Annotated in this window: 101 protein-coding genes, 1 pseudogene and 1 riboswitch (1 of these 103 cut by a window edge); of the genes and pseudogenes, 52 read left to right on the top strand and 50 right to left on the bottom strand. The window is 73.7% G+C overall.

Going from position 1 to position 111,145, the window contains the following annotated elements; genetic code table 11:
- The 3 genes in view from DRV96_RS07410 to DRV96_RS07400 are tightly spaced (at most 3 nt apart) and all read right to left on the bottom strand, a layout consistent with a single transcriptional unit that may run on beyond the window.
- Positions 1-2,620 carry the 5' portion of a 2Fe-2S iron-sulfur cluster-binding protein gene (locus DRV96_RS07410; RefSeq protein WP_119289433.1) on the bottom strand. Its footprint begins 908 nt before the window's first position, so only the first 2,620 of its 3,528 coding nucleotides appear in the window; the start codon lies at positions 2,618-2,620; the stop codon falls past the left edge of the window.
- A complete protein-coding gene (locus tag DRV96_RS07405; protein WP_119289431.1) occupies positions 2,617-2,886 on the bottom strand; it encodes a sarcosine oxidase subunit delta in 270 nt (89 codons plus the stop codon). The genes DRV96_RS07410 and DRV96_RS07405 overlap by 4 nt, the downstream gene beginning before the upstream one ends.
- Before the next feature lie 3 nt (positions 2,887-2,889).
- Complete coding sequence (locus tag DRV96_RS07400) at positions 2,890-4,134, bottom strand: FAD-dependent oxidoreductase (RefSeq protein WP_119289429.1); 1,245 nt, start codon at positions 4,132-4,134, stop codon at positions 2,890-2,892.
- 98 nt (positions 4,135-4,232) lie between these two features.
- On the opposite strand from DRV96_RS07400, the gene DRV96_RS07395 reads away from it, so the two are divergent.
- Positions 4,233-4,886, top strand: coding sequence for a helix-turn-helix domain-containing protein (locus tag DRV96_RS07395; RefSeq protein ID WP_419187039.1), 654 nt, complete (start codon positions 4,233-4,235; stop codon positions 4,884-4,886).
- 89 nt (positions 4,887-4,975) lie between these two features.
- On the opposite strand, the gene DRV96_RS07390 is transcribed toward DRV96_RS07395, so the two are convergent.
- Both DRV96_RS07390 and glnK read right to left on the bottom strand, forming a co-directional pair.
- Entirely contained in the window at positions 4,976-6,364 is a 1,389-nt protein-coding gene (locus DRV96_RS07390; RefSeq protein WP_119289427.1) for an ammonium transporter, read from the bottom strand.
- Positions 6,365-6,393: 29 nt separating this feature from the next.
- Complete coding sequence (gene glnK, locus DRV96_RS07385) at positions 6,394-6,732, bottom strand: P-II family nitrogen regulator (RefSeq protein ID WP_119289424.1); 339 nt, start codon at positions 6,730-6,732, stop codon at positions 6,394-6,396.
- A 358-nt stretch (positions 6,733-7,090) separates the two neighbouring features.
- Between glnK and DRV96_RS07380 the strand changes: the two genes are divergently transcribed.
- Positions 7,091-8,617 carry a YifB family Mg chelatase-like AAA ATPase gene (locus DRV96_RS07380; protein WP_119289422.1) on the top strand — a complete coding sequence of 509 codons (1,527 nt, stop codon included), beginning with the start codon at positions 7,091-7,093 and terminating at the stop codon, positions 8,615-8,617.
- A gap of 41 nt (positions 8,618-8,658) precedes the next feature.
- Here DRV96_RS07380 and DRV96_RS07375 read toward each other — a convergent pair whose 3' ends face one another.
- From DRV96_RS07375 to metH, 3 genes are all read right to left on the bottom strand, one after another.
- Positions 8,659-10,230, bottom strand: coding sequence for a DUF1501 domain-containing protein (locus DRV96_RS07375; protein WP_119289420.1), 1,572 nt, complete (start codon positions 10,228-10,230; stop codon positions 8,659-8,661).
- Entirely contained in the window at positions 10,227-11,924 is a 1,698-nt protein-coding gene (locus DRV96_RS07370; RefSeq protein ID WP_119289467.1) for a DUF1800 domain-containing protein, read from the bottom strand. The genes DRV96_RS07375 and DRV96_RS07370 overlap by 4 nt, the downstream gene beginning before the upstream one ends.
- A gap of 237 nt (positions 11,925-12,161) precedes the next feature.
- A complete protein-coding gene (metH, locus tag DRV96_RS07365; protein ID WP_119289418.1) occupies positions 12,162-14,873 on the bottom strand; it encodes a methionine synthase in 2,712 nt (903 codons plus the stop codon).
- Between the two features lie 114 nt (positions 14,874-14,987).
- A riboswitch (S-adenosyl-L-homocysteine riboswitch) is annotated at positions 14,988-15,096 on the bottom strand.
- Positions 15,097-15,221: 125 nt separating this feature from the next.
- On the opposite strand from metH, the gene DRV96_RS07360 reads away from it, so the two are divergent.
- Entirely contained in the window at positions 15,222-15,734 is a 513-nt protein-coding gene (locus DRV96_RS07360; RefSeq protein WP_119289416.1) for an OmpA family protein, read from the top strand.
- Here DRV96_RS07360 and DRV96_RS07355 read toward each other — a convergent pair.
- The 4 genes and pseudogenes from DRV96_RS07355 to DRV96_RS07340 all read right to left on the bottom strand — a co-directional run bounded on the left by DRV96_RS07355 (position 15,700) and on the right by DRV96_RS07340 (position 20,102).
- A complete protein-coding gene (locus DRV96_RS07355) occupies positions 15,700-16,761 on the bottom strand; it encodes a homocysteine S-methyltransferase family protein (RefSeq protein WP_119289413.1) in 1,062 nt (353 codons plus the stop codon). The genes DRV96_RS07360 and DRV96_RS07355 overlap by 35 nt on opposite strands.
- A gap of 253 nt (positions 16,762-17,014) precedes the next feature.
- Positions 17,015-18,367: pseudogene (locus tag DRV96_RS18840) on the bottom strand (putative bifunctional diguanylate cyclase/phosphodiesterase); the annotation flags it as partial.
- A 75-nt stretch (positions 18,368-18,442) separates the two neighbouring features.
- Positions 18,443-18,715: a BTH_I0359 family protein gene (locus tag DRV96_RS07345; RefSeq protein ID WP_119289411.1), complete on the bottom strand. Its 273-nt coding sequence runs from the start codon at positions 18,713-18,715 to the stop codon at positions 18,443-18,445.
- A gap of 112 nt (positions 18,716-18,827) precedes the next feature.
- A complete protein-coding gene (locus tag DRV96_RS07340) occupies positions 18,828-20,102 on the bottom strand; it encodes a DUF3108 domain-containing protein (RefSeq protein WP_119289409.1) in 1,275 nt (424 codons plus the stop codon).
- Between DRV96_RS07340 and DRV96_RS07335 the strand changes: the two genes are divergently transcribed.
- Positions 20,101-21,060, top strand: coding sequence for a fumarylacetoacetate hydrolase family protein (locus tag DRV96_RS07335; RefSeq protein ID WP_119289407.1), 960 nt, complete (start codon positions 20,101-20,103; stop codon positions 21,058-21,060). The genes DRV96_RS07340 and DRV96_RS07335 overlap by 2 nt on opposite strands.
- Here the strand turns inward: DRV96_RS07335 and DRV96_RS07330 are convergent.
- Together DRV96_RS07330 and DRV96_RS07325 are read right to left on the bottom strand one after the other, a co-directional pair.
- The gene (locus DRV96_RS07330) at positions 21,048-21,461 is read right to left on the bottom strand and encodes a VOC family protein (RefSeq protein ID WP_119289405.1); all 414 of its coding nucleotides are present in this window, start codon (positions 21,459-21,461) and stop codon (positions 21,048-21,050) included. The genes DRV96_RS07335 and DRV96_RS07330 overlap by 13 nt on opposite strands.
- Before the next feature lie 91 nt (positions 21,462-21,552).
- Positions 21,553-23,847 (bottom strand): NADP-dependent malic enzyme, encoded by a 2,295-nt coding sequence (locus DRV96_RS07325; protein ID WP_119289403.1) that lies wholly within the window; start codon positions 23,845-23,847, stop codon positions 21,553-21,555.
- A gap of 160 nt (positions 23,848-24,007) precedes the next feature.
- Here DRV96_RS07325 and DRV96_RS07320 point away from each other — a divergent pair, with 160 nt between their 5' ends.
- The 3 genes from DRV96_RS07320 to DRV96_RS07310 are packed head-to-tail and all read left to right on the top strand — an operon-like array spanning position 24,008 to position 27,875.
- Entirely contained in the window at positions 24,008-26,068 is a 2,061-nt protein-coding gene (locus DRV96_RS07320) for an ATP-binding protein (RefSeq protein ID WP_119289401.1), read from the top strand.
- A gap of 24 nt (positions 26,069-26,092) precedes the next feature.
- Entirely contained in the window at positions 26,093-26,764 is a 672-nt protein-coding gene (locus DRV96_RS07315; protein ID WP_119289399.1) for a response regulator transcription factor, read from the top strand.
- A 7-nt stretch (positions 26,765-26,771) separates the two neighbouring features.
- Positions 26,772-27,875 (top strand): retropepsin-like aspartic protease, encoded by a 1,104-nt coding sequence (locus DRV96_RS07310; protein WP_162910976.1) that lies wholly within the window; start codon positions 26,772-26,774, stop codon positions 27,873-27,875.
- A 40-nt stretch (positions 27,876-27,915) separates the two neighbouring features.
- On the opposite strand, the gene DRV96_RS07305 is transcribed toward DRV96_RS07310, so the two are convergent.
- On the bottom strand, positions 27,916-29,541 hold the full coding sequence (locus tag DRV96_RS07305; protein WP_119289396.1) for an MFS transporter: 1,626 nt from the start codon (positions 29,539-29,541) through the stop codon (positions 27,916-27,918).
- A 63-nt stretch (positions 29,542-29,604) separates the two neighbouring features.
- Between DRV96_RS07305 and thiL the strand changes: the two genes are divergently transcribed.
- The 10 genes from thiL (at position 29,605) to glcF (ending at position 39,030) form a co-directional block, all read left to right on the top strand.
- Positions 29,605-30,576, top strand: a complete 972-nt coding sequence (gene thiL, locus DRV96_RS07300) for a thiamine-phosphate kinase (protein ID WP_119289393.1) — start codon at positions 29,605-29,607, stop codon at positions 30,574-30,576.
- Positions 30,573-31,109: a phosphatidylglycerophosphatase A family protein gene (locus DRV96_RS07295; protein ID WP_119289391.1), complete on the top strand. Its 537-nt coding sequence runs from the start codon at positions 30,573-30,575 to the stop codon at positions 31,107-31,109. The genes thiL and DRV96_RS07295 overlap by 4 nt, the downstream gene beginning before the upstream one ends.
- Positions 31,109-31,597 carry a CinA family protein gene (locus tag DRV96_RS07290; RefSeq protein ID WP_119289388.1) on the top strand — a complete coding sequence of 163 codons (489 nt, stop codon included), beginning with the start codon at positions 31,109-31,111 and terminating at the stop codon, positions 31,595-31,597. The genes DRV96_RS07295 and DRV96_RS07290 overlap by 1 nt, the downstream gene beginning before the upstream one ends.
- Before the next feature lie 128 nt (positions 31,598-31,725).
- Entirely contained in the window at positions 31,726-32,433 is a 708-nt protein-coding gene (locus DRV96_RS07285) for a PhaM family polyhydroxyalkanoate granule multifunctional regulatory protein (RefSeq protein ID WP_119289386.1), read from the top strand.
- Positions 32,434-32,514: 81 nt separating this feature from the next.
- Complete coding sequence (locus DRV96_RS07280) at positions 32,515-33,750, top strand: FIST signal transduction protein (RefSeq protein WP_119289384.1); 1,236 nt, start codon at positions 32,515-32,517, stop codon at positions 33,748-33,750.
- Positions 33,751-33,928: 178 nt separating this feature from the next.
- Complete coding sequence (locus tag DRV96_RS07275) at positions 33,929-35,431, top strand: FAD-linked oxidase C-terminal domain-containing protein (protein WP_119289382.1); 1,503 nt, start codon at positions 33,929-33,931, stop codon at positions 35,429-35,431.
- A gap of 140 nt (positions 35,432-35,571) precedes the next feature.
- Positions 35,572-36,669: a glycolate oxidase subunit GlcE gene (gene glcE / locus DRV96_RS07270; protein ID WP_119289380.1), complete on the top strand. Its 1,098-nt coding sequence runs from the start codon at positions 35,572-35,574 to the stop codon at positions 36,667-36,669.
- Positions 36,670-36,679: 10 nt separating this feature from the next.
- Positions 36,680-37,030 (top strand): CidA/LrgA family protein, encoded by a 351-nt coding sequence (locus DRV96_RS07265; protein WP_119289377.1) that lies wholly within the window; start codon positions 36,680-36,682, stop codon positions 37,028-37,030.
- 9 nt (positions 37,031-37,039) lie between these two features.
- On the top strand, positions 37,040-37,753 hold the full coding sequence (locus tag DRV96_RS07260) for an LrgB family protein (protein WP_119289375.1): 714 nt from the start codon (positions 37,040-37,042) through the stop codon (positions 37,751-37,753).
- Positions 37,754-37,770: 17 nt separating this feature from the next.
- Positions 37,771-39,030, top strand: coding sequence for a glycolate oxidase subunit GlcF (glcF, locus tag DRV96_RS07255; protein WP_119289373.1), 1,260 nt, complete (start codon positions 37,771-37,773; stop codon positions 39,028-39,030).
- A gap of 86 nt (positions 39,031-39,116) precedes the next feature.
- Here the strand turns inward: glcF and DRV96_RS07250 are convergent, their stop codons facing one another.
- On the bottom strand, positions 39,117-39,422 hold the full coding sequence (locus tag DRV96_RS07250) for a hypothetical protein (RefSeq protein WP_119289371.1): 306 nt from the start codon (positions 39,420-39,422) through the stop codon (positions 39,117-39,119).
- A 76-nt stretch (positions 39,423-39,498) separates the two neighbouring features.
- The gene (locus DRV96_RS07245; RefSeq protein ID WP_119289369.1) at positions 39,499-40,485 is read right to left on the bottom strand and encodes a DMT family transporter; all 987 of its coding nucleotides are present in this window, start codon (positions 40,483-40,485) and stop codon (positions 39,499-39,501) included.
- Positions 40,486-40,576: 91 nt separating this feature from the next.
- On the opposite strand from DRV96_RS07245, the gene glpK reads away from it, so the two are divergent.
- Positions 40,577-42,073, top strand: a complete 1,497-nt coding sequence (gene glpK, locus DRV96_RS07240) for a glycerol kinase GlpK (RefSeq protein WP_119289367.1) — start codon at positions 40,577-40,579, stop codon at positions 42,071-42,073.
- Between the two features lie 37 nt (positions 42,074-42,110).
- Here glpK and DRV96_RS07235 read toward each other — a convergent pair whose 3' ends face one another.
- From DRV96_RS07235 to DRV96_RS07215, 5 genes are all read right to left on the bottom strand, one after another.
- Positions 42,111-42,356, bottom strand: coding sequence for a hypothetical protein (locus DRV96_RS07235; protein WP_119289365.1), 246 nt, complete (start codon positions 42,354-42,356; stop codon positions 42,111-42,113).
- 263 nt (positions 42,357-42,619) lie between these two features.
- Positions 42,620-42,835: a hypothetical protein gene (locus tag DRV96_RS07230; protein WP_119289363.1), complete on the bottom strand. Its 216-nt coding sequence runs from the start codon at positions 42,833-42,835 to the stop codon at positions 42,620-42,622.
- A 165-nt stretch (positions 42,836-43,000) separates the two neighbouring features.
- Entirely contained in the window at positions 43,001-43,669 is a 669-nt protein-coding gene (locus DRV96_RS07225; RefSeq protein WP_119289361.1) for a CAP domain-containing protein, read from the bottom strand.
- 78 nt (positions 43,670-43,747) lie between these two features.
- Positions 43,748-45,301: a M16 family metallopeptidase gene (locus DRV96_RS07220; protein WP_119289358.1), complete on the bottom strand. Its 1,554-nt coding sequence runs from the start codon at positions 45,299-45,301 to the stop codon at positions 43,748-43,750.
- The gene (locus DRV96_RS07215) at positions 45,298-46,644 is read right to left on the bottom strand and encodes a M16 family metallopeptidase (protein WP_119289356.1); all 1,347 of its coding nucleotides are present in this window, start codon (positions 46,642-46,644) and stop codon (positions 45,298-45,300) included. The genes DRV96_RS07220 and DRV96_RS07215 overlap by 4 nt, the downstream gene beginning before the upstream one ends.
- Positions 46,645-46,761: 117 nt before the next feature.
- Here DRV96_RS07215 and DRV96_RS07210 point away from each other — a divergent pair, with 117 nt between their 5' ends.
- Entirely contained in the window at positions 46,762-47,610 is an 849-nt protein-coding gene (locus tag DRV96_RS07210) for a ProQ/FINO family protein (RefSeq protein ID WP_119289354.1), read from the top strand.
- Positions 47,611-47,644: 34 nt separating this feature from the next.
- On the opposite strand, the gene DRV96_RS07205 is transcribed toward DRV96_RS07210, so the two are convergent.
- The 9 genes from DRV96_RS07205 to DRV96_RS07165 all read right to left on the bottom strand — a co-directional run bounded on the left by DRV96_RS07205 (position 47,645) and on the right by DRV96_RS07165 (position 56,690).
- Positions 47,645-48,382, bottom strand: a complete 738-nt coding sequence (locus DRV96_RS07205) for an SDR family NAD(P)-dependent oxidoreductase (RefSeq protein WP_119289352.1) — start codon at positions 48,380-48,382, stop codon at positions 47,645-47,647.
- Positions 48,379-48,591, bottom strand: coding sequence for a thiol-disulfide oxidoreductase DCC family protein (locus tag DRV96_RS18380; protein WP_119289349.1), 213 nt, complete (start codon positions 48,589-48,591; stop codon positions 48,379-48,381). Before DRV96_RS18380 ends, DRV96_RS07205 begins: the two co-directional genes overlap by 4 nt.
- Before the next feature lie 109 nt (positions 48,592-48,700).
- Positions 48,701-49,891, bottom strand: coding sequence for an FAD-binding domain-containing protein (locus tag DRV96_RS07195; protein ID WP_119289347.1), 1,191 nt, complete (start codon positions 49,889-49,891; stop codon positions 48,701-48,703).
- 3 nt (positions 49,892-49,894) lie between these two features.
- The gene (locus DRV96_RS07190; protein ID WP_235823313.1) at positions 49,895-51,448 is read right to left on the bottom strand and encodes a cryptochrome/photolyase family protein; all 1,554 of its coding nucleotides are present in this window, start codon (positions 51,446-51,448) and stop codon (positions 49,895-49,897) included.
- On the bottom strand, positions 51,441-51,632 hold the full coding sequence (locus DRV96_RS07185; protein ID WP_119289345.1) for a DUF2256 domain-containing protein: 192 nt from the start codon (positions 51,630-51,632) through the stop codon (positions 51,441-51,443). Before DRV96_RS07185 ends, DRV96_RS07190 begins: the two co-directional genes overlap by 8 nt.
- Positions 51,629-53,185 (bottom strand): cryptochrome/deoxyribodipyrimidine photo-lyase family protein, encoded by a 1,557-nt coding sequence (locus tag DRV96_RS07180; protein ID WP_119289462.1) that lies wholly within the window; start codon positions 53,183-53,185, stop codon positions 51,629-51,631. The genes DRV96_RS07185 and DRV96_RS07180 overlap by 4 nt, the downstream gene beginning before the upstream one ends.
- A gap of 242 nt (positions 53,186-53,427) precedes the next feature.
- Positions 53,428-53,856 carry a DnaJ family domain-containing protein gene (locus tag DRV96_RS07175; RefSeq protein WP_119289343.1) on the bottom strand — a complete coding sequence of 143 codons (429 nt, stop codon included), beginning with the start codon at positions 53,854-53,856 and terminating at the stop codon, positions 53,428-53,430.
- A 14-nt stretch (positions 53,857-53,870) separates the two neighbouring features.
- Positions 53,871-55,259, bottom strand: a complete 1,389-nt coding sequence (locus DRV96_RS07170) for a tetratricopeptide repeat protein (protein WP_119289340.1) — start codon at positions 55,257-55,259, stop codon at positions 53,871-53,873.
- A gap of 21 nt (positions 55,260-55,280) precedes the next feature.
- Complete coding sequence (locus DRV96_RS07165; RefSeq protein WP_235823312.1) at positions 55,281-56,690, bottom strand: amidase; 1,410 nt, start codon at positions 56,688-56,690, stop codon at positions 55,281-55,283.
- 123 nt (positions 56,691-56,813) lie between these two features.
- On the opposite strand from DRV96_RS07165, the gene DRV96_RS07160 reads away from it, so the two are divergent.
- Entirely contained in the window at positions 56,814-57,380 is a 567-nt protein-coding gene (locus DRV96_RS07160) for a lipid-binding SYLF domain-containing protein (RefSeq protein ID WP_119289338.1), read from the top strand.
- Between the two features lie 13 nt (positions 57,381-57,393).
- Here the strand turns inward: DRV96_RS07160 and DRV96_RS07155 are convergent, their stop codons facing one another.
- Positions 57,394-58,590, bottom strand: coding sequence for an amino acid aminotransferase (locus DRV96_RS07155; RefSeq protein WP_119289336.1), 1,197 nt, complete (start codon positions 58,588-58,590; stop codon positions 57,394-57,396).
- Between the two features lie 17 nt (positions 58,591-58,607).
- On the bottom strand, positions 58,608-59,099 hold the full coding sequence (locus tag DRV96_RS07150; protein WP_119289333.1) for a glutathione peroxidase: 492 nt from the start codon (positions 59,097-59,099) through the stop codon (positions 58,608-58,610).
- A 134-nt stretch (positions 59,100-59,233) separates the two neighbouring features.
- On the opposite strand from DRV96_RS07150, the gene DRV96_RS07145 reads away from it, so the two are divergent.
- Positions 59,234-60,130: a response regulator gene (locus DRV96_RS07145; RefSeq protein WP_119289331.1), complete on the top strand. Its 897-nt coding sequence runs from the start codon at positions 59,234-59,236 to the stop codon at positions 60,128-60,130.
- Between the two features lie 17 nt (positions 60,131-60,147).
- Here DRV96_RS07145 and DRV96_RS07140 read toward each other — a convergent pair whose 3' ends face one another.
- On the bottom strand, positions 60,148-61,032 hold the full coding sequence (locus tag DRV96_RS07140; protein WP_235823311.1) for a DMT family transporter: 885 nt from the start codon (positions 61,030-61,032) through the stop codon (positions 60,148-60,150).
- A gap of 190 nt (positions 61,033-61,222) precedes the next feature.
- Entirely contained in the window at positions 61,223-62,488 is a 1,266-nt protein-coding gene (gene lplT / locus DRV96_RS07135; protein WP_119289328.1) for a lysophospholipid transporter LplT, read from the bottom strand.
- Positions 62,489-62,628: 140 nt separating this feature from the next.
- Here lplT and alr point away from each other — a divergent pair, with 140 nt between their 5' ends.
- From alr to DRV96_RS07075, 12 genes are all read left to right on the top strand, one after another.
- Positions 62,629-63,726 carry an alanine racemase gene (gene alr, locus DRV96_RS07130; RefSeq protein ID WP_119289326.1) on the top strand — a complete coding sequence of 366 codons (1,098 nt, stop codon included), beginning with the start codon at positions 62,629-62,631 and terminating at the stop codon, positions 63,724-63,726.
- Between the two features lie 10 nt (positions 63,727-63,736).
- Positions 63,737-64,141 (top strand): alternative ribosome rescue aminoacyl-tRNA hydrolase ArfB, encoded by a 405-nt coding sequence (arfB, locus tag DRV96_RS07125; protein ID WP_119289324.1) that lies wholly within the window; start codon positions 63,737-63,739, stop codon positions 64,139-64,141.
- Positions 64,142-64,281: 140 nt separating this feature from the next.
- Positions 64,282-65,643 carry a DNA repair protein RadA gene (gene radA / locus DRV96_RS07120; RefSeq protein WP_119289458.1) on the top strand — a complete coding sequence of 454 codons (1,362 nt, stop codon included), beginning with the start codon at positions 64,282-64,284 and terminating at the stop codon, positions 65,641-65,643.
- On the top strand, positions 65,643-66,023 hold the full coding sequence (locus DRV96_RS07115) for an antibiotic biosynthesis monooxygenase family protein (protein WP_119289322.1): 381 nt from the start codon (positions 65,643-65,645) through the stop codon (positions 66,021-66,023). Before radA ends, DRV96_RS07115 begins: the two co-directional genes overlap by 1 nt.
- Before the next feature lie 20 nt (positions 66,024-66,043).
- Positions 66,044-66,862, top strand: coding sequence for a metallophosphoesterase family protein (locus DRV96_RS07110; protein WP_119289455.1), 819 nt, complete (start codon positions 66,044-66,046; stop codon positions 66,860-66,862).
- Positions 66,859-67,299: a hypothetical protein gene (locus DRV96_RS07105; protein ID WP_210756992.1), complete on the top strand. Its 441-nt coding sequence runs from the start codon at positions 66,859-66,861 to the stop codon at positions 67,297-67,299. The genes DRV96_RS07110 and DRV96_RS07105 overlap by 4 nt, the downstream gene beginning before the upstream one ends.
- A gap of 85 nt (positions 67,300-67,384) precedes the next feature.
- Positions 67,385-68,308: a branched-chain amino acid transaminase gene (locus DRV96_RS07100; RefSeq protein WP_119289320.1), complete on the top strand. Its 924-nt coding sequence runs from the start codon at positions 67,385-67,387 to the stop codon at positions 68,306-68,308.
- 10 nt (positions 68,309-68,318) lie between these two features.
- Positions 68,319-68,525 (top strand): zinc-finger domain-containing protein, encoded by a 207-nt coding sequence (locus DRV96_RS07095; protein WP_119289317.1) that lies wholly within the window; start codon positions 68,319-68,321, stop codon positions 68,523-68,525.
- A 26-nt stretch (positions 68,526-68,551) separates the two neighbouring features.
- Positions 68,552-69,436, top strand: a complete 885-nt coding sequence (gene purU / locus DRV96_RS07090; RefSeq protein ID WP_119289315.1) for a formyltetrahydrofolate deformylase — start codon at positions 68,552-68,554, stop codon at positions 69,434-69,436.
- Positions 69,437-69,449: 13 nt separating this feature from the next.
- Complete coding sequence (locus DRV96_RS07085) at positions 69,450-69,899, top strand: YybH family protein (RefSeq protein ID WP_119289313.1); 450 nt, start codon at positions 69,450-69,452, stop codon at positions 69,897-69,899.
- A gap of 8 nt (positions 69,900-69,907) precedes the next feature.
- Positions 69,908-70,873: a YheT family hydrolase gene (locus DRV96_RS07080; protein ID WP_119289311.1), complete on the top strand. Its 966-nt coding sequence runs from the start codon at positions 69,908-69,910 to the stop codon at positions 70,871-70,873.
- A 15-nt stretch (positions 70,874-70,888) separates the two neighbouring features.
- The gene (locus DRV96_RS07075) at positions 70,889-71,428 is read left to right on the top strand and encodes a DUF2946 family protein (RefSeq protein WP_119289309.1); all 540 of its coding nucleotides are present in this window, start codon (positions 70,889-70,891) and stop codon (positions 71,426-71,428) included.
- Positions 71,429-71,484: 56 nt separating this feature from the next.
- Here the strand turns inward: DRV96_RS07075 and DRV96_RS07070 are convergent, their stop codons facing one another.
- Positions 71,485-72,366, bottom strand: a complete 882-nt coding sequence (locus DRV96_RS07070) for a c-type cytochrome (RefSeq protein ID WP_119289308.1) — start codon at positions 72,364-72,366, stop codon at positions 71,485-71,487.
- Between the two features lie 126 nt (positions 72,367-72,492).
- Positions 72,493-73,632, bottom strand: coding sequence for a CaiB/BaiF CoA transferase family protein (locus DRV96_RS07065; protein WP_119289305.1), 1,140 nt, complete (start codon positions 73,630-73,632; stop codon positions 72,493-72,495).
- 114 nt (positions 73,633-73,746) lie between these two features.
- On the opposite strand from DRV96_RS07065, the gene DRV96_RS07060 reads away from it, so the two are divergent.
- From DRV96_RS07060 to DRV96_RS07045, 4 genes are all read left to right on the top strand, one after another.
- On the top strand, positions 73,747-74,109 hold the full coding sequence (locus DRV96_RS07060) for a putative quinol monooxygenase (protein ID WP_119289303.1): 363 nt from the start codon (positions 73,747-73,749) through the stop codon (positions 74,107-74,109).
- 72 nt (positions 74,110-74,181) lie between these two features.
- Positions 74,182-75,876, top strand: coding sequence for an MBL fold metallo-hydrolase (locus DRV96_RS07055; RefSeq protein ID WP_119289301.1), 1,695 nt, complete (start codon positions 74,182-74,184; stop codon positions 75,874-75,876).
- 99 nt (positions 75,877-75,975) lie between these two features.
- Positions 75,976-76,569 (top strand): SIS domain-containing protein, encoded by a 594-nt coding sequence (locus DRV96_RS07050; RefSeq protein WP_119289453.1) that lies wholly within the window; start codon positions 75,976-75,978, stop codon positions 76,567-76,569.
- Positions 76,566-77,207 (top strand): BON domain-containing protein, encoded by a 642-nt coding sequence (locus DRV96_RS07045; protein WP_119289298.1) that lies wholly within the window; start codon positions 76,566-76,568, stop codon positions 77,205-77,207. The genes DRV96_RS07050 and DRV96_RS07045 overlap by 4 nt, the downstream gene beginning before the upstream one ends.
- Positions 77,208-77,223: 16 nt before the next feature.
- On the opposite strand, the gene DRV96_RS07040 is transcribed toward DRV96_RS07045, so the two are convergent.
- Together DRV96_RS07040 and DRV96_RS07035 are read right to left on the bottom strand one after the other, a co-directional pair.
- The gene (locus DRV96_RS07040) at positions 77,224-78,360 is read right to left on the bottom strand and encodes a PilT/PilU family type 4a pilus ATPase (RefSeq protein ID WP_119289296.1); all 1,137 of its coding nucleotides are present in this window, start codon (positions 78,358-78,360) and stop codon (positions 77,224-77,226) included.
- A gap of 28 nt (positions 78,361-78,388) precedes the next feature.
- Complete coding sequence (locus tag DRV96_RS07035; RefSeq protein ID WP_119289294.1) at positions 78,389-79,432, bottom strand: type IV pilus twitching motility protein PilT; 1,044 nt, start codon at positions 79,430-79,432, stop codon at positions 78,389-78,391.
- A 25-nt stretch (positions 79,433-79,457) separates the two neighbouring features.
- Here DRV96_RS07035 and DRV96_RS07030 point away from each other — a divergent pair, with 25 nt between their 5' ends.
- Positions 79,458-80,150: a YggS family pyridoxal phosphate-dependent enzyme gene (locus tag DRV96_RS07030; protein ID WP_119289292.1), complete on the top strand. Its 693-nt coding sequence runs from the start codon at positions 79,458-79,460 to the stop codon at positions 80,148-80,150.
- An 80-nt stretch (positions 80,151-80,230) separates the two neighbouring features.
- On the opposite strand, the gene DRV96_RS07025 is transcribed toward DRV96_RS07030, so the two are convergent.
- A complete protein-coding gene (locus tag DRV96_RS07025) occupies positions 80,231-81,199 on the bottom strand; it encodes a Bug family tripartite tricarboxylate transporter substrate binding protein (protein ID WP_119289290.1) in 969 nt (322 codons plus the stop codon).
- A gap of 110 nt (positions 81,200-81,309) precedes the next feature.
- Between DRV96_RS07025 and DRV96_RS07020 the strand changes: the two genes are divergently transcribed.
- A complete protein-coding gene (locus DRV96_RS07020; RefSeq protein ID WP_119289287.1) occupies positions 81,310-81,729 on the top strand; it encodes a hypothetical protein in 420 nt (139 codons plus the stop codon).
- A gap of 13 nt (positions 81,730-81,742) precedes the next feature.
- Here DRV96_RS07020 and DRV96_RS07015 read toward each other — a convergent pair whose 3' ends face one another.
- Positions 81,743-83,017 carry a Glu/Leu/Phe/Val family dehydrogenase gene (locus DRV96_RS07015; protein WP_119289285.1) on the bottom strand — a complete coding sequence of 425 codons (1,275 nt, stop codon included), beginning with the start codon at positions 83,015-83,017 and terminating at the stop codon, positions 81,743-81,745.
- Positions 83,018-83,061: 44 nt separating this feature from the next.
- Here DRV96_RS07015 and proC point away from each other — a divergent pair, with 44 nt between their 5' ends.
- Positions 83,062-83,874, top strand: coding sequence for a pyrroline-5-carboxylate reductase (gene proC, locus DRV96_RS07010; RefSeq protein ID WP_119289283.1), 813 nt, complete (start codon positions 83,062-83,064; stop codon positions 83,872-83,874).
- A 36-nt stretch (positions 83,875-83,910) separates the two neighbouring features.
- Here the strand turns inward: proC and ubiA are convergent, their stop codons facing one another.
- Complete coding sequence (gene ubiA, locus DRV96_RS18375) at positions 83,911-84,822, bottom strand: 4-hydroxybenzoate octaprenyltransferase (protein WP_210756990.1); 912 nt, start codon at positions 84,820-84,822, stop codon at positions 83,911-83,913.
- Between the two features lie 117 nt (positions 84,823-84,939).
- Here ubiA and DRV96_RS18370 point away from each other — a divergent pair, with 117 nt between their 5' ends.
- A complete protein-coding gene (locus tag DRV96_RS18370; RefSeq protein WP_210756989.1) occupies positions 84,940-85,368 on the top strand; it encodes a hypothetical protein in 429 nt (142 codons plus the stop codon).
- A 203-nt stretch (positions 85,369-85,571) separates the two neighbouring features.
- Here DRV96_RS18370 and DRV96_RS07000 read toward each other — a convergent pair whose 3' ends face one another.
- Positions 85,572-87,197, bottom strand: a complete 1,626-nt coding sequence (locus tag DRV96_RS07000) for a peptide chain release factor 3 (protein ID WP_119289278.1) — start codon at positions 87,195-87,197, stop codon at positions 85,572-85,574.
- 210 nt (positions 87,198-87,407) lie between these two features.
- Here DRV96_RS07000 and DRV96_RS18000 point away from each other — a divergent pair, with 210 nt between their 5' ends.
- Positions 87,408-88,853, top strand: coding sequence for a choice-of-anchor I family protein (locus DRV96_RS18000; protein ID WP_162910975.1), 1,446 nt, complete (start codon positions 87,408-87,410; stop codon positions 88,851-88,853).
- A gap of 63 nt (positions 88,854-88,916) precedes the next feature.
- On the opposite strand, the gene DRV96_RS06990 is transcribed toward DRV96_RS18000, so the two are convergent.
- Positions 88,917-89,420: a Dps family protein gene (locus DRV96_RS06990; protein WP_119289276.1), complete on the bottom strand. Its 504-nt coding sequence runs from the start codon at positions 89,418-89,420 to the stop codon at positions 88,917-88,919.
- A gap of 114 nt (positions 89,421-89,534) precedes the next feature.
- Between DRV96_RS06990 and DRV96_RS06985 the strand changes: the two genes are divergently transcribed.
- Entirely contained in the window at positions 89,535-92,003 is a 2,469-nt protein-coding gene (locus DRV96_RS06985; protein WP_119289274.1) for a PAS domain-containing protein, read from the top strand.
- 225 nt (positions 92,004-92,228) lie between these two features.
- Here DRV96_RS06985 and DRV96_RS06980 read toward each other — a convergent pair whose 3' ends face one another.
- Complete coding sequence (locus tag DRV96_RS06980) at positions 92,229-93,149, bottom strand: LysR substrate-binding domain-containing protein (RefSeq protein WP_119289271.1); 921 nt, start codon at positions 93,147-93,149, stop codon at positions 92,229-92,231.
- A 50-nt stretch (positions 93,150-93,199) separates the two neighbouring features.
- Between DRV96_RS06980 and panB the strand changes: the two genes are divergently transcribed.
- Together panB and panC are read left to right on the top strand one after the other, a co-directional pair.
- Positions 93,200-94,006 carry a 3-methyl-2-oxobutanoate hydroxymethyltransferase gene (gene panB, locus DRV96_RS06975; protein WP_119289269.1) on the top strand — a complete coding sequence of 269 codons (807 nt, stop codon included), beginning with the start codon at positions 93,200-93,202 and terminating at the stop codon, positions 94,004-94,006.
- 5 nt (positions 94,007-94,011) lie between these two features.
- Positions 94,012-94,854, top strand: coding sequence for a pantoate--beta-alanine ligase (panC, locus tag DRV96_RS06970; protein WP_119289267.1), 843 nt, complete (start codon positions 94,012-94,014; stop codon positions 94,852-94,854).
- Positions 94,855-94,878: 24 nt separating this feature from the next.
- On the opposite strand, the gene recG is transcribed toward panC, so the two are convergent.
- A complete protein-coding gene (gene recG, locus DRV96_RS06965; protein ID WP_119289265.1) occupies positions 94,879-96,972 on the bottom strand; it encodes an ATP-dependent DNA helicase RecG in 2,094 nt (697 codons plus the stop codon).
- Between the two features lie 50 nt (positions 96,973-97,022).
- Here recG and queA point away from each other — a divergent pair, with 50 nt between their 5' ends.
- The 3 genes from queA to DRV96_RS06950 all read left to right on the top strand — a co-directional run bounded on the left by queA (position 97,023) and on the right by DRV96_RS06950 (position 101,728).
- Complete coding sequence (gene queA, locus DRV96_RS06960) at positions 97,023-98,063, top strand: tRNA preQ1(34) S-adenosylmethionine ribosyltransferase-isomerase QueA (RefSeq protein ID WP_119289263.1); 1,041 nt, start codon at positions 97,023-97,025, stop codon at positions 98,061-98,063.
- A gap of 516 nt (positions 98,064-98,579) precedes the next feature.
- Positions 98,580-99,722 carry a tRNA guanosine(34) transglycosylase Tgt gene (gene tgt / locus DRV96_RS06955; protein WP_119289261.1) on the top strand — a complete coding sequence of 381 codons (1,143 nt, stop codon included), beginning with the start codon at positions 98,580-98,582 and terminating at the stop codon, positions 99,720-99,722.
- A gap of 65 nt (positions 99,723-99,787) precedes the next feature.
- Positions 99,788-101,728, top strand: a complete 1,941-nt coding sequence (locus tag DRV96_RS06950; RefSeq protein WP_119289451.1) for a chorismate-binding protein — start codon at positions 99,788-99,790, stop codon at positions 101,726-101,728.
- Between the two features lie 47 nt (positions 101,729-101,775).
- On the opposite strand, the gene DRV96_RS06945 is transcribed toward DRV96_RS06950, so the two are convergent.
- The 3 genes from DRV96_RS06945 to DRV96_RS06935 are packed head-to-tail and all read right to left on the bottom strand — an operon-like array spanning position 101,776 to position 105,780.
- Complete coding sequence (locus DRV96_RS06945; protein WP_119289448.1) at positions 101,776-103,695, bottom strand: PhoX family protein; 1,920 nt, start codon at positions 103,693-103,695, stop codon at positions 101,776-101,778.
- Between the two features lie 5 nt (positions 103,696-103,700).
- A complete protein-coding gene (locus tag DRV96_RS06940) occupies positions 103,701-104,897 on the bottom strand; it encodes a CaiB/BaiF CoA transferase family protein (protein ID WP_119289260.1) in 1,197 nt (398 codons plus the stop codon).
- A gap of 31 nt (positions 104,898-104,928) precedes the next feature.
- A complete protein-coding gene (locus DRV96_RS06935) occupies positions 104,929-105,780 on the bottom strand; it encodes a 23S rRNA (adenine(2030)-N(6))-methyltransferase RlmJ (protein ID WP_119289259.1) in 852 nt (283 codons plus the stop codon).
- Positions 105,781-105,857: 77 nt separating this feature from the next.
- On the opposite strand from DRV96_RS06935, the gene DRV96_RS06930 reads away from it, so the two are divergent.
- Both DRV96_RS06930 and DRV96_RS06925 read left to right on the top strand, forming a co-directional pair.
- Positions 105,858-106,949: an alkene reductase gene (locus DRV96_RS06930; protein WP_119289257.1), complete on the top strand. Its 1,092-nt coding sequence runs from the start codon at positions 105,858-105,860 to the stop codon at positions 106,947-106,949.
- Positions 106,946-108,001 (top strand): AbrB family transcriptional regulator, encoded by a 1,056-nt coding sequence (locus tag DRV96_RS06925; RefSeq protein ID WP_119289255.1) that lies wholly within the window; start codon positions 106,946-106,948, stop codon positions 107,999-108,001. Before DRV96_RS06930 ends, DRV96_RS06925 begins: the two co-directional genes overlap by 4 nt.
- On the opposite strand, the gene DRV96_RS06920 is transcribed toward DRV96_RS06925, so the two are convergent.
- A complete protein-coding gene (locus DRV96_RS06920) occupies positions 107,995-108,591 on the bottom strand; it encodes an MOSC domain-containing protein (RefSeq protein ID WP_119289253.1) in 597 nt (198 codons plus the stop codon). The two genes, DRV96_RS06925 and DRV96_RS06920, sit on opposite strands and share 7 nt — an antisense overlap.
- Positions 108,592-108,838: 247 nt before the next feature.
- On the opposite strand from DRV96_RS06920, the gene DRV96_RS06915 reads away from it, so the two are divergent.
- Both DRV96_RS06915 and DRV96_RS06910 read left to right on the top strand, forming a co-directional pair.
- The gene (locus DRV96_RS06915) at positions 108,839-110,707 is read left to right on the top strand and encodes a phosphoenolpyruvate carboxykinase (GTP) (RefSeq protein WP_119289250.1); all 1,869 of its coding nucleotides are present in this window, start codon (positions 108,839-108,841) and stop codon (positions 110,705-110,707) included.
- Positions 110,708-110,768: 61 nt separating this feature from the next.
- A partial coding sequence (locus DRV96_RS06910; protein ID WP_473199544.1) for a transposase occupies positions 110,769-111,145 on the top strand: 377 nt, incomplete at its 3' end.

The following is a 111,145-nucleotide window of genomic DNA, read 5'->3' as shown; positions in this document are numbered from 1 at the left end:
GCGGCCGCGCCTGCACGATGCGCAGGCTGCGCTGGCCGACGAAGAAGGGCTTGTCCATCTTCAGCGCCCACGCGAGGCCGGCCTCCAGCGGCGTCGTCAGCCCGTCGGTGTCCTGGCCGACGATCAGGTGGCCCTTCTCGAGGCGCAGCACGCGCTGCGCCTCGACGCCGAACGGCGCGAGGCCGTGGTCGGCGCCGGCGGCCGTCAGCGCGCGCCACAGCGCCGCGCCCGCGCCGGCCGGCACGTGCAGTTCGACGCCCCACTCGCCGACGAAACCCACGCGCAGCACGCGCGCCTCGACGCCGTCGAGGCCGAGCCCGGGGCGGAACCCGGCGCGGCGCAGCGCGAGGTACGGCAGGTCGACCAGCGGCAGGTCGAGCACACGCTGCAGCACCGCGGGCGCCTGCGGGCCGGCGAGCGAGACCGCCGCCATGTGCCCAGTCAGGTTCACCAGCGTCGCGTCGAGACGCCAGATGGCGTTCCAGCGCTGCATCTCGCGGTAGACGGTGGGCGCGGCTGACGTCGTCGTGCTGACGTAGAAGTGATCGGGCGCGAGGCAGCCGACGACGCCGTCGTCGATCACGACGCCGGCCTCGTCGAGCGCGAGCGCGTAGCGCGTCGTGCCCGGCTTCATCGCGGCGAAGCGGCCGGTGTACAGGCGCTCGAGCAGCTCGCCGGCCTGCGGCCCGCGCACCTCGATCTTGCCAAGCGTGCCGACGTCGATCAGCCCGCAGCGCTCGCGCACCGCGGCCACTTCGGCGACGATGCACGCCTCGCGCGACAGCCCGGGGCGCGCGAAGTACGCCGGCCGGCGCCAGACGCCGGCACCCATCCACACCGCGCCGAGCGCGTCGAGCTCGGCGTCGAGCGGCGTGCGGCGCTGCGGGTGGAAGCGCCGCCCGCCCAGGTGCGCCATAGTCACCGGGTGGTACAGCGGTCGCGCCGTCGTCGTGCCGACCTCGCCGACGGGCCGACCGAGCGCCTTCGCGAGCACGCGCAACGCCGTCATGTTGCTGTGCTTGCCCTGGCTCGGGCCCATGCCGTTGGTCGTGAAGCGCTTGAGCAGCTCGACGTTGTCGAAGCCCTCCTGCACGGCGATGCGCAGGTCCTTGACCTGCAGGTCCTCGTCGAAGTCGACGAAGTTCTTGCCCTGCAGGTGCTCGACGATCGGCCACGGGTGCGACGGCGGCTCGGCCGGTGGCGGCACGGTCACGGCCACCGGCACGCCGCGGCCGAGCGCGTGCGCGGCAGCGCGCGCACCGGCGTCGCGCGCCTGCGCCGTCTTCGTGTCGGGGTCGTAGGCGCCGGCGACGCGGCCGCACGCGAACACGCCGTCGGGCAGCGCGGCGGGGACGAACTGCTCGACGGCGTCGTCGTAGCGCATCCGCGCGCCGGCCTGATACAGCAGGCTCGCCGCCGGCGCGAAGCCGGTGCTCGTCAGCACCGTGTCGCAGGCGAGCCGCTCGCCGGGTGCGCCGCCCGGGAACGGCGCCAGCACCACCGCGGCGACGCGGGGGTCGGCACCGGCGATTGCTTCCTGGACCGCGTGGCCGGTGACGATGCGGATGCCGGCGTCGCGCACGGCCTGCGCGAACGGCGCCGAGCGCGGCCCCGGTGCGGCGCGCAGGTCGACGACGGCCGCGACGCCGACACCGAGCGCGTGCAGGTCGAGCGCGGCGGCGTAGCCCTCGGGATTGGCCGTGAGCACGACGGCGCGCTCGCCGCACGCGACCGCGTGCCGGTGCGCGAGCCGCAGCGCGGCGCCGGCCGTCATCACGCCGGGGCGGTCGTTGTGGCGGAACACGGCCGGCTGCTCCCAGGCGCCCTGGGCGACGACGAGCGACGCGCAGCGCACCTTGACGACATGCTCGCGCGTGACGACGGGCACCCAGTGATCGGCATAGAAACCCGCGGCGAACGCCGAGGCGTGCGTGCGAATGCGCGGGTGCGCCGCGACCTGCGCGAGCAGCGCCTGCAGCGCCGCGAGCCCGGGGCCGCCGGCGCGGGCGTCGAACGCGCTGCCGCCCAGTCGAGCGTTCTCGTCGACGAGCAGCACCCGTGCGCCTTCGTCGGCCGCGGCAAGGGCCGCCTGCAGCCCCGACCAGCCGCCGCCGACGACGAGCACGTCGGTGTGGTCGTAGCGCTTGGGCGTGGAGATCCGCGGCGTCGCGAGGTCGAGCCGGCCGAGCCCCGTCGTGCGGCGGATCAGCCGCTCCCAGGTCGGGAACCAGCGCTTGCTGTGGAACGCCTTGTAGTAGAAGCCGGCCGGGAAGGCCTTCGCGAAACGATCGAGCCACGCGAGGCGGTCGCCCGCGAGGCCGCCGAACTCGACGTTGACCGGCTCGGCGACGAGGCCGTCGACGAGCGGCTCGACGTCGGCGCGCACGTTCAGCCGCTGGCCGACCTGCACCAGCACGTTGACGTCGGTGTTCGCGTAGCCCCACACGCTGCGCGGGCGGTGGTATTTGAAGCTGCGCCCGAGCAGCGTCTGGCCGGCGGCGAGCAGCGCGCTCGTGACGGTATCGCCGGCAAAGCCGGTGAACGCGCGGCCGTCGAAGATGAAGTGCACCGACCGCGAGCGGTCGATCCACTCGCCGGGCACCGGGGGCAGTCGCTTCACCGCATTGCCTCCGGCACCTCGTGCGGCAGCCAGGTGCCGAGCACGGTGTCGCGCGCGACGTCGCGCTCGGCGATGAACCACGTGCCGCTGGGCAGGTGGTACCACCACTCGCGCTTGACGCCGGGCGCGCCGCTGCGGTCGAACACGTACGACGCCCACTCGGCGTCGCTCGCGCGGTCGGGGTCGAGCATCGCGCGCACCTCGCCGCCGTAGGCGAACTCGCTGATCGGCCTGACGCCATTGACGGGACAGCGCAGCAGCTTCATCGCTCAGTGCCCCACGCTCGCGGCGCCCTTCTCGCCGGTGAGCTCGTAGCGGGCGAAGCGGTCGAACGCGAAGCCGGTGATCAGCTCGTGCGCCTTGCCGTGCGCCACGGTCCATGCCATCGTCTTGCCGCACACCGGCGTCGCCTTGAAGCCCCAGGTGCCCCAGCCGGCGTCGAGGTAGAAGCCCTCGACCGGCGTGGGCCCCATCACCGGCGCGAAGTCGGGCGTCATGTCGGCCATGCCGGCCCACTGGCGCACGATCTTCACGTGCGACAGGCACGGGAACAGCTCGAGCATGGACGCGCTCAGGTGCTCGACGAAGTCGAACGTCGAGCGCGTGCCGTGCAGCTCGTACGGGTCGAGCGAGGCGCCCATCACGAGCTCGCCGCGCGCCGTCTGGCTCACGTAGATGTGCAGCGACCCGGATACAACGATCGGGTCGAGCCAGGGCTTCATCGGCTCGCTGACCATGGCCTGCAGCGGGTGGACGGTGATCGGGCTCTTCAGGCCCACCATCGCGAGCAGGCCCGGCGTCGAGCCGGCGACGGCGCTGAGCACGGTGCGCGTGGCGATGGTCCCGCGCGACGTGCGCACGCCGGCGACGCGCCCGGCGGCATCGACGTCGATGCCGAGCACTTCGGTCTGCTGGTGGATCTCGACGCCGCGGCGGTCGGCGCCGCGCCCGTAGCCCCACGCCACCGCGTCGTGGCGCGCGATCGCGCCGGGCGCGTGGTATAGCGCACCGAGCACCGGGTCGGTGCCGCCGCAGTCGAGGTCGATGCCCGGACAGTGCGCGGCGATGTGGTCGCGGCCGACGACTTCGCTCGCCACGCCGTGGTGCTTGTTGACCTCGGCGCGCCAGCGCATGGTGCGCAGCGCACTATCGGTGTGCGCGAGCGTGTAGTGGCCGCGCGTGCTGTAGAACAGGTTGAGGTCGAAGTCCTCGGAGAGGTCCTGCCACAGGCGCACGCTCTCGTCGTAGAACTTCACGCCCTCGGGCGTCAGGTAGTTCGAGCGGATGATCGTCGTGTTGCGCCCGGTGTTGCCGCCGCCGAGGTAGCCCTTCTCGAGCACGCACACGTTGGTGATGCCGTGGTCGCGTGCGAGGTAGTACGCCGCGGCCAGGCCGTGGCCGCCGGCGCCGACGATCACGACGTCGTAGCTCGGCTTCAGGCGCTCGTGCGCGGTGAACATCCGCGGCTCGGGATGCTCGTGCGACAGCAGGAACTTCAGCAGGCCCAGCGGCATGGGGTGGCGGCGGTGCCCCCGGCGTGTTGCCGCATGGTGCACCGGAATCGAATCTGTTGCATAGTAAGCAACAAGAGTGCCACTGAATCAACAACCCCGTGCGCCGATCGGCCTCACCACCGCCCCCCGCCGCTCCGGACGTCGCGCCGACGCCCGAATCGGCCTCGCCCGACGTCGCGCTGCTCGGCCGCTACGTCGGTCACGCGGTGCGCGAGCAGCGGCTGGCGCACCGGCTCACGCTCGGGCAGGTGGCCGAGCGCGCGGCGGTGAGCCGCAGCCTGCTGTCGAAGATCGAGAACGGCCTCGTCTCGGCGAGCCTGGATACGCTCGCGCGCATCGCGCAGGCGCTCGGCGTGTCGATGTCGGCCCTGTTCAAGCACTGGGACGTGCCCGAAGGCCGCGCGCAGCACGTCAAGGCCGGCCAGGGGATGGAGGTGGTGCGCCGCGGCACGCCGAGCGGCCACACGTACCACCTGCTTGCCTACGACCCCGGCCCGCGCAAGCGCTTCGAGCCGTTCCTGATCTCGATCGACGACCCGAGCGAGTCGTTCCCCGACTTCGAGCACCCGGGCACCGAGTTCATCCACATGCTCGCCGGCACGATGGAGTACCGCCACGGCCGCCAGACGTACCTGCTGCAGCCGGGCGACTCGCTGACCTTCAGCGGCCAGATCCCGCACGGCCCCGGGCGGCTCGTCGAGCTGCCGATCCGCTTCCTGACGGTGATCGTCTACGACAGCCCGGCCGAGTGAGGGCGGCGCCCCGGGAATGAAAAAGGGGCCACTGCCATGGCCCCCCTTCGTCGCGCGGGCCGCGCCACACGGCGCGGCCATTCGCTCGATCAGCGGTTGTACGCGGTTTCGCCGTGCGACGTGATATCCAGGCCCTCGCGCTCCTCTTCTTCGGTGACGCGCAGGCCGATCACCATGTCGACGATCTTGTAGGCGACGAACGCGACCACCGCCGACCAGACGATCGTGATGATGACGCCCTCGGCCTGGATCAGCACCTGGCTGGACATCGAGAAGTCCTCGGCGCCGGTGCCACCCAGGTACGGCGCGGCAAACACGCCGGTGAGGATCGCGCCGACGATGCCGCCCACGCCGTGGACGCCGAACACGTCGAGCGAGTCGTCGGCGCCGAGCATGCGCTTGAGGCCGGTGACGCCCCACAGGCAGATGAAGCCCGCCGCCAGGCCGATCACGATCGCGCCCATCGGGCCGACGATGCCGGCCGCCGGCGTGATGCCCACCAGCCCCGCCACCGCACCCGACGCCGCACCGAGCATCGAGGGCTTGCCCTTGCCGAGCGCTTCGCCGATCGTCCACGCCACGACCGCCGCCGCCGTGGCGAACAGCGTGTTCAGCGTCGCCAGCGCGGCGCCGCCGGTGGCCTCGAGGTTCGAGCCTGCGTTGAAGCCGAACCAGCCGGTCCACAGCAGCGCGGCGCCGAGCATCGTCAGCGGCAGCGAGTGAGGCGGCATCGCCTCCTTGCCGTAGCCGATGCGCTTGCCCACCACGTAGGCGCCCACCAGGCCGGCGATGCCGGCGTTGATGTGCACCACGGTGCCGCCCGCGAAGTCGAGCGCACCCTTGTCGAGCAGGTAGCCGCCGGCACCCCAGACCATGTGCGCGATCGGGATGTAGCAGAACGTGAACCACAGCGCCGAGAACAGCAGCACCGCCGAGAATTTCATGCGCTCGGCGAACGAGCCCACGATCAGCGCGCAGGTCAGGCCGGCGAAGGTGGCCTGGAACGCGATGAACACGAACTCGGGCAGCTTGAACTCGTCGGTGAACGTGTCCGCGAGGCTGTCCATAGTCACGCCCGACAGGAACAGCTTGTCGAAGGTACCGACGATCAGGCCCTCGCCGCCGAACGCGAGGCTGTAACCGTAGACGGCCCACAGCACGACGACGAGCGAGAACACGACCATCACCTGCATCAGCACCGAAAGCATGTTCTTGCTGCGCACGAGGCCGCCGTAGAACAGCGCCAGGCCCGGCACCATCATCACGACGAGCAGCGTCGAGACGAGCATCCAGGCCACGTCGCCCTTGTGGACGGTCGGCGCGGCCGCAGCCGCCGGCGCCTCGGCCGCCGGCGCGGCAGCTTCACTGGCCGCCTCGACGGCCGAAGCCGGCGCCGACGCGGCCTCCTGGGCGAAAGAGACGCCCGCAAAGCCCAGCAGCGTCAAGCCGAGGGCGAGGATCGCAAACAGTTTCTTCATGGGATTGTCTCGGTGTGTTGTGCCGCTGATCACAGCGCGTCCTTGCCGGTCTCGCCGGTGCGGATGCGCACCACCTGCTCAAGCGTGGAGACGAAGATCTTTCCGTCGCCGATCTTGCCGGTGCGCGCCGATGACTCGATGGCCTCGATCACGCGGTCGAGCAGCGCGTCGTCGACGGCCGCCTCGATCTTGACCTTGGGCAGGAAGTCGACGACGTACTCGGCGCCACGGTACAGCTCGGTGTGACCCTTCTGGCGGCCGAAGCCCTTGACTTCCGTCACCGTGATGCCCTGCACGCCGATCGCGCTGAGGGCTTCACGCACTTCGTCGAGCTTGAACGGCTTGACGATGGCGGTGACCATCTTCATGGTGGTGTTCCTTTCGTGAGTGCAAACGACGCAGGCGCCGCCCGGGTCAGGTCGCCCGGCTGCGAACGGCAGCGGCAACGGCGGGGGCGGCTAAGGCGGGGGGAATCTTCTGCATGGGCGTCTCTCCGATGAATTAGGGGATGGCCACCCGTGTTCTGCAGCTTCCATGCCATCGTCGCGATCGCGCCGCCGGCGCCGAATCAGCGCTTTGGCGCGACGATCGCGCACCGAAAGAGAGCAATGGCGAAAAACGCACTTTTTCGGTGCGCGATTGGCCGCTGCCGGCGCGCCGCAGCGCGTCTGTCTTTGTGTCCCGGTCGTCGGCAGCCGGTGGCGCGCGATCTGGAGGGAGGACGGGATGTCACTGGCCGTGGTCCACAGCCGCGCACTCGACGGGCTCGATGCACCCGAAGTGCAGGTCGAGGTGCACCTGGCCAACGGGCTGCCGAGCTTCACGCTGGTCGGGTTGGCCGACACCGAGGTCAAGGAGGCGCGTGAGCGCGTGCGCGCTGCGCTGACCCACAGCGGGCTCGGCTTCCCGCACAACAAGCGCGTCACGGTCAACCTCGCGCCGGCCGACCTGCCAAAGGAGTCCGGGCGCTTCGACCTGCCGATCGCGCTCGGGATCCTGGCCGCCGCGGGTCAGGTTGACGCGGTGCGCCTGGGCGACGTGGAGTTCGCCGGCGAGCTGTCGCTGGCCGGCGAACTGCGTCCCGTGCGCGGCGCCGTCGCGCTCGCGCTCGGGCTGCGCGCCGCGGCGCCACCACGCACGCTCGTGCTGCCGGCGGCCAGCGCGGCCGAGGCGGCGCTGGTGGGCGGCGTCGACGTGCGCGCTGCGTCGCACCTGCTCGACGTCGTCGCGGCGCTGCAGCCGGGCGACGCCGCGGTGCCGCTGCCGCGCGCCGCCGCCGCACCTGCGGCTGCGGCACCCCCCGCGCCCGACCTGCGCGACGTGCGCGGCCAGGCCGCAGCGAAGCGCGTGCTCGAGATCGCCGCGGCCGGCGCGCACAGCGTGCTGATGGTCGGCCCGCCGGGCAGCGGCAAGTCGATGCTCGCGCAGCGGCTGCCCGGGCTGCTGCCGCCGATGGACGACGACGAGGCGCTGCGCAGCGCGGCGCTGCAGGGGCTGTCGGCGGAAGGCTTCGACGTGCGCCGCTGGCGCCAGCGTCCGCTGCGCGCGCCGCACCACTCGGCCAGCGCCGTCGCGCTGGTGGGCGGCGGCTCACCGCCGCGACCGGGCGAGATCTCGCTCGCGCACGGCGGCGTGCTGTTCCTCGACGAGCTCGTCGAATTCAACCGCTCGGCGCTCGAAGCGCTGCGCGAGCCACTCGAGGCGGGCCGCATCACGATCTCGCGCGCGGCGCGGCAGGCGACGTTCCCGGCGCGCTTCCAGCTCGTCGCGGCGATGAACCCGTGCCCGTGCGGCTGGCTCGGCGCCCCCGTGGCGAGCCCGCGCACGTGCCGCTGCACGCCCGACGTCGTCGCGCGCTACCAGGCGCGGTTGTCGGGGCCGCTGCTCGACCGCATCGACCTGCAGGTCGAGGTGCCAGCGGTGGCGCCGGCGCAGCTGCTCGCGCAGCCCGAGGGCGAGCCCACTGCCGTCGTCGCCGCTCGCGTGGCCGCCGCACGCGAGCGCGCGCTCGCGCGGCAGGGCAAAGCCAATACGCTGCTCGAGGCGGCCGACCTCGAACGGCACTGCCGGCTCGACGAGACCGCCCAGCGCTTCGCGCAACAGGCGGCGCAGCGCCTGGGCTGGTCGGGGCGCAGCCTGCACCGCGTGCTGAAGGTGGCGCGCACCATCGCCGACCTCGCCGGCAACGAGCGGCTGACGGCGACGCACCTGGCCGAGGCGATGCAGTACCGGCGTGCGCTGCCGGCGGCGTAGGCATCCGCGGGCAACCACGGCCGGCCGCGCCGCCGGCCCGTTCAGGTGTTCATGAAGCCGAGGTTGCGCACCGACGGATCGAAGTTGCCCAGGTTCGGGAAGATCGTCAGCGCGTCGGCGTCGCTGACGCCCATCCAACGCGCGAGCGTGGCGGCAAACTGGTCCACCGAGATCTCGGGCAACAGCGACCCGTTGTCCAACTGGTCTGGACTGCTGTCGAACCGGTTGTTGTTCGCATTCTTCACGCCGATCTGCGGAAAGCGCCCGTAAATGTCGCCGCCGCGCACCGCGCCGCCCATCACGAACTGGTGCGAACCCCAGCCGTGGTCGGTGCCGTCGCCGTTGCTCGTGAACGTGCGGCCAAAGTCGGTGGCGGTGAAGGTGGTGACGTTGTGGCGCGCGCCCATCGCGCCGAGCGTGTCGTCGAAATAGCGCAGCGCGTGCGCGAGGCGCGCCATCAGGTCGGCGTGGTTGCGGTTCTGCAGGTCGTGCGTGTCGAAACCGCCCATGCTGACGAAGAACACCTGGCGCCGCACGCCGATCGCGCCGGCCATGCCGGCGTCGATCATGCGCGCGACCGTCTGCAGCTGCTGCGCCAGCGCGTTGAAGCTGTTGGTGCCGCTCAGCGGGTTCGGGTACTGCAGCTTGGGGTCGCTGCTGGCGCTGTAGTTGCCGCTGGCCGGTGGCGTGCCGAACAGCGGGTCGCTCGCCGGCTTGAGGGCCGTGCGCAGCATGGCTTCGGCAGCCATCGAGCGCTGCGCGACGGCGGCCATATCCATCTCGAACAGATGCGTGCCGCGCGCCGAGCCGGCGATCTGCGCAAGCGCGTGGCCCACCACCGCTGAGCCGAACACGCGCCCGTTCGCATCGGTGCCGAGACGGATCGCGCCATTGCTGCCGACCTGGTACTGCTGGATCTGCTGGCCCGCGAGCCACACCGAGTTGCCCGATGCCGACACCGACGTGAACACGGCGTTCGTGTTGTGCGAGGCGTAGAGCAGATCGCCGATGCGTCCGCCCCAACCGCGTGTGGCGCCTTCGGGCTCGAACGCCATCCAGGTGTTCTGCTGGTCGTTGTGCGAGAACAGCCGCTTGGGCTTCGGATGGTTCGACTGGGCGTACTGCGCCTTGGTCGTCGGCACGATCAGCGGGCCGACGTTGGCCACGATCGCGAGCCGGCGGTCGGTGTCGAACATCGTGCGCAGCGCGCCCATCAGGGGGTGCAGCGCGAACGTGCGCCCCTGCGGGTTCAGCGGGCCGATCGGCAGCACGCCGCCGAGCCGCGCCGGCGAACCCGCTGCCGCCGAGGCATTCGCCGCCGCGCCCGGGGCCAGCAGCGCGATTGGGTCGGGCGCCTGGTTGCGCGTGGCGGTGTACGCGGTCCACGACGCCGTGTCGGTCGGCAGCACCATGTTGAAGCTGTCGTTGCCGCCGAACAGGAACACGCACACCAGCGCGCGGTAGTCGGACGCGCTCTGCGCCGAGGCCTGGCCGATCGCGGCCAGGTTCAATGCCAGCGGTGCCGCCCGGGCGGCCATCATCGACAGCGCGCCGGCCTGGCGCAGGAAGGCGCGGCGCGATGGGTCGTGGGTACGGACGTGGACCTTGTTCATCGTTGCACCAGGAACTCGGGTGAGGCCAGCACGAGCAGGATCGCCGCGCGCACGCGGTTGAGCTTGGCGGTGTCGATCGCCGACGCGTTGCTGCCGTTCGAGGTCGGCGCCGGGATCGCGATGCTCGCCACCGCCTCGAGGATCGTGTCTTTCAACGCCTGCGAGACGGTGCCGTAGGTCAGCTTGACCACGACGTGGTCGACGAGCGCCGCGGGCCGATCGGCCAGCGCCAGTTCGGCCGTGAAGTCGGGCCGCAGGTCGCGCCGGTTGTAGGTCACGCCGTCGATGGTGCCGTTGTAGACGCCGACGCCCGACGACAGGTTGTCGCGCATGAAGTTCACGTAGCCGGCGGCCGTCGTCTCGTGCGCGATCTGCATCTCGGGCACGACGAGGCCCGCGGCGGCGGCGTAGGTGCCGGGCGGCACATAGCCCGGGCGGAAGAAGTTGAACACCGACGGCGCGCGCATCGGCGACTGGCCGAGCGCCGAACCCGGGTTGTCGGTGTTGCCGACGCGCCAGCGGCCCGTGTCCGACGTGTGCGGGAACGCGCGCAGGTACGCCGACAGACGCAGCACCGGCTCGCGCACCTTGCCGCTGGTGTCGGACATCGTGCGCGCCTCGGGGTGCAGCAGCACCGCCTTGAGCACCGCCTTCAGGTCGCCGCGCACGCCCTTGCCGTTGTCGGCGAACACGCGCGCGACGTCGTGCACGTACTGCGGACTCGGGTTGCTGGTGACCAGCCGCTGGATCAACTGGCGGCCGAAGAACGGACCGACGTTGGGGTGGTTGGCGATCGCGTCGAGCGCCGCCGTCAGGCTCGCCTGCGGGTCGGCGGTGGTCTGCGCGGCGATCGTGGTGCCGAGGAAGGTCTTGGCCTCGGTGCTGTGGAACTGCGCGTAGCCCTTCATCGGCTTGAAGCTGCGGTCGGGGTCGGACCGGCCGTTGACCGTGCCGCTGTAGAAGCAGCCGTTGCTGGTGTCGACGCAGTCCCAGCTCCAGCCGGTGAAGACCTTGGCCAGGCCGCTGATGTCGGCCGGCGTGTAGGTCTCGACCGGCGCGCCGCCGACGGTGCGTGGGGTGCCGTCGGGGTTCAGCTCGACGATGCCGATCGAGAACAGCTGCATCACCTCGCGCGCATAGTTCTCGTCGGGCACGCGGCCGGTGGCGGGATTGGCCTTCTGGTTGCGCAGGTGTGACAGGTACACGCCCATCATCGGGTGGCGCGAGACGCTCTCGAGCAGCTGGCGGTAGGTGCCCACGCCCTGCTCGTTGAGCATGTCGAGCCAAGCCGCCACCGCGCGCGGGTTGTCGCCCACGGTGCCGTCGACCATCGAGATCACGAAGATCTGCGACAGCGCGTAGGCGTGACGCAGGCGCAACTGGTCGGCGCCGTGGACCGCGTGGCGCCAGAAGGCGTTGAGCACGCCTTCCTGGCCGGCCGATGCGTTCGGGTCCGACGCCTTGAGTGCGCGGTCGGCGGCCTCCCACAGCGCGCGGTGCGACGACGGCGCGCGCGCGAGCTGCTCGTCGATCCAGCGCTCGTAGCCGATGCGCATCACGCGCTCGATGTCGGCCTGCGTCGGCCCGAACGTGGCCTGCGTCAGGAAGCGCGCCGCTTCTTCACGCGTCGCCGGCGCGTCGCTCGCGATCGGAGCGTCCTCGCCGCCACCGCCGCCGCCACAGGCGGCCAGCATCGCGGCCACGCCCAAGCCCGTGAGGCCGCGCACCAACCGGCACCGCATCGCGATCCACGATACGCCAACGTCCACTGCATCCTCCCGCTGCGCACGGGCAGACCGCCGGTGGCCCGCCCGCGTGGCGCGGATTGTTCGCACGCGGTCCGGCCGGGTCCGTGACGCCGTGCACGTCCGTCACCGCGGTTGCGGTGCGTTGCATCCGTCACGACCCGCGCCGCCGGGGGCGACGGCGGCTCAGTCCAGCACGGGGGCGAGCAGCCGACGCGCGTCGGCCAGCGCGATCTGCTGGCGCGCGGCCCAGTCGGCGAGCTGGTCGTCGCCGATGCGCCCGACGTTGAAGTAGACGGCCTCGGGATGCGCGAGGTAGAAACCGCTGACGCTGGCCGCCGGCGTCATCGCGAGACTCTCGGTGAGCCCCATGCCGATGCGTTCGGCCTGCAGCAGTTCGAACATGCCGCGCTTGACGGCGTGGTCGGGGCAGGCCGGGTAGCCGGGCGCCGGACGGATGCCGCGGTAGGCCTCGGCGATCAGCTCTTCGTGCGTCAGCAGCTCGTCGGCCGCGTAGCCCCACAGGTCGCGCCGCACGCGCTCGTGCAGCCACTCGGCGAAGGCCTCGGCGAGGCGGTCCGCGAGCGCCTTGAGCATGATCGCCGCGTAGTCGTCGTGGTCGCGCACGAACTGTTCGGCTTTCGCGTCGACGCCGATGCCGGCGGTCACGGCGAACAGGCCGACGTAGTCGGGCGCCACCCCCTTGGGCGCGACGAAGTCGGCCAGGCAGCGGTTCGGACGCGGCACGCCGTCGACGACCGGACGCTCGCTTTGCTGGCGCAGCGGCGACCAGCGCAGCAGCACCTGCTCGCGCGACTCGTCGGCGTACAGCTCGATCGTGTCGTCATCGACGGTGTTCGCGGGCCAGAAGCCGACGACGCCGTGCGCCTGCAGCCAGCGGCCCTTGACGAGGCGCTCGAGCATGCGCTTGCCGTCGGCATAGACGCGCGTGGCCTCGGCGCCGACGACCTCGTCACGCAGGATCTGCGGGAAGCGCCCGGCCAGGTCCCAGGTCTGGAAGAACGGCGTCCAGTCGATGTAGCGCGCCAGTTCGGCCAGGTCCTGGTTGCGGAACTCGCGCCGGCCGAGGAACTTCGGCTTCGGCGGCACGTAGGCCGTCCAGTCGATCGGCGTCTTGTTCGCGCGCGCCTGCGCCAGCGTGACGAGCGGCGTCTTCTTCTTGCCGGCGTGCAGCTCGCGCACGCGCGCGTAGTCGGCCTCGAGCTCGGCGATGAACTTGGCCGCGCGCTCGTCGGACAGCAGATCGGCGCACACGCCGACGCTGCGCGACGCGTCGGGCACGTAGACCACCGGCCCGTCGTAGTGCGGCGCGATCTTGACCGCCGTGTGCACGCGGCTGGTGGTGGCGCCGCCGATCAGCAGCGGGATCTTGCGCAGCCGGAACCAGTCGTCGCGCTGCATCTCGGCGGCGACGTGCTGCATCTCCTCGAGGCTCGGCGTGATCAGCCCCGACAGCCCGATGATGTCGGCGCCCTCGACTTTCGCGCGCGCGAGGATGTCCTGACACGGCACCATCACGCCCATGTTGACGACGTCGAAGTTGTTGCACTGCAGGACGACGGCGACGATGTTCTTGCCGATGTCGTGCACGTCGCCCTTGACGGTCGCGATCACGATCTTGCCCTTCGGGCGGGCCTCGCCGCCGGCGTCGATCAGGGCCTGCTTCTCGGCCTCGATGTAGGGCAACAGGTGCGCGACGGCCTGCTTCATCACGCGCGCGCTCTTGACGACCTGCGGCAGGAACATCTTGCCCTGCCCGAACAGGTCGCCGACGATGTTCATGCCCGCCATCAGCGGGCCTTCGATGACGTGCAGCGGCCGCCCGCCGCGCGCCTCGATCGCGCGCCAGGCCTCTTCCGTGTCCTCGGCGATGTGGTCGGTGATGCCGTGCACCAGCGCGTGGCTGAGCCGCTGCTCGACCGGCAGCGCGCGCCACGCCAGGCGCGCGCCGTCGTCCCTGCCCTGGTCCTTGAACGACTCGGCGATCTCGAGCAGGCGCTCGGTCGCGTCGGCGCGGCGCGCGAGCACGACGTCCTCGACGCGCTCGCGCAGCTGCGGGTCGAGCTCGTCGTAGACGCCGATCTGCCCGGCGTTGACGATGCCCATGTCGAGCCCGGCCTTGATCGCGTGGTACAGGAACACGGTGTGGATCGCCTCGCGCACCGGCTCGTTGCCGCGGAAGCTGAACGAGACGTTGCTGACGCCGCCGCTGACCTTGGCGCCGGGCAGGTTCGCCTTGATCCAGCGCGTCGCCTCGATGAAGTCGACCGCGTAGCGGTCGTGCTCCTCGATGCCGGTGGCGATCGCGAAGATGTTCGGGTCGAAGACGATGTCCTCGGGCGGGAAGTCGACCTCGTCGACCAGGATGCGGTAGGCGCGCTGGCAGATCTCGATCTTGCGCGCGAAGGTGTCGGCCTGGCCCTGTTCGTCGAACGCCATCACGACGGTGGCCGCGCCGTAGCGCCGGATCAGCCGCGCCTGGCGCTTGAACTCGGCCTCGCCCTCCTTCAGCGAGATCGAGTTGACGATGCCCTTGCCCTGCAGGCACTTCAGCCCGGCTTCGATGACGTCCCACTTCGAGCTGTCGATCATCACCGGCACGCGCGCGATCTCGGGCTCGGCGGCGATCAGGTTGAGGAAACGCACCATCGCGGCCTTGCTGTCGAGCATGGCCTCGTCCATGTTGACGTCGATGATCTGCGCGCCGTTCTCGACCTGCTGGCGCGCCACCGCGAGTGCCTGCTCGAACTGGCCGCCGAGGATCAGCCGCGCGAACGCCTTCGAGCCCGTCACGTTGGTGCGCTCGCCGATGTTGACGAACAGCGAGCCGGCACCGATCGTGACCGGCTCGAGACCGGCCAGGCGCATCGGCGGCATCGCGCTCGCCGTGGACGCGGCGGGATCGGGAATCGGATTCGGCAAGGTGGCGGTCATCGCGTCGGCTCGCAGCGCCGCACCGCCTGCGGCTCACCGCCGCCCGGCGGCGCGCCGGTGGGGTGAGCGTCGTTACCGACCGCGGGCGCCATCGCGCCGCACGCGGTGTCCCGAGCCTGGCGACCGGCGGCCGTGCCGCCCGGTCGTCGCAACGCTCCTCGGAACGGATTCGATTCTAGCCAGCGCGCCGGGCGGCCCGCTGCGCCGCCGGCTTACCTCCGGTCACGCGGCTTACCGTCCGATGCGCCCTCGCGGCGCGGCGCGCGCACCCGCGTGGCGTCCAATGCCGGGATGCAACGCAGCAGACTGCTGGCACTGGCGGCCGTGGTGATCGCGGGGTTGCCCGGGTGCGCCGGCGTGCCGCCGAGCGACCCGGTGACCGCCGCGCCGCCCGCGCCCGACCGCCTCGACGCCGAGCAGCGACGCCTCGCGCAGGCGCTGGGCGGCACGCCGGCGCTCGTCGTGCTCGACGACGACGGCGCGCTGTGGGTCGAGCTGCCGGCGGCGCGTGCCTTCGCGCCCGGCCGCGTCGACGTGCAGCCGGCGCTGGCGACGGTGCTCGACGAACTCGCGACGACGCTCGCGCGCGTGCCCTCGGCACGGCTGCGCGTGCGGCTGCCGCCCGATGCCGGCGGGGCCGTGCTCGCCGACCGGCGCACGGCGCAGGTGCGCGTGCGGCTTGCGCGCGCCGGCATCGCGCCGACGCGCGTGCACGCGGGCACGGCCGCGCCGCCCGGGCGCGTGCTGCTCGGCGCCGAACTCGCCGCGGTCAGACCGCCGCCTGCGGGTCGACCAGCGCCGTGAACAGCGGGTCGCGCCGCGAGCGCGGCCGGTAGGCGCCGACCTTTGCGCGGATCGCCGCGATGTGCTGAGGCGTCGTGCCGCAGCAGCCGCCGGCGATGTTGAGCAGCCCGCTGCGCGCGAAGTCTTCCATCAGCGCGGCGGTGACCTCGGGCGTCTCGTCGAAGCCGGTCTCGCTCATCGGGTTCGGCAGCCCGGCGTTGGGGTAGCAGCTGATCCAGGTGTCGGCCGCGACCTTGCCGAGCTCCTCGATGTACGGGCGCATCAGCGCCGCGCCGAGCGCGCAGTTCAGCCCCACCGCGAGCGGGCGTGCGTGCCGCACCGAGTGCCAGAACGCGCCCACCGTCTGCCCCGACAGGATGCGCCCCGACGCGTCGGTCACGGTGCCGCTGACGATCACCGGCAGCCGCTCGCCGGTGTCTTCCATCAGCTCGTCGAGCGCGAAGATCGCGGCCTTCGCGTTGAGCGTGTCGAACACGGTCTCGATCAGGAACAGGTCGACGCCACCTTCGAGCAGCCCCTCGGCCTGCTCGCGGTACGCGGCGCGCAGCTCGTCGAACGTGACGTTGCGCGCGCCGGGGTCGTTGACGTCGGGGCTGATGCTCGCCGTCTTCGGCGTCGGGCCCAGCGCGCCGGCGACGAAGCGCGGCCACGCCGGTGTGGCCGCCGCGTCGGCGGCCGCGCGCGCCAGACGTGCCGCGGCGACGTTCATCTCGCGGGCGAGGTGAGCCAGTGCGTAGTCGGCCTGCGCGATCGCGGTCGCGCCGAAGGTGTTCGTCTCGATGATGTCGGCACCGGCGGCCAGGTAGGCGTCGTGGATCTCGCGCACGAGCGCGGGCCTCGTGAGCACGAGCAGGTCGTTGTTGCCCTTCAGGTCGACCGGATGGTCGGCGAAGCGATCGCCGCGGAACTCGGCCTCGCCGAGCGCATGGCTCTGGATCATCGTGCCCATCGCGCCATCGATGATCACGATGCGCTGCGCGAGCAGCGCCGGCAGCGCCGCACCGCGCGTGTAGGCCAGGGTCTTCATGCGCCCATTCTAGAAAGCCGGCGTGCGGCGGCCGGTGCGGGGACGGCCTGCCACCACGGCCGCCGCCGCGCCGTCTCAGAGTTCGGCGTGCACCGACGGCGCGAACAGCGACGGGCGGAACTCGAGCGGCGCGTGCGCCGTGTGCGCCGCCGCCCCCCCCGAGCGCCCAGCGCGTCAGCGCCTCGGCCGGCATCGGGCGCGCGAAGAAGTAGCCCTGCAGCTCGTCGCAGCCCATTTGCACGAGCAGGTCGCGCTGCACCTCGTCCTCGACGCCTTCGGCGACGACTCTCAGTCCGAGCGCGTGCGCCATCTGCAGCACGGCCTCGACGATCGCGCGCGCGTCGTCGCTGTGCGCGAGGTCGGCGACGAAGCCGCGGTCGATCTTCAGCTCCTCGACCGGCAGCTGGCGCAGGTACGCCAGGCTCGAGTGGCCGGTGCCGAAGTCGTCGATCGAGACGTGGATCCCGGCCGCGCCGAGGCGCTCGAAGGTGCGGCGCGCGGCCGCCGTGTCGGACATCGCCACCGTCTCGGTGATCTCGCAGGTCAGCTGTTTCGGTCGCACGCCGTGGCGCTGCAGCGCTTCGAGCAGGCGGTCGACGAGGGTGTCGTCGCGCAGCTGAAGCGCCGAGAGGTTCACCGCCACGCGCATGCGCAGCCCGGCGTCGCGCCACGCGCGCGCCTGGCGGCAGGCGTCGTCAATGACCCACGCACCGAGAGTGCCGATCAGCCCGTAGCGCTCGGCCAGCGGCACGAACACCGCCGGCGGCACGAGGCCGCGCGTCGGGTGGTCCCAGCGCAGCAGCGCCTCGGCCGCCGTGACCTGCCCGCTGTGGGCGTCGATCTTCGGCTGGTACAGCAGCGTCAGCTCGCCGCGTGCGATCGCGTGGCGCAGGTCGGCCAGCAGACCCAGGCGCTCGACCGCACCCGGGTCGCGCGGCGCTGGCGCAAAGAACGCATGGCCCGCGCCGCCCGAGCGCTTCGCGGCCGCCATCGCCGCGTCGGCATGCGTGATCAGGCGTGCGCCTTCGCCGTGCTCGGGGTACACGGCGATCCCCACCGAGCAGGTCAGGTGCGCCTCGCGGCCGTCGACGACGAAGGGCTGCTGCATCGCCGCGACGACACGCCGCGCGAGCGCGGCCGCGGCATCGCGGCCGCCGTCGACGCGTAGCACGAACGAGTCGCCGCCGATGCGTGCGGCGTCGACGCCGCCGCCGGCCAGGGCCTGCAGCCGGCGGCCCACCTCGCGCAGCACCTCGTCGCCCACCGCATGGCCGAGGCTGTCGTTGACCGAGGCGAAGTCGTCGAGGTCGATGAAAAGCACGGCGCAGCGCCGCTCGCCGGCTCGCGGCTGCGCCGTCGACTGCCGCAGCCGCTGCTCGAAGTGCACCCGGTTCGGCAGCCCGGTCAGCGCGTCACGGAACGCGACGCGCTGCAGTTCGTCGTGCGCCTGCTGCAGCGACGCGGCGAGTGCCGCCGTCTCCTGCGCGCGCCGGCGCCCGCGCACATGGGACACGAGCACGACGACGAGCAGCACGACGACGAGCAGCGCGGCCAGCGACACCGCGCTGCCCGCGCCGAGACCGATCTCGTTCACCCAAGCCGCCATCGCCGCCGAGTGTCGCGGCGCCGGCGCCCGGCCAGCGGCCCGAAAAGCGCGGCCGGGGCGGGTCAGCCGCGGCGATCAGTGCAGCACGACGGGCTGCTGCGCGAGTTCGGTGTAGCGCGAGAGGAAGGCGTCGATCTCGTCTTCCGACGGCTGGCTTTCGATCAGCGCCTGCACGCCTTCGCGGAAGCTGCGTGCCATCGCGCCCTCGAGGAAGATCTCGCGCCGCGCCGACTTGTCGACGATCTCGTAGCCGCCGCGCGCCGTCGCAGCGCCGCCGTCGCTGCCCGCGTCGGCCGGCACCTCGAACTGCACGACAGCGAAGTGGTCGGAGTTGTAGAGCATGTGCATGGCGGTGTGTCCTGCGTCAGAACCTCAACCCGCAGATGAGCGCGCCGCAGCAAGATTCAAGCCCGGGTTCGAGGCCGGGAGGGTGCCCGGCGCACGGGCGGCGGCGGCGCCGTCAGCGCACCGTGGTCGATTCGAGCTCCAGCGTCAGCGAGTCGACGACTTCGCCGGCGCGGCCGATCGTGCTCAGCGTCAGCCGCACCGGCAGGTAATGGCGCTGCGGGTCGAGCCACAGCTCGCCGCGGGTGTCGAACGGCTTGAGCGGCTCGCGGCGCAGCAGCACCGCCTGCACGCGCTCGCCGGCCACCTCGACCGTCTGCACGCCCACGGCGTCGAGCCGCCAGACGGCGACGTCGCCGCGCACGCCGGTGACCTGGTACGCGATCTGCGCGCCGGGGGTGGAGAACTTCTCCGGCGCGGCGGCGACGATGCCGGTGGCCTGCACGAGCCAGCTCAGCCGGTCCTGCGCGCCCGGCCACAGCGGGTGCTCGACCTCGCGGGCGGAGTACGTGATCACCCCGGTGTCGCGCCGGAAGTTGGCCGCGCGGGCGCCGCTGCCGACCTGGCGCATCACGAGCCGGTCCGGCGCGATGCCGTGGGCGTCGATGCGCCCGGTGCTGACCCACTCGAACAGCGGCACGCCGGCGACGCTGCCGTCGAGCGACAGCCGGTAGCCGTCGTCGCGGCGCTGCCAGTCGAGCACCGCGGTCCCGCTGACGATGCCGCGGCGCAGCCGGTACGCCCAGCGCACCGGCGGCGGCAGCCGCGTCGCGTAGACCGGCACGTCGGGCGATGGCGCCACGACCGCCGGCCTCGCCGGGGTACCCGCGGCCAACACCTGCGCAACGGCGACCGCCGCACCGTCGGGCGCCCGCAGGGCCGCGCCCACGGGCGCCGCTGCCGCGTCGGCGTCGCGCGGCGCATCGGCGGCGTCGCCGACTTCGCCCTGCGGCGCGGGCGACGGCGGCGGCGCCTCGACCACCGGCAGCGCCAGCGTCGGCGTGGCCGGCCCGGCTGGCGGCGTCGGCAGCCGCTCGTGCCCCGCGTCGGCGTTCGCCCGCCGGGGCACCGGGCGTTCGGCCACGGGCGGCAGCGCCGCCGCAACAGCCGGCACCGCGACGGCCGGCTCGGCCATCGCGGCGGCGACGACGGCCGGCGCGTCCGGCGGCGCACGCATCGCGCGCACTTCGAGCGTCGCGGGCGCCGTCGCCGCGGCGGATGCGCCGGCGTCGACGCGCCGCGCCACCGGCCAGCCCTGCAGCGCGCCGACATGCAGCCCGAGCACGGCGGCCGCGACGGCGACGACCGCGCTGCGCCGCTGCCAGCGAGCGCGCGCGGCAGCGGCTCGGCCGGCGCCGACAATGGCGCGGTTGTCCGCAGGATCGATCATGAAGCTAGCCACCTACCACGACGGTTCGCGCGACGGCCAGTTGGTCGTCGTCTCGCGCGATCTCGCACAGGCCCATTTTGCGACCGGCATCGCGACGCGCCTGCAGCAGGTGCTCGACGACTGGAACTTCGTCTCGCCGCAGCTCGAGGACCTGTACGCGACGCTCAACGGCGGCAAGGCGAGGCACGCGTTCGCGTTCGAGCCGCAGCGCTGCCTCGCGCCGCTGCCGCGCGCGCCGCAGTGGGTCGACGCGGCGGCGTACCCGAGCCACGTCGAGCGCCTGCGGCGCGCGCGCGGCGCCGAAGTCCCGGCCGACCTGCACGAGGTGCCCCGGCTCGAGCAGCGCGCCAGCGACGCGCTGCTGGGCCCGCGCGCGACGCCGCGCTTCGCCGACGCGGACGCGGGCATCGACTTCGAGGCGGGGCTGGCCGTCGTCACCGGCGACGTCGCGGCCGGCGCGACGCCGGCGCAGGCGCTCGACGGCGTGCGGCTCGTGCTGCTGTCGCTCGACTGGACGCTGCGCCACGCCGACCCCGCTCTGCTGCCGCCGGCCGGCGCCTTCGCGCCGGTGGCCGTGACGCCCGACGAACTCGGTGCGGCATGGGACGGCGGCCGCGTGCGACTCGGGATCCACGTCGACCTCAACGGCCGCCGCTTCGGCCGCGTTGACGCGGCCGCGGGCCTGGCGTTCGACTTCGGCCGCCTGATCGCGCAGGTCGCGCGCACGCGCGCGCTGCGCGCCGGCAGCATCGTCGGCGCCGGCGCCGCGAGCGTCGACGACGCAGGCAGCGGCTTCGCGTGCGTCGCCGAGCAGCGCGCGCTCGAAGTGCTCGAGCACGGCGCGCCGCGCACCGACTACCTGCGCTTCGGCGACACGGTGCGCGTCGACGTGCCCGGCACCGACGGCGTTTCGGTGTTCGGCGCGATCGAGCAGACGGTGGCCGCCTACGTCGCGTAGACGGCGTCGAGCGAGCGGAAGCCCTTGACCTCGATCGGGTTGCCCGACGGGTCGCGGAAGAACATCGTCCACTGCTCGCCCGGCTGGCCCTCGAAGCGCACCTGCGGCGGCAGCACGAAGTCGACGCCGGCCGCCTCAAGCCGCCGCGCGAGCGCCTGCCAGTCGGGCAGCTCGAGCACGACGCCCAGGTGCGGCATCGGCACCCAGTGGTCGCCGACGCGGCCGGTGTCGGCGGTCACAAACGGCGCGCCCAGGTGCAGCGACAGCTGGTGGCCGAAGAAGTCGAAGTCGACCCAGGTCGCGGTGCTGCGGCCTTCGCGGCAGCCGAGCACGCCGCCGTAGAAGGCGCGCGCGGCGTCGAGGTCGGTCACGTGGTAAGCGAGGTGGAACAGGCTGCGCATCGGTGGGGCTTGTGCGGTCCGTGGCATGGACGTGCCCGGGCGACTGCAGTGGCGCGCGTCCGACGGCGTGCTGACGATCGACCTGCGACGATCAGCGTGCCGCGTTCGCGTCGGCCACCGTCAGCGCCGTCATGTTGACGACGCGGCGCACGGTGGCCGACGGCGTCAGGATGTGCACCGGCTTGGCCGCGCCGAGCAGCACCGGGCCGATCGCGATGCCGCCGCCGGCAGCCGTCTTCAGCAGGTTGTAGGCGATGTTCGCGGCGTCGATGTTCGGCAGCACGAGCAGGTTGGCCTCGCCGTGCAGCGTGCTGCGCGGCATCAGCTCCTGGCGGTACGCGGCGTCGAGCGCGGTGTCGCCGTGCATCTCGCCGTCAACCTCGAGCCACGGCGCGCGCTGCTGGACGAGCGCCAGCGCGTCGCGCATCTTGACCGCCGAGGGCCGGTCGCTCGAGCCGAAGTTGGAGTGCGACAGCAGCGCGGCCTTCGGCACCAGCCCGAGGCGCTTCATCTCCTCGGCGGCGAGCACCGTGATCTCGGCGACCTGCGCGGCGTCGGGGTCGTAGTTGACGTGCGTGTCGACGAGGAACACCTGCCGCCCGGGCAGGATGAGCCCATTCATGCACGCGTAGGTGTTGACGCCCGGGCGGCGGCCGATGACCTGGTCGATGAAGGCCAGGTGCATGCCGGTGGTGCCCCAGGTGCCGCAGATCAGCCCGTCGACCTCTCCCTTGTGCAGCATCATCGCGCCGATCAGCGTCAGGCGGCGGCGCATCTCGATCTTGGCCAGCTGCTGCGTGACGCCGCGGCGCTCCATCATGCGGTGGTAGGTCTGCCAGTAGTCGCGGTAGCGCGGGTCGTTCTCGACGTTGACGACGTCGTAGTCGCGCCCCTGCTGCAGCCGCAACCCGAAGCGCTCGATGCGCTGCGCGATCACCGCCGGGCGGCCGATCAGCGTGGGCCGCGCGAGTTCCTCGTCGACGACGATCTGCACCGCGCGCAGCACGCGCTCCTCCTCGCCCTCGGCGTAGGCCACGCGGTTGTGGCGCGCGCGCTTGGCGAGGTTGAAGATCGGCTTCATCGTCGTGCCCGACGCGTAGACGAAGCTCTGCAGCCGCTCGCGGTACGCCGCGAAGTCGACGATCGGGCGCGTGGCCACGCCCGATTCGGCCGCGGCCTGCGCCACCGCCGGCGCGATGCGGATCATCAGCCGCGGGTCGAACGGCTTCGGGATCAGGTACTCGGGGCCGAACGACAGCGTCGCGCCGGCATAGGCGGCGGCGACGACTTCGCTCTGCTCGGCCTGCGCGAGCTCGGCGATCGCGTGCACCGCGGCGAGCTTCATCGCGTCGGTGATCGTCGTCGCGCCGCAGTCGAGCGCGCCGCGGAAGATGTACGGGAAGCACAGGACGTTGTTGACCTGGTTCGGGTAGTCGCTGCGCCCGGTGGCCATCACGGCGTCGTCGCGCACCGCCTTGACCTCCTCGGGCAGGATCTCGGGCGTCGGGTTCGCCAGCGCGAAGATCAGCGGGCGCGGCGCCATCTTGGCGACCATCTCGGGCTTGAGCACGCCGCCCGCCGACAGGCCGAGGAACACGTCGGCGCCGCCGATCACATCGGCGAGCGAGCGTGCGTCGGTGTCCTGCGCGAACTCGGCCTTGTCGGGGTCCATCAGCTCGGTGCGGCCCCGGTAGACGACGCCGGCCAGGTCGGTGACCCACACGTGCTCGCGCTTGAGGCCCAGCTGCAGCAGCAGCTTCAGGCACGCGAGCGCCGCGGCGCCGGCGCCCGAGCACACGAGCTTGACGTCCTCGATGCGCTTGCCGACGACTTGGAGCCCGTTGAGCATCGCCGCGCCGACGACGATCGCGGTGCCGTGCTGGTCGTCGTGGAACACCGGGATCTTGAGCCGCTCGCGCAGCTTGCGCTCGACGTAGAAGCAGTCGGGCGCCTTGATGTCCTCGAGGTTGATGCCGCCGAAGGTCGGCTCGAGTGCGGCGATCACGTCGACCAGCCGGTCGAGGTTCTTCTCCTGCAGCTCGAGGTCGAACACGTCGATGCCGGCGAACTTCTTGAACAGCACCGCCTTGCCTTCCATCACCGGCTTGGCCGCCAGCGGGCCGATGTCGCCGAGGCCGAGCACCGCCGTGCCGTTGGTGACGACGGCCACCAGGTTGCCGCGCGCGGTGTAGCGGAACGCGTGCGCCGGGTCGGCGACGATCTCTTCGCACGCGAACGCGACGCCGGGCGAGTACGCGAGCGCGAGCTCGCTCTGGTTCGTCAGGCTCTTGGTCGGCGCGATCGCCAGCTTGCCCGGCGTCGGGAACTCGTGGTACTCGAGCGCGGCGCGACGCAGTTCGACGCGGGGTTGGTCTTTCGAGGTCATGGCGCGTGTCCCGGCGGCGTACCCCGGCGGGAGGTCCGCGGGGCGTCGATCAGAGGGGCGCTGATTCTAGGAGCCGGGGCCACGGGCGCACCGGTGCGGGTGCAATGCGTGGCACCGCGTACGCACGGCGCGGGCGCGATACTGCCAGCCCTGCCCGCCGATGACGCACGCCTCCGCTGACGCCCCCGAACGCCGCCGCGTCGCGCGGCGCGCACTGCCATGGGCGCTGCTCGTCGTGCTGCTCGTCGTCGCGCAGTCGCTGCTCGTCGTGCTGACGCTGCGCCACGAGGAGACGCGCGCGCAGGACGAGGCCGAGGCCGTCGCCGCCGAGGCGTCGACCGCGCTGCGCGGCGAATTGCTGCGCACGCTGCAGAGCCTGCAGTCGCTGCTGTGGAACGACCCGTCGCCGGCGGCGTGGCGGTTCGACGCCGCCGAGATGCTGCGCGCGCGGCGCGACGTGCTACGGCTGGAGCGCCGCGACGCCGCGATGGCCGTCACCGCCGAGATCGACTCGCCGTACGGCACGCCGCTGTTCGCGACGCTGCCGCGCGCGCAGATGAGCGCCGAGGCCGACGCCGCGTGCCGCACCGCGCGCCGCACCGCAGCGCCACACTTCTCGCGCAGCTACTTCGTGCCGCTGCCCGGCGGGCTCGGGCTCGAGGTGATGGACGTGTGCGTGCCGATCGGCGGCGGCGCGGCCGGCACCGACGCGGTGATGGTGGCGACGCTGTCGCTGGCCGGCGTGCTCGAGCGCGCGCTCGGCGGCGAGGCGCTGCGGCGGCACGAGATCAGCCTCGTCGAAGGCGACGGCACGCGGCTGGCGCGCGCCGGCAGCCAGCGCGGCGCCGGGGTGTACCGCGCCGAGCGCATCGTCGACCTGCCGGGCACGACGCTGCAGCTGCGCGCCGACGGCGTCGAGGGCCACCCGCGCCTGATCCCGAACCTGACGCTGGCGCTGGTGCTCGGCCTGTCGGCGGCGCTGTTCGCGCTCGTGCTGCTGCTCGCGCGCGACGTGCGCCGGCGTGCGCAGGCCGAGGCGGCACTCGCCGAGGCGCTGGCGTTTCGCAAGGCGATGGAGGACTCGCTGTCGACCGGCCTGCGCGCGCGCGACCTCGCCGGGCGCATCACCTACGTCAACCCGGCGTTCTGCCAGATGGTGGGCTTCAGCGCCGACGAGCTGCGCGCCGCCGCGACGCCGCCGTACTGGCCACCCGAGCACGCGGCGACGTACGCGCAGCGGCAGTCGTCGCGGCTGGCGTCGCTGCAGACGGCCGCCGACACGCGCGAGGGCTACGAGACCGTGTTCATGCGCAAGGACGGCGAGCGCTTCCCGGTGATGATCTACGAGGCGCCGCTGGTCGACGGCAGCGGCCGCCACACCGGCTGGATGAGCGCCGTGCTCGACATGAGCGCGCAGCGCCGCGTCGAGGACCTGTCGCGCCAGCAGCAGGAGCGGCTGCAGGCGGCAGCGCGGCTGGCCACCGTGGGCGAGATGGCCTCGCTGCTCGGCCACGAGCTGAACCAGCCGCTGGCGGCGATCGCCAGCTATGCCAGCGGCTCGCTGAACCTGCTCGAGCACCCCGACGACGAGACGCCCGGGCTGCTGCGCCAGGCGCTCGCGCGCATCGCCGAGCAGGCCGAGCGCGCCGGGCGCGTGATCAAGAGCGTGCACGACTTCGTGCGCCGGCGCGAGCAGGCGCACGAGCCGATCCGCGCCGACCAGCTGCTCGACGCGGTGCTGCCGCTGGTGCGGCTGCAGGCGCGCAAGAGCGGCACGCGCGTCGACGTCGAGCTGCCGCAGCCGGTGCCGCGCGTGCGCTGCGACCGCACGATGATCGAGCAGGTGCTGCTGAACCTGACGCGCAACGGCATCCAGGCGATGGAGCGCGACACGCCGCCCGCGCAGCGCGTGCTGACGCTGCGCGTGCACGCGGCGCAGGGGCGCCGCGTCGCGTTCTCGGTGACCGACGCTGGCCCCGGCATCGCGCCCGACGTCGCGCAGCGCCTGTTCACGCCGTTCTTCACGACGCGGCGCGAAGGCATGGGCCTGGGGCTGAGCCTGTGCCGCACCGTGATCGAGCAGCACGGCGGCGCGCTCGACTTCGACACGCGCACCGCCGCCGACGCCGGCGGCGGCACCGGCACGACGTTTCGCTTCACGCTGCCGCTGGACACCGCGCCGGCGCGCGCGGACACGCCGGCGCAGACCGTCGAGCAGTAGCCGGCGCTGTCCCATACTCTGCCCATGACGTCCGCTGCCGTGCCGATCGTCTACCTCGTCGACGACGAGGACGTCGTGCGCGACGCGCTGGCGTGGCTGCTGCGCTCGCGCCGGCTGCTGTCGGAGGGCCACGCCAGCGCCGAGGCGTTCGAGGCGATGCTCGACGCGCTGCCGCCGGCCGTGCGTGCCGACTGGCCGCGCGCGCCGTCGTGCCTGCTGCTCGACGTGCGCATGCCGGGCACCAGCGGGCTGGCGCTGTTCGAGCGCCTCGTCGAGCGCGGCCTCACGGACCGGCTGCCGGTGATCTTCCTCACCGGCCACGGCGACGTGCCCACGGCGGTGGCCGCCGTCAAGCGCGGTGCGTTCGACTTCGTCGAGAAGCCGTTCTCCGACAACGCGCTCGTCGACCGCGTCGAGCAGGCGCTGGCCGCCAGCGCGGCGGCGATCGCCGCGCGCGCGCGCCAGCGCGCAGTGGCCGACGCGGTGGCCGAGCTGACCGAACGCGAGCGCGACGTGATGCGCCTCGTCGTCGCCGGACGGCCGAACAAGCTGATCGCTGACGCGCTCGACATCAGCGTGCGCACGGTGGAGGTGCACCGCGCGCGGGTGTTCGAGAAGATGCGCGTCAAGTCGGCGGTCGAACTCGCCAACCTGCTGCGCGAACATGGGCTGGCGCCCGAGCCCGAGGCGCATTGACCGCGGCGTGCGTGCCCGGCGACGTTGGCGCGCCGCGCTGGCCGCGCTGCTCGTCGCGGCGGGCGTCGCCCGCGCGCAAGACAGCGGCCCGGTGCCGCTCGAGCGGTTGTACACCAGCGACGTCGGCGTGCTGTTCACGGTGGCCGTCGAGATCGGCGGCGAGCGCGGCCGCTGGCTCGTCGACACCGGGGCGAGCCGGCACCTCGTGACCCCGGCGTTCGCACGGCGCCTGGGTCTGCGCGAACTCGGCCGCAGCGGCGCCGACACCGCCTTCGGGACACTGCATGGGCCCGAGGTCGCGCTGCCGTCGCTGCGGCTCGGGCAGCGGCGTCTCGACGGGCAGCGCGCCCTCGTCGTCGACGTGCCGGCCCTCGCCGGGCCCGCGACGGCAGGCATCGACGGCGTGCTGGGTGCGCCCGCGCTGCTCGATGGCGCGCTCGACCTGGACCTCGCAGCCTCCGTGCTGCGCACGCGCGCCGACGCGCCCGCCGGCTGCGATGCCCCGCGTGCCGCGTTGCCGCTCGAGCTGCGACGCGGCCTGCCGGTCGTCGCGCTGCGCGTCGAGGGGCGCATCGCGTTCGCGCTGATCGACACCGGCTACGCCGGAGCGCTGGCGCAGATCGACGGCGAGCGGCCCGCCGCGCGCGCCAGCGACGTCGCGCTCGGGCCGCTCGTGCGCCGCCAGGTGCCGGTGATGGCGCTGCGCGCCCCGGCGCTGCGAGTGGCACTGGCCGGCGACGCGCGCCAGGACGATGTCACGGCGCTGGCCGGTGCCGCGCTGCTCGACGGTGCGGCACTGCGGCTGAGCCCGCGCGACGGTGTGCTGTGTGTCGCCCCCGACGAACGCACGCTGAGCGGCAGTTTCGGCTTCGGCCTGGGCGCCGATGCCAACGGCCTGTTCGTCGACGCGGTATCGGACGGCAGTCCGGCGGCGCTGGCCGGCCTGCGCGAGGGCGACCGGGTGCGGCAGTGGAACGGCGCCGCGCCGACGACGGTGGCCGACGCGTGGGCCGCCGTGCACGGGCTGGACATGATGACGCTCGTCGTCGAACGCCACGGTGTCGCGATCGCGCGCGTGCTGCGGCGCGCGCACCCTGCACCGCCGCCTTGACGGCGGCTGCGCGCCGGATGGCGCCGCCGACATCGCGCAGTCAGTCCGTGTCGACCGCCTCGGCGAGGCTGCGCGTGACCACCGGCGGCGTCGGCCCGCGGTGCAGCGCGTTGCGACGCTCGCGCAGCGCGAGGTCGGCCGCCGTCATGCGGTCGAAGCGGCGCAGGTGCTCGACCCACGATTCGTCGACGAAATACTCGACGTAGCGCCCGGGCTGCGCCGCGTCGCGGAACAGCCACCAGCTGAGCACGCCCTGGCGCAGCCGCGCGCGGCGCGTGTCGCGCATCACCGCGCGGAAGGCGGCCTCGTCGGCGGGGTCGATCAGGTACTCGATGCTGACCAGCACCGGCCCCTCGTGCGGGTCGCGCGGGCCGGCCAGCGGCGGCGGCGCGAGCGGCGCCGGTGTCAGGTCCTCGCCCTCGCGCGCCTCGATGCTCAGCCGCCGCGTCGCGAGCACGATCGCCAGGCCGGTGGCCGCCGACAGCAGCAGCGCGCTGCGCAGGCTCGTCCAGTGCGCGACCTGGCCCCACAGCGCCGCGCCGACCGCCGCCCCGCCCATCAGCGCCATCTGGTAGATCGACATGCCGCGCGCGCGCACCCAGTCGGGCAGCGCGAACTGCGCCGACAGCGTCAGCGAGTTGGCCACCGAGATCCACGCCATGCCGGCCACCAGCATGCCCGGCGCGGCGACCCACACCGTCGGCGCGAGCGCGACGGTGCTCATCGCCGCGACCTGCAGCAGCGAGCCCCAGCGCAGCATCTGGTCGTAGCTCAGCCACCGGCGCAGCCCCTGCATCTGGGCGGCGGCGAGCACGGCGCCGGCACCCATGCACGCGAGCAGCAGCGTGAAGCTGCCGGCGCCACCCCCCTCGAGACCCTGCGCGACCAGCGGCAGCAGCGCGAGCAGCGCGGTCGACTGCATGAAGAACAGCGCCACGCGCAGCAGCACGACGTGCATGCGCTGGCTCTGGCGCACGTACTGCAGCCCGACGCGGATCGCGCCGACGAAGCGCTCGGCCGGCAGCGCCTTGGCCTGCACCTCGCGCTTCCAGCGCCAGATCGCGAGCGCCGCGCCGACCGACAGCACCGCGTTGAGCACGAACACCCACACCGTGCCGGCGCCGGCGATGATCGCGCCGGCGGCCACCGGGCCGATGATGCGCGACGCGTTCATCGCGATGCCGTTGAGCGCCAGTGCCGGCGACAGCTGCGCCTTCGGCACCACCTCGGGCACCAGCGCGGCGAACACCGGCCAGCGCATCGCCAGCCCGATGCCGTTGAGGAAGGTCAGCGCCAGCAGCAGCGGCGGCGTCATCGCGCCGGCCAGCAGCACCAGGCACACCAGCGTGGCCACCGCGGCGACCCACACCTGCGTGACCATCAGGTAGCGCCGGCGGTCGACGATGTCGGCCAGCGCGCCGCTGGCCAGCCCGAGCAGGAACACCGGCAGGGTGGAGGCCGTCTGCACCAGCGCGACCCAGCCCGGCGTGCCGGCGAGCTGCGTCATCAGCCACGCGGCGGCGACGTCGTTCATCCACATGCAGGCGTTGGCGGTGACCCACACCACCCACAGCATGCGGAACACCGGCAGCGCCAGCGGCGACCACGCCGTCACCCGCGGCGCCGCGTCGGCCTGCGGGGGCGGTGCGTCGCTCGGCGTCGTCATGGGCGCACGTTAGCACCGCGGTGCGCGGCTCCAAGCCGCGACGATGGCGGCGACAATGACGCGATGGCCCTCGGCGAGTTCGACCTCATTGCAAAGTACTTCAGCCACCCGGCGCGGCGCTCGCCGCTGGGTGTGGGCGACGACTGCGCACTGCTCGCGCCGGCGCCGGGCATGCAGCTCGCGGTGTCGAGCGACCTGCTCGTCGAGGGGCGGCACTTCCTGTCCACCGTGGCGCCCGAGCGCCTGGGCCACAAGGCGCTGGCCGTCAATCTGAGCGACCTCGCCGCGTGCGGCGCGCAGCCGCTGGCGTTCACGCTGGCCCTGTCGATGCCGCGCGTCGACGAGGCCTTCCTCGACGGCTTCGCGCGCGGGCTGTACGCGCTGGCCGACGCGCACGGCGTCGAGCTGGTCGGCGGCGACACGACCGCCGGGCCGCTGGCGATCTGCATCACCGTCTTCGGCGAGGTCCCGGCCGGCCAGGCGCTGCTGCGCAGCGGCGCGCGCGCCGGCGACGACCTGTGGGTCAGCCACCCGCTGGGCGGCGGCCTCGGCGACGCGCGGCTTGCGCTCGAGATGTTCCGCGGCACCGTGGCGGTGACGCCCGACTTCGAGCGCCTGCGCCTGGCGATGGAGTGCCCGCAGCCGCGCGTGGCGCTCGGCGTCGCGCTGCGCGGCGTGGCCACCAGCGCGATCGACCTCAGCGACGGGCTCGTCGGCGACCTCGGGCACCTGCGCGAGCGCTCGCGCGTCGGCGCCGTCGTCGACGTCGACGCGCTGCCGCGCAGCGCCGCGCTGGCCGCGCAGCCGCGCGCGCGCCAGCTCGAATGCATGGTCTCGGGTGGCGACGACTACGAGCTGCTGTTCACCGCGCCGAGCGCGCAGCGCGACGCGGTGCACGCCGCCGGCGCGGCCGCCGGCGTCGGCGTCGCGCGCATCGGGCGCATCGTCGAGGAGCCCGGGCTGCGGCTCGTCGACGCGCGCGGCGAACCGGTGCGCGGCGACTTCGCCGCGTTCGACCACTTCGCGGCGCCATGACGGCCGACGCGATCGCCGCACCGCCGCGCCGCGCGAGCGCCGGCTTCATGCTCGGGCACCCGGCACGCTGGATCGCGCTGGGCTTCGGCAGCGGGCTGTCGCCCTGGGCGCCGGGCACCGTGGGCACGCTGTGGGCGTGGCTCGCGTTCCTGCTGCTCGACCACTGGCTCGACGACGCCGGCTGGGCCGTCGCGCTGCTCGTCGCGTTCGCGGTCGGCTGGTGGGCGTGCACGCGCACCGCGCGCGACCTCGGCAGCGCCGACCCGAGCGCGATCGTGTGGGACGAGGTCGTCGCGTTCTGGATCGTGCTGTGGCTCGTGACGCCGGCGGGCTTCTGGAGTCAGGCGGCGGCGTTCGCGCTGTTTCGCCTGTTCGACGCGGCCAAGTGGGGGCCGGTGCGCTGGGCCGACCGCGCGTTCAAGGGCGCCGCCGGCCAGCCGCCGGGCTGGGCGCAGGGCTTCGGCATCCTGTTCGACGACCTCGTCGCGGCGCTGTGCACGCTGCTCGTCGTCGCGCTCGCGCGCTGGCTCTGATGCTCGACCTCGCCGCCATCGAGCCGCTGGTGCAGCCGCTGGCCGCGGCGCTGACGGCACGGGGGCGGCGGCTGGCGACGGCCGAGAGCTGCACCGGCGGGCTGATCGCCGCCGCGTGCACTGCGCTGGCCGGCTCGAGCCTGTGGTTCGAGCGCGGCTTCGTGACCTACAGCAACGAGGCCAAGACCGAGCTGCTCGGCGTGCCGGCGGCGCTGATCGCCGCGCACGGCGCCGTCAGCGAGGAGGTCGCGCGCGCGATGGCCGCCGGCGCGCTCGCGCACTCGCACGCCGACATCGCGGTCGCCGTCACCGGCATCGCCGGCCCCGGCGGCGCGACGCCGGGCAAGCCGGTGGGCCTCGTGTGGCTCGCTTGGGCGACGCGCGACGGCACGGCCGGCGCGCGCCGGCTGCAGCTGCCCGGCGACCGCGCCGCGGTGCGCGCCACCACGGTGGCCGAGGCGCTGCGGCAGGCGCTGGCGCTCGCCTGAGCGTTGGGCGGCGCGCCGTCTGCCCGCACCGCGACGTGTCCGCCCGGAACCGGCAGGCACAATGGGCTGGATCGCAGAAACGTCGACACACGCATCACACCCGCCACACCCGCGAGGAGGCCACGGCGATGGACGACAGAGGCGAAGGCGCCGACTTCACGAAGCTGGTGCCCGGCTTCGACTTCCTGCAGACGCTGGTCAAGACAGCCGGCGCTACGGTGCCCAGCGTCGGCCAGTGGGTCGCGCCGACGCTGGACCCCGACGAGATCGACAAGCGTATCGGCGAGCTGCGCACCGTCCAGTTCTGGCTCGAGCAGAACGCGCGCCTGCTGGCCTCGACGATCCAGGCGCTCGAGGTGCAGCGCATGACGCTTTCGACGCTGAAGACGATGAACGTGCAGATGGCCGACCTGCGCGAGGCGCTGACGATCCGCAGGCCCGAGACCGCCGCGCCGGCGGCCGGCGAGCCGAAGGCCGCCGAGGCTGCCGCGAGTGCGCCGCCGGCACCGAAGCCGGCGCGCAAGCGCACGCCACGCCCGGCCGCCGGCGCCGAGCCCCCCGCGCCGGCCGCGGTCGACCCGATGCAGTGGTGGAGCGCGCTGACGCGACAGTTCACCGAGATCGCGACCCAGGCTCTGCGCGACACCCAGGCCGCGGCGGCCTCGCCCCCCGCCCCGCCGCCGGCAGCCACGCCCGGCGCCGCTGCCGCCGCCGCTGCGCCGGCAGCGCCGACGCCGGCCGCGCGGCGCACGCGTGCAGCGGCTGCGAACGCGCCGGCCAAGGGCGCGGCAGGCCGCAAGACGACGCGCAAGGACCCCGCCGAGCGCGCGCGCTGACGCGCGCGCACCGCCGTTCGCTGCGCTGCCGGCCGTGATCCACGCCTCGATCCCCGCCGAGGGCCCCGCCCGCCGCTTGCGATGACCTTGCCGTTCCAGCACGCCCACGCGACCCACCCCGACTGGCGCATCGCGCTGTCGCTCGCGGCGGCGCAGCTCGACGCCCAGCGCGACGCCCCACTCGACCGGCACCGCCGCGGTGGCGGTGGCCGTGCCGCCGACGCACCGACGCTGGGCTTCGTCTATGTCACCGACCATTACGCCGGCGACGCCGACGCGCTGCTCGACGCGCTGCGCCGGCGCTGGCCGGGCGTCGCATGGGTCGGCGCGGTGGGCGTCGGCGTGGCCGCCGGCGGCGTCGAGTACATCGACGAGCCGGCGCTGGTGCTGATGCTCGCCGCGCTGCCGCGCGAGAGCTTTCGCGTGTTCTCGGGCGCGCAGCCGCTGGGCCGCTTCGACGCGCACACCGCGCTCGTGCACGCCGACGGCACGACGCCCGACCTCGCCGAGCTGATCGCCGAGCTCGCCGCGCGCACCGGCTCGGGCTACCTGTTCGGCGGGCTCGCGTCGTCGCGCGGCGCCGTCGTGCACTTCGCCGACGGCGCGTGGCGCGGCGGGCTGTCGGGCGTCGCGTTCACGCGCGACGTCGCGCTGGTGTCGCGCGTGACGCAGGGCTGCCAGCCGGTGGCGCCGGCGCGGCGTGTGACGGCCGCCGAGCGCCACGTCGTGCGCACGCTCGACGGCGAGCCCGCGCTCGACTGCCTGCTGCGCGACCTCGGCGTCGACCCGCGCCACCCGCGCAGCGCGCTGGCGCGCATCCGCACGACGCTCGTCGGCCTGAGCGATGGCGACGTGCCGGGGCTCGCGCGTGCCGGCCCGTTCGGCGTCGACACGCGTGTGCGTCACCTGGTGGGTATCGACCCCGCCGAGCGCGCGATCGCGGTGGCCGACGTCGTCGAGCCGGGCATGCAGCTCGCGTTCTGCCAGCGCGACGCCGACGCCGCACGGCGCGACCTCGTGCGCATCTGCGCCGAGATCCGCGAAGAGCTCGGCGCCGACGCGACGCAGCCGGTGGCCGCCGCAGGCGTGCCCGCCGCCGCGGCCCCGTTCGATGCGGCGTCGCGCATCCGCGGCGCGATCTACGTCAGCTGCGCCGGGCGTGGCGGTCCGCACTTCGGCGGACCGTCGGCCGAGCTGCAGATCGTGCGGCGCGCGCTCGGCGATGTGCCGCTGGCCGGCTTCTTCGCCGGCGGCGAGATCGGCCATCGCCACCTGTACGGCTACACCGGCGTGCTGACGGTCTTCGTCGGGCGCTGACCGCGCGCCCGCCATTCAGTCGGCCGTGCGCGGACAGCCGGCCATTGCAGCGGCCGGCGCAAAGGCGTTTTGACCGCACGCCGGCGCGGGCCGTGGCCGGCAGCGGCGCTGGCCACGCTACATTGCCGCACCCCGCCGTGCCGCGTGAGGCGGGTGGCCCGCGCCCGAGGACCCCGCGATGAACGCTCCCGAATCCGCTGCCCCGCTCGCCGGCGCCGAACGCGCCGCGCGCCAGGCCGAGGTCGTCGCCGCGCTGCAGCGCGTGCTGCCGGCGCACGCGCTGCTGTGGCACGCCGAAGACACGGTGCCGTACGAGTGCGACGGCCTCACCGCCTACCGCGAGCGCCCGCTCGCGGTCGCGCTGCCCGAGACCGAGGCGCAGGTCGCCGCGGTGCTGAAGGCCTGCCATCGGCTGCAGGTGCCGGTCGTCGCGCGCGGCGCGGGCACCGGGCTGTCGGGCGGCGCGATGCCGCATGCGCTCGGCGTGACGCTGAGCCTGGCCAAGTTCAACAAGATCCTGAAGGTCGATCCGGCGAGCCGCACCGCCACCGTGCAGTGCGGCGTGCGCAACCTCGCGATCAGCGAAGCCGCCGCACCGTACGGCCTGTATTACGCGCCCGACCCGTCGAGCCAGATCGCGTGCACGATCGGCGGCAACGTCGCCGAGAACTCGGGCGGCGTGCACTGCCTGAAGTACGGGCTGACGGTGCACAACGTGCTGCAGGTGCGCGGCTTCACCGTCGACGGGGAGCCGGTCACGTTCGGCAGCGAGGCGCTCGACGCGCCGGGGCTGGACCTGCTGGCCGCCGTCGTCGGCAGTGAGGGCATGCTCGCGGTGACGACCGAGGTCGTCGTCAGGCTGGTACCCAAGCCGCGGCTGGCGCGCTGCATCATGGCCAGCTTCGACGACGTGCGCAAAGCCGGCGACGCGGTGGCCGCCGTGATCGCCGCAGGGATCATCCCGGCCGGCCTCGAGATGATGGACAAGCCGATGACGGCCGCCGTCGAGGACTTCGTCCACGCCGGCTACGACCTCGACGCGGCGGCGATCCTGCTGTGCGAGAGCGACGGCACGCCCGAGGAGGTGGCCGAGGAGATCGAGCGCATGCAGGCCGTGCTGTCGGCCGCCGGCGCGACGCGGCTGCAGGTCAGTCGCAGCGAACAGGAACGGCTCACGTTCTGGAGCGGGCGCAAAAACGCGTTCCCGGCCAGCGGGCGCATCAGCCCCGACTACATGTGCATGGACAGCACGATCCCGCGCAAGAAGCTGGCCGACATCCTGCTCGCGATCGCCGAGATGGAAACGAAGTACGGGCTGCGCTGCTGCAACGTGTTCCACGCCGGCGACGGCAACCTGCACCCGCTGATCCTGTTCGACGCCAACGACCCCGACCAGCTGCGCCGCGCCGAGCTGTTCGGCGCCGACATCCTCGAGACCAGCGTGCGCCTGGGCGGCACCGTGACCGGCGAGCACGGCGTCGGCGTCGAGAAGCTCAACTCGATGTGCGTGCAGTTCAGCCCCGAGGAGAGCGAGCAGATGCTCGCGCTCAAGCGCGCGTTCGACCCGGCCGGGCTGCTGAACCCGGGCAAGGTGATTCCGACGCTCGCGCGCTGCGCCGAGTACGGGAAGATGCACGTGCGCAAGGGCCTGCTGCCCTTCCCCGAACTGGAGAGGTTTTGATGGCACCCCCCCGAAGCGCCTTCGGCGCCTCCCCCCCACGGGGGCGCCGCCAGCGCAGCGGCGAAGCCGGATCCGCGGCGGCCGCTGGATCGGCCCGGCGTACCGCGAGGGCCGCGTCGCAGCACGCGCAGGAGGCCTGAATGGACGCGGCTCTGGCACGGCTCGTCGAGCGGGTGCAGGCGGCGCGCGCGGGTCGTACGGCGCTCGAGATCCGCGGTGGGGGCACGAAGGCGTTCTACGGTGGTGAGCCCGTCGGCGAGCCGTTGGACGTGCGCGAGCTCACCGGCATCAGCCGCTACGAGCCGAGCGAGCTCGTCGTCGCGGTGCGCGCCGGCACGCCGCTGGCCGAGCTCGAGGCGGCACTGGCCGCGCAGGGCCAGTGCCTGCCGTTCGAGCCGCCGCGCTTCGGCAGCATCGACGATGCGGGGGGCACCGTCGGCGGCATGGTCGCCGCGGGCCTGGCCGGCCCGGCGCGCGCGGCGGTGGGCGGCGTGCGCGACTACGTGCTCGGCGCGACGATGCTCAACGGCAAGGCCGAAGTCCTGAGCTTCGGCGGCCAGGTGATGAAGAACGTCGCCGGCTACGACGTGGCGCGGCTGCTCGCCGGCTCACTCGGGATCCTCGGCGTGATCTGCGAGGTGTCGCTGAAGGTGCTGCCGGCGCCGGTGGCGCGCGCGACGCTGCGCTTCGAGATGGACCAGGCGCAGGCCATCCGCGACCTCAATGCGTGGGGCGGCCAGCCGCTGCCGCTCAACGCCAGCGCTTGGTGGCAGAGCACGCTCGCGGTGCGGCTGGCCGGTGCCCGTGCGGCGGTCGACGCCGCGTGCGCGCAGCTCGGCGGCGAACGCGTCGACGACGCCCTCGCCGCTGCGTTCTGGGACGGACTGCGCGACCAGCGCGACGAGTTCTTCACCGCCGCGCACGCGAGGGTCGCTGCCGGCGCCGCGCTGTGGCGCCTGTCGTTGCCGCCGACGACGCCGCCGCTGGCGCTCGCCGGCGACGTGCTCGTCGAGTGGGGTGGCGCGCAGCGCTGGCTGGTGAGCGACGAGGCGCCGCAGCGCATCCGCGATGCCGCGGCGGCCGCCGGCGGCCACGCGACGCTGTGGCGCGGCGGCGACCGCCGTGCCGGCGCATTCGCGCCGCTGCCGCCCGCGCTGGCACGGATCCACCGCGAGCTGAAGACCGCGTTCGACCCCGACCGCGTCTTCAACCCGGGCCGGCTGTACCCGGATCTCTGAGCGATCGCCGATGGACGCGTTGCGGGGCCTCGCGGTGCTGCTGCTGTGCCAGTCGGCCGGCGAGGCGCTCGCGCGGCTGACGCACGCGCCGCTGCCGGGGCCGGTGCTCGGGCTGCTGATCCTCGTGGCGCTGCTGCGTGTCGAGGCGCTGCGCCGCCCGGTGGCCGCTGCGGCCGACGCGCTGCTCGCGCACCTGTCGCTGCTGTTCGTGCCGGTGGGCGTCGGCGTCGTCGTGCACCTGGACCTGATCGCGCGCTTCGGCGTGCGCATGGCGGTGGCCGTCGTGCTGTCGACGTGGGTCGGCCTCGCGGTGACGGCGCTCGTGCTGCGCGCGCTGCTGCCCGGCCCGGCGCAGGCCTGAGGGACGGCCGTGCAGAGCTTCGTCGAGCTGTGGGTCTACCTGTCGGCCACGCCGCTGTTCGGGCTGACGGCCACGCTCACCGTCTACGTCGGCGCGCAGGGGCTCGCGCAGCGGCTGGGCCAGCCGCCGTGGGCCAACCCGGTGCTGGTCACCGTCGTCGTGCTCGCCGTGCTGCTGTGGGCCACCGCGACGCCGTACCCGACCTACTTCTCGGGCGCGCAGTTCATCCACTTCCTGCTCGGACCCGCGGTCGTCGCGCTCGCGTGGCCGCTGTGGCAGCGCCGCGCCGAGCTGCGCCGGCGCGCGGGCCCGATCGTGCTCGCCGCGCTGGCCGGCGGCGGCGCCGCGGCGGCGAGCGCGGTGGCGCTGGGGCTCGCGCTCGACCTGCCGCGCGACGTCGTGCTGTCGCTCGCGCCGAAGTCGGTCACGGCGCCGGTGGCGATGGGCATCGCCGAGCAGATCGGCGGCATCCCGGCGCTGGCCGCCGCGTTCGCGGTGCTCACCGGCATGACGGGCGCGGTCAGCGCGAAGTACCTGTTCGACGCGCTGCGCGTGCCGCCGGGCGCGGTGCGCGGCTTCGCGCTCGGCACCGCGTCGCACGGCCTCGGCGCGGCGCGCGCGCTGCAGGTCGACCCCGACGCCGGTGCCTACGCCGGGCTCGCGCTCGGCCTGCAGGTCGTGCTCGCCGCGCTGCTGCTGCCGCTGGCGTTCCGGCTGTTCTGACGTTCCACCGAGGTTCCATGCAAACCGCGCTCGCCGACGAGTTCAAGCACACCCGCGAAGGCCAGGAGGCCGAGGCGATCCTGCGCAAGTGCGTCCACTGCGGCTTCTGCACCGCCACGTGTCCGACGTACCAGCTGCTCGGCGACGAGCTCGACGGCCCGCGCGGGCGCATCTACCTGATCAAGCAGGTGCTCGAAGGCGCGCCGGTCACGCGCAAGACGCAGCTGCACCTCGACCGCTGCCTGACGTGCCGCAACTGCGAGACGACGTGCCCGAGCGGCGTGCAGTACGGGCACCTGGTCGACATCGGACGCCAGATCGTCGAGCAGCGCGTCGAGCGGCCGGCCGGCGAGCGCGCGGTGCGCTGGCTGCTGAAGGAGGGGCTGACGTCGCCGCTGTTCGCGCCGGCGCTGAAGCTCGGCCAGCTCGCGCGGCCGCTGCTGCCACAGGCGCTCAGGAACAAGGTCCCGGCGAAGGCCCCGGCGCGCGCGCACCGCTGGCCGACGCAGACGCACCCGCGCAAGGTGCTGCTGCTGCTGGGCTGCGTGCAGCCGGCGATGATGCCCAACGTCAACAGCGCCACCGCGCGCGTGCTCGACGCCGCCGGCATCCAGACGCTGGTGGCCGACGGCGCGGGCTGCTGCGGCGCGCTGCGCACGCACCTGGGCGACACGGCGGGCGGCCTGGACGACATGCGGCGCAACGTCGACGCGTGGTGGCCGCTGGTGCAGCGCGGCGAGGTCGAAGCGATCGTGATGAACGCCTCGGGCTGCGGCGTCACCGTCAAGGAGTACGGCCACGCGCTGGCGCACGACCTCGACTACGCCGACAAGGCCCGACTCGTCAGCGCGCTGACGAAGGACCTCAGCGAACTGCTGCCCGACCTGGTGCCGGCGCTGCGCGAGCGCCTCGCGCACGCGGCCGAAGCCGCCGGGGCGCGCGGCGTGCCGGTCAAGCGGCTCGCCTTCCACCCGCCGTGCACGCTGCAGCACGGGCAGAAGCTGCGCGGCGGCGTCGAGACGCACCTGCGCGCACTCGGTTTCGACGTGCAGCTCGCGCCGAGCGACAGCCACCTGTGCTGCGGCTCGGCCGGCACCTACAGCGTGCTGCAGCCCGAACTGGCCTACCAGCTGCGCGACCGCAAGCTGCAGGCGCTGGCCCCGATCGATGCGCAGGTCATCGTCTCGGCCAACATCGGCTGCATCCAGCACCTGCAGACCGGCACGCCGCTGCCGGTGAAGCACTGGGTCGAGGTCGTCGACGAGGCGCTGGGCTGAAGGCCGCGGCGCGCGGCCTGCCTGCGCAGGCCGCCACGGCACGACGGGCGGGGACTCAGCGCGGGCTTGGGAGCGTTGTGCCGTCGTCAGTGCCGCGCCGCGCCGACGTAGATGTCGGTGTCGCGCAGCAGCCGGCGCAGCGTCTCGAACGCGACCTGCACCACCTCGGGCCGCCCCACGGCCGGCGCCAGCGCGACGACGGCCTCGTCGTCGTCGACGCGCAACTCGCGCAGCCACGCCCCGGCGGGCAGCGCGCGGCCGACTTCGCCGCACACGGCGCGCTCCAGGGCCGTCAGCAGGCCGCGCACGCGCCCCGGCTCGCCGACCAGCGTCGGCGGCAGCACCGTCGGCGCGGCGCCGGCGGGGTGGATCGGGATCATGCGGTGGGCCATGTGCGCATCTTCGCCGCCGCGCCGGCGCCGACGTTGATCGAAGTCAAACCGCTGCGCCGGCGGCGCCGATGCCCCTTCAGGCGGCGTGCGCGTCGGCCGCCAGCGGCACCGGCCGCACGCGCAGCGCGAGCACGACGCCGGCCACCAGCAGCGCGATGCCGGCCAGCGTCGCAGTGTCGGGCCACGCGCCGCGCAGCGCGAGCGCGTAGGCCAGCGCCGACAGCGTCTCGAACACGATCAGCTGGCCCGTCAGCGTCGTCGGCAGCCGCTGGCTAGCCGCGTTCCAGCACAGCGTGCCGAGCCACGACGCGAGCAGCCCGATGGCCAGCATCAGGCCGACGAACAGCTGCGGCCGCGGTCCCCACGGCATCGCGAACGCGCTGCCGCTGGCCGCGCTCCAGGCCCAGTAGCCGGCGAAGCCCGCCACCGCCAGCGGCAGCGTCGCCACGCCCTGCGCAGTGGCACACACGGTGGGCGAACGGTCGGGGTGCGCGCGCAGCCAGTCGGCGTTGCGGATCGGGTACCAGGTCCAGCAGGCCACCGCGCCGACCGCCAGCAGCGCACCGAGCGCGTAGCGGCCGAGGTCGGCCGCCGGGTCGTCGCGCAGGTGCGCGAGCTCGGCCTGGTTGACGAGCGCGATGCCGGCGGCGATCACCAGCAGCGACGGCGCCAGCCGCGCCCACGGCAGGCGGCCGTCGCGGCGCGCGTCGCGCAGGTTGGAGCTCACCGCGATCGCGACCGGCAGCGTGCCGATGATCATCGTCGGCAGCGGCGCACCGGCGTGCTGGATCGCACCGGCGAGGAACAGGTAGTAGACGACGTTGCCCACCAGCGCGAGCTCGAGCGCCTGCACCCAGTCGGCGCGCGTGAGCTGGCGCAGGCGCTGGCGGTCGAGCCACGCCAGCGGCAGCGCGATCAGACCGAACGCCAGGTAGCGCGCGAACGACAGCAGCGCCGGCGGGTAGTCGGCCAGCAGCACCGGCGCGACGAAGACGAGGCCCCACATCAGCCCCGCCGCGAGCGCGAACAGGGTGCCGGTGACGAGCGCGGTGCGGTGTGGCATGGGGCGCGCATTGTCGCTGCGGGTCGGCCGCGATGCCGCGCCGGGCGTGCGGCGGCTATCCTGCACGCGACCCCGTGGCTGGAGCCCCGCGATGACCCACCTGCTCGCCCTCGACCAGGGCACGTCCAGCTCGCGCAGCATCGTGTTCGACGCGCGCGGGCGCGTCGTCGCGATGGCGCAGCGCGAGCTGCGGCAGATCTACCCGCAGCCGGGCTGGGTCGAGCACGACCCGAACGAGATCTGGGCCACGCAGCTCGACACCGCGCGCGAGGCGCTGGCCCAAGCCGGGCTCGCGGCGCGCGACATCACCGCCATCGGCATCACCAACCAGCGCGAGACCACCGTGCTGTGGAACCGCCGCACCAGCCAGCCGGTGGCGCACGCCATCGTCTGGCAGGACCGCCGCACCGAGCCGCTGTGCGCGCAGCTGCGCGCGCAGCCGGCGCTGGCCGAGCACGTGCGCGCCGCCACCGGGCTCGTGATCGACTCGTACTTCTCGGCCACCAAGCTGCGCTGGCTGCTCGACCGCGTGAGCGGCGCGCACATCGCCGCCGCGCACGGCGAGCTGGCCTTCGGCACCGTCGACAGCTGGCTGCTGTTCAAGCTCACCGGCGGGCGCGTGCACGCCACCGACGTCAGCAACGCGGCGCGCACGATGCTGTTCGACGTGCGCCACCACGTGTGGGACCACGAGCTGCTGGCCGCCTTCCACGTGCCCGACAGCGTGCTGCCGAAGGTGCACGCCTCCAGCCACGTCTACGGCGAGACCGAGGCGGCGCTGCTCGGCGCCGCGGTGCCGATCGCCGGCATCGCCGGCGACCAGCAGGCGGCGCTGTTCGGCCAGGCCTGCTTCGCGCCGGGGAAGGCCAAGAACACGTACGGCACCGGCTGCTTCATGCTGATGCACACCGGCAGCCGCTTCGAGCGCTCGCGCCACGGGTTGGTGAGCACCGCGGCGGCGCAGGTGGGCAGCGCGAAGCAGTACGCGCTCGAAGGCAGCGTGTTCGTCGGCGGCGCCGTCGTGCAGTGGCTGCGCGACGGGCTGCACGCGATCGAATCCACCCGCGACGTGGAGGCGCTGGCCGCGAGCGTGCCCGACAGCGGCGGCGTGATGTTCGTGCCCGCCTTCACCGGGCTCGGCGCGCCGTACTGGAATGCGGATGCGCGCGGCACCATCACCGGCCTGACGCGCGGCAGCACGGTGGCGCACATCGCGCGCGCAGCGCTCGAGAGCATCGCCTACCAGAGCGCGGCGCTGCTGCAGGCGATGAGCGCCGACGCCGCCGCCAGCGGCAGTGCACCGGTGAGCGAGTTGCGCGTGGACGGTGGCGCCTGCGTCAACGACCTGCTGATGCAGTTCCAGGCCGACCTGCTCGGCATCCCGGTGGTGCGCCCGCAGGTAACCGAGACGACGGCGCTGGGCGCCGCCTACCTCGCGGGCCTGGCCACCGGCGTGTGGCGCAGCCTCGACGAACTGGCCGCGCTGTGGCAGCCGCAGCGCCGCTTCGAGCCGACGTTGCCGCGCGGGCGCGCGGCCGAGCGGATGGCGCAGTGGGAGCGGGCGGTGAGGCAGGCCATCGCGCCGTGACGGCGCGAACGCGGCAGGGCGGCCTGCCGCGCCGCCGTCAGCGCGTGGCCAGCAGCATCTGTTGCACCCACGTCGCCGCCTGCCCCTGCGGCTCGACGCGCGGCGGCGGCTCGTAGCGCAGGCCGATGGCCACGCGGCCGGTCCACCAGACGGTGCGGCCGGTCCCCGACAGCAGCAGCGGACCGACGTAGCCGTCGGGCACGTGGATGCCCAGGCGCTCCTGCGCGATCGATTCGCAAGCGCCGTGTGCGGGCGCGGGCGTCGCGGTCACCTCTGCTTTCATCGCGTTCTCCCGGGTCGATGCCGATGGCCGCATCTTCGACACCGGCGCCCGCCCCCGCATTGCCCGGTTCGGGGGATCGCGCGCCACCGACCGTGACGGATTCACTGGCGTCACCGCTTGATACACGTGTCTCCACCGCATCGACGGCAAGGTCGGCACCTCGCCGTCGAGTGCTGCCGCCGCACGAGACCGGCGGCCCGGTCACGTCGACGTGGCCCTCGCCGCGCCGTGCCGGCGCGCTCAACGCGGGCGTGCCTGCGTCGTCAGGAGAACCAGATGTTCCACAGACCGACGGCGACGTGGCCCCAGATGAGGATGTTGAACGCCAGCAGCGAGAACACCCGCGTGAAGCCCCACAGCGTGCGCGCACGGCGCAGGCAGGCGTCTTCGCCGGCGACGCCGTAGAGCACGAAGTACAGCGCCGACGGCACGAAGGTGCCGACGATCAGCACGCCCATCACCCAGTAGAAGACGGTCATGGGCGCATTGTCGGGCCTGCGGCGCCTGCCCGATGGCGCCGTGTAGACGGGCGAAACACCCGCTATCCCTGCCGTTCACTCGCCGGGCACCGATGTCCGAGGCCGGCCCGCTGCCCCACTCGCGCATCGCCGCCGAATGCGCGGGCTCGTGCTTCGGCGCCGCGTTCAGCGCGGCGCGGCGAGGTTCAGCGTCCAGTAGGTGGCGTAACCGGCGCCGGTCGCGCGCGCGCAGGCCAGCGCCATGTGCTGCACGTTCGGGTTCATCAGGTTCGCGCAGTGGCCGGGGCTCGCGGCCCACGCGGCGACGACGGCCTCGACGCTACCGTAGCCGGCGGCGATGTTCTCGCCGTAGGTGCGCCAGGCGTAGCCTGCGTTGGTGATGCGCGTGCCGGGGCCGACGCCTTCGGGGCTCGTGTGGCTGAAGTAGTTGCGCGCGGCCATGTCGGCCGCGTGGCCGGCCGCAGCCGCGTCGAGCTGCGCGTGCCACGCCAGCGCCGGCGCTGGCGCGTAGGTCGTGCTGCCGCAGGTCGCGCCGCCGGCGCGCAGCGCGTTGATGCGCTGCAGCGCCAGCGCCGCGAAGTTGGTCAGCCCGCAGGTGGCGCTGGCCGTGGCGGTCGCGGGGGCGGGAGGCAGTGGCGGTGATGGGCTCGGAGCGGCCGGCGCGGTGGCGCTGTCGCCCGTCGCCAGCGCCGGCGGTGCGTCGGCGGTGTCGCCGCCGCCCCCACCGCAGGCCCCCAGCGCCAGCGTGGCCACCAGGCCGGCCAGCGTGCGACAGCGCGCAAGACGCGCAAGTCGCGGGGCATGTGCCGGATCGGCAGGGGTCGTGCGCGGCATGCCGGCATTCTCGAGGCCCGCTGCGGCGTGCTTCGCACCGCGGCGGTAACGGCGGCGTAACGGCCGTGCGCCGGCGCGTCAGGGCGGCTCGGCGACGAGTTGCGCGCGGTCGAAGTCGAGTTCGGTGTGCGGCAGGCGCCACGTGTGCTCCGTGGGAGGCGGTACTGCGGCACCGGCGGCTGCGAGGTCGCCGGCGACGACGGCGCGCAGCACCTGCGGCGGCCAGCGGCGCGCGGCGAAGTCGCGCACCTGCTCGGCCGTCACGGCGCCGATCTCGTCGGGGTAGGCGGCCAATGCGCCCCACGGGCGGTCGGCGGCCCAGTGGCCGGCGAGCAGCGCGGCGATGCCGGCCGTCGTCTCCCACGCCCGTGCGAAGCCCCCCACCAGCGCCGCCTTGCGCGCGGCCAGTTCGCCGGGCTGCGGTGCGTCGCGCGCCAGGCGCTCGACTTCGTCGCGGATCAGCCGCAGCACCTCGGCCGCGGTGGCGTGGTCGGTCTGCGCGGTGGCGCTCCACCAGCCGCCGCCGGCGAAGGCCTCGCCGTCGGCGAACACGCCGTAGCTCAGCCCGCGGCGGATGCGCACCTGCTGGTTCAGCCGCGCCGAGTAGCCGCCGCCGAGCACGGCCGCGGCCACCTGCGCGACGCGCAGGTCGGCGTCGCCGAGCGCGACCCACGGCGCCGCGACGACGACGCTGCTCTGGCCGGCACCGGGCATGTCGACCCACGCCTCGCGCACGGCCATCGGCGCGGCCGGGCGCGGTGCGTCGTCGGCAATGGCCGCGCGGGTCGGCGCCCGCCAGTCGCCCAGGTGCCGGCGCGCGAGCGCGAGGGCCTGCGCCGGCGTGACGTCGCCGGCCAGCACGAGCAGCGCGCGGTCGGGGCGCGCGGCGCGGCGGTGGAACGCGACGACGTCGTCGCGCGTGAGCCGCCACAGCGACGCCGGCGTCGTCACCGCGCCGTAGGGGCTCGTGCCCCAGTGCAGCCGGCGTGCGACGCGCGCGGCGACGGCGGCGGGGTTGGCCCGCGCGAGGTCGAGGTCGTCGAGTGCCTGCAACCGCCAGCGCGCCAACTCGTTGGCGGCCAGCAGCGGGCGGCGCACGACGTCGGCCAGCAACGCGAGCGCGGCGTCGAGCTGCGGCGTGGCCACCGTCATCGAGACGCTGACGCTGTGCCAGCCGTGCGCGGTGTCGAGGCTCGCACCGAGCGCCTCGGCCTGGCGCGCGAGCGCCGCCGCATCGACGCGCCGCCCGCCGCGCTGCGCGCCGCGCGCGAGCAGCGCCGCCGTCGCGGCGGCGAGCCCAGCGCGGCCCGGCGGGTCGGACGCGGCGCCGGCGCGCAGCACGATCGCCACCGTGACCAGCGGCAGCCCGGGGCGCGCAGCGACGATCGTCGCGAGGCCGTTGTCGAGCGTGATCTCGTGCAGCGGCGGCAGCGCGAGCGGCCGCGCAGCGGCAGGCGGCGGCGGGGTGGCGGTTGTCGCGTGCGCGCTCGGCACGCCGACGAGCGCCATCGCGGCAGCGAGCAGCACGAGCGCCACGTGCCGTGCGCGCGGCAGGCACGCAAAAGGCCGGCCGTGCGCGCGAGCGCTCGCGCCCCCGCGCGCGCCGGCGGCCGCCGCGGGCGCGGTGCTCACCCGGGGGCACCCTGCACGTAGGTCAGCGCGACGCGGCGTGCCCGCAGCAGGTGTTCACGCGCGACGCGCTGCACGTCGGCCGCGGTGACGGCTTGCAGCTCGTCGAGCGCGCGGTCGGCCGCGTGCGCGTCGCCGCGCAGCACGAGTGCCCAGCCGAGCGCCTCGGCGCGGCCGGCCGGCGTCTCGCGCTCGACGAGTGCGGCCGTCGTCAGCTGCGCGCGCACCTTGGCCAGTTCCGCCGCCGACGGCGGCTTCTCGGCCAGTCGCAGCGTCTCGGCGGCGAGCACGCCCAGCAGCCGTGCCGGTGGCACGCCACCGGCGGCGATCGCCCAGCCGGCCAGCGTGCCGGCGTCGGCACGCAGGTCGGCACCGAAGCCGACCGCATTCGCGAGGTGACGCTCGCGCACCAGCGCCGCATGCAGCCGCGACGAGTGGCCGCCGGCCAGCAGCGCCGACGCGACCTGCAGCGCAGCGGCGTCGCGGTGCGCGGCGCCCGGCGCGCGCCACACCAGCGCCACGGCCGGCAGCGGCACGTGCGGCGCAGCCAGCCGCCGCGCCTCGTCGCGCCGGCGCGGCGGCTCGACGACCGCGACGCGCGGGATCGGCGTGCCCGGCGCCTCGACCGGCCCGAAGTGGCGCTGCACCCAGCGCGCGAGGTCGGCCACGTCGAACCCGCCGGCGACGATCAGCGCCGCGTTGTCGGGGCGGTAGTAGGTGCGGTGGAACGCGCGCACGTCGTCGAGCGTGGCCGCGCGCAGGTCGTCGATGCGGCCGATCACGCCGCGGCGGTACGGGTGCACGTCGAACGCGAGCGCGGGCAACGCCTCGAAGAAGCGGCCGTAGGGGTCGGCGAGCACGCGCTCGCGGTACTCCTCGACGACGACGTGGCGCTCGCTGTCGAGGCTGGCCTGATCGACCTCGAGGTGCGCCATGCGCTCGGCCTCGGCCCACAGCAGTGGCTCGAGGTGGTTGGCCGGCACCTCGCTGTGATAGACCGTGACGTCGTCGACGGTGAACGCGTTGTTCTGCCCGCCGACGTCCTCGGTCAGGCGGTCGATCGTCTCGGCGGGCATGTGGCGCGTGCCCTTGTACATCAGGTGCTCGAACAGGTGCGCGAAGCCCGAGCGCCCCGGCGGGTCGTCCTTGGCGCCGACGCGGTACCAGACCTGCACGCTGACGGTGGCCGCCGCCGCATCGGGCAGCGCATACACCTGCAGCCCGTTGGGCAGCCGCCACGACTGCAGCGCCAGCGGCGGCACGCGCAGCGCTGCCGCCGGCGCGAGCGTCGGCAGCGCGAGCGCGGCCGGCACGACGAGCAGCAGGCGACGGCGGGTGACGGGCATGGAGGCGGACACGGGGCGACGGACGCCACGATAACGCGCCGCGCCACGCCGCCGTGCACGGCGCCGGCGCGCGGGGGCGTCGGTACCATGGTGCGCCCCGACTGAGCGCGCCCCCGCATGTCCGACCCCGACGACGCCCTGCCGAACGAGCCCACGCCGCCGGCGGCGAGCCCCGAGCCGCACGAGGCCACGACCCCCGGTGTGACGGCGGCCGACGGTGCAGCGCCGCCCGCTGCAGCGTCGGCGGCCGCCTCGCCGGCCGCGTCGATGACGCCGGCGCAGTGCGGCCAGCGGCTCGCCGAGCTGTTCCCGGCGCTGTTCGCCGGCGCGCCGAAGCCGCTGAAGCTGCGCGTGCACGCCGACATCCAGGCGCGCGCGCCGGGCGTGTTCTCGAAAGCCGTGCTGTCGGCCTTCATGCGGCGGTACACGAACAGCACCGCGTACCTCAACGCGGTGGCGCGCGGCACGCAGCGCATCGGCCTCGACGGCGAGCCGGCCGGCGAGATCGCGCCCGAGCACCGGCAGGCCGCGCTCGACGAGCTCGCGCGCCGGCGCGAGCGCCACGCGGCGCAGCGCGCCGCCGAACGCGAGGCCGCCCGTGCGGCCGAACGTGCCGAGCACGAGGCGCGTGCGCAGCAGGCGCAGGCGAGGCGCGCGCGTGCACAGCTGCTGCGCGACTTCGAGCGCACAACGCTGACGGCGGCCAACTTCGCTGCGCTAAAGGGCCTCGCGCCCGACGCGCTGCAGGCGCAGCTCAAGCTCGCGCGGCGCGAGGCCGCCGAGCGGGCGCCGCCGCCCCACGCCCGAGGCCCGGGCGGCCCGGGCGACCCCGCGCACGGCGGCCCGCACACCGGGCGTCGCGACAGCCCGCGCGGGCCCCGCGGGCCGCACGAGGCCGGCACCGCCCGACCGCGCGACGAGCGTCCCGGCCCGCGCGCGCCCCGGCCGCCGCGCGCGGCGCGCTGAGCACGCCGCGGCGGCCGCTGGCGCTACTCTGGCGCTACTTGACGAGCGGCCGCACCTGCGTGAACCCGCCGTCGACGGCGATCACCTGCCCGGTCACGCGCGCGGCCGCGTCGGACAGCAGCCACGCGATCACGTCGGCCACCTGATCGGCGGTCTGCACGCCGCCCAGCGGGTACTGGCGGCCGGCGGCTTCGCGCATCGCGGCGACCTTGAGCAGGCCCGCCGTCATCGGCGTGTCGGTCATGCCCGGCGCGACGACGTTGACGCGCAGCCCCAGCGTCGCATACGTGGCCGCCGCGCTGCGCGCGAGCGCCTCGACGCCGCCCTTGGCGGCCGCGATGGCCTCGTGATTGGCCACGCCGATGCGCGCGACGACCGACGACACGAGCACCGCCGCACCCGGCCTCGCGGCCTCGCGCAGCGCGTCGGCCCACGCCTGCAGCACGAAGAACGCGCTGTCGAGGTTGACGCGCAGCACCTCGCCGTACTGCTCGGCCTTCGTGCGGTGCAGCGGCGCGATCAGCGTGCTGCCGACACAGTGCGCGAGGTGCGTCGGCACCGCGCCGAGCTGCGCGCGGCACTGCTCGATCGCGGCGGCGGCGCCTTCGGGCGTCGTCGTGTCGGCGGCGATGCAGGCGTCGGCGCCGAGCGCGTGCAGCGGCTCGGCCGCGCGGCCGACGGCCGCGACGCCGAAGCCCTGCGCGCGCAGCCGCGGCAGCAGCGCGCGTCCGATGCCGCCGCGCGCGCCGGTGACGAGGGCGACCGGGGTCATCGCGCGGCGTCCGATGCGGCCGAAGACCGGCGCAGCCGCGCGGCGGCGCCGACGTCGGCCAAGCACAGCGGGCGCGTCGCGCGCAGGCCGCGGCAGAGGCCGATCACGCGCCGGCACAGCGGGCACGCGCCGTCGTAGAGCACGCTCAGCGCGGGCGCCCCGGCGCCGGGAGTCGGTGCGGGTGGGCTCGGGTTGCGCAGCGCGTGCATGCGCCAATCTTGGCACGCGGATGACTCCATGGTTTTTGCTTGAACCAATGGGTATGCGAACCGACGGGGTTTATCGTCCGCGCAGCCCGGCGCGCACGAAGCGCACGGCTCAGCCCGCCTCGCTCAGCAGCTCGTCGAGGCGGCTCTCGCCGCGGCTGACGCGCGCCCAGTACTGCGAGAACGATGCGCATCGGCGCGGCGGCTCGGCAAACAGCGCCGGCTCGGCGTCGAGTGCGGCGACGCCGTCGAGCAGCGCGCCGAGGTGCGGGTCGGCGACGCTGCGCACCGAGCGCGCGGCGGCCAGCGTCGCGCGCAAGTCCTCGGCGTCGGCCCACCACAGGTGGTCGGCGAGCGCCGCCAAGCGGGTGGCGACGAAGCGCCAGCGGCGCTCGCTCCAGCCCCAGCGGAGGTGGAAGCCCCGCTCGCACACCCCGACGCGCACCGTGCTGGCCGGCAGGTCGGGCGGCGGCGCGCGCAGCGCCCACGGGTGCACGAGCCAGACGTCGCGGCCGGCGACGCTCGCGCGGTTCGGCGCGGTGCACAGGTCGAGGTCGTCGGGCGGCGCATGCCAAAGGCGCGGCTCGGCCACGCCGTCGGCGCGCGGCGCGGCGGGCACCGGCTGCGGTGCATGCGCGAGCCGCTCGAGTGCGTCGTAGCCGGCGTCGAGCACGCTGCCGGGCGAGTGCCAGGCCGGCGGCGCGTACTTCGCGACGTTGTCGGCGTTGAAAAGGTACGGCTTGTGGCTGCCGGTGCCGGCGACCCACTGCCAGCTCAGGTGGTTGCTCGCGAGGTCGCCGTCGAGCAGGTGCGCGTAGAGCCAGTCGGCGCCGGCCTTCCAGTGCACCTTGCGCAGGTGCACGAGGTACGACGCGAGCCACAGCCGCGCGTGGTTGTGCAGCCAGCCGGTCGCGTACAGCGCGCGCACCGCCTCGTCGACGACCGGCACGCCGGTGCGCGCCTCGCGCACGTCGGCCGGCAGCTCGCGTGCATAGGCCGCGTCGGGCAGCGGGCCGGGGTGCAGCGACGCGAAGATGCCGTCGCCGAGGTGGCGCCACGCGTGGCGGAAGTACGCGCGCCAGCCGAGCTCGTAGACCAGCTTGTGCTGCACGGGCAGCGCGTGGCGCTCGGCGAGCGCGGCGGCGACATCGCGCAGCGTCAGGAAGCCGTGCGTCAGGTACGGCGACAGCCGCGTGACGGCGCCGTCGAGGCGGTTGCGAGTGCGCGCGTAGGCGTCGGGGCGGATCGCGGCGAGCCGCGCGCGCGCGGCGTCGGCGGTGGGCGGGAAGTCGTCGGGGACCATCGGTCAGGGCAGGCCGTCGCGGGCCCGCAGGTGATCGGCGCGCGCCGCGATCGCGGCGCGCTCGGTGGCGCTCGGGCGCGCGAGGTTCTTCACCTGCAGCGCCATGCGCGGGTGCTGGGCGAATCGGTGCTCATGGCGCGCGAGGAAGTCCCAGTACAGCGTCGTGAACGGACACGCGTCGTCGCCGCCGGCCTTCGCCGGGTCGAAGCGGCAGCCCTTGCAGTACGGGCTCATGCGGTCGAGGTACTTGCCGCTGGCCGCGTAAGGCTTGCTCGCCATCAGGCCGCCGTCGCCGTACTGGCTCATGCCCAGCGTGTTCGGCAGCTCGACCCACTCGACGGCGTCGACGTAGACGGCGAGGTACCACGCGTGCACCTGCTGCGGCGCGACGCCGAGCAGCAGCGCGTACAGCCCGGTGACCATCAGCCGCTGGATGTGGTGCGCGTAGCCGTGCGCGAGCGTGGAGCCGATCGCGTCGGCCAGGCACGCCATCGGCACGTCGCCACGCCAGTAGAACGCCGGCAGCGGCTGGTGTGCGTCGAGCGCGTTGAGCGCGAGGTAGCCGGGCATGCGCGTCCAGTAGATGCCGCGCACGTACTCGCGCCAGCCGAGGATCTGGCGGATGAAGCCCTCGGCGCTGGCGAGCGGCACGCGGCCGGCGCGGTAGGCGGCCTCGGCACGGTCGATGACTTCCTTCGGGTGCAGCAGCTTCAGGTTCAGCGCCGCCGAAAGGTGTGAGTGGTACAGCCACGGCTCGCCGGGCCACATCGCGTCCTGGAAGCGGCCGAACGACTCGAGGCGCTCGTCGACGAACGCGTCGAGCGCGCGCAGCGCCTGCGTGCGCGTCACCGGCCACGCGAACGAATCGAGCGAACCCGGGTGGTCGGCGAAGCGACGGTTCACGAGGTCGATCACGTCGCGCGTGATCGCGTCGGGCGCGAACGTTGGACGTGGCGGCACGAAGCCGGGGCCGCGCGCGTCGAAGGCCTCGCGGTTGTCGGCGTCGTAGTTCCACTGGCCACCGCAGGGTTCGTCACCCTCCATCAACACGCGGTGGCGCCGCCGCATCTCGCGGTAGAAGAACTCCATGCGCAGGCCCTTGCGTCCCTTCGCGTGCGCGGCGAACTCGTCGACGCTGGCGAGGAAGTGGCGGTCGGCGCGGATCTCGAGCGGCACGCCGAGCCGCTGCGCGGCCGCGGCCAGCGCCTTGCGCACGCGCCACTCGCCGGGCTCGGTCGTCAGGAGCCGCTGCGGCTTCAGCGCCTGCACCGCCGCCTCGAGCTCGCCGGCCAGCGTGTGGCGGTTCGCCGGGTCGTCGAGATGCCGGTAGTGCAGCGCGAGGCCCTCGTCGCGCAATGCGTGCGCGAAGTGGCGCATCGCGCTCAGGAACATCGCCGTGCGCGGCTTCGACGACGGCACGTGCGTCGACTCGGCGTCGACCTCGGCCATCCACACCGCGTCGCGCGCGGCGTCGAAGCCGTCGAACGCCGACGAGCCCCGGTCGAGCTGGTCGCCGAGCACGAGCACGAGGTGGCGCAGCGGCGTCGCGTCAGCCACCGCCCGCCTCCGTCGCCGCGGCGTGGCCCTTGCCTTTGCGCCGCCGGCACGCGTCGCTGCAGACCTTCACGTCGTCCCAGTTCTTCGCCCAGGCCTTGCGCCACGCCATCTCGCGCCCGCACACCGCGCAGACCTTGCGCGGCAGCGACTGCTTGTTGCCCTTGAAGCCGCGCGCGGCCGTCACGGCGCGGCCTCGTCGAAGAGGTCACGCTGGGCCGCGGCACGCGGCGTCGCGGCGCGTCCGCGCGGGCGCGCCGTCGGCGGCAGCCCGCTCTTGCGGCTGCCGTGGCGCTGCTGGATCGCGTCAGCTTCGGCACGCGCCTCGGGCTCGGCGCGCAGCGCATACAGCCGCTGCTTCGCGTGCTCGACGGCCGCACGGTCGTCGACGACCGGCGGCGGGTAGTCGCGCCCGATCACGCAGCCGGCGCGCTGCTGCACGTCGGCGGGCATGCGCCACGGCTGCGCGACGAACGCGGTGGGCACGCCTTGCAGTTCGGGCACCCAGCGGCGCACGAACGTGCCGTCGGCATCGTGGTCGAGCGCCTGCTTGGTCGGCGAGTAGATGCGCAGCGTGTTGATGCCGGTGGTGCCGCTTTGCATCTGCATCTGGCTCCAGTGGATGCCGGCCTCGAAGTCGAGGAACTGGCGCGCCAGATGCAGCCCGGTGGGCCGCCAGTGCAGCCACAGGTGGTACGACGCGAACGACACCAGCATCGCGCGCATGCGGAAGTTGAGCCACCCGGTCGCGTTCAGCGAGCGCATGCAGGCGTCGACCATCGGGTAGCCGGTCGCGCCCTCGCGCCACGCGTCGAAGCGGCGCTGCGCCTCGGCGTCCCACGCCACGCCGTCACCCGGGCGCAGGCCGTCGCAGGCGCGGGCGAAGTGGCGGAACTCGATCGCCGGCTCGTCCTCGAGCTTCTGCATGAAGTGGCAGTGCCAGCGCAGCCGGCCGGCGAAACCGCGCAGGTCGTGCGCGAAGCGGCGCTCGTCGGCGTCGCCGGCGGCCAGTGCGTCGATGCGCGCCGAGGTGGCCTGGTGCATGCAGCGCATCGAGATCGTGCCGAACGCGAGGTGCTCGCTGAGCCGGCTGCAGCCGTCGGCAGCGGCGAGCGGGCTCGACAGGTGCCGGCGGTAGCCGCGTCCGCGGCCGGCGAGGAAGCTCGCGAGCGTCGCCCACGCGGCGCGCTCGCCGGCCGCCGTCGGCGCATCGACGGCCGGCAGCCCGAGGCCGGCGGGCGTGGGCAGCGGCGCGGGCGCGACCGGTGCGCCGCGCCAGCCCGCGGGCATCGCGACCTCGGGCGCGTCCATGCGCTGCTGCCAGCGCTGCGCCCAGCCGTTGCGGCTGCGCAGACGGCGGATCACACCGGTCTGCGCGAACTCCTGCCAAGCGACGCCGCGCGCACGGCACCACGCGGCCACCGTGCGGTCGCGGTCGTAGGTCCAGCCGGGGCCGGTTTCCTCGTGGCTGAACAGGTGCGTGAACGCGAATTCGCGGCGCAGCGCGTCGAACACGTCGGGGATCGGGCCCACGCGAACCACCAGCGGCAGTCCGCGCACGGCCAGCGCCTCGCGCAGTTCGCTCAGCGCGGCGAGCTTCCATGCGACGTGGCGCGGGTGGCACTCGGGGCTCGCGAGCCAGGCCGGCTCGATCACGGCCAGCGCGAGCGCCTCGTCGGCCGCCGCGGCAGCGGCGAGCGGCGCGTGGTCGCGCACGCGCAGGTCGCGCTTGAGCCACACCACCGCCTTCAAGCCCGCCCCCCGCTCGCGACCATGGGTGCGAGCATGCGCGAAGGCCCATGACCTTGCCGGCGTGGGGCTGCGGCCGCTTGCGGGCACGCGCACCCGCGCCACCCGCGGACACGTCGACGAGGCCGCTACACGGCCACCGCGGCGGTGCGAGCACGACGCCGCCCGCCGTGCTCGAGCCGCTCGGCGCGCCACTTGGACTGAGGCTCGTCGACCGCGCGCGCGGCGCACTCTCACAGCGTCAGCGTGCGCGCCAGCCGCTCGACGCGCAGGCGAATCAGCAGCTCGCGCTCGGCGATGCGTGCACGCAGCGCCTGCGCGTCGGCGCTTGCCGTGTCCAGCGTGGCGAGCTGGTCGCGCCAGCGCTGCAGTTCCTGCATCAGCTCGACCTCGGGCGGCACCTGACCCGCGTTGCGCAGCACCTTGAACGCCAGCCGCAGCTCGGGCGGCGCGTCGAAGTAGCCGTCGTCGGGCAGCGGGCGGCCCCACGCGGCGCTCTTCTGCAGCTCGCCCGAAGCCACCGCCTGCGACACGCACTCGCCGATGCGCTCGTCGAGCGAGCGCACGCGCTCGTCGCGCTCGCGACGCCTGGCGTCGTCGGCGCGGCGTTGCACGTCGCGCGCGGCGTGCCACCAGGGGCCGGACGCGGTGTGGCGGTTCATGCGGCTGTCCGGCGTCAGGCGCTGCGCGCGAGGGCGCGCTCGGCCACACCCAGGCGCTGCGCCCAGTGGCGCGTCAGCGGTGTCGGCGGCTTGGCCAGCGCGCGTTCGTGCAGCAGCGCGCGGCCAATCGTGCGCGCCGCTGCGCCCGCCGCCGCAGCGCCGTTGGCCAGCAGCGTGAGGTCGATCAGGTCGCGCTGCGCGTGGCTGCCGCCCAAGCCCTGCGCGAGCGCGCGCGCCGGCCACATCGCGTGGGCGGCGGCGTCGTGCTCGCCACGCGCGAACGCGAGCACGCCGCGCATCAGCGGCAGGCCGACGTCGCGCGCGATCGCGTGGTTCGCGCGCGCCGGCTCGTCGCCGGCGAGCACGCGCGCCGCGCAGGCGGCGAGCCAGCGCTCGGCGCGCGCGAGGTCGCCGGCGCCGACGAGCGCGATCACGACGTGCCAGTCGTTGAATGCGTAGTGCCCGGCGTGCGCTTCGTCGAGCGGCCAGCCGTCGACGAGGTCGCGAAACAGCGCGTCGACCTCGACGCCGAGCAGATGCAACCGCCACAGCAGTGCCGCCGCGTCGACGCGCTGCAGCGTCGTGTGCAGCGCGTCGCGCGACAGGTGCGTGTCGACGACGCGCAGCACGCCGGCGGTGTCGAGCGCCTCGAGCCGCAACAGCGCGAGGTGCCACCACAGGTGCACCGCGAAGCCGTTGCCCTCGGCCCACGCGGGCTGGTGCTGGCGCAGCCACGCGGCGCCGTCCTCGAGCCGGCCCTGCATCTCCATCACGTGCGCGACCGCGTGCACGGCCCACGGCGTGCGCGCGTCGAGCGCGAGTGCGCGCCGCGCGGCCTCCTCGGCCTGCGGGTACAGGTGGTTCTCCTCGAGGCCGAACGCGTGCAGCGCGAGCACGTGCGGGTACAGCGGGTCGGCCTCGTCCCACGCGGGCAGCGCACGCGCCGGGCGCGCGCGCAGGTGCAGCGCGTCGCCGCGGTAGAAGTCCCACAGGTGCGCCCACTGCAGCGCGAGCGCGTCGCGCGGATGCTCGAGCAGCAGGTCGTCCCACACGCGGCAGGCCTGGTGCCAGCGCCCGTCGACGCCGTGCGCGAGCGCGGCCAGGTGCGCGCGCTCGCGCGGCGTCGCGTGCGCCTCGTGCGCGCGCGCGTGCGCGAGGTGCTGCGCCGCCTCGGCCACCCGCGCCGGATCGGTCAGGCCGAGCAGGAAGCCGGCCTTCATCGCGTGCGGCAGCGCCCACGCGGGGTCGGCGGCGATCGCGGCGTCGAGGTCCGCCAGCGGCGGGTCGTAGTACGACATCATGCGCCACAGCGCCTGCTCGACGGCGTCGCGCGCGGCCACGCTCGCCGTCGAGACGGGGTGGCCGCGCAGGTCGCGCAGGTCGCTGGGGCTCGTGCCGCGCATGGGCCCGACTCTAACGGGTCGTCACCACGCGTCCGGGGTCGGCCACGGCGGCAGGGCGCCGCGCAGCTGCTCCCACAGCCGCGCGACGCGCAGCACGCCGACGTCGTCGTGGCGCCGCCCGGCGATCTGGATGCCCACCGGCAGCCCGTCGGGCGTGAGGCCGGCCGGCAGCGCGAGGGCCGGCTGCTCGCCCATGTTGAACGGCAGCGTGAACGCGATGTGCTCGAACGGGCGCTGCGGGTCGTTCGTCGGCCCGGCGGCCTCGGCGGGGAACGACGCGACGGGGCTCACCGGCGACAGCACGACGTCGAACGGCTGGCACGCGGCGACGCAGGCGTCGCGCAGCGCGCCCATCTGGCTGAAGCCGTGGAACACCTGCTCGGCGCTGAAGCCGGCCGCCGGCGCGACCCACTCGCGGATGAACGGCAGGATGCGCTCGCGCCGCTCGGGCGGCAGCCTCGCGAACTCGACGTGGAAGCGCATGCGCCAGAAGCGGTCGATGCCGTCGGCCATCTCGCGCGTCGCGAATGGCGCGAGCGGCTCGACGACGGCGCCCGCGCGCTCGAACGCGCGCGCGGCAGCCTCGACGACCGCGGCCACCTCGGGCGCGACCGGCAGGCCCCAGCCGGCGTCGATCCACAGCCCGATGCGCAGGCCGCGGGGCTCGCGTGCGGGCGCGTCCCAGTCCAGCGCCTGGGACGGCAGGCTCGTGGTGTCGCGCGCATCGGGCCGCGCGAGCACGGCCATCATCGCCGCGGCGTCGTCGACGCGGCGCGTGATCGGGCCGGCGACGCGGCCGTAGTACGGCGGGTGGATCGGCACGCGCCCGAGACTGGGCTTGAAGCCGACGACGCCGCACCAGCCGGCCGGCAGCCGGATCGAGCCGCCGATGTCGGTGCCCACGTGCAGCGGCCCGTAGCCGGCGGCGGCCGCGGCCGCGGCGCCGGCCGACGAACCGCCGGGGTTCTTCGCGAGGTGCCACGGGTTGCGCGTGAGCGCGTGAAAGCTCGACAGCCCCGATGACAGCATCCCGTAGTCGGGCATCGTCGTCTTGGCCACCAGCACGCAGCCGGCTTCGCGCAGCCGCGCCGCCGGCGGCGCGTCGTCGGCGGCGGGCACGAGCTCGGTGGCGGCGGTGCCCAGCGGCACCGGCGTGCCGCGCGTGGCGATGTTCTCCTTGATCGTGCACGGCACGCCGTCGAGCGCCGACAGCGGCTCGCCGCGCACCCAGCGCGCTTCGCTCGCGCGCGCGGCGGCGAGCACGGCGTCGGCGTCGAACGCCCACAGCGCGTGCAGATGCGACTCGCAGCGCGCGACGTGGGCGACGAGGTCGTGCGCGACGTCGAGCGGCGACAGCTCGCCGCGGCGGTACAGCGCGGCGAGCGCGTGCGCGCTCAGCGCGTGCAGCGGGGAGGTCGGGGCAGCAGGCACGGCAGCGACTCTGCCACAGTGCCGGCGGGCGTCGGCGCGACCCGGTGCTGCGCTACGATGGGTGCGTCGCCAGCGCGTCGAGCCGCGGTGCGCACGATGCTCCGCCCTTGCCAGGAGACCGCCATGTCCAAGCGCCTGTTCCTGCTGCTGTCGCTCGTGCTGTTCCTGCCCGCCGCGCCCGCGTGGGCCGACGAATACACCGACACGATCAAGATCTTCCGCAACGCCGGCCAGAGCGCGGAATTCTTCAAGACGGCGTATGGCTACGCCGTGTTCCCGACGATCGCCAAGGGCGGCGTCGGCGTCGGCGCGGCCTACGGCACCGGGCGCGTCTACGAGCGCGGCCGCCACGTCGGCAACACGTCGATGACGCAGGTCTCGCTCGGCCTGCAGCTCGGCGGCCAGGCCTACCGGCAGATCATCTTCTTCGAGGACGAGGAGGCGTTTCGCCGCTTCACGAGCGGCAACTTCGAGTTCGGCGCCGAGGCATCGGCCGTGGCGATCACGCTCGGCGCGAGCGCGAAGGCCACCAGCACCGGGACCTCGGCCGGTGCGAGCGCGAGCCAGCGCGACGCGACGACGGCCGGCAAGTACCACCGCGGCATGGCGATCTTCACTGTCGCCAAGGGCGGGCTGATGTACGAGGCCGTCGTCGCCGGCCAGAAGTTCAGTTACGAGAAGCTGAAGTGAGCGGCGGCGCCGCTCAGCCGGCGAGCACCGCCGCCATCGCCTGCGCCGTGCGCTCGACGTTGCCCTCGCTGAGACCGGCCACGCACAGGCGCCCCGAGCGCACGAGGTAGACCGCGAACTCGTCGCGCAGGCGGTCGACCTGCGCGGCGCTCAGCCCGGTGTAGCTGAACATGCCGCGCTGCGTCAGGAAGTAGCCGAAGTCGCGCCCCGGCACCTTGGCGCTGACGACACCGTGCAGCGCGCGGCGCATCGCGGCGATGCGCTCGCGCATCGCGCCGAGCTCGCGCGTCCACAGTGCGCGCAGCTCGGGGTTCGTCAGTACCTCGGCGACGATCTGTCCGCCGTGGATCGGCGGGCTCGAGTAGTTGCGCCGCACGGTGAACTTGAGCTGCCCGAGCACGTGCTCGGCCTGCGTCGCGTCGGGGCACACGACGCTGAGCGCGCCGACGCGCTCGCCGTACACGCTCATGCTCTTCGAGAACGAGTTCGCGACGAAGAAGCTCAGCCCCGCGGCGGCCAGCGCGCGCACGGCGTAGGCGTCGTCGTCGAGGCCGTCGCCGAAGCCCTGGTACGCGAGGTCGAGGTACGGGATCAGCCGTCGCTCGGCCAGCAGCGGGATCAGCGCGTCCCACTGCGCGCGGCTCAGGTCGACGCCGGTCGGGTTGTGGCAGCATGCGTGCAGCAGCACGACGCTGCAAGGCGGCAGCGTGCGCAGGACGTCGCACATCGCGTCGAAGCGCACGCCGCCGGTGGCCGCGTCGTAGTACGGGTACGTGTGCACCGCGATGCCCGCGCCCTCGAACATCGAGCGGTGGTTGTCCCACGTCGGGTCGCTGACCCACACGCCGCTGTCGGGGAACCAGCGCTTGAGGAAGTCGGCACCGACCTTCAGCCCGCCGCTCGAGCCCACCGACTGGATCGTCGCGACGCGCCCGTCGCGCAGCACGGCGTGGTCGGCGCCGAACAGCAGCTCCTGCACCGCGCGGCGGAAGTTGGCCGCGCCCTCGATCGGCAGGTACGGCTTCGGGCCGCCGCGCGCGACGACGGCCGCCTCGGCGCGCTTCACCGACTCGAGCACCGGGATGCGCCCGGCCTCGTCGAAGTAGATGCCGATGCTCAGGTTGACCTTGTGCGGCCGCGGATCGGCGTGGAAGGTCTCGACGAGCGCGAGGATGGGGTCGCCGGGGTACGGCTCGACGTGTTCGAACATGGTGCGTGTCTCGGCGTTCAGGCCGCGAGGGCGGCCTCGATGTCCTTGGCGATCGACTCGGGGCTGTCGGTGGGCGCGTAGCGCTTGATCACGCGCCCGTCGCGGCCGACGAGGAACTTCGTGAAGTTCCACTTGATCGCCTCGCTGCCGAGCAGCCCGGGCGCCTGCGCCTTGAGCCACTTCCACAGCGGGTGCGCGTTCGCGCCGTTGACCTCGACCTTGGCCATCATCGGGAAGCTGACGCCGTAGTTCTTCTGGCAGAACGCGCCGATCTCGGCGTTGCTGCCCGGGTCCTGGCCGCCGAACTGATTGCACGGGAAGCCGACGACGACCAGCCCGCGGTCGCGGTAGCGCTGCCACAGCGCCTCCAGACCGGCGAACTGCGGCGTGAAGCCGCACTGGCTCGCGGTGTTGACGATCAGCAGCACCTTGCCGCGCTGGCTCGCGAAGTCGGCGCGCTGGCCGTCGATCGAGACGGCCTCGAAGTCGTAGACGGTGGTCTCGGGCATGGCGGCAAAGGGCACGGGGGCAGGGGGCGATGGTACCCGCGACACCGGCAGCGGCCGGCTCGCGCCCCTGCAACACGGCGTTGACACCGCGGTCGCCGCCGCCGACGATCGGCACCGGCAGCGTTCGGTGTCGCATGGGCGCACGGTACAAGGTCGTTCTCCGCGGGTTCAGTGGCTTCGAGCGCGACGCGCTCGGCGCCTATTTCCGCCTCAGCGCCGAGCGCCGCCCCGCCTACGGGCTGGTCGCGACGCTGGCGCTGGCCGACTTCGCCGTCGCCGACGCCGACCAGCCCGCCGTCGTCGACGAGATCGCGCGGGCCGGCCGCCTGCACGACACGGTGTTCGTCGGCAGCGCGGCGCCGCGCGGCGCGGGGGCGTGGACGATGCGTCCGATCGATCCGCTGCAGGTGCAGCGCGAACTCGACACGCTGGCGGCGCACCGCGCCGACGACGAACTGCCCACCGTCCCGTCGGCGCTGATGTCGTGGCGGGCCACGTCGTCCGACACCGGCGGGGTCGACCGCCCGCAGCGGCGCGCTTACGACTCGCAGCCCGGCGACCTCGACGACGCACCGGCGTTCGAGCCGCCACCGCTTGCGCTGCCGCCGCGGCGGCGTGCCGACGCGCTGCTCGTCGACGACAGCGACGTCGCGCTGCGCCACCTCGAACACCACCTGCACGCGCTCGGGCTGACGACGCAGCGTGCGCAGGGCGCCGCACGCGCGCTGGAGTGGCTCGCGCACGACAGCTACGACTTCGTGTTCGTCGACATCGACCTCGACGACGCGGGCGGCCTCGACGCGCTCGCGCTGTGCCGCCACATCAAGCGCGCGCACCGCGGCGCCGGCGGACACGCGCCGGTGGTGGTGATGCTGTCGGCACACGCGAGCGGCAGCGACCGCGTGCGCGCGACGCTGGCCGGCGCCGACGCCTGCCTGGCCAAACCCCTCGACGCCGCGCTGCTGCACGACACGCTGCAGCGCCACGGTGCGCGCGTCGCGCCGGCCTCGGGCTCGCGGCGGCGCCGCTGAGCGACGGCACCGCCGGTTCAGTGCGCGGGCGTGCGCGCCAGTGCAGCCATCGCCGCCGCGGCGACGATCAGCGCCCCGCCGGCCAGCGCCTGCAGCGTCAGCGCGCCGGCACCGAGCGCCACCGCCGACACCGACGCGAACACGACTTCCGTCAGCATGATGACGGCCGTCGCATGCGCTGCCAGCCGTGCCGCACCGTACTGCAGCGCGAGATTCGACGCGAGGAACGCCACCCCCATCGCCAGCACCCCGAGCACCCAGCCGGGCGCGGGCGGCGGTGGCGCGCCGACCCGACCCGTCGACGTCAGCACCAGCGCGAGTACGCCGGCCACGAGCGCGCCGCCGGTGAACATCGCGGCGGCGCGCGCGGCCTCGCTGCGCTGCGCCTCGCGCCGCAGCGTCACGTTGTTCAGCGCGAACGTGACGCCGCCGAGCAGCCCCAGCGCCTCGGCGAGCGTGCGCGGCAGCGGCCAGCCGCCGTCGGCGGGCCACAGCACGACGACCGCACCGGCCAGCGACAGGCCGACGCGCGCGGCCGCGCCGCGGTGCAGCCGCTCGCCCAGCAGCGGGCGCGCGAGCAGCACCGCCCACAGCGGCATCAGGTAGAACAGCAGGACCACGCGCACGACGTCGCCGATCGTCACCGCCCAGTTGAACGCGGCGTTGGTCGTGCCCGACGCGAGCACGAGCACCCACAGCCCGCGGTGACGCAGGACTTCGCGCCACACGCCCGGCCGCGCCGCGACGAGCACGACCACCGCGAGCGCATAGATCACGACGGTGGCCCACAGCGGGTGCAGCCCGAGCGCGTCGAGCCGGCGAAACGGCCACCACGACACGCCCCAGACGAAGGCGTTGAACGTCAGCGCGGCGGCGGGCCAGAGGGCGGAACGGGGATCCATGCGGGCCAGGGCAAAGCCCGCCATTGTCGAGGCACGGGGTCCGGCCCCCGCCGCAGCGCCACGTCCCGGCCGCAGCGCGCCCGCACCGGCGCGCACCCACGACCCTTCGAGCAGCCGCCGCGGATGCGGGTCTGCCGGTGCGCCTTCGGCGCCCCCTGGGCGGCAGCCGCCGAAGGCGCTGCGGCGGTGGTCAGTGCTTGTCGCTGCGCGCGATCGCCAGCAGCCGCTCGACTTCGTCGCGGTGCACGCGGCAGTTGCGCCGGTGCCAGCGGCGGATCGCCTCCATCGTGCCGGCGACGACGAGGCCGAAGATCGTGATCGCGCCGAACGCCGAGAGGCCCCACTTCGTCATGCCGGTGTAGAACGCCCCGAGCGCGAGGATGCACGCCTGCTCGTTGAAGTTCTGCACCGCGATCGAGCGCCCGGCGCCCATCAGGTTGTGGCCGCGGTGCTGCAGCAGCGCGTTCATCGGCACGACGAGGTAGCCGCCGAGCGCGCCGAGCGCCATCAGGAACGGCGCCGCGACCCACACGTTGCCGATGAAATTCATCGCGATCACGAGCACGCCCATCGCGATGCCCAGCGGGATCACGCGCGTCGCGTGCTCGAGGCGCATCGTGACCGACGCGACGACGGCGCCCACCGCGGTGCCGATGGCCACCACGCCGACCAGCGACGACGCCTGCGTCGTGCCGTAGCCCAGCGCCGCCGCGGCCCACGCGAGCACGATGTAGCGGAGGTTGCCCGACACGCCCCAGAACAGCGTCGTCGTCGCCAGCGTGATCTGGCCGAGCTTGTCGTTCCACAGCCGCGCGTTGCAGCTCGCGAAGTCGCGCACCAGCGCCAGCGGGTGGTTGCCGAACGGGCGCAGCGGCGTGCCGGTGCGCGGGATGTACAGGTTGAACGCCGCGGCGACCGCGTACAGCAGCACGATCGCCGCGATCGCCGCCTCGGCCGGGCTGCCGACGTGCCACGGCATCGCCGGCACCAGCCACGGCGCGACGTGCGGCCCGACGAGCTGGCCGCCGAGCACGACCCCGAGGATGATCGACGCGATCGTCAGCCCCTCGATCCAGCCGTTGGCCTTGACCAGCTGCGACGGCGGCAGCAGCTCGGTGAGGATGCCGTACTTGGCCGGCGAGTACGCCGCCGCGCCGAGCCCGACCACCGCGTAGGCGACGAGCGGGTGCGCGCCCGCCAGCATCATCAGGCAGCCCACCACCTTGATGCTGTTGGAGACGAACATCACCCGCCCCTTGGGCAGCGCGTCGGCAAAGGCGCCGACGAAGGGCGCCAGCAGCACGTAGAACAGCGCGAACATCGGCACCAGGGCGGCGCGCTGCCACTCGTCGGCGCCATCGGTGCGCAGCAGTTCGACCGCGGCGACGAACAGCGCGTTGTCGGCCAGCGAGCTGAAGAACTGCGCCGACATGATGGTGTAGAACCCTCGCTTCATGCGCGGCGTCGGCGCGCGCCCGGGTGCAGGGCCCGGCGCGGCGTGGTGTCTCCTCCAGCAGGCGGCGCGTTATAGCACGCGCCCCGTGACGGCCCGCCGCCTGCCGTCGCGCGCCCCGCGACGGCGCACAATCGCGCACGATGCCGCGCCCGATCGAAGCCCTGATCCACCCCGACGCGCTCGCGCACAACCTCGCGCGCGCGCGCGCCCACGCGCCCGACAGCCGCGTGTGGGCCGTCGTCAAGGCCAACGCCTACGGCCACGGCATCGAGCGCGCGTATGCCGGGCTGCGCGCGGCCGATGGCTTCGCGCTGCTCGACCTGGCCGAGGCCGAACGGCTGCGCGCGCTCGACTGGCGCGGGCCGATCCTGCTGCTCGAAGGCGTGTTCGAGCCGCGCGACCTCGAACTGTGCTCGCGGCTGCACCTGTGGCACGTCGTGCACTGCGCCGAGCAGATCGACTGGCTGGCGGCGCACAAGACGCACCAGCCGCACCGCGTGTTCCTGAAGATGAACAGCGGCATGAACCGCCTCGGGTTCACCGCGGCGGCGCTGCGCGCCGCGTGGACGCGGCTCGACGCGCTGCCGCAGGTGGGCGAGGTGTCGCTGATGACGCACTTCTCGGATGCCGACGGCGCGCGCGGCATCGCGCACCAGATGGCGGCGTTCGACGCGGCGACGCGCGACCTGCCCGGCGAGCGCTGCCTGGCCAACAGCGCCGCGGTGCTGCGCCACGCGCGCGACGCCGGCGTCGCGGCCGACTGGGTGCGCGCCGGGATCCTGTGCTACGGCAGCGCGCCCGACTTCCCGGCGCACGACATCGCGCACTGGGGGCTGCGCCCGACGATGACGCTGCGCACGAAGCTGATCGCGGTGCAGCGGCTGCAGCCCGGCGACACGGTGGGCTACGGCAGCACGTTCACGGCCGACGCGCCGATGACGATCGGCATCGCCGCGTGCGGCTACGCCGACGGCTACCCGCGCCACGCGCCCACCGGCACGCCGGTGCTCGTCGACGGACGGCGCACGCGCACCGTCGGGCGCGTCTCGATGGACATGCTCGCGGTCGACCTGACGCCGCTGCCCGGCGCCGGCCCCGGCAGCGAGGTCACGCTGTGGGGCGAAGGCCCGAGCGGCGCGCGGCTCGCGATCGACGAAGTCGCGCATGCGGCGGGCACGATCGGCTACGAGCTGATGTGCGCGCTCGCGCCGCGCGTCCCGGTGACGGTGGCCGCATGAGGGGCGTCGCGTGAGGCCGCCGCGCGTCGACGAGCGCGAGGTCGAGTTCACCGCGGTGCGCGCGCAGGGCGCCGGCGGGCAGAACGTCAACAAGGTCTCGAACGCGGCGCACCTGCGCTTCGACATCCGTGCGTCGTCGCTGCCCGACGACATCAAGGCGCGGCTGCTCGCGCTGCCCGACCACCGCATCACCGAAGACGGCATCGTCGTCATCAAGGCGCAGGACCACCGCAGCCTGCCGCGCAACCGCGCCGAGGCGCTCGCGCGGCTGCAGGCGATGGTCGACGCCGTCGCGCTGCCGCCGGTGCAGCGCAAGGCCACGCAGCCGACCTTTGCGGCCCAGCAGCGGCGGCTGCAGGCCAAGGCGCGGCGCGCGCAGGTCAAGGCGCTGCGCAGCGCGGTCCCGCGGGACTGACGATTCGCCCGTCGACCGCGACGCGGCGCGCCGACCGCCCCTGCGCGGCGGCCACGGCGCCGGGCCACGGCCGGCCGATGCCGGGGTCGCGGGGCCGGCCGATGCGCGTCGATGCCGCACCAGCGGCCACAATGCCGCGCATGGCGCGCGACAAGACGGTCTACACCTGCCGCGAGTGCGGCGGCACGAGCCCGAAGTGGCTCGGCCAGTGCCCGCACTGCAAGGCGTGGAACTCGCTCGACGAGACGGTGGCCGAGCCGGCGCCCGCCGGCCGGCACCGCTTCCAGTCGATCGCGGCGACGCAGCCGGTGGCGACGCTCGCGGACATCGCCGCCAGCGAGGTCGAGCGCATGCCCACCGGACAGGAGGAACTCGACCGCGTGCTCGGCGGCGGCGTCGTCGCTGGCGGCGTCGTGCTGATCGGCGGTGACCCCGGCATCGGCAAGAGCACGCTGCTGCTGCAGGCGCTCGATGCAATGTCGGCGCGCATCCCGGTGCTGTACGTGACCGGCGAGGAAAGCGGCGCGCAGGTCGCGCTGCGCGCGCGGCGGCTCGGGCTGTCGGGCGCGAAGGTGCGCGTGCTGGCCGAGATCCAGCTCGAGCGCATCGCCGCCGCGATCGAGGCCGAGGCGCCGGCGCTGGTCGTGATCGACTCGATCCAGACGCTCTATTCGGAGCAGCTGACGTCGGCGCCCGGCTCGGTCGCGCAGGTGCGCGAGTGCGCGGCGCAGCTCACGCGCATCGCGAAGACCCGCGGCTGCGCCGTCGTGCTCGTCGGCCACGTGACGAAGGAAGGCGCGCTCGCCGGGCCGCGCGTGCTCGAGCACATCGTCGACACGGTGCTGTACTTCGAGGGCGACACGCATTCGAGCTTTCGCCTCGTGCGCGCGATCAAGAACCGCTTCGGCGCCGTCAACGAGATCGGCGTGTTCGCGATGACGGAGCGCGGCCTCAAGGGCGTCTCCAACCCGAGCGCGATCTTCCTGTCGACGCACGGCGAGCCGGTACCCGGCTCGTGCGTGATGGTCACGCTCGAGGGCAGCCGCCCGCTGCTGGTCGAGATCCAGGCGCTGGTCGACAGTGGCGGCCCGAGCCCGCGGCGGCTGTCGGTCGGGCTCGACCGCGAGCGGCTCGCGATGCTGCTCGCGGTGCTGCACCGCCACGCCGGCATCGCGTGCACCGACCAGGACGTGTTCGTCAACGCGGTGGGCGGCGTGCGCATCGGCGAGCCGGCCGCCGACCTCGCGGTGCTGCTCGCGATCCACGGCTCGCTGCGCGGCAAGGCGCTGCCGCGCGGCTTCGTCGCGTTCGGCGAGGTGGGACTGGCCGGCGAGGTGCGCCCGGCGCCGCGCGGCCAGGAGCGGCTGCGCGAGGCGGCCAAGCTCGGCTTCGCGGTCGCGCTGGTGCCCAAGGCCAACGCGCCGAAGAAGCCGATCGAGGGGCTGACGCTGCACCCGGTCGAGCGCATCGAAGACGCGATCGACGTCGTCAGGAGCCTGTGATGGCCAGCCGCTTCGCACCGCGTCCGGCGCCGCCGTACTGGGCCGTGATCTTCACGAGCCAGCGCACCGACGCCGACGGCGAAGGCTATGCGGCGATGGCCGAGCTGATGGCGGCGCTGGCCGAGCGCCAGCCGGGTTACCTCGGCGCCGAGAGCACGCGCGACGCCGACGGGCTGGGCATCACGGTGAGCTACTGGCGCAGCGAGGCCGACATCCACGCGTGGCGGCGGCACGTCGAGCACGCCGCGGCGCGCGACGACGGGCGCGCGCGCTGGTACCGCCACTACGAGCTGCGCGTCGCGCGCGTCGAGCGTGCGTACGGCTGGGACGCGGCCGACGGCGCGGCGCCGCCGGGCGGCACCGGCTGGGATCTGGCATGAGCGGCAGGCCCGAGGCGGCGATGCGCATCGCCGTCGTCTCCGACATCCACGGCAACCTGCCGGCGCTCGAGGCGGTGATCGCCGCGATCGGCCGCGCCGGCGCCGAGCGCGTCGTCAACCTCGGCGACATCGCCAGCGGCCCGCTGTGGCCGCGCGAGACGGTGCAGCGGCTGATGGCACTCGGCTGGCCGACGATCCGCGGCAACCACGAGCGCCAGGTGCTCACGCTGCCGCGCGCGCGCATGGGGCCGGCCGACGCGTTCGCGGCCGACGCGCTCGGCGCGGCCGAGCGCGCGTGGCTCGCGGCGCTGCCGGCCACGCTGGACCTCGGCGGCGGCGTCTGGTGCTGCCACGGCACGCCCGACGACGATCTCGCGTATTTCCTCGAGACCGTGACGCCCGACCTCGGCCGCGACGGCTCGCCGGGCATCCGCGCCGCCACCGACGCCGAGGTACGCCGGCGGCTCGGCGCGCGCCGCGACGCCGTCGTGCTGTGCGGCCACACGCACACGCCGCGCATCGCGCGCGTCGTGCACGACGGGGGCCACGACGGCGCTGGCGCGACGCTCGTCGTCAACCCGGGCAGCGTCGGCGTGCCGGCGTACGACGACGACCACCCGCACGAGCACCGCGTCGAGACCGGCAGCCCGCACGCGCGATGGGCGCTGATCGAGCGCGACGCCGGCGGCTGGAGCGCGACGCTGGTGGCCACCGCGTACGACTGGGAGGCCGCCGCGCGCCGGGCCGAGGCCAACGGCCGCGGCGACTGGGCCGACGCGCTGCGCACCGGGCGCGTCGGGCGGCTCGAGCGCGACGTCGTCGGCAGGAGCACGGCATGAACCCGTGGCTCGGCTGGATGCTGGCGGTGCTGGCGATCGCGATCGGCTACGTGCAGTACGGCGGGCCCGGCGCGCTGCTCGGCATCACGATGGTCGTGTTCTGGCTGCTGCTGCAGTTCAGCCGCGCGATGCGCGTGATGCGCCGCGCCAGCGCGGCGCCGGTCGGCGAGGTCGGCAGCGCCGTGATGCTGCACGCGAAGCTGCACGCCGGCATGCGCCTGCTCGACGTCCTGCCGCTGGCCGGCGCGCTCGGGCGCAAGGTCGCCGACGCGCCCGAGACCTTCGAGTGGCGCGACGCGTCGGGCGCGCGCGTGCGCGTCGAGTTCGAGCGCGGGCGCTGCGTGCGCTGGACGCTGAGCCGGCCCGACGACGTGCCCGCCGACGGCGGCGGACGCGCTGCGGACGGTGCCCTCGGCGCCACCCCGCCTGGCGCCTGAGCGCCCGCGCCGCGTCGCGCAGGGCCGCGCCCGTAGAATTTGCCTTTCGGCGCCGCGTGCCGCGACGCCCGCGAAAGGAGATCCCATGTCCCTGGCCGACCGCGACGGCAAGATCTGGATGGACGGCGAGCTCGTCGACTGGCGCGACGCCAAGATCCACGTGCTCACGCACACGCTGCACTACGGCTGCGGCGCCTTCGAGGGCGTGCGGGCGTACAACACCGTCCACGGCACGGCGATCTTCCGCCTGCGCGAGCATACCGAGCGCCTGTTCAACAGCGCCAAGATCCTGCGCATGAAGATCCCGTTCAGCCTCGAGCAGGTGATGGACGCGCAGCGCGAGGTCGTGCGCGCGAACAAGCTCGACAGCTGCTACATCCGCCCGCTGACCTGGATCGGCTCCGAGAAGCTCGGCGTCAGCCCGAAGGGCAACAAGATCCACCTGATGGTCGCCGCGTGGGCCTGGGGTGCCTACCTCGGCGAGGAAGGCCTCAAGCGCGGCATCCGCGTCAAGACCAGCAGCTACACGCGCCACCACGTCAACATCACGATGACGCAGGCCAAGGCGGTGAGCAACTACACCAACTCGATCCTGGCCAACATGGAGGCCACCGACGAGGGCTACGACGAGGCGCTGCTGCTCGACTCGGCTGGCTTCGTCAGCGAGGGCGCGGGCGAGAACCTGTTCGTGATCAAGAAGGGCGTCGTCTACACGCCCGACCTCTCGGCCGGCGCGCTCAACGGCATCACGCGCGACACCATCTTCGCGATCTGCCACGACCTGGGGCTGAAGATCGTCGAGAAGCGCATCACACGCGACGAGGTCTACATCGCCGACGAGGCGTTCTTCACCGGCACCGCCGCCGAGGTTACGCCGATCCGCGAGCTCGACCGCGTGACGATCGGCGCCGGCGCGCGCGGGCCGATCACCGAGAAGATCCAGAACGCGTTCTTCGACATCGTCAACGGCCGCAGCGCGAAGTACGCCGAGTGGCTGACGCGCGTGTGAGGGGACGGCGATGAGCGAACCGAAGGCCGTCGTCGAGCTGACCGCCCGCGAGCTGATGGGCCCGGGCGTCACGCACTGCCCGCACCCGAAGATGCCACTGTGGAACGGCCATCCGAAGGTGTTCATCGACGTCGCGACGACCGGCGAAGGACGCTGCCCGTACTGCGGCACCGTCTACCGGCTCAAGGCCGGCGAGAAGGTCGCGCAGCACCACTGAGCCGGCGCCGGGCCGGCCCGACACCGATGGCGCGCGAGCACGAGTTCATCCTGACGCTGTCGTGCCCCGACACGAAGGGCGTCGTCTACGCCGTCTCGGGGCTGCTGTACCAGGCCGGCTGCAACATCCTCGACTCGCAGCAGTTCGGCGACCTCGAGGGCGACGACGCCACCGGGCTGTTCTTCATGCGCGTGCACTTCGAGGCGCCGCCGCACCTGGCCGACGTGCCGACGCTCGAGCGCCTGTTCGCGCACGTGCGCCAGCAGTACGCGATGGACGCGCGCTTCCACGCCGTCGCGCGGCGCCCGCGCGTGCTGCTGATGGTCAGCCAGCATGGCCACTGCCTCAACGACCTGCTGTTCCGCTGGAAGAGCGGGCAGCTCGCGGTCGAGATCCCGGCGATCGTCAGCAACCACCCGACGTTTGCGGCGCTCGCCGACAGCTACGGCATCCCGTTCCACCACCTGCCGCTGCCCGCCGGCAGCCCGCCCGAGGCCAAGCAGGCGCAGGAAGCGCAGGTGATGGCGCTCGTCGAGGCCGAGCGCATCGACCTCGTCGTGCTCGCGCGCTACATGCAGATCCTCAGCCCCGCGATGTGCGACGCGCTCCGGGGCCGCGCGATCAACATCCACCACAGCTTCCTGCCGAGCTTCAAGGGCGCGAAGCCGTACTACCAGGCGCACGCGCGCGGCGTGAAGCTGATCGGCGCCACCGCGCACTACGTGACCGCCGACCTCGACGAGGGGCCGATCATCGAGCAGGACGTCGCGCGCGTCGACCACTCGCTGTCGGCCGAAGACCTGGCGGCCGTCGGCCGCGACGTCGAGTGCGTCGTGCTCGCGCGCGCCGTGCGCTGGCACGTCGAGCACCGCGTGCTGCTCAACGGCCACAAGACGGTGGTGTTCCGCTAGCGCAGCCACCGCGATGCCGCGCTCGAAGGCCGAGACCGCCGCGCTGATGGCGTCGCCCGACGACCTCGAGGCGCAGTTCTACGAGGCGATGCGCGAAGGCGACGTCGAGCACATGATGGCGCTGTGGGCCGACGACGACGAGGTCTACTGCGTGCACCCGGGTGGCCCGCGCGTCGTCGGGCCGCACGCGGTGCGCGCGACCTTCGAAGCGATCTTCGCCAACGGCGCCGTCGCGGTGCACGCCGAGCAGGTGCGCCGCGTGCACACGGCCGGCGCCGCGGTGCACGGCGTCGTCGAACGCGTCGAGGTGCCGGGCGACGAGGGGCCGCAGGTCGCATGGGTGCTTGCGACCAATGTCTACGTGCGCACCGCGCAAGGCTGGCGCATCGTCGCGCACCACGCGAGCCCGGGCTCGCCGCGCGCGCCGCTCGAGGTGGCCGAGTCGCCGTCGGTCCTGCACTGACGCCGGCGATGCAGTACCGCGCGCCGCTGTGGCTGCCCGGCGGCCACCTGCAGACGATCTGGCCGGCGCTGTTCTCGCGCCGCCACCGCGGGCCGGCGCCGGCGTACCGGCGCGAGCGCTGGACGACGCCCGACGGCGACTTCGTCGACGTCGACTTCGTCGACGCGGCCGATGCCGCCGCGCCGCTGCTCGTGCTGTTCCATGGTCTCGAAGGGTCGTCGCGCGGCGCCTACGCGCTCGCCTTCGCCGACTGGGCGCGGCGCGCCGGCTGGCATTACGCGGTGCCGCACTTTCGCGGCTGCTCGGGCGAGCTGAACCTCGCGCCGCGCGCGTACCACTCGGGCGACTTCGAGGAGGTCGGCTGGATGCTCGCGCGGCTGCGCGAGCGCCACGGGCGGCCGCTGTACGCGGTGGGCATCTCGCTCGGCGGCAACGCGCTGCTGCGCTGGGCCGAGGAGGCCGGCGACGGTGCCGGTGCCACCGCGGTGGCGGTGGCCGCGGTGTCGTCGCCGGTCGACCTCACGGCCGGCGCTCTCGCGATCGGGCGCGGCTTCAACCGGCTGGCGTACACGCCCTACTTCCTGCGCACGATGAAGCCGAAGGCGCTCGCGAAGTGGGCGCAGCACCCGGGGCTGTTCGACCGCGAGCGCGTCGCGCGCGCACGCACGCTGCTCGAGTTCGACGACGCGTTCACCGCGCCGGTGCACGGCTTTCGCGACGCGCTCGACTACTGGACCCGCGCGTCGGCCAAGCCGCACCTGCAGCGCATCCGCATCCCGGCGCTGGTGCTCAACGCGCGCAACGACCCTTTCATCCCCGCGCGCAGCCTGCCCGCAGCGCACGAGGTCGGGCGCTGCGTGACGCTGTGGCAGCCGCCGCACGGCGGCCACGTCGGTTTCGCCAGCGGCCCGCCGCCCGGCCACGTGCTGACCCTGCCCGAAGCCGTGATGGGCTGGCTGCAGGCGCAGCGCTGACCGACACTCGCGGGCATGGACGCGATCGTCGAAGCCGCGCTGCGCAAGTGGCCGCACGTGCCGCACGTGCGCGGCTGGCTCGGGCTCGACGCACGCGGGCACTGGTGGCTGCGCGACGAAGCGGCGCAGGCCGCGGGGCCCTGGCCGGCGTCGCGCGGCAGCCGCATCGAACATCCGGCGCTGGTGGCCTTCATCGGCCGCAACTACGCAGCCGACGCGCACGGGGCGTGGTACTTCCAGAACGGACCGCAGCGCGTCTACGTCGAACTCGAGGCCGCCCCGTGGGTGTGGCGCGTGCATGTCGGCGCCGACGGCGGCGTGGCGGTCACCGCGCACACCGGCGCCGCCGCCGCGGTGCGCTCGGTGTGGCTCGACGAGCACGGGCGCGTCTTCCTCGACACCGACCTCGGTTTCGGGCTCGTGCATTCGCTCGACACCGATGCCGCCGCGCTCGCGCTCGAGCGCGGCGCGTGGCCCGCGCCGCAGACGCTGCCGTTCGCCGCGATGCCGCAGCGCTTCGGCTACCGGCTGAGCCCGCAGCGCGACGCCGGCTGAAAACGACACGGGCCTGCTCGCGCAGGCCCGTGCAACGGGGTGCGGCCGCCGCCGCGTTACTTGACGCTGTCGACCATGTACGCGACGACGGCCTTGATGTCGGCGTCCGACGCCGTCATCGCACCGCCGCGCGGCGGCATCGCGCCCTTGCCCTTGATCGCGCTGGCGGTCAGGCCGTCGACGCCGGCCGCCAGGCGCGGCGCCCATGCGGCCTTGTCGCCGAGCTTGGGTGCACCGGCAACGCCGGCGGCGTGGCAGACCTGGCAGGCCTGGGTGTACAGCGCCGGCGTCGCCGTCGCCGCAGCGGCCGCTGCCGGGGCGGGTGCGGGCGCGGGAGCGGCTGCCACCGCCGCCGGCGCGGGCGCCGCAGCAACCGCGGGCGCAGGCGCCGCTGCCGGGGCCGCAGCGGCTTCGCCGCCCGGGGCCTTCGGCTCGGGGAACTTGGCGCCGGCCTGGTTGGCCATGAAGACGACGGCGCGTCCGATCTCGTAGTCGCTGAACTGGCCGCCGCCTTGGGGCGGCATCGCGCCCTTGCCCTTGAGCGCCGAATTGAGCAGCGCGTCGTAGCCGGTGGCGATGCGCGGCGCCCACGCGGCCGCGTCGCCCGACTTCGGCGCCCCCGCGACGCCGGCGGCGTGGCAGGCGGTGCAGGCGGCCTGGTAGACCTGCTCGCCGGTGCGCACGACGGCGGCACCACCGCCCAGGCGCAGCTCGATGGTGCCCACCGGCTGCAGCCGGCGCGCGACCGCTTCGGGGCCGAGTGCGTCGGTGCCTGCAGAGGGCTTTTCGTTGCTGGCGACGAAGTTGACCAGCAGGACGATCAGGAAGATCGGCACCACGAAGGCGAGCACGACCGCCCAGACCAGCTGCCGCGGGGTCTTGATCGGGCCTTCGTGGCTTTCGTCGTGGGCGGGGGCGTGGGCGGGATCGCTGCTCATGGGGCCTCGGTGGTCGACGGTGCACTGCCGCCGCGGGCATACCATCGAGGCTGCCTGCGACGGACAAACCCGCGAATTATAGGAGCCGAGCCCCTGCGCCCGCGGCCTCGGCGGGCCGCGGCGACGCTAGATCGCCCCGGCGTCGCGCAGCGCGGCGATGCGCTGCGCGTCGATGCCCCAGTCGCGCAGCACGGCCTCGCTGTCGTGGCCGGCAGCCACCGGCGCCGCCGGCGTGGGCGCCTCGCTGCGGCTGAAGCGCGGCGCCGGTGCCGGCTGCACGACGCCGCCGATCTCGACGAACGTGCCGCGCGCGACGTTGTGCGGGTGGCGCGGCGCCTCATCCCAGTCGAGCACCGGCGCGAAGCAGGCGTCGCTGCCCTCGAGCACGGCGCACCACGCATCGCGGCTGCGCGTCGCGAACACCGCGGCCAGCCGCGCCTTGTACTGCGGCCACTGCGCCGGATCGAGCGGGCGTTTGAACTCGGCCGCGTCGAGCCCGAGGCGCGCGAGCAGCTCGGCGTGGAACTGCGGCTCGATCGCGCCGACCGCGACGTACTTGCCGTCGGCGCAGCGGTAGGTGTCGTAGAAGTGCGCGCCCGAGTCGAGCAGGTTCGTGCCGCGCTCGTTGCGCCACGCGCCGGCGGCCTTCAGGCCGTAGAACATCGCCGACAGCAGCGCCGCGCCGTCGGTCATCGCGGCATCGACGACCTGCCCGCGGCCGCTCCTTTGCGCCTCGTACAGGGCCGCGAGCACGCCGAACGCGAGCAGCATCGCGCCGCCGCCGTAGTCGCCGACGTAGTTCAGCGGCGGCACCGGCGCCTCGCCGGCGCGGCCGATCGCCTGCAGCGCGCCCGACAGCGCGATGTAGTTGATGTCGTGCCCTGCCGCGTGCGCGAGCGGCCCGCTCTGCCCCCAGCCCGTCATGCGGCCATAGACCAGGCGCGGCTGGCGCGCCAGGCACACGTCGGGGCCCAGCCCCAGGCGCTCCATCACGCCGGGGCGGAAGCCCTCGATCAGCACGTCGGCGCGCGCGACGAGGTCGAGCACGGCGTCGACGGCTCCCGGCTTGCGCAGGTCGATCGCCAGCGACCGCCGCCCGCGCGCGGCGACGTCGTACTGCGGCGGCAGGCCCAGCGCGCCCGCCGCCCCGGGGCGGTCGATGCGGATCACCTCGGCGCCGTGGTCGGCGAGCAGCATCGCGCACAGCGGCGCGGGCCCGAGCCCCACCATCTCGATCACTTTGAGTCCTGCCAGCGCACCGGGCATCGGCGTGTCTCCGCGAAGTCGTCGAAGCGCCGATTGTCGGGCGCGCCGACGCCCTTTCCACGGCGGCCGCGGGCGCCTACGATCGACGCCCCACCCACGAACGAGGAGACGACGATGGCTTCGACCGACACCGTGTGCACGCTGGTGCCGTACTTCAAGGTCCAGCCGGGCCAGATGGAGGCGTTTCGCGCGCTGTGCGAGCAGTTCGTCGCGAAGACGCGCAGCGAGAGCGGCTGCGTGCACTACGCGTTCTCGTTCGACGGCGACGCGGTGCACTGCCGCGAGGGCTACAACGACGCCGCGGCGGTGCTCGCGCACCTGGACAACGTCGGCGCCTTGCTGCAGGAGGCGCTGAAGATCGCGCAGCTCACGCGGCTCGAGGTGCACGCGCCACCGGCCGAGCTCGACAAGCTGCGTGCACCGCTGGCCGCGCTCAAGCCGCAGTTCTTCAGCGTCGAGTACGGCTTCCGCCGCTGAGGTGGGCCGCAGCCCGCCACGCGGCCGCTCGTGACAGACTGCGCGGCATCACACACGCCGCGCACCGCCCCCATGACCACGCCCCCGCCCGCCGCCACCGACACGCCGCCCGCGACGCCGCGCGCCGCGGCCTCGCTAGTCGTCGTGCGTGACGCCGCCGTCGGCATCGAGGTGCTGCTGCTGCGCCGCGCCGAGCGCGGCGACTTCAACAGCGGTGCCTGGGTGTTCCCCGGCGGGCTGCTCGACGACAGCGACCACGACGCGCACCGCCACGCCGCCGGCCTCGACGACGCGCAGGCCAGCACCCGGCTCGGGCTGCCGCACGGCGGGCTCGATTACTGGATCGCCGCGGTGCGCGAGTGCTTCGAGGAAGCCGGGCTGCTGTATGCGCGCGTGCCGGGGCAGCGCGGGCTCGTCACGCTGCACGGCGACGAGGCGCGGCGCGTCGCGGCGTGGCGCACGCCGATGCACCGCGGCGAGCGCACGCTGGCGCAACTGTGCGCGGCCACCGGCTGGGAGCTCGCGCTCGACGAGCTCGTCTACTTCAGCCACTGGCTGACGCCGCCGTCGCAGCGCAAGCGCTTCGACACACGCTTCTTCGTCGCCGCGGCGCCGCCGGTGCAGGTGGCCGCCCACGACGAGACCGAAGTCGTCGAGCAGCGCTGGCTGCGCCCGGCCGACGCGCTGGCGCAGGCCGACACGCTCAAGCTGATCACGCCGCAGCGCAAGACGCTCGAGGCGCTGGCGCGGTTCGACCGCGTCGAGGCGCTGCTCGCGTGGGCGCGGCAGCCGCGCGAGATCGCGCTGACGATGCCGATGATCGGCCGCGGCCGCGACGGCGTGCGCCCGGTGACGCCCGACGAGCCGGCCTACGCCGAGCTTGCCCGCGTGGACCCGCAGTGCCACGGCCACCACAGCTACGAGATCGAGCCCGGCCGCGCGGTGCGGCTGTCGGCGCGCATCGTGCGCGTGACGGCCGACAACGGCAGCGTGATGACGGGCCCGGGCACCAACACCTACCTCGTCGGCGGCGGCCCCGACAACGCGTGGGCCGTGATCGATCCCGGCCCCGACGACCCCGCGCACGTGCAGGCCGTGCTCGCCGCAGCGCCGGGGCCGATCCGCTGGATCTTCGTGACGCACACCCACCTGGACCACTCGCCGGCCACCGCAGCGCTGAAGGCCGCCACCGGCGCGACGGTGCACGGTCGCCGAGCGGCCCACCGCGAGTGGCAGGACGCTGCGTTTGCGCCCGACGTCGAGCTCGCCGGCGGCGAGCGCTTCGCGCTGCACGCCGACTGCACCCTGCGCGCGATCCACACGCCCGGCCACGCGTCGAACCACCTGTGCTACCTGCTCGAGGACGAGAAGCTGCTGTTCACCGGCGACCACGTGATGCAGCAGTCGACGGTGGTCATCAACCCGCCCGACGGCGACATGGCGGCGTACCTCGCGTCGCTGCGTGCGCTGCTGGCCGAAGACCTCGAGTGGCTCGCGCCCGGCCACGGCTTCCTGATGGACCGGCCGAGACAGGCGATCGAGGCCATCGTCGCGCACCGGCTGCGCCGCGAGGCCAAGGTCGTCGACGCGCTGCGCGCACTCGGCCCCGCGGCTGCCGACGCGCTGCTGCCGCGCGTCTACGACAACGTGCCGCCACGGCTGCACGGCGTCGCGCTGCGCTCGCTGAAGGCGCACCTGCTCAAGCTGGCGCACGACGGCACGGCGATCGAGCGCGACGGGCACTGGGCGCTGGCACCGGCCTCCTGACCCGGGCCGCGTGGCCGGCCGCGCCGGCGAGCGGCTCACCGCAGGGCGGCGCACGCGGCGGAACCGGCGTCCAGAGGTGCTGTCATATCATGCATGGTCATGCTCGAGCAGCGCATCCAGCAGCACTTCTTCGACGCCGCCGACCTGCTGTACCAGTCGGCCGAAGTGCTCGCCAAGCCGGTCGCCAGCGCGACGCAGGCCCTGCTCGGCAGCCTGACCGCGGGCGGCAAGCTGCTGCTCACCGGCACCGGTGCCGCGCTCGCGGTGGCGCAGGCGATGGCCGCGCAGCTCGTGGGCCGCTTCGAGCGCGACCGCCCCGGCCTCGCCGCACTGGTGCTCGGTGCCGATGCCACCGTCACCGCGGCGCTGCTGAAGGTCGCACCGCCGGGCTCGCCGCTGGCGATGCAGGTGCAGGCGCTGGGCACGCCGGGTGACGTGCTCGTCGTCTTCGCATCGGCGCCACACGACGCGGCACTCGCCGAGGCGGTGGCCGCCGCGCAGGCCCGGGACATGACCGTCGTCGCGATCACGCCGCGCGGCAGCGCGCTCGGCGCGCTGCTCGGCGAGACTGACGTCTGGATCGGCGTGCCGCACGACCGTGCGGCACGCGTGCAGGAGGTGCAGCTGCTCGTCGCGCACGCGCTGTGCGACGCGCTGGACCTGCAACTGATGGGTGAACAGGATTCCGCATGACGACTTCATCGCGCCCCACCATCCGCCGCCCGCGCGCGGCATGGCTGCTCGCCGCCGCGATCGCCGGCAGCACGCTGCTCGCCGGCTGCGCGCCGCTGGTGCTCGGCGGCGCGGCGGTCGGCACCGTGCTGGTGGCCAACGACCGCCGCACGGCGGGCATCCAGCTCGAGGACCAGGCCATCGAACTGAAGGGCCGCAACCGCGCGCGCGACGTCGTCGGTGACCGCGGCCACGTCAACGTCACGAGCTACAACCGCATCGTGCTGCTGACCGGCGAGGTGCCCACCGACGCCGACCGCGCGCGCGTCGAGGAGGCGGTCAAGGGCATCGACAACGTGCGCTCCGTCGTCAACGAGCTGGCCGTGATGCCGGCCAGCTCGCTGACCGAACGCGCCAACGACGGCCTGCTGACGAGCCGCGTCAAGGCCTCGTTCATCGATGTCAAGGACCTCGACGCGACCGCCGTCAAGGTCGTCACCGAACGCGGCGTCGTGCACCTGATGGGCCGGGTCACCGAGGCCGAGGCGCAGCGAGCGACCGAGCTGGCGCGCGGCGTGCGCGGCGTGCAGAAGGTCGTGCGCGTGTTCGAGCTGATCACGCCGGAGGAACTGGCGGCGATGCGCCGCTCGGGCGGCTGAACGCCGCGTCGCGGCGTCAGACGATCGTCAGGTGCTCGGTGCCGGCCGCGAGGTCGGGGTTGCGCGCGCGCTGGCTGTTGAGCTTGATGTTCAGCCGCAGGTCGTTGAGCGAGTCGGCGTTGCGCAGCGCATCCTCGTAGGTGATCAGCCGCGCCTCGTAGAGGTCGAACAGCGCCTGGTCGAAGGTCTGCATCCCGAGCTCGCGGCTGCGCTTCATCAGCTCCTTGATCTCGCCGACCTCGCCCTTGAAGATCAGGTCCGACACCAGCGGCGTGTTGAGCAGGATCTCGACCGCCGCGATGCGCCCCTTGGTTTCCTGCCGCGGCAGCAGCCGCTGCGAGACGATGGCCTTGAGGTTCAGCGACAGGTCCATCAGCAGCTGCGGCCGGCGCTCCTCGGGGAAGAAGTTGATGATGCGGTCCAGCGCCTGGTTGGCGCTGTTGGCGTGCAGCGTGGCCAGGCACAGGTGACCGGTCTCGGCGAAGGCGACCGCGTGCTCCATCGTCTCGCGGTCGCGGATCTCGCCCATCAGGATCACGTCGGGCGCCTGGCGCAGCGTGTTCTTCAGCGCTTGCTCCCAGCTGTCGGTGTCGATGCCGACCTCGCGCTGCGTGACGATGCAGTTCTTGTGCGGGTGCACGAACTCGACCGGGTCCTCGACGGTGATGATGTGGCCGAACGAGTTCTCGTTGCGCCAGTCGACCATCGCCGCCAGCGACGTGCTCTTGCCCGAGCCGGTGGCGCCGACGAAGATGACCAGCCCGCGCTTGGTCATCGCGACGTCCTTCAGGATCTTCGGCAGACCGAGTCCGTCGATCGTCGGGATCTGCTGCGGGATCGTGCGCATCACGAGGCCGACGTTGCCCTGCTGCATGAAGGCGTTGACGCGGAAGCGCCCGATGCCCTGTGGCGAGATCGCGAAGTTGCACTCCTTCGTGCGCTCGAACTCGGCGGCCTGCTTGTCGTTCATCACCGCGCGCGCCAGGGCCAGCGTGTGCTGGCCCGTCAGCGGCTGCGGGCTGACCTTCGTGACCTTGCCGTCGACCTTGATCGCCGGCGGGAAGTCGGCGGTCAGGAACAGGTCCGAGCCGTTGCGCGACACCATCAGCCGCAGCAGGTCGTGGACGAACTTGGAAGCCTGATCACGTTCCATCGCGGGGTTCCTCGTCGGGCGGCGCCGGTCAGCCGGGGAAGTTCTCGGGGGTCTTGGCCTTGCTGCGCGCCTCGGCCGGCGAGATCACGTTGCGTCGCACCAGGTCGGCCAGGTTCTGGTCGAGCGTCTGCATGCCCAGGCTCTGGCCGGTCTGGATCGCCGAGTACATCTGCGCGATCTTGTTCTCGCGGATCAGGTTCTTGATCGCCGAGGTGCCGAGCATGATCTCGTGCGCGGCCACGCGGCCCGATCCGTCCTTGAGCTTGCACAGCGTCTGCGAGATCACCGCCACCAGCGACTCCGACAGCATCGCGCGCACCATCTCCTTCTCGGCGGCGGGGAACACGTCGACGATGCGGTCGATCGTCTTGGCCGCGCTCGAGGTGTGCAGCGTGCCGAACACGAGGTGGCCGGTCTCGGCGGCGGTCAGCGCCAGGCGGATCGTCTCGAGGTCGCGCATCTCGCCGACCAGGATCGCGTCGGGGTCCTCGCGCAGCGCCGAACGCAGCGCGTTCGAGAAAGACAGCGTGTGCGGACCGACCTCGCGCTGGTTGATCAGGCACTTCTTCGACTCGTGGACGAACTCGATCGGGTCCTCGACCGTCAGGATGTGCCCGTACTCGTTCTCGTTGAGGTGGTTGATCATCGCCGCCAGCGTCGTGCTCTTGCCGCTGCCGGTGGGCCCGGTGACGAGCACGAGGCCGCGCGGCTTGAGCGCGAGCTCGCCGAAGACCTTCGGCGCGTTGAGCTGCTCGAGCGTCAGGATCTTGCTCGGGATCGTGCGGAACACGGCGCCGGCGCCGCGGTTCTGGTTGAACGCGTTGACGCGAAAGCGCGCCAGCCCCTGGATCTCGAACGAGAAGTCGCACTCGAGCGTGTCCTCGTAGTGCTTGCGCTGGCTGTCGTTCATGATGTCGTACACCATGTCGTGCACTTGCTTGTGCTCGAGCGGGTCGACATTGATGCGGCGCACGTCGCCGTGCACGCGGATCATCGGCGGCAGCCCCGCCGACAGGTGCAGGTCCGAGGCCTTGTTCTTGACCGAGAAGGCCAGCAGCTGGGTGATGTCCATGAAGACAGACTAAGCTCGATCCATTATGGCGACCATATCGGCCAATCTCCAGCAAGTCAGAGGGCGCATCGCCGCGGCGTGCGCGCGTGCCGGCCGGCCCGTGGAAAGCGTCACGCTGCTGGCCGTGAGCAAGACCTTCGGCACCGAGGCGGTGCGCGCCGCGCACGCTGCCGGCCAGCGCGCATTCGGCGAGAACTACGTGCAGGAGGCGCTGGCCAAGATCGGTGCGCTGGCCGACCTGCGCCGCGAGCTCGAGTGGCACCTGATCGGCCCGCTGCAGAGCAACAAGACGCGCCCGGTCGCCGAGGCATTCGACTGGGTGCATGCGGTGGACCGCCTCAAGATCGCGCAGCGGCTGGCCGAGCAGCGCCCGCCCGGCCTGCCGCCGCTGCAGGTGTGCCTGCAGGTCAACGTCAGCGGCGAGGCGAGCAAGAGCGGCGTGGCGCCCGCCGAGGTGCCGGCGCTCGCGCACGCGGTGGCCGCGCTGCCGCGCGAGCGGCTGGTGCTGCGCGGGCTGATGGCGATTCCCGAGCCGGCGGCCGAGTTCGACGCGCAGCGCCGCCCGCACCGCGCCCTGCGCGAGCTGCTGCTCGCGCTGCGCGACCAGGGGCTGGCGCTGGACACGCTGTCGATGGGGATGAGCGCCGACCTCGAGGCCGCGATCGCCGAAGGGGCGACGATCGTGCGCGTCGGCACCGCCATCTTCGGCACGCGCTGAGCCGCCACCAGCGTCCCCGCACGGCGCTCGCGGCCGGCGCCCGCCCGCTTCGTCCGTGTCGTCGGCGCGCGCCCCGCAGCTCAGTCGAGCTTGAGCCCGATGCGGCGGATGATCGGCCCCCAACGCTGCGTGTCGGCGGCCACCGCGGCGGCGAAGTCGGCGGCGCTGCCGCCCACCGGCGTCAAGCCGGCGGCGTCGAGCTTGGCGCGCACGTCGGGGTCGCGCAGCACGGCGTTGACGTCGGCATTGATGCGCGCCACGACGGCGGCCGGGGTGCCGGCGGGCACGAACAGCCCGTTCCACGCCAGCGCCTCGACGTTCGGGTAGCCGGCCTCGGCCATCGTCGGCAGGCTCTTCAGCGACTCGGGGCGCTGCGCACTCGTGACGGCGAGCAGCTTGACGCGCCCGGCCTGCACGTGCGGCAGCATCGCCGGCGCGACCATCATCGTCGCGTCGACCTCGCCCTGCGCGACCGCCATCGCGCTCGGCGGCGAGCCGTTGTAAGGCACGTGCGTGCCGGCGATGCCGGCGTCGGCGAGGAACAGCTCCATCGTCAGGTGCGACGAGCTGCCCTTGCCCAGTGACGAGTAGTTCAGCCCGCCCGGCTTGGCCTTGGCCCACGCGACGAACTCCTTGACGTTGGTCGCCGGCACGCCGGCGTGGACGGCCAGCACGTTGGGCTGCGACGTCGTCATCACGACGGGCACCAGATCCTTCGCCGGGTCGTACGGCAGCTTCGCATACATGAACGGCGCGAACGAGATCGGGCCGTTGAACGACAGCACCATCGTGTGGCCGTCGGGCGCGGCCTTGGCCGCCGCGTCGGTGCCGAGCAGACCGCCGGCGCCGACGCGGTTCTCGACGACGACCGGGTGGCCCCAGCGCTCCTTGAGCTTGTCGCTCATCAGCCGCACGACGATGTCGAGCGAGCTGCCGGCCGGTGCCGGCACGACGATCTTGACCGGCTGCGTCGGCCACGCGGGCTGCGCGAAGCCGGCGACGGGCAGCGTGGCGGTCAGGGCGAGGGCGAGCAGGTGGCGACGTTGCATGGCAGGGCCGCGCGGCAGTGCGGGGAATGCAAGGATGAGATTCGATGTTACGCGCGGCAGCGGCCGCTTCGTGTCACCATCGCGCCCATGCCGACTGCGCCCGCCCGGTGATGATCGTCCGCCTGCTGCTCGGCCTCGCGCTGGCCGTCGTGCTGTTCGTCGGCTATGTGTTCGCGATGCTCCACTGGAACTACTCCGAGGGCGAGCGTGCCGGCTGGGTGCAGAAGCTGTCGAAGAAGGGCTGGATCTGCAAGACCTGGGAAGGCGAGCTGGCCCTCGTCTCGCTGCCGGGCAGCACGGTCGAGAAGTTCCCGTTCACGGTGCGCGACGACGCGGTGGCGGCGCAGATCATGCAGGTCATGGGCAAGCGCGTGACGCTGCACTACGAGGAGAAGGTCGGTCTGCCGACGAGCTGCTTCGGCGAGACGCGGTACTTCGTCACCGGCGTCACGCTGTCGAGCGACATCCCGCTGGCGCCGGGCATCACGCTGCCGAGCCCCGCCGAGCCGTCGGCGTCGCCTGCGCGCTGAGCGCGCGCCCGCGTCACGGGTACAGCCCGCGCTCCTGGCGCGCCATCAGGATGCGCTCGCACGCGACGGCGAACGCGGCGGTGCGCAGACCGATGCGGTGGCGGTCGGCGGTGTCCCAGATCGTCTTCAGCGCGCCGACGAGGATCTTGTCGAGCCGCACGTTGATCTCGTCCTCGGTCCAGAAGAACGAGCTGAAGTCCTGCACCCACTCGAAGTAGCTGACCGTCACGCCGCCGGCGTTGCAGATCACGTCGGGCACGACGAGGATGCCTCGCTCGGCGAGCACGTCGTCGGCGGGCGGCAGCGTCGGGCCGTTGGCGCCTTCGAGGATCAGGCGCGCGCAAATGCGCCGCGCGCGCTCGGCGGTGATCTGCCCCTCGAGTGCGGCCGGGATCAGCACGTCGCACGGCACGTCCCAGAACGACTCGCCGTCGATGGCATCGCCGCCGGGAAAGCCCGCGACGCCGCCGTGCGCACGCACGTGCGGCATGAGCGCCGCGAAGTCGAATCCGGCCGGGTTCACGACGATGCCCGTGTGGTCCTGGATCGCGACGACCTTCGCGCCGGCCTGCACGAACAGCTCGGCCGCCGCCGAGCCGACGTTGCCGAAGCCCTGCACCGCAACGCGCGCGCCGTCGAGCGCCAGCCCGATGCGCCGCGCCGCCTCGCGCCCGGTGACGAACACGCCGCGGCCGGTGGCCTTGACGCGCCCGAGCGAGCCGCCGAGGTGGATCGGCTTGCCGGTGACGACGCCGGTCACGGTGGCGCCGACGTTCATGCTGTAGGTGTCCATCATCCACGCCATCACCTGCGCGTCGGTGTTGACGTCGGGCGCCGGGATGTCCTGCTGCGGGCCGATCACGAGGCCGATCTCGCTCGTGTAGCGGCGCGTCAGCCGCTCGAGCTCCTTGCGCGACAGCGCCTTCGGGTCGACGCGGATGCCACCCTTGGCGCCGCCGAACGGCAAGTTCACCGCGGCGTTCTTGATGCTCATCCACGCCGCCAGCGCCATCACCTCCTCGAGCGTGACCTGCGGGTGGTAGCGCACGCCGCCCTTGCCGGGCCCGCGGCTGAGGTTGTGCTGCACGCGAAAGCCCTCGAAGTGCGCGACGCGGCCGTCGTCGAGTTCGATCGGCACGTCGACGACGAGCGCGCGCTTCGGCCGGCGCAGCGTCTCGGCCCAGCGCGCCAGCGGCCCGAGGTACGGCAGCACGCGGTCGACCTGCGCGAGGTAGGTGCGCCACGGGCTGTCGGGGCCCGGGTCGACGTACGACAGCGGCTCGTTCATCGCGCACTCCTCGCAGCGGGGACACGCGAGCCTACACTGCGTCCATGACCGACACCACCATCGCGTTCATCGGCGGCGGCAACATGGCCGCCGCCATCGTCGGCGGCCTCGTGCGCGCGGGCCGCGCGCCGGGTTCGATCGTCGTCGTCGAGCCCGACGCCGCGCAGCGCGAGCGGCTGGCCGCACGGCACGGCGTGCGCACGCTGGCCGGCGCCGACGCGACGCTCGCGCAGGCCGCGCTCGTCGTCTGGGCCGTCAAGCCGCAGGTCTTCGCCGCGGCAGCGGCGCCGTGCGCGGTGCACGTGCGCGGCGCGCTGCAGCTCAGCGTGATGGCCGGCATCCGCAGCGACGCGATCGCACGCGCGACCGGCAGCGACGCCGTCGTGCGCGCGATGCCCAACACGCCAGCGCTGATCGGCCAGGGCATCAGCGGTCTGTACGCGCGGCCGGCGGTGACGCCGGCGCAGTGCGCCGCGGTCGAGCAGGTGCTCGCGCCGACCGGGCGCGTGCTGTGGGTCGGCGCCGAGAGCGACCTCGACGCCGTGACCGCGCTGTCGGGCTCGGGGCCCGCCTACGTGTTCTACCTCGTCGAGGCGATGGAAGCCGCCGCCGTCGAGATGGGGCTGAGCGCCGCGCAGGGACGCGAGCTGGCGCTGGCCACGGTGGCCGGCGCCGCGGCGCAGGCGCAGCAGTCGGGCGAGCCGCCGGCGGTGCTGCGCGAGCGCGTGACGTCCAAGGGCGGCACGACGCACGCGGCGATCACATCGATGGAGGCCGACGGCGTCAAGGCCGCCGTCGTGCGCGCGATCGTCGCTGCACAGCGGCGCGCGAAGGAACTCGGCGACGAGTTCGGCTGAGCGACGCGCCGCCGCAGCCGGCCGGCGCCGCGGCGCTCAGCGCAGCGCGAGGTCCAGTGCGGTGCCGGCGAACAGCGCGAAGCCGACCCAGTGGTTCAGGCGGAACGCCTTGAAGCAGCCGTCGCGCCGGCGCTCGCGGATCAGCGTCCAGTGCCACAGCGCCTGCAGCGCCGCGACGCCAACGCCGGCGAGGAACCACGCCCCCAGCCCGAGCGAACGCCCGATCGCGGCCCAGCTCACGAGGTGGATCGCGTAGAACGCCATCACGGCGGCGACGTCGTGGCGGCCGAGCGTGATCGCCGAGGTGTGGATGCCGATCTTCAGGTCGTCGTCGCGGTCGACCATCGCGTACTCGGTGTCGTAGGCGAGCACCCAGAACAGGTTCGACAGCAGCAGCGCCCACGCGTGCGGCGGCACCGCGTCGGCCACCGCGGCCGGCGAGCGGTCGCTGCCGCCGAGCACGGCGGCGAACGCCATCGGGATGCCGAAGCTGAACGCGACGCCGAGCACCGCCTGTGGCATCGAGACGACGCGTTTCGCGTAGGGGTACGCGATCGCAATCGCGAGTGCGGCGAACGACAGCAGCACCGTCGGCGGGTTGGTCGACAGCACGAGCGCGAACGCGGCCAGCGCGAGCGCCGCACCCACCGCCAGCGCCTCGGGCACCGGCAGCGCGCCGCGCGTGACGGGGCGCCGCGCGGTGCGCTCGACGTGGCGGTCGAACTCGCGGTCGGCGACGTCATTGACGGCGCAGCCGGCGCTTCGCATCAGGATCGTGCCGAGCACGAACACGGCGACGAGATGCCAGCCAGGGAAGCCGTCGGCGGCGATCCACAGCGCCGACAGCGTCGGCCACAACAGCAGCAGCCAGCCGGCCGGACGGTCCCAGCGGATCAGGTCGAGGTACAGCGCCAGCCGCGACGGTGGCGAGGTGACGGCGGTGCTCACGCGCCGATTATCGGAGCCCGGCACGGAACCCGGGGCGGCGCGCCGGCTCGAAAAGATTTCCGATCGAGGCGCCTGTGCCGCACGCGCCGCGCACACCCACCCGCCGAGGAGACACCGATGTCCGAGCACGCGATCGACTCGCCCCAAGCCCTGGCCCAGGTCCTGATCCTGGCCGTCGTCGCCGACACCGAGTTCGACGCGCGCGAGCTCGCGATCCTCGACGAGCTCGACGCCTACGCCCGCCTCGGCACGACGCGCGAAGCGTTCCTGCGCCAGGCGCTCGCGCACGCCCAGAGCACGCGGCTGGGCGAGCGCGGCTACCTGCGCATGTCGGACATCGCGCAGATCGACGCGGCGCTCGAGGCGGTGCGCGACCCGGCCAAGCGCCTGCTCGTGTGCCGGCTCGCCGCCAGCGTGATCACGGCCGACGGTCGCGTGCACGACGTCGAACGGCTCGTGTTCGACCACATGCTGTGCCGCTGGGGGCTGACGCGCTCGATGGTCTCGCGCGCGATCCTGGCCAACCGGTGGCCGGCACCGGCCTGAGCCCCGTCCCGGCATGCGCAGGCCGAGGCCGGCGGCTCAGCGCCCGCCTGCGCGGGCGCGGACCGGCCGAGGGACGGCCGCGTCTCGCGGCCGGCGGGGATCGCCGTGAGCCGCGGCGCTCAGCCTTGCAGGCCGCGGCCTCGCAGAGCTCGGCCCCTCGAGCGCCGTCCCGGCGTGCGCAGGCACGCCGTGAGCCGCGGCGCTCAAGCCTCGATCTGTTTCTGGAAGACGAGGCCGGCGTGCTCGCGCAGCGCGTGGAACTGGATCTTCGGCCAGTTGTCCTGCATCGCACGCAGTTCGCCGGCGTATTCGAGCAACACGCAGGGCGCGTCGACGGCGTCGTAGGCGACGCGATGCGCGTTGTGGTCGATGAAGCGCGCGAGTTCCTTCTGGTCGTCGCAGGTCACCCAGCGCGCGACGTTGTAGCGCGCCGGCAGGATGCGCGCCTTGCAACCGTACTCGTGCTCGAGGCGGTGCGCGACGACCTCGAACTGCAGCTGGCCCACGGCGCCGAGCAGCAGCACGCTGCCCGCCGCCGGGCGGAAGACCTGGATCGCGCCTTCCTCGCCGAGCTGCTGCAGCCCGGCGCGCAGCTGCTTGGTCTTCAGCGGGTCGGCGACCTCGACCGAGCGGAACATCTCGGGCGCGAAGAACGGCAGCCCGGTGAACTGCAGCGCCTCGCCTTCGGTCAGCGTGTCGCCGAGCTGCAGCACGCCGTGGTTCGGGATGCCGATGATGTCGCCGGCGAAGGCCTCCTCGAGCAGCTCGCGCCGCTGGCTGAGGAACGAGACCACCGTGTTCGGGCGCAGCTCCTTGCCGCTGCGCGTGACCTTCAGCCGCATGCCGCGCGTGAAGTGGCCGCTCGCGACGCGCACGAACGCGATGCGGTCGCGGTGCGCCGGGTCCATGTTGGCCTGGATCTTGAACACGACGCCGCTGAACTTCGGCTCGGTCGGCTCGACGGTGCGCTGGATCGCCGCCTTCGGCCCCGGCGGCGGCGCGAGGTCCACCAGCGCGTCGAGCACCTCCTTGACGCCGAAGTTGTTGATCGCGCTGCCGAAGAACATCGGCGTCTGGTGGCCGGCGAGGAACGCCGCCTCGTCGAACGCCGGCGCGGCCTCGCGCACGAGCTCGATCTCGCCGGCAGCCTGCTCGTAAGCGGCGCCGAAGCGCTGCGCGAGCACGGGGTTGGCCAGGCCCTCGACGATCTCGTCGTCGCCGCCGGCGCGGTCGGCGCCCGGCGCGAAGACGCGCATCTGGTCTCGCCGCAGGTCGAGCACGCCGCCGAAGAACTTGGCCATGCCCACCGGCCACGTGAACGGCACGACGCTCATGCCGAGCTCGCGCTCGATCTCGTCCATCAGCGCCAGCGGCTCCTGGACCTCGCGGTCCATCTTGTTGACGAAGGTCAAGATCGGCGTATTGCGGGCTCGGCACACCTGCAGCAGCCGCCGCGTCTGCGGCTCGACGCCGTTGGCCGCGTCGATCACCATCAGCGCCGCGTCGACCGCGGTCAGCACGCGGTAGGTGTCCTCGCTGAAGTCCTGGTGGCCCGGCGTGTCGAGCAGGTTGATGACGCAGTCGCGGTACTCCATCTGCATCACCGAGCTGGCCACCGAGATGCCGCGCTGCTTCTCGATCTCCATCCAGTCCGACGTCGCGTAGCGCGACGCCTTGCGCGCCTTGACCGAGCCGGCGATCTGGATCGCGCCCGAGAACAGCAGCAGCTTCTCGGTCAGCGTCGTCTTGCCGGCGTCGGGGTGGCTGATGATCGCGAAGGTGCGGCGGCGGCGCACCTCGGCGTCGATGCGGGGGGTAGGGTCGGACATCGGGGTGGCGCGCGCTCGGCTGCCGGGAGCGCGCGCGGATCGGGCAAATGGCAAATTATCGATGCTGCGGCGGGTTCGCGGCACGTCTGCGGGCGGCGTCGGCGCGCCTGCCCGTCGCCCCCGAGGTGCGGGGCACGCGGTGCGCTGTCACGCGAGTGTCACGCGCGCCCGTCACGCTGGCGGGCCTCGTCCACTGCGATCGCCTGCGCCATGCTCCACCTGCCCTCACGTCTGTGCGCGCTTGCGCGCGCCGCCACCCTCGCCGCCGCCTGCGCCTTCGTCGCGTCGGCCGCGCTGGCCACGGACGTCACCGTCACGCGCGTGTGGCAGTCCGCCCATGCGGTTGGCGGGATTCCGGGCCAGAAGGCCGAGATCGTCGCCTACGACGACCGCACCGACACACTGTGGGTTGCCGGCGTCGTCGGCGTCGATGTGCTCGACCGCGCGACGGGCCAGCGGCTGGCGTCGATCGACGTTCGGCACCTGGGCGCCGTCAACAGCGTCGCAATCCACGACGGCCTGGCGGCGCTCGCGATCGAGAACGCGATCGACCGCACGCAGCCGGGCGTCGTCGCGTTCTTCGACACGCGCACGCGGCGCCAGCTCGGCGCGCCGGTCGCCGTCGGCGCGCTGCCCGACATGCTCACGTTCACGCCCAACGGCCGTCAGCTGCTGGTGGCCAACGAGGGCACGCCGAACCCCGGCAGCGCCGACGATCCCGTCGGCAGCGTCAGCATCGTCGACGTGCGCACGCGCCGCGTGACGACGCTGCCGATCGACGCGTCGATCCCGGGCTACGAGACGCTGCGCCTGTTCCCCGACACATTGAGCCCCTACGACCCCGAGCCCGAGTACATCGCCGTCGACAAGACCGGCCAGTACGCCTACGTCGGACTGCAGGAAGCCAACGGCGTCGCGGTGCTGAACCTCAAGGCGCGCGCGTTCGAGCGCATCGTCCCGCTGGGCTTGAAGGATTTCAGCCTCCCCGGCAACGAGCTCGACCCGAGCGACCGCCCGAGCGGCGTGATCGAGCTCGTCAGCGCCAGCCTGTCCGGCCTGTACCAGCCCGACACGCTGGCAGCCTACGAACACAAGGGCCGCACCTACCTCGTGATGGCCAACGAAGGCGATGCGCGCGAGGACGAGGCCGACGAGGCACGCGGCTCGACGCTCGGCGCCACCGGCGTGCTCGCCCGCACGACGCTGTCGAGCGTGGACTCCGTCGCCGGCGGCCCGTGGGTCGCGTTCGGCGGCCGCTCGATCTCGATCCGCGACCGCGCGGGTCGCATCGTCTACGACAGCGGCAGCCTGCTCGACGCCGAAGCGATCCGCCTCGGCATCTACGACGACACCCGCAGCGACAACAAGGGCGTCGAGCCCGAGGGCCTCGCGCTGCTGCACGTCGAGGGCCGTGTGCTCGCGTTCGTCGGCCTCGAGCGCACGCTGAAGGCCGCGATCGCGGTGTTCGACATCACCGACCCGCACGCCGTCGAGTACCTCGACATGATCGTCGGCGAAGGCGACCGCTCGCCCGAGGGACTGACGGCATTCCGTGTCGGCAGGCGCCACTACGTGGCCATCGCGCACGAAGTCAGCGACACAACGTCGCTGTACGAAGTCAGGGTGTCGAAGCGTCGCGGCCGCGACAGGCACTGAGCGACGCCGCGAAAAACGCCGGGCGACGCCCAGCGCAGTCGCCTCGCGGATCGCGCGGCGCCGTCACTCCTCGAGCAGCGAGCGCAGCATCCACGCCGTCTTCTCGTGCACGTCGAGGCGCTGCGTCAGCAGGTCGGCGGTCGGCTGGTCGTCGGCCTTCTCGGCGAGCGGGAACACGCTGCGCGCGGTGCGCGCCACCGCCTCGTGGCCGTCGACGAGGATGCGCACCATGTCCATCGCCTTCGGCGGCTCGGCCGGGGCGTCGGGGATGCTGCTGAGCTTGCCGTACTGCGCATAGCTGCCCGGCGCGACGTGGCCGAGCGCGCGGATGCGCTCGGCGATCGGGTCGACGGCGTTCCACAGCTCCGTGTACTGCTGCATGAACATCGTGTGCAGCGTGTTGAACATCGGGCCGGTGACGTTCCAGTGGAAGTTGTGCGTCGTCAGGTACAGCGTGTAGGTGTCGGCGAGCAGCTTCGACAGGCCGTCGGCGATCGCCTTGCGGTCCTTCTCGCCGATGCCGATGTCGATGCGCGGTGCGCCGGCGGATGCGGTCTTCTTGCCCATGGGGTGCTCCTTGCTTCGCCTCGTTGAACGGGTGCGAGCCAGTCTAGCCCAGCCCCGTCTCGGGGCGGCATACTGCGTGCGTCGCACGCACGTGCGCCCGGCCGCGGCTGCCCGATGTCGAACCCCGCTCCGCCTCCCCCGACCGACCCGCCCGCGCCGCCGCCGGAGGACCCCGCCGCCGAGATCGAACAGCTGCGGCGCGAGGTCGCCGCGCTGCGCGAGCGCGAGCAGCGCCTGGCGCGGCTGGCGGCGCAGGTCCCCGGCGTGCTGTACCAGTACCAGGCGTGGCCCGACGGGCGCTCGTGCTTCCCGTTCGCCAGCGAGGGCATCCGCGACGTCTACCGCGTGACGCCCGAGCAGGTGCGCGACGACGCCAGCGCCCTGTTCGCGTTCGGCCACCCCGACGATCTCGAGCGGGTCGTCGCGTCGATCGCCACGTCGCAGCGCGACCTCACGCCGTGGGACTGCGAGTACCGCGTGCGCTTCGCCGACGGCAGCGTGCACTGGCTGCACGGGCGCGCGACGCCCGAGCGGCTGCCCGACGGCAGCACGCTGTGGCACGGCGTCATCACGCGCATCGACGCACGCAAGCGCGCCGAGTATGCGCTGCGCGAGCGCGAGGCGAGCCTGCGCCAGGCGCAGCGGCTCGCGCGCCTGGGCAGCTGGCGGTGGAGCCGCGACAGCGCGCGCCTCGAGTGGAGCGACGAGACGTTTCGCATCTTCGGCGTCGATCCGGCCGCCGGCCCGCCTGCCGAGAGCGACTTCCTGCGCCTGATCCATCCCGACGACCGCGAGCGGCTGCAGCGCGTGCACGACGAGGCGATGGCCGCGCGCCGGGCTTACGAGGCCGAGTTCCGCATCGTCACGCCCGCGGGCGCCGTCAAGCACCTGCTGGGCCGCGCCGAGCCGGTGCTCGACGACGACGGACGCTTCGTCGCCGCGGTCGGCACCGTGCTCGACATCACCGAGCACCGCGAAGCCGAACTCGCGCTGCACCGCAGCGAACAGGCGTTCCGCCAGTTCTTCGACGCCGGCCTGGTCGGCATGACGATCGAGGCGCCGTACCAGGGCTGGGAGCGCGTCAACCGCCGCATGGCCGAGATGCTCGGCTACACGCCCGAGGAATACGCCCAGCACCACTGGACCGACCTGACGCACCCCGACGACGTCGACGCCGACATGGCGCAGTACGAGCGGCTGCTGCGCGGCGACATCGACGCCTACACGCTCGACAAGCGCTACCTGCGCAAGGACGGCAGCGTGATGGACGCGTCGCTCGTCGTGCGCGCCGAGCGCGACGAGCACGGGCGCGTCGTGCGCGTGTTCGCGATCGTCGTCGACGTCACGGCACGGCGCGAGGCCGAGCGCGCGCTCGAGCGCCACCGCGACGAGCTCGAGAAGCTCGTCGAGGCGCGCACGCACGAGCTGGTGGCCGCGCGCGACGCCGCGCAGCAGGCCAGCCGTGCGAAGACCGAGTTCCTCTCGAGCATGAGCCACGAGCTGCGCACGCCGCTCAATGCGATCCTTGGCTTCGCGCAGCTGCTCGAGCTCGACCGCGCGCTGACGCTGCGCTCGCGCGGCTACGTGACCGAGGTGCTGCGCGCCGGACGCCACCTGCTGCGGCTGATCGACGAAGTGCTCGACCTCGCGCACGTCGAGTCGGGCCGTCTGGCGCTGTCGCCCGAGCCGCTCGAGCTGGCCGACCTGGTGCGCGAGGCGCTGACACTGACCGACCCGCTGGCGCGCCAGCGCGACGTCGCGCTGCACGCCGAGGTACCGGGCGACCTCGTCGTGCGCGCCGACCGCCTGCGCCTGAAGCAGGTGCTGCTCAACCTCGTCTCGAACGCGGTCAAGTACAACCGCCAGCGCGGCAGCGCGACGATCACGGCGCGCGTGCTCGACGAGTTCCGCGTGCGCATCGAGGTGCACGACACCGGCGCCGGGATCGCGCCCGAACGGCTGCCGCAGCTGTTCCAACCGTTCAGCCGGCTCGGCGCCGAGTTCGGGCCGATCGAGGGCACCGGCATCGGGCTGAGCCTGAGCAAGCGCCTGGTCGAGCTGATGGCCGGGCGCATCGGCGTCGACAGCGAGCCGGGCCGCGGCAGCACGTTCTGGATCGAGCTGCCGCGCGACCGGCTGGCCGATCCGCCCCCGCCGCGGCCGGTGGCCGACGCCGCGGCGCCGGCCCCGCTGCCGGCGCACGAGCTCGGCGTGCTGTGCGTCGAGGACAACCCGGCCAACCTGGCGCTGGTCGAGCAGATCCTCGCGCGCCACGCCGGCGTGCGCGTGATCGGCGCACCGTCGGCGCGGCTCGGGCTCGAGCTCGCGCGCGCGCAACGCCCGGCGCTGGTGCTGCTCGACATCCACCTGCCCGAGATGGATGGCTACGAGGCGCTCGCCCGCCTGCGCGCCGACCCGGCCACGGCCACGATCCCCGTCGTCGCGCTAACCGCGCACGCGATGCCGGCCGACGCACGGCGCGCGATCGAGGCCGGCTTCGACGAGTACCTGACCAAGCCGATCGACGTGTCGGTCTTCGACGCCGTCGTCGGCCGCCTGCTCGCGCGCGCCGGGCGCGCCTGACGCGCCGTGCGGCTCAGGCCGCAGCCATCAGACGCGCGGCCTCGCCGAGTCCGGCCAGTGCGCCGGCGCCGAACAGCGCGGCGCCGAAGACGGTGCGCCAACTGCGCATGCGGATCTCCCACCGCCCGCACCCCGCGGGCACGGCGCCAATCTAGGGCCGCGCGCCGCCGCGGTCCAATCGGATGTGTCGAACGGCGCGATAGCCCTTCGACCGCGCCCCGGCGCTCACGACAGCCGCTTGACGCCCGGCAGCTCGCACGCGTAGACGGCGTTGCGCAGCGCGGCGATCGCTTCATAGCGCGTGAACGTGCGCCGCCACGCGAGCACGACGCGGCGCGTGGGCACCGGCGGCGCGAACGGCACGTAGGCGACGTGCGGCTGCGGCTCCTTCGGCACGCTCAGCTGCGGCACCACCGTCACCCCCATCCCCGAAGCGACCATGTGCTTGATCGTCTCGAGCGACGAGCCCTCGAAGCTCTTGCGGATGCCCTCGGCGTCCGTCGAGAAGCGCGCGAACTCGGGGCACACCTCGAGCACGTGGTCGCGGAAGCAGTGCCCGGTGCCCAGCAGCAGCATCGTCTCGCGCTTGAGCTCCTCGCTGGCGATCGCGTCGCGCTGCGCCAGCGGGTGGTTCTTCGGCACCGCGACCATGAACGGCTCGTCGTACAGCGGCGCGATCGCCAGCCCCGTGTCGGGGAACGGCTCGGCCATGATCGCGCAGTCGAGCTCGCCGGTGCGCAGCATCTCGAGCAGCTTGACGGTGAAGTTCTCCTGCAGCATCAGCGGCATCTGCGGCGTCATCTCGATCGCGTGGCGCACCAGCTCGGGCAGCAGGTACGGGCCGATCGTGTAGATGATGCCCAGCCTGAGGGGCCCGGCCAGCGGGTCCTTGCCGCGCTTGGCGATCTCCTTGATCGCCGCCGCCTGCTCGATGACGGCCTGCGCCTGGCGCACGATCTCCTCGCCGAGCGGCGTGACGCTGACCTCGCTCGCGCCGCGCTCGAAGATCTTGACGTCGAGCTCCTCCTCAAGCTTCTTGATCGCCACCGACAGCGTCGGCTGCGAGACGAAGCACGCCTCGGCGGCACGCCCGAAGTGCTTCTCGCGCGCGACGGCGACGATGTAGCGCAACTCGGTCAGGGTCATGGCCCGATTGTGCTCAAATCCCGCGCCTGTCGGCCAAAGGCGCTTGCCCGATGTCAGAACGGCGTCCCGTCACCCTGCCCCGCCTGCGCGAGATGCACGCCGCCGGCGAGAAGATCGCGATGCTGACGTGCTACGACGCGACGTGGGCGCGCGTGCTCGACGACTGCGGCGTCGATTGCCTGCTCGTCGGCGACTCGCTCGGGATGGTCGTGCAGGGCCACGCGACGCCGCTGCCGACGACGATCGACGAGATGGCGTACCACGTGCAGTGCGTCGCGCGCGGCAACCGCCACGCGTGGCTGATCGGCGACCTGCCGTTCGGCAGCTACCACGAGGGTGTCGAGCAGGCGATGCGCAGCGCGGCCAAGCTCGTCGCCGCCGGCGCGCAGATGGTCAAGCTCGAAGGCGGCGGCTGGACCGCGCCGCTGGTGCGTCACCTCGTCGAGCGCGGCGTGCCGGTGTGCGCGCACCTGGGGCTGACGCCGCAGTCGGTGCACGCGCTGGGCGGCTGGCGCGTGCAGGGGCGCGACGCCGATGCCGCGGCGACGCTGCGCCGCCACGCGCGCGAACTCGCCGATGCCGGCGCCGCGATGCTCGTGCTCGAGCTGGTGCCGGCGGCACTCGCGCGCGAGATCACTGCCGAGCTGCCGATCCCGACGATCGGCATCGGCGCCGGCAGTGGCTGCAGCGGCCAGGTGCTCGTGCTGCACGACATGCTCGGCGCCACGCGCGGGAAGAAGCCGCGCTTCGTGCGCGACTTCGCCGCCGGTGCGGGCAGCGTCGACGCCGCGATCTCGGCCTACGTCGCCGACGTCAAGGCCGGCCGCTACCCCGACGACACGATCCACGCGTTCTGACCCCGATGCGTGTCGTCCACACCGTCGCCGCGCTGCGCGAGGCCCTGGCCGCCGGGCCGCGGCCCGTGTTCGTGCCGACGATGGGCAACCTGCACGAGGGCCACCTCGCGCTCGTGCGCCAGGCGCGCGCGCACGCCGCGGCCAGCGGCGGCGCGCCGGTCGTCGCGAGCATCTTCGTCAACCGGCTGCAGTTCGCGCCGCACGAGGACTTCGACCGCTACCCGCGCACGCTGGCCGCCGACTGCGCGCTGCTCGAGCGCGAGCATTGCGACCTCGTCTTCGCACCCGACGAGCGCGAGATGTACCCCGAGCCGCAGGGCGTCGTCGTGCAGCCGCCGGCGGCACTGGCCGGCCTGCTCGAAGGGCAGTTCCGCCCCGGCTTCTTCACCGGCGTGTGCACCGTCGTGCTCAAGCTGTTCAACGTCGTGCAGCCGCAGGCGGCGGTGTTCGGCAAGAAGGACTACCAGCAGCTGATGGTCGTGCGCACGATGGTGCGCCAGCTCGCGCTGCCGATCGACATCCTCGCCGGCGAGACGTCGCGCGAGGCCGACGGGCTCGCGCGCTCGTCGCGCAACGGCTACCTGTCGCCGGCCGAGCGCGCCGAGGCGCCGCGCCTGCACCGCACGCTGCAGGTGCTGGCGCAGGCGGTGCGCGGCGGGCAGCGCGACTTCGATGCACTCGAACGCGCCGCGATCGACGGGCTGCGGCGCCACGGCTGGGCGCCCGACTACGTCGCGGTGCGCCGGCGCGCCGACCTGCAGCCGCCGGCCGCGGCCGACGAGCCGCTCGTCGTGCTCGCAGCCGCCAAGCTCGGCACGACGCGGCTGATCGACAACCTCGAGATCTGACGGCGCCGCGCGCCGTCGCCAGGTTCAGGCCTTGAGCAGCTCGGTGCGCTGCCCGAGCCAGCGCCGCACATGTGCGCGCGCGGCCTGCGGGTACGCGTCGAGCAGCGCGTCGGCCGCGGCGCGCGCACGCTGCACGAGCGGCTCGTCGCTGGCGAGGTCGGCGAAGCGCAGCAGCGCGTCGCCGCTCTGGCGCGCGCCCATGAACTCGCCGGGGCCGCGGATCGCGAGGTCGCGGCGCGCGATCTCGAAGCCGTCGGTCGTCTCCACCATCGCGCGCAGCCGCTGCTTGCCGGTCTCCGACAGCGGCGGCGTGTACAGCAGCACGCACACGCTCGCCGCGGCGCCGCGGCCGACGCGCCCGCGCAGCTGGTGCAGCTGCGCGAGCCCGAAGCGCTCGGCGTGCTCGACGACCATCAGGCTCGCGTTGGGCACGTCGACGCCGACCTCGATCACGGTGGTGGCCACCAGCACCGGCATCTGGCCGCTGGCGAACTGCGACATCACGGCCGCCTTGTCGGCGGGCGCCATGCGCCCGTGCAGCAGGCCGACGCCCACACCGGGCATCGCCGCCGACAGCTGCGCGTGCGTCTCGGTCGCGTGGCGTAGGTCGACGTGCTCCGACTCGTCGACGAGCGGGCACACCCAGTAGACCTGCCGCCCGTGCGCGACCTCGTCGCGGATGCGCGCGATGACGTCGTCGCGCCGCGTGTCGGCGAACACCTTGGTCACGATCGGCGTGCGCCCGGGCGGCAGCTCGTCGATCGTGCTGACCGCGAGGTCGGCGTAGTACGTCATCGCCAGCGTGCGCGGGATCGGCGTCGCGCTCATCATCAGCAGGTGCGGCTCGAGCGCCGCCGCGTCGAGCTTGCGCCGCAGCGCGAGCCGCTGCGCGACGCCGAAGCGGTGCTGCTCATCGACGATCGCCAGCCCCAGCCGCGCGAACGCGACGTCGTGCTGGATCACGGCGTGCGTGCCGACCACGAGCTGCGCGGCGCCGCCGGCGATGCGCTCGAGCTGCTGCGCACGCACTTTGCCTTTGCGGCTGCCGGCGAGCCACGCGACGCCCACCCCCAGCGGCTTGAGCCACTGCACGAGCTTGGCGAAGTGCTGCTCGGCGAGGATCTCGGTGGGCGCCATCAGCGCGCACTGCCAGCCGGCGTCGATCGCGACCGCCGCCGCCAGCGCGGCGACCACCGTCTTGCCCGAGCCGACGTCGCCTTGCAGCAGCCGGTGCATCGGCTGCGCGCGTGCGAGATCGGCGGCGATCTCGTCCACGACGCGCCGCTGCGCGGCCGTCAGCGTGAACGGCAGCGCCGCGAGCAGCCGCTCGGGCAGCCCGCCCGGTGCGGCACGCAGCGCCGGCGCCGCGAGTGCGGCGCGCTCGCGCTGCGCGAGGCGCTGCGACAGCTGCTGCGCGAGCAGCTCGTCGAACTTCAGCCGCTGCCACGCCGGGTGGCTGCGGTCGTCGAGCGTGGCCAGCGGCGTGCGCGGCGGCGGGTGGTGCAGGAACTCGAGCGCCTCGCGCAGCGACGGCAGCCCCGGCGGCCACCAGCGCTCGCGCGCCTCGCGCGGCCACGGATCGTCGAGCGGCGCGCGCGCGAGCGCCGACGCGACGGCCTTGCGCAGGTAGGCCTGCGGCAGCCCCGCCGTCGTCGGGTACACCGGCGTCAGCGTCGCCGGCAGCGGCGCGCCCGGCTCGACGGCGCGGCACGCGGGGTGCACCATCTCGCGGCCGAGGAAGCCACCGCGCACCTCGCCCATCGCGCGCACGCGCGCGCCCGGCGCGAGCAGCTTGCGGTGCGACGGGTAGAAGTGCAGGAAGCGCAGCACCAGCTCGCCGCTGCCGTCGTCCAGGCGCACGACGAGCTGGCGGCGCGCGCGTGTCTCGACGCGCGCGTCGCGCACGACGCCCTCGACCTGCGCGGTGTCGCCCTCGCGCAGGTCGGCGATGCGCGCGAGCCGCGTCTCGTCCTCGTAGCGCAGCGGCAGGTGCAGCGCGAGCTCGACGTCGCCGACGAGGCCGAGCTTCTCGAGCGCGCGCTGCGGTGCGGACTTGGCGGCGGGCCTGGCCACGGGCTTGACGGCGGAAGACGGCGGGATGCCGGCGGCAGCAGCCATGGAACCATTCTGCCGCCGGTGTAGTCTTGAGTTCCGCACACCGACCGAGCATGAGCACGCCGCGCGTCTTCACCCTCAGCGACTTCGACTTCGCGCTGCCCGCCGAGCTCGTCGCGCAGCACCCGGCGCCGCAGCGCAGCGCGTCGCGGCTGCTCGACGGGCGCGGGCCCGTGCCGGTCGACCGCGTGTTTCGCGACCTGCCGCAACTGCTCGCGCCCGGCGACCTGCTCGTGTTCAACGACACGCGCGTGATCAAGGCGCGGCTGTACGGCGAAAAGCCCACCGGTGGCGCGGTCGAGGCGCTCGTCGAGCGCGTGCTGCCGGGCGACGAAGTGCTCGCGCAGCTGCGCGCGAGCAAGTCGCCCAAGCCCGGCTCGACGATCCGCTTCGCCGGCGCGTTCGACGCCGAGGTGCTCGGCCGCGGCGGGCCCGACGGCTCGCTGTTCCACCTGCGCTTTCCCGACGAGCCGCTCGCGCTGCTCGAGGCGCACGGCCACGTGCCGCTGCCGCCGTACATCACGCACGCCGACACCGCCGACGACGCGCAGCGCTACCAGACCGTGTTCGCGCGCCGCCCCGGCGCGGTCGCCGCCCCGACCGCATCGCTGCACTTCGACGACGAGGTGCTCGCCGCACTCGACGCGCGCGGCGTGAAGCGCACCGCGGTGACGCTGCACGTGGGCGCCGGCACGTTCCAGCCGGTGCGCGCCGAGTCGATCGCCGAGCACCGCATGCACAGCGAGTGGTTCGAGGTCGACGCCAAGGCGGTCGCCGCCGTCGAGGCCACGCGCGCCGCGGGCGGACGCGTCGTCGCCGCCGGCACGACGACGCTGCGCGCGCTCGAGTCGGCCGCGCTGTCGGGCCGCCTCGAAGCCGGCGCGCGCGAGACCGACCTGTTCGTCACGCCGGGCTTCACGTTCCGCGTCGTCGACCTGCTGATCACCAACTTCCACCTGCCCCGGAGCACGCTGCTGATGCTCGTGGCCGCGTTCGCCGGCTACGAGCACGTGATGGCGCTCTACCGCCACGGCGTCGAGGCGCGCTACCGCTTCTTCAGCTACGGCGACGCGATGCTGCTCGCGCGCGGCTGACGCGCTGATCGTGGCGCGCCTTGCCGCGGGGTTCGGGTTTCGGCCCGTTGCGGCTGGTCCCGACCGTCCGCGCGCGACGGATTGCGCGTAGCACGTGGCCCGGGCGTGCGTTCTCCGGCCCAGGCTCGCGCGTCACCGGCTGCAGACGGCTGCCGTCGTGCCGTCGTCTCCGTGTTGTCGTGCATCGGTTGGGGCGAGCGCGAATCGGGCCTGCGCCCGCACGCCCGGGCCACGCGCCATGCCCATGAACAAGTCCTGCCACCGCGAGGCCTGCCAACCAGGGTGACCGCAGGGCGATGGCGGTGTCTGCGGGCGCAGGCCCGATTCGCGCTCGCCCCAACCTGGTCAGGCTACAAGCGGTGATGACAGGAAAGACGGTCGCGCGGCACCGCGGTGAAGCGCGAGCGTGGGCCGGAGCACGCAGGCACCGCCGTCGCCCTGCCGCCACGACCTCCGCACGCCCAACCGCAGGTCACCAAACATGGGTCGTGAGCCGCGACGGCGACAATACAGAGGATGCTGCGCTTCGAGATCCTCGCCACCGACGGCCACGCGCGCCGCGGGCGGCTCACGCTCAACCACGGCGTCGTCGAGACGCCGCAGTTCATGCCGGTGGGCACCTACGGCACCGTCAAGGGCGTGCTGCCGCGCGACCTCGAGGCGATGGGCGCGCAGATCATCCTCGGCAACACGTTCCACCTGTGGATGCGCCCGGGACTCGACGTGCTGGGCGCCTTCGGCGGCCTGCACCGCTTCGAGGGCTGGAGTCGCCCGATCCTGACCGACAGCGGCGGCTTCCAGGTCTGGAGCCTCGGCGGCGCCGACGGCAAGGGCCGCCGGATCACCGAGGAAGGCGTGCATTTCGCGTCGCCCGTCAACGGCGACAAGCTGTTCCTGACGCCCGAAGTCAGCATGCGCATCCAGACGGTGCTGAACTCCGACATCGTGATGCAGTTCGACGAGTGCACGCCGTACGAGACCGCCGGCCACGTGACCACCGAGCGCGAGGCGCGCGCGTCGATGGAGCTGAGCCTGCGCTGGGCCCGGCGCTCGCAGGCCGAGTTCGAGCGGCTGGGCAACCCGAATGCCCTCTTCGGCATCGTGCAGGGCGGCATGTACGAGCACCTGCGCGAAGCGTCGGCCGCGGCACTCGCCGAGCTCGACCTGCCCGGCTATGCGATCGGCGGCGTCAGCGTCGGCGAGCCGAAAGAGGACATGCGCCGCATCGTCGCGCACACGCCGCAGCGGCTGCCGGCGCACAAGCCGCGCTACCTGATGGGCGTGGGCACGCCGGAAGACCTCGTCGACGGCGTCGCACACGGGGTGGACCTGTTCGACTGCGTGATGCCCACGCGCAACGCCCGCAACGGCCACCTGTTCACGCGCTTCGGCGACCTGAAGATCCGCAACGCCAAGCACAAGGCCGACCCGCGTCCGCTCGACGAGAGCTGCCGCTGCTACACCTGCACGCACTTCAGCCGCGCGTACCTGCACCACCTCGACCGCTGCGGCGAGATGCTGGGGCCGATGCTGGCCAGCATCCACAACCTGCACTACTACCTGAACCTGATGCGCGAGGTGCGCGCCGCGCTCGACGCCGGCACCTTCCCCGCGTTCCGCGCACGCTTTGCGGCCGAGCGCACGCGCGGCGTCGACTGACGAGGAACGACGTCGGCCATGGCCTCGCCCCGCCCCGCTCTGCGGCCCGCGCTGACATGAACGCGATGCCGGCGCCGCCGGAGGTCTTCGCGCTGCTCGACGACGCCCAGGCCACGGCCGACGGCGGCGTGGCGGCTTCGCGCCTGTACCTCGGCCACGAGCGCACCCACACCTGCGACGACCCGGCGACGCTGGCCGACTGCTGGGCGGGCGCACAGCGGGATCTGGCGGCCGGCCTGCATGCCGTCGTGCTGGCCGATTACGAGTGGGGCGCGCGGCTGCAGCGCGCCGGGCTGCCGGTGGCTGGGCCCGGGGCGCTGCGGCTGCTGATGTTTCGCGAGCTGCGCTGGCTCGACGAGGCCGGCATGCAGGCCTTCCTGCAGCAGCTCGACGGTGGCGCGCCGACACCGAACCCGGCCGGCGTGCTCGACCTGCACGCCGACGTCGACGACGCCGGCTTCCACGCGGCGATCGCAGCCCTCCACGAGGCGATCCGCCGCGGCGAGGTCTACCAGGTCAACTACACCTACCGCCTGAACGGACGCGCGTTCGGGACCCCGGCGGCGCTGTACCGGCGTCTGCGTGCGCGCCAGCGCGTCGGCTACGGCGCCTTCATCGCGCTGCCGCCCACGGCGGGGCACGGCGGCGTCACGCACGTGCTCAGCTGTTCGCCCGAGCTGTTCCTCGCCGGCCGGTGCGGCGAGGTGACGGCGCGGCCGATGAAGGGCACCGCCGCGCGGCGGACCGATCCCGCCGACGATGCCGCCGCCGCGCAGGCGCTGCAGCGCGACGCGAAGAACCGCGCCGAGAACGTGATGATCGTCGACCTGCTGCGCAACGACCTCGGCCGCATCGCGGTGACCGGCGGTGTGCAGGTACCGGCACTGTTCAGCCTCGAGCGCTATGCCACGGTGTGGCAGATGACCTCGACCGTGCGCGCCCGCCTGCGTCCGCAGACCGACTTCCCGGCCCTGCTGCGCGCGACGTTCCCGTGCGGCTCGATCACCGGCGCGCCCAAGCTGGCGGCGATGGACCGCATCCGCCGCCTCGAAGCCCAGCGCCGCGGCCTGTACTGCGGCGCCATCGGCTGGATCGCGCCGACGCCGGGGCCGGCGCTGGGCGACTTCGCGCTGTCGGTGGCGATCCGCACGCTCACGCTCGCGGCCGAGGCCGCCGACGGCACGCGCGCGCTGGTCGCCGGCGTCGGCGCGGGCATCGTGCTCGACAGCGTGGCCGACGACGAGGCCGAGGAATGCCGGATCAAGGCGCGCTTCCTGACCGGGATCGACCCCGGTCTGGGCCTGTTCGAAACGCTGCGCGCCGAGGCGGGGCCGGCCCCGGGCGGGCGGGCCGTCGCGCTGCACGTCGAGCAGCATCTGGCGCGCATGGCGCACAGCGCACGCGCGCTGGGCTTCGCCTTCGACGCAGCGGCCGCGCGCGCGCTGATCGACCGTGAACTCGCCGCGCTGGCGGCCAGCGGCGACGCCGGCCCCTGGCGGCTGCGGCTGGACCTGGCGCACGATGGCCGGCTCACGCCGCGCAGCGCGCCCCTGCCGCCGCTGGCGGTCGATGCGCAGGGACGCGTGCGGCTGGGCTGGGCCGAAGTGCTGCTGCCGGCTGCGAACGCGCTGGCCGCACACAAGACCACGCACCGTGCCGTCTACGACGCCGCGGTCCGAGACGCCGAGGCGCAGGGCCTGTTCGACCTGCTGTTCGTCAACGCGGCCGGCCGCGTCGTCGAGGGTGGTCGCTCGACGCTGTTCGTGCGGCGGGACGGGCACTGGTTCACGCCGCCGCTGGCCGATGGCGCCTTGCCCGGCACCTGCCGCGCACGCGTGCTCGCGCAGGGCCTGGCCGGGGCGCCGGTGACGCAGCGCCCGCTGACCGTCGACGAGGTGCTGCACGCCCAGGCCTGGGCGGTGGGCAATGCGCTGCGCGGCGTGGTGCCCGCGCAGCTGACGGCGCACGGACTTCCGGCCGTTCGCCAGGCCTTCGATCGGCGCTGACCGGGCGCGGCGCGAAGGCCGGCGACCGCCGGTCTTCGCGCCCGGCCTCAGGTTCCGATCACGCCGCCGTCGGCCTTGCGGATCACGACGGTCGCGCTGCGCGGCCGGCCGTCGGCGCGGAAGTCGGGCCAGTTGCTGATGCGTCGCGGCTGGTCGGGGTCGCTGCGCTCGCTCGGGGTCTCGCCCGGGTGCTGGATGTTGATGAACATCGTGCGCCCGTCGGGCGTCGCGGTCGCGCCGGTGATCTCGCAGCCGACCGGGCCGACGAGGAAGCGGCGCACCTCGCCGCTCTTCGGGTCGGCGGCGAGCATCTGGTTGTTGCCCAGGCGCGCGAGGTCGCCCTTGCCCATCGCCGACGTGCTCATGTCGGTCTGGATCCACAGCACGCCGCGCGCGTCGACCCACAGCCCATCGGGGCACGCGAACGCGTCGCCGTTGACGTTGCCCTTCGCGTCGGCGCGATCGTTGGCGGGGTCGCCGGCGAGCACGAAGTGGTTCCAGCGGAACGTCGTGCCATCGAAGTCGCCGTCTTCCTTCCAGCGGATGATGTGGCCCATCGTGTTGTTTGCGCGCGGGTTCGCGGCGTCGACCGCCGGCTGGCCCGCGCCGCCGCGGCTGCTGTTGTTGGTCAGCGTGCAGTAGACCCAGCCGTCGCGGTCGACGTCGATCCACTCGGGGCGGTCCATCTTCGTCGCGCCGAGCAGGTCGCTGGCCTGCCGCGTCTTGACGAGCACCTCGCCCTGGTCGGCGAAGCCGGCAGCCGCCGTCAGCGGCCCCTGGCCGTGCACGAGCGGCAGCCAGCGCCCGGAGCCGTCGGCGTCGAAGCGCGCGACATACAGCGTGCCGTGGTCGAGCAGCTCATGGTTGGCGGCGAAGCCGCCGGGGCGGATGCGGTCGCGGGTGACGAATTTGTAGATGTACTCGAAGCGCGCGTCCTCGCCCATGTAGACGACGGCGCGCCCGTCCTTCGTTGTGGCGACCGTCGCGCCCTCGTGTGCCGCGCGGCCGAGCGCGGTGCGCTTGACGGGCGTCATCGTCGGGTCCAGCGGGTCGATCTCGACGACCCAGCCGAAGCGGTTCGGCTCGTTCGGGTGCTTCGACGCGTCGAAGCGCTCGTCGAACTCGTGCCATCGGTAGCCCACCGGGTCGCCGGGGCGCAGGCCCCAGCGGCGCTGGTGCGCGTCGGGCCGCTCGGGGCCCTTGAAGTAGAAGGCGAAGTTCTCTTCGCAGGTCAGGTAGGTGCCCCACGGCGTCTTGCCGCTCGCGCAGTTGTTCAGCGTGCCGAGCACGATGCGGCCTGCCGGGTCGGCCGCAGTGCGCAGCAGCGCGTGGCCGGCGGCCGGCCCGCTGAAGGCGCACGGCGTCGCGGCCGTGATGCGGCGCGCGTGGCGCGACGGCCGCACCTGCTGCCAGCGCCCGTCCTTCCACTCGATTTCGATCACCGAGACGCCGTGCGCGGCCTGTGCCTTGCGCACCTTCTCGGCGCCCCAGGTCTTCATGCCGTCGGGGTGCAGCAGGCCGTCGTCGGTGTACTCGTGGTTCATCACGAGCAGGCCGCGGCGGCTGCCGTCGAGCGGGTAGTAGTGGAGGCCGTCGTGGTGCATGCCGAGCTGCAGCGCCTGCTCGGCCGCCGTGTTGCCGGCGTCGAAGCGGAACGCCGGCATCGCACCGGCCACGCCGACCGGCTCGCCCCACGCGGCGATGACCTGCGTGACGTAGCCTTCGGGCACCGTGACGGCGTCGGCGGTCGACACCGGCACGCCCTTGAAGCCCAGCAGCGGCGGCGCCGTGCCGCCGGCCGTCGCGCAGCCGGCCAGCGTGCCCGCACCCAGCGGCGCGAGCAGGCCGGTGACGGCCAGCCCCAGGCCGCCGCGCAGCACGGTGCGCCGCGCCGGGTCCGACACGTCGTGGATGCTCGGGTTGGACGAGCGGTTGCTGTCCTCCATCGCCGCGAAATCCTTGGCCATCGCGCTCACTCCGACTGGCGGCGCAGCGCCGCGAGCACGGCCTCGGTGTGCTCGCCCAGCGCCGGCGCCAACCCCGGTATCGTCCCTGGCGTGCGTGACAGTTTCGGGACGACGCCGGGCACCTCGAGCGCAAGGCCGTCGCGCAGCGTGACGCGCTCGATCATCCCGCGCGCGCGGTAGTGCGGGTCGGCGGCGATGTCGGCCACCGTGTAGATGCGCCCGACCGGCACGCTGGCGGCCTGCAGCGCGGCGACGACCTCGGCCACCGGGCGCTGCGCGGTCCAGGCCTCGATCGCCGCGTCGATCTCGGCCACGCGCGGCACGCGCAGCGCGTTGGTCGCAAGGCCCGGATCGTCGGCGAGGTCTGCGCGCTCGACGGCGCGCATCAGCCGCTTGAAGATCGAGTCGCCGTTGCCGCCGATCACGACCATGCCGTCGGCGCAGCGGTACGCGTTGGACGGCGCGATGCCGGGCAGCGCCGAGCCGGCCGGCTGGCGCACCGCGCCGAACGCGCTGTATTCGGGCAGCAGGCTCTCCATGCAGTTGAACACCGACTCGTACAGCGCGACGTCGACGACCTGGCCCCGCCCTTTGGGCGCCTGTGGCGACACATCGCGTTGCCGCGCCTGCAACGCGAGCAGCACGCCGATGACGCCGTGCAGCGCCGCGAGCGTGTCGCCCAGGCTCACGCCGGCGCGCACCGGCGGCCGTCCCGGCTCGCCCATCAGGTGGCGCAGCCCGCCCATCGCCTCGGCGACGACCGCGAAGCCGGGCAGGTCACGGTAGGGGCCGCTTTGCCCGTAGCCGCTGATGCGCAGCATGATCAGCCCCGGGTTGGCGGCGGCGAGCGCGTCGTAGCCCAGGCCCCACTTCTCCATCGTGCCGGGCTTGAAGTTCTCGATCAGCACGTCGCACTCGGCGGCCAGCGCGCGCACCGCGTCGCGTCCTTCGTCGGTGCGCAAGTCGAGCACGACGCTCTTCTTGCCGCGGCTTTGCACCTGCCACCACACGCTGGTGCCGTCGTGCAGCAGGCGCCACAGGCGCAGCGGGTCGCCGTCGGGCGGTTCGACCTTGATCACGTCGGCGCCGAAGTCGGCCAGCGTCTTGCCGACGAACGGGCCGGCGATCAGCTGGCCGAGTTCGAGCACCTTCAGGCCCGCCAGCGGCGGGGCGGTCGTCGCAGTCGTCGAGGCGGTGTCCATGCGCCGATGGTAGGCCGGCGCCGGCCGGCTCTCAGCCGCCGGCGTGGTCGAGCGCGAAGCGCGCGCCGGGGTACTGGCCCAGGCGCTGCACGAGCACCGGCAGCGCCTGCGCGAGCGCCGCGTGCAGCGTGTGCGGCGGGTTGACGACGAACACGCCGCTGCCCGTCAACCCGAAGCCGCCTTCGAGCGGCGGGCACACGTGCAGCGTCGCGTGCAGCCAGCCCTTCGGCGCGTCCTTGGCCGCCGCCTTCAGCCGCCGCGGCAGCTGCGCCGCCTCGACGAGCTGCAGCTGCGGGTGCCAGACGATCACGGTGCCGGTCGCGAAGCGCTGCAGCGCCTCGCGCAGCGCGGCCAGCGTCGCCGCGTAGTCGGTCTTCAGTTCGTAGCTCGGGTCGATCAGCACGACGCCGCGCCGCGACGGCGGCGGCAGCTCCCGGGCCAGCGCGGCGAAGCCGTCGGCGAGCCGGACCTCGGTGTGCGGCCGCTCGGCGAGGAACGCGGCGAGGATGCGGTGGTCGGTCGGGTGGCGCTCGTACAGGTGCAGGCGGTCGGCCGGGCGCAGCAGCATCTGCGCGAGCGCCGGCGAACCCGGGTACTGCGCGAGCGCACCGCCGCCGTTGAACGCGCGCACGAGGTCGACATAGTCGGCCAGCGGCGGCGGCAGGTCGGCGGCGCCCCACAGCCGCGCGATGCCGGTTTCGTACTCGCCCTTCTTGCGCGCGTAGTCGCCCTCGAGCGAGTAGCCGCCGGCGCCGGCGTGCGTGTCGACGAGCGTGTACGGCTTGTCCTTCAGCGCCATGTGGCGCAGCACGTGCACCAGCGTGACGTGCTTGAGCACGTCGGCGTGGTTGCCGGCGTGGAAGGCGTGGCGGTAGGCGAGCATGGCGCACTGTAGCCCGCCCGCGCGCGGCACGCGGGTTGCGGGTACGCTCGCGGGCTTTGCCGCCCCGACCCGACCCCATGCCCACGCTGTTCGACCCGATCCGCGTCGGCGAGCTCGAGCTCGCCACCCGCATCGTGATGGCCCCGCTGACGCGCAACCGCGCGCCGGGCCAGATGCCCAATGCGCTGATGGCGCAGTACTACGCGCAGCGCGCCGACCCCGCGACCGGCGCCGCGCTGATCGTCACCGAGGCGACGCCGGTGTGCCCCGAGGGCCACGGCTACGTCGACACGCCGGGGCTGCACAGTGCCGAGCAGGCCGCCGCGTGGCGGCAGGTCACCGACGCCGTGCACGCGCGCGGCGCGAAGATCGTCGTGCAGCTGTGGCACGTCGGGCGCGTGTCGCACGTGTCGCTGCAGCCGGGCGGCGCGCCGCCGGTGTCGTCGACGGCGCGCGTGGCGAACGCGAAGACCTACCTGCACGGCGGCTTCGCGCCGTGCTCGCCGCCGCGCGCGCTGGCCACGCACGAGATCCCCGGCGTCGTCGCCGCGTACCGGCGCGCGGCGCGGCTGGCGATGGACGCGGGCTTCGACGGTGTCGAGGTGCACGGCGCGAACGGCTACCTGATCGACCAGTTCCTGCGCGACAGCATCAACGACCGCAGCGACGCCTACGGCGGCCCGATCGCGAACCGCATCCGGCTGCTCGTCGAGGTGATGACGGCCGTCACCGACGAGATCGGCGGCGGGCGCACCGGGCTGCGCCTGAGCCCCGTGACGCCGTCGAACGACGCCGGGCTCGACAGCGACCCGCAGTCGCTGTTCGAAGCCGCCGTCGACGCGCTCGCGCCGCTCGAGCTCGCGTACCTGCACGTGATCGAGGGCCAGACCGGCGGCGCGCGCGACGTCGCGCCGTTCGATTACGCGGCGCTGCGCCGTCGCTTCGCCGGCGCGTGGATGGTCAACAACGGCTACACGCGCCAGATGGCGCTCGACGCGGTGGCGTCGGGTGCGGCCGACCTCGTCGCGTTCGGCCGGACCTTCATCGCCAACCCCGACCTCGGAGCGCGCCTGAAGCTCGACGCGCCGCTCAACGCGCTCGACAAGGCGACGCTGTACGGCGGCGGCGCGGCCGGCTACACCGACTACCCGACGCTGGACCGCGCGTGAACGCGAGCCGCCCGTGGCGCGTCGCGGCCACGCTCGGCGTGGCCGTGGCCGCCGGCTGGCTCGCGCAGCAGCTGCACCTGCCGCTGCCGTGGATGCTCGGGCCGCTGTTCACGACGGCGGCGCTCGCGATGGCCGGCGTGCCGGTGGCGGCAGCGACGCCGCTGCGCCACGTCGGCCAGTGGGTCATCGGCGTCGCGCTCGGGCTGTACTTCACGCCCGATGTGATGCGCGCCGTCGCGGCGCTCGCGCCGGCGCTGGCCGCCGGCGTCGCGTGGGCGCTGTTCATCGGCTGGGCGTTCTACCGCCTGCTGTGGGCCACCCTCGGCGGCGAGCCGGGCGCGCGCGCGACGGCGTTCTTCGCCGCGACGATCGGCGGCGCGTCCGAGATGGCGGTGCTCGGCGAGCGCCACGGTGCGCGCGTCGACCACGTCGCGGCGGCGCACTCGCTGCGCATCCTGCTCGTCGTCTCGGTGATTCCGTTCGGGTTCCAGTTCGCCGGGCTGCGCGGTGCCGACGTGGCGCTGCCGGCCGTCGCGCAGGTCGACGCCCGCGGGCTGGCACTGCTGGCCGCCGCGTCGCTGGCCGGCGTGGCCGCGCTGCGAGCGCTGCGCGTGCCCAACGTGTGGGTGCTCGGCGCGCTGGCCGGCACCGTCGCGCTGACGGCCAGCGGCGCGGGCGGCTCGGCGCTGCCGCGCGGCATCTCGGAAGCCGGCCAGCTGTTCATCGGCGTCGCGCTCGGCACGCGCTTTTCGGGCGACTTCGCGCGCGAGTCGCCGCGCTGGCTCGGCGCGGTGGCCGGCGGCACGCTGGCGATGATCGCCGCGTCGGGGCTGTTCGCGTGGGCGCTGGCGCGGCTGGCGGGGCTGCACCCGGCCACCGTGATGCTGGGCACGTCGCCGGGCGGCATCGCCGAGATGTCGATCACCGCCAAGGTGCTGCAGCTCGGCGTGCCGGTGGTCACGACGTTCCAGGTCGTGCGCTACGTCGCGGTGCTGCTGACGGCGCCGCTGCTGTACCGCTGGATCGCGCGCCGCGCGCCGCGCCTTCAGTAGCGGCCAGGGCGCACGCGGGCGCGGAACAGCTCGGCGATGCTGACCGCGCGCTCGCCCGGCCGCACGACGAAGCGCTCGCCCGCCTCGAGCGTGCCCGGCACGACGACTTGCAGGTAGAAGCCGCACTGCCCCGACTGCGCCATCATCTTCGACGCGTGCCGGAAGCCCATCGCGGCGTCGAACTTGGCGCAGGGATGGCGCGGCTCGCTGACGGCGAGTTCGACGCCGCCTTCGAAGCGCAGCCGGTCGCCGACGAACGCGTCTGCTTCGAGCAGGCCGGCCAGCGTCAGGTTCTCGCCGAACGCGCCGGGCGGCAGCGGCTCGTCCCACAGCGCGACGCGCGCCTGCGCGCGCAGCGTGCGCCACACCGGATAGTGCTCGACCGGGTACGCATAGACCGCCTTGGCCAGCCCGCCGTGCACCGTCAGGTCGGCCTGCTCGTCGCCGTCCAGCCCGAGCGCGTGCACCGCCACCGGCGCGTCGACCGGGCGCTTGCCGATCGCGCTGGCGACGCGCCGCCCGCCGATCTCGATCACACGGGCGGCGGCGACGTTGATGCTGACCACGTATCGGTGCGTGCCGTGACTCATGGCGGGATTGGACACGAAAAACGCACGACTGCTTTGCCGGATGCGCCCGTTTGCGCCGTGGCCGACCCCGGGTCGGGGTGGTTACGGCGCCATTACACTGCGCCGACAATCGGCGCCCCGGCACCCTGGCGGTTCGGGGCGTCCCTCACTGTAACCGTCGCCCCCGGGCCGAGCGGCATGAGGTCAGCGTCGCGGTCTGCGCCACGGCATTGACCCCATTTCGCTTACCCCGACTTCCGGAGACACCATGAGCCACGCCGCCGTCAACGCACCCGACCACGTCAAGCACGCGAAGCTGATCGCGTGGGTCAGCGAGATCGCCGCGCTGACGCAGCCGAAGGACATCGTCTGGTGCGACGGCTCGAAGCAAGAGTACGACCGCCTGTGCGACCAGCTCGTCGCCGCCGGCACGATGCAGCGCCTGAACCCGACGCTGCGCCCGGGCAGCTTCCTCGCGCGCAGCGACCCGAGCGACGTCGCGCGCGTCGAGGACCGCACCTTCATCTGCAGCGAGCGCCAGGACGATGCCGGCCCGACGAACAACTGGGTCGCGCCGGCCGAGATGCGCGCGACGCTGCAGACCGGCCCGAACGCGCTGTTCCGGGGCGCGATGCGCGGGCGCACGATGTACGTCGTGCCGTTCTCGATGGGGCCGGTGGGCTCGCACATCTCGCACATCGGCGTCGAGCTGACCGACAGCGCGTACGTCGCGGTCAGCATGCGCGTGATGACGCGCATGGGCCGCCGGGTGCTCGACCAGCTCGGCACTGACGGCCACTTCGTGCCGTGCGTGCACACGGTGGGTGCGCCGCTCGAGCCCGGCCAGAAGGACGTGCCGTGGCCGTGCAACAAGACCAAGTACATCGTCCACTACCCCGAGACGCACGAGATCTGGAGCTACGGCTCGGGCTACGGCGGCAACGCGCTGCTGGGCAAGAAGTGCTTCGCGCTGCGCATCGCCTCGGTGATGGGCCGCGACCAGGGCTGGCTCGCCGAGCACATGCTGATCCTCGGCGTGACCGACCCGCAGGGGCGCAAGTACCACATCGCCGCCGCGTTCCCGAGCGCCTGCGGCAAGACCAACTTCTCGATGCTCGTGCCGCCGGCCGGCTTCGAGGGCTGGAAGGTGACGACGATCGGCGACGACATCGCGTGGATCAAGCCGCACGCCGACGGCAAGATGTACGCGATCAATCCCGAGGCGGGCTACTTCGGCGTCGCACCGGGCACCAACGTCCACACCAACCCGAACTGCATGGCGTCGCTGACGCACGACGTGATCTTCACCAACGTCGCGCTGACCGACGACGGCGACGTCTGGTGGGAGGGCATGACCGACACGCCGCCGGCGCACCTGATCGACTGGCAGGGCCGCGACTGGACGCCCGAGATCGCCCGCGCCAACCCCGGCCCCGACGGCAAGCCGCGCCCCGCGGCGCACCCGAACGCGCGCTTCACGGTGGCCGCCACCAACAACCCCGCGCTCGACCCCGACTGGGACAGCACCGAGGGCGTGCCGATCGACGCCTTCGTCTTCGGCGGCCGCCGCTCGACGACGGTGCCGCTCGTCACCGAGGCGCGCACGTGGATGGAAGGCGTCTACATGGCCGCGACGATGGGCAGCGAGACGACCGCCGCGCAGGCCGGCGCCACCGGCGTCGTGCGCCGCGACCCGTTCGCGATGCTGCCGTTCTGCGGCTACCACATGGGCGACTACTTCCGGCACTGGCTCGAGATGGAGCACCGGCTCGAGGAGAGCGGCCACACGCTGCCGAAGATCTTCTGCGTCAACTGGTTCCGCAAGGGCCCCGACGGCAAGTTCGTCTGGCCCGGCTACGGCGAGAACATGCGCGTGCTGCAGTGGATCGTGCAGCGCGTGCGCGGCGAGGGCGGCGGCGCCGAGCACCTGTTCGGCATCAGCCCGCGCTACGAGGACCTGAACTGGACCGGCCTGCCGTTCCCGCGCGAGCGCTTCGAGGCGGTGATCGGCATCGACCACGCCGCGTGGGCGCAGGAGATGAAGCTGCACGACGCGCTGTTCGAGCAGCTCGGCAGCCGCGTGCCGGCCGAGCTCACGGCGACGAAGCAGCGCCTCGAAGAACGCCTGGCCGCCTGAGAGCGTGAGAGTTTTTCGTCCGCTGCCCTCGTGCTGGCATGTCTCTGGCTTGCTGTTGGGCATGAGCGATCCGAAGCACCAAGACAGCGTGGCCGGGGTTTTGTTCGAGGACTTGGCGCCCGTCGATGAGCAAGCAGCGCAGGCCGCCGCGCAAGCGCGAGCCTTTGCGCTGCGCGCGCAGCCGCCGCGGCTGCTGCAGCCCAACCGCAAGCAGATCGAACTGCGGGCATCGGACCTGGAGTCGCTGCTGGGCGAGGACCACCGAGCGCGGCTGGTATGGGGCTACGTCGAGCGGCAGGACCTGAGCCGGCTGACCGATGCGATCAAGGCGCGCGGCAGCAATGCCGGACGCGCGGCGATCGACCCGCGCATCCTGTTTGCGCTGTGGCTGTACGCCACGCTCGAAGGCGTGGGCAGTGGACGCGAGCTGGCGCGGCT

The sequence above is a fragment of the Azohydromonas sediminis genome, from assembly GCF_003574675.1.
Classification (GTDB): domain Bacteria; phylum Pseudomonadota; class Gammaproteobacteria; order Burkholderiales; family Burkholderiaceae_C; genus Calidifontimicrobium; species Calidifontimicrobium sediminis.
The sequence above is the reverse complement of the archived record's forward strand: the minus strand, read 5'-3'. Positions and strand labels throughout refer to the sequence as shown.

Bases quoted from the DNA above. Each gene is read 5' to 3' on its own strand.
- DRV96_RS07155 (WP_119289336.1), bottom strand. From the start codon at position 58,590: ATGTTCGAACACGTCGAGCCGTACCCCGGCGACCCCATCCTCGCGCTC.
- DRV96_RS07285 (WP_119289386.1), top strand. From the start codon at position 31,726: ATGGACGACAGAGGCGAAGGCGCCGACTTCACGAAGCTGGTGCCCGGC.
- DRV96_RS07355 (WP_119289413.1), bottom strand. From the start codon at position 16,761: ATGAAGACCCTGGCCTACACGCGCGGTGCGGCGCTGCCGGCGCTGCTC.
- DRV96_RS07115 (WP_119289322.1), top strand. From the start codon at position 65,643: ATGGCCAGCCGCTTCGCACCGCGTCCGGCGCCGCCGTACTGGGCCGTG.
- glpK (WP_119289367.1), top strand. From the start codon at position 40,577: ATGACCCACCTGCTCGCCCTCGACCAGGGCACGTCCAGCTCGCGCAGC.
- DRV96_RS07405 (WP_119289431.1), bottom strand. From the start codon at position 2,886: ATGAAGCTGCTGCGCTGTCCCGTCAATGGCGTCAGGCCGATCAGCGAG.
- DRV96_RS07025 (WP_119289290.1), bottom strand. From the start codon at position 81,199: ATGCAACGTCGCCACCTGCTCGCCCTCGCCCTGACCGCCACGCTGCCC.
- recG (WP_119289265.1), bottom strand. From the start codon at position 96,972: ATGGCTGCTGCCGCCGGCATCCCGCCGTCTTCCGCCGTCAAGCCCGTG.
- tgt (WP_119289261.1), top strand. From the start codon at position 98,580: ATGCTGCGCTTCGAGATCCTCGCCACCGACGGCCACGCGCGCCGCGGG.
- DRV96_RS07000 (WP_119289278.1), bottom strand. From the start codon at position 87,197: ATGTCCGACCCTACCCCCCGCATCGACGCCGAGGTGCGCCGCCGCCGC.
- DRV96_RS06915 (WP_119289250.1), top strand. From the start codon at position 108,839: ATGAGCCACGCCGCCGTCAACGCACCCGACCACGTCAAGCACGCGAAG.
- DRV96_RS07070 (WP_119289308.1), bottom strand. From the start codon at position 72,366: ATGAGCAGCGATCCCGCCCACGCCCCCGCCCACGACGAAAGCCACGAA.
- DRV96_RS07035 (WP_119289294.1), bottom strand. From the start codon at position 79,432: ATGGACATCACCCAGCTGCTGGCCTTCTCGGTCAAGAACAAGGCCTCG.
- lplT (WP_119289328.1), bottom strand. From the start codon at position 62,488: ATGAAGCGAGGGTTCTACACCATCATGTCGGCGCAGTTCTTCAGCTCG.
- DRV96_RS07095 (WP_119289317.1), top strand. From the start codon at position 68,319: ATGAGCGAACCGAAGGCCGTCGTCGAGCTGACCGCCCGCGAGCTGATG.
- panB (WP_119289269.1), top strand. From the start codon at position 93,200: ATGTCAGAACGGCGTCCCGTCACCCTGCCCCGCCTGCGCGAGATGCAC.
- DRV96_RS07210 (WP_119289354.1), top strand. From the start codon at position 46,762: ATGTCCGACCCCGACGACGCCCTGCCGAACGAGCCCACGCCGCCGGCG.
- DRV96_RS18380 (WP_119289349.1), bottom strand. From the start codon at position 48,591: ATGCACGCGCTGCGCAACCCGAGCCCACCCGCACCGACTCCCGGCGCC.
- DRV96_RS07150 (WP_119289333.1), bottom strand. From the start codon at position 59,099: ATGCCCGAGACCACCGTCTACGACTTCGAGGCCGTCTCGATCGACGGC.
- DRV96_RS06930 (WP_119289257.1), top strand. From the start codon at position 105,858: ATGCCCACGCTGTTCGACCCGATCCGCGTCGGCGAGCTCGAGCTCGCC.
- DRV96_RS18370 (WP_210756989.1), top strand. From the start codon at position 84,940: ATGTCCGAGCACGCGATCGACTCGCCCCAAGCCCTGGCCCAGGTCCTG.
- DRV96_RS07100 (WP_119289320.1), top strand. From the start codon at position 67,385: ATGTCCCTGGCCGACCGCGACGGCAAGATCTGGATGGACGGCGAGCTC.
- DRV96_RS07275 (WP_119289382.1), top strand. From the start codon at position 33,929: ATGAACGCTCCCGAATCCGCTGCCCCGCTCGCCGGCGCCGAACGCGCC.
- DRV96_RS07390 (WP_119289427.1), bottom strand. From the start codon at position 6,364: ATGAAGAAACTGTTTGCGATCCTCGCCCTCGGCTTGACGCTGCTGGGC.
- DRV96_RS07295 (WP_119289391.1), top strand. From the start codon at position 30,573: ATGACGGCCGACGCGATCGCCGCACCGCCGCGCCGCGCGAGCGCCGGC.
- DRV96_RS07040 (WP_119289296.1), bottom strand. From the start codon at position 78,360: ATGGAACGTGATCAGGCTTCCAAGTTCGTCCACGACCTGCTGCGGCTG.
- DRV96_RS07170 (WP_119289340.1), bottom strand. From the start codon at position 55,259: ATGCGCGGCACGAGCCCCAGCGACCTGCGCGACCTGCGCGGCCACCCC.
- DRV96_RS06950 (WP_119289451.1), top strand. From the start codon at position 99,788: ATGCCGGCGCCGCCGGAGGTCTTCGCGCTGCTCGACGACGCCCAGGCC.
- DRV96_RS07065 (WP_119289305.1), bottom strand. From the start codon at position 73,632: ATGCCCGGTGCGCTGGCAGGACTCAAAGTGATCGAGATGGTGGGGCTC.
- DRV96_RS07380 (WP_119289422.1), top strand. From the start codon at position 7,091: ATGTCACTGGCCGTGGTCCACAGCCGCGCACTCGACGGGCTCGATGCA.
- DRV96_RS07080 (WP_119289311.1), top strand. From the start codon at position 69,908: ATGCAGTACCGCGCGCCGCTGTGGCTGCCCGGCGGCCACCTGCAGACG.
- DRV96_RS07305 (WP_119289396.1), bottom strand. From the start codon at position 29,541: ATGACGACGCCGAGCGACGCACCGCCCCCGCAGGCCGACGCGGCGCCG.
- DRV96_RS07085 (WP_119289313.1), top strand. From the start codon at position 69,450: ATGCCGCGCTCGAAGGCCGAGACCGCCGCGCTGATGGCGTCGCCCGAC.
- DRV96_RS07280 (WP_119289384.1), top strand. From the start codon at position 32,515: ATGACCTTGCCGTTCCAGCACGCCCACGCGACCCACCCCGACTGGCGC.
- alr (WP_119289326.1), top strand. From the start codon at position 62,629: ATGCCGCGCCCGATCGAAGCCCTGATCCACCCCGACGCGCTCGCGCAC.
- DRV96_RS07140 (WP_235823311.1), bottom strand. From the start codon at position 61,032: ATGGATCCCCGTTCCGCCCTCTGGCCCGCCGCCGCGCTGACGTTCAAC.
- DRV96_RS07160 (WP_119289338.1), top strand. From the start codon at position 56,814: ATGTCCAAGCGCCTGTTCCTGCTGCTGTCGCTCGTGCTGTTCCTGCCC.
- DRV96_RS06935 (WP_119289259.1), bottom strand. From the start codon at position 105,780: ATGCTCGCCTACCGCCACGCCTTCCACGCCGGCAACCACGCCGACGTG.
- metH (WP_119289418.1), bottom strand. From the start codon at position 14,873: ATGCCGCCGATGCGCCTGGCCGGTCTCGAGCCGGTCACGATCGGTGCC.
- DRV96_RS07230 (WP_119289363.1), bottom strand. From the start codon at position 42,835: ATGACCGTCTTCTACTGGGTGATGGGCGTGCTGATCGTCGGCACCTTC.
- DRV96_RS07370 (WP_119289467.1), bottom strand. From the start codon at position 11,924: ATGCTGGCCGCCTGTGGCGGCGGCGGTGGCGGCGAGGACGCTCCGATC.
- DRV96_RS07330 (WP_119289405.1), bottom strand. From the start codon at position 21,461: ATGCGCAGCCTGTTCCACCTCGCTTACCACGTGACCGACCTCGACGCC.
- DRV96_RS06940 (WP_119289260.1), bottom strand. From the start codon at position 104,897: ATGGACACCGCCTCGACGACTGCGACGACCGCCCCGCCGCTGGCGGGC.
- DRV96_RS07060 (WP_119289303.1), top strand. From the start codon at position 73,747: ATGGCTTCGACCGACACCGTGTGCACGCTGGTGCCGTACTTCAAGGTC.
- DRV96_RS07325 (WP_119289403.1), bottom strand. From the start codon at position 23,847: ATGACCTCGAAAGACCAACCCCGCGTCGAACTGCGTCGCGCCGCGCTC.
- DRV96_RS07265 (WP_119289377.1), top strand. From the start codon at position 36,680: ATGGACGCGTTGCGGGGCCTCGCGGTGCTGCTGCTGTGCCAGTCGGCC.
- DRV96_RS07215 (WP_119289356.1), bottom strand. From the start codon at position 46,644: ATGCCCGTCACCCGCCGTCGCCTGCTGCTCGTCGTGCCGGCCGCGCTC.
- DRV96_RS07205 (WP_119289352.1), bottom strand. From the start codon at position 48,382: ATGACCCCGGTCGCCCTCGTCACCGGCGCGCGCGGCGGCATCGGACGC.
- glnK (WP_119289424.1), bottom strand. From the start codon at position 6,732: ATGAAGATGGTCACCGCCATCGTCAAGCCGTTCAAGCTCGACGAAGTG.
- DRV96_RS07015 (WP_119289285.1), bottom strand. From the start codon at position 83,017: ATGAACGAGCCGCTGTCGTACGTCGACCCGGGCCCCGACAGCCCGTGG.
- DRV96_RS07195 (WP_119289347.1), bottom strand. From the start codon at position 49,891: ATGGTCCCCGACGACTTCCCGCCCACCGCCGACGCCGCGCGCGCGCGG.
- DRV96_RS07345 (WP_119289411.1), bottom strand. From the start codon at position 18,715: ATGCACATGCTCTACAACTCCGACCACTTCGCTGTCGTGCAGTTCGAG.
- DRV96_RS06985 (WP_119289274.1), top strand. From the start codon at position 89,535: ATGTCGAACCCCGCTCCGCCTCCCCCGACCGACCCGCCCGCGCCGCCG.
- glcF (WP_119289373.1), top strand. From the start codon at position 37,771: ATGCAAACCGCGCTCGCCGACGAGTTCAAGCACACCCGCGAAGGCCAG.
- DRV96_RS07050 (WP_119289453.1), top strand. From the start codon at position 75,976: ATGCTCGAGCAGCGCATCCAGCAGCACTTCTTCGACGCCGCCGACCTG.
- DRV96_RS07110 (WP_119289455.1), top strand. From the start codon at position 66,044: ATGCGCATCGCCGTCGTCTCCGACATCCACGGCAACCTGCCGGCGCTC.
- queA (WP_119289263.1), top strand. From the start codon at position 97,023: ATGAGCACGCCGCGCGTCTTCACCCTCAGCGACTTCGACTTCGCGCTG.
- DRV96_RS07360 (WP_119289416.1), top strand. From the start codon at position 15,222: ATGCAACGCAGCAGACTGCTGGCACTGGCGGCCGTGGTGATCGCGGGG.
- proC (WP_119289283.1), top strand. From the start codon at position 83,062: ATGACCGACACCACCATCGCGTTCATCGGCGGCGGCAACATGGCCGCC.
- DRV96_RS07315 (WP_119289399.1), top strand. From the start codon at position 26,093: ATGACGTCCGCTGCCGTGCCGATCGTCTACCTCGTCGACGACGAGGAC.
- DRV96_RS18000 (WP_162910975.1), top strand. From the start codon at position 87,408: ATGCTCCACCTGCCCTCACGTCTGTGCGCGCTTGCGCGCGCCGCCACC.
- DRV96_RS07245 (WP_119289369.1), bottom strand. From the start codon at position 40,485: ATGCCACACCGCACCGCGCTCGTCACCGGCACCCTGTTCGCGCTCGCG.
- DRV96_RS06945 (WP_119289448.1), bottom strand. From the start codon at position 103,695: ATGGCCAAGGATTTCGCGGCGATGGAGGACAGCAACCGCTCGTCCAAC.
- DRV96_RS07400 (WP_119289429.1), bottom strand. From the start codon at position 4,134: ATGCCGCTGGGCCTGCTGAAGTTCCTGCTGTCGCACGAGCATCCCGAG.
- DRV96_RS07320 (WP_119289401.1), top strand. From the start codon at position 24,008: ATGACGCACGCCTCCGCTGACGCCCCCGAACGCCGCCGCGTCGCGCGG.
- DRV96_RS07225 (WP_119289361.1), bottom strand. From the start codon at position 43,669: ATGCCGCGCACGACCCCTGCCGATCCGGCACATGCCCCGCGACTTGCG.
- DRV96_RS07335 (WP_119289407.1), top strand. From the start codon at position 20,101: ATGAAGCTAGCCACCTACCACGACGGTTCGCGCGACGGCCAGTTGGTC.
- glcE (WP_119289380.1), top strand. From the start codon at position 35,572: ATGGACGCGGCTCTGGCACGGCTCGTCGAGCGGGTGCAGGCGGCGCGC.
- DRV96_RS06990 (WP_119289276.1), bottom strand. From the start codon at position 89,420: ATGGGCAAGAAGACCGCATCCGCCGGCGCACCGCGCATCGACATCGGC.
- DRV96_RS07020 (WP_119289287.1), top strand. From the start codon at position 81,310: ATGATCGTCCGCCTGCTGCTCGGCCTCGCGCTGGCCGTCGTGCTGTTC.
- radA (WP_119289458.1), top strand. From the start codon at position 64,282: ATGGCGCGCGACAAGACGGTCTACACCTGCCGCGAGTGCGGCGGCACG.
- DRV96_RS07290 (WP_119289388.1), top strand. From the start codon at position 31,109: ATGCTCGACCTCGCCGCCATCGAGCCGCTGGTGCAGCCGCTGGCCGCG.
- thiL (WP_119289393.1), top strand. From the start codon at position 29,605: ATGGCCCTCGGCGAGTTCGACCTCATTGCAAAGTACTTCAGCCACCCG.
- DRV96_RS07250 (WP_119289371.1), bottom strand. From the start codon at position 39,422: ATGGCCCACCGCATGATCCCGATCCACCCCGCCGGCGCCGCGCCGACG.
- DRV96_RS07235 (WP_119289365.1), bottom strand. From the start codon at position 42,356: ATGAAAGCAGAGGTGACCGCGACGCCCGCGCCCGCACACGGCGCTTGC.
- DRV96_RS07030 (WP_119289292.1), top strand. From the start codon at position 79,458: ATGGCGACCATATCGGCCAATCTCCAGCAAGTCAGAGGGCGCATCGCC.
- purU (WP_119289315.1), top strand. From the start codon at position 68,552: ATGGCGCGCGAGCACGAGTTCATCCTGACGCTGTCGTGCCCCGACACG.
- DRV96_RS07340 (WP_119289409.1), bottom strand. From the start codon at position 20,102: ATGATCGATCCTGCGGACAACCGCGCCATTGTCGGCGCCGGCCGAGCC.
- DRV96_RS06920 (WP_119289253.1), bottom strand. From the start codon at position 108,591: ATGAGTCACGGCACGCACCGATACGTGGTCAGCATCAACGTCGCCGCC.
- panC (WP_119289267.1), top strand. From the start codon at position 94,012: ATGCGTGTCGTCCACACCGTCGCCGCGCTGCGCGAGGCCCTGGCCGCC.
- DRV96_RS07175 (WP_119289343.1), bottom strand. From the start codon at position 53,856: ATGAACCGCCACACCGCGTCCGGCCCCTGGTGGCACGCCGCGCGCGAC.
- DRV96_RS07105 (WP_210756992.1), top strand. From the start codon at position 66,859: ATGAACCCGTGGCTCGGCTGGATGCTGGCGGTGCTGGCGATCGCGATC.
- DRV96_RS07145 (WP_119289331.1), top strand. From the start codon at position 59,234: ATGGGCGCACGGTACAAGGTCGTTCTCCGCGGGTTCAGTGGCTTCGAG.
- DRV96_RS07075 (WP_119289309.1), top strand. From the start codon at position 70,889: ATGGACGCGATCGTCGAAGCCGCGCTGCGCAAGTGGCCGCACGTGCCG.
- DRV96_RS07375 (WP_119289420.1), bottom strand. From the start codon at position 10,230: ATGAACAAGGTCCACGTCCGTACCCACGACCCATCGCGCCGCGCCTTC.
- DRV96_RS06980 (WP_119289271.1), bottom strand. From the start codon at position 93,149: ATGACCCTGACCGAGTTGCGCTACATCGTCGCCGTCGCGCGCGAGAAG.
- DRV96_RS07055 (WP_119289301.1), top strand. From the start codon at position 74,182: ATGACCACGCCCCCGCCCGCCGCCACCGACACGCCGCCCGCGACGCCG.
- DRV96_RS07045 (WP_119289298.1), top strand. From the start codon at position 76,566: ATGACGACTTCATCGCGCCCCACCATCCGCCGCCCGCGCGCGGCATGG.